The 98,979-nt window shown below is 61.2% G+C and carries 78 protein-coding genes, 1 other RNA gene, 1 pseudogene and 1 riboswitch; of the genes and pseudogenes, 25 read left to right on the top strand and 55 right to left on the bottom strand.

Annotation, left to right across the window (positions count from 1 at the left end; all coding sequences use genetic code 11):
• Positions 1 to 53 precede the first annotated feature (53 nt).
• The 4 genes from recA to ACFCU0_RS05100 all read right to left on the bottom strand — a co-directional run bounded on the left by recA (position 54) and on the right by ACFCU0_RS05100 (position 4,229).
• Positions 54 to 1,121, bottom strand: coding sequence for a recombinase RecA (gene recA, locus ACFCU0_RS05115; RefSeq protein WP_434972588.1), 1,068 nt, complete (start codon positions 1,119 to 1,121; stop codon positions 54 to 56).
• 353 nt (positions 1,122 to 1,474) lie between these two features.
• Complete coding sequence (locus ACFCU0_RS05110; protein WP_434972587.1) at positions 1,475 to 2,737, bottom strand: competence/damage-inducible protein A; 1,263 nt, start codon at positions 2,735 to 2,737, stop codon at positions 1,475 to 1,477.
• 56 nt (positions 2,738 to 2,793) lie between these two features.
• Positions 2,794 to 3,591, bottom strand: a complete 798-nt coding sequence (pyrE, locus tag ACFCU0_RS05105; RefSeq protein WP_434972586.1) for an orotate phosphoribosyltransferase — start codon at positions 3,589 to 3,591, stop codon at positions 2,794 to 2,796.
• Between the two features lie 47 nt (positions 3,592 to 3,638).
• Positions 3,639 to 4,229, bottom strand: a complete 591-nt coding sequence (locus tag ACFCU0_RS05100) for a CDP-alcohol phosphatidyltransferase family protein (protein WP_434972585.1) — start codon at positions 4,227 to 4,229, stop codon at positions 3,639 to 3,641.
• A 385-nt stretch (positions 4,230 to 4,614) separates the two neighbouring features.
• Between ACFCU0_RS05100 and dnaK the strand changes: the two genes are divergently transcribed.
• The gene (dnaK, locus tag ACFCU0_RS05095; RefSeq protein WP_434972584.1) at positions 4,615 to 6,567 is read left to right on the top strand and encodes a molecular chaperone DnaK; all 1,953 of its coding nucleotides are present in this window, start codon (positions 4,615 to 4,617) and stop codon (positions 6,565 to 6,567) included.
• Positions 6,568 to 6,739: 172 nt separating this feature from the next.
• On the opposite strand, the gene ACFCU0_RS05090 is transcribed toward dnaK, so the two are convergent.
• The gene (locus tag ACFCU0_RS05090) at positions 6,740 to 7,516 is read right to left on the bottom strand and encodes a TatD family hydrolase (protein ID WP_434972583.1); all 777 of its coding nucleotides are present in this window, start codon (positions 7,514 to 7,516) and stop codon (positions 6,740 to 6,742) included.
• Positions 7,517 to 7,755: 239 nt separating this feature from the next.
• On the opposite strand from ACFCU0_RS05090, the gene ACFCU0_RS05085 reads away from it, so the two are divergent.
• A complete protein-coding gene (locus tag ACFCU0_RS05085; protein WP_434972582.1) occupies positions 7,756 to 9,027 on the top strand; it encodes a SpoIID/LytB domain-containing protein in 1,272 nt (423 codons plus the stop codon).
• 6 nt (positions 9,028 to 9,033) lie between these two features.
• Here ACFCU0_RS05085 and ACFCU0_RS05080 read toward each other — a convergent pair whose 3' ends face one another.
• The 5 genes from ACFCU0_RS05080 to ACFCU0_RS05060 form a co-directional block, all read right to left on the bottom strand.
• Positions 9,034 to 10,020, bottom strand: coding sequence for an isoaspartyl peptidase/L-asparaginase family protein (locus ACFCU0_RS05080; RefSeq protein WP_434972581.1), 987 nt, complete (start codon positions 10,018 to 10,020; stop codon positions 9,034 to 9,036).
• Positions 10,021 to 10,061: 41 nt separating this feature from the next.
• Entirely contained in the window at positions 10,062 to 11,357 is a 1,296-nt protein-coding gene (locus ACFCU0_RS05075) for a peptidoglycan DD-metalloendopeptidase family protein (RefSeq protein ID WP_434972580.1), read from the bottom strand.
• 198 nt (positions 11,358 to 11,555) lie between these two features.
• A complete protein-coding gene (locus tag ACFCU0_RS05070; protein ID WP_434972579.1) occupies positions 11,556 to 12,146 on the bottom strand; it encodes a cob(I)yrinic acid a,c-diamide adenosyltransferase in 591 nt (196 codons plus the stop codon).
• 87 nt (positions 12,147 to 12,233) lie between these two features.
• Positions 12,234 to 13,019 carry an ABC transporter ATP-binding protein gene (locus tag ACFCU0_RS05065; protein ID WP_434972578.1) on the bottom strand — a complete coding sequence of 262 codons (786 nt, stop codon included), beginning with the start codon at positions 13,017 to 13,019 and terminating at the stop codon, positions 12,234 to 12,236.
• Positions 13,020 to 13,328: 309 nt separating this feature from the next.
• The gene (locus ACFCU0_RS05060; RefSeq protein ID WP_434972577.1) at positions 13,329 to 14,936 is read right to left on the bottom strand and encodes a T9SS type A sorting domain-containing protein; all 1,608 of its coding nucleotides are present in this window, start codon (positions 14,934 to 14,936) and stop codon (positions 13,329 to 13,331) included.
• 216 nt (positions 14,937 to 15,152) lie between these two features.
• Here ACFCU0_RS05060 and ACFCU0_RS05055 point away from each other — a divergent pair, with 216 nt between their 5' ends.
• From ACFCU0_RS05055 to ACFCU0_RS05030, 6 genes are all read left to right on the top strand, one after another.
• The gene (locus tag ACFCU0_RS05055) at positions 15,153 to 15,833 is read left to right on the top strand and encodes a methyltransferase domain-containing protein (protein ID WP_434972576.1); all 681 of its coding nucleotides are present in this window, start codon (positions 15,153 to 15,155) and stop codon (positions 15,831 to 15,833) included.
• A gap of 349 nt (positions 15,834 to 16,182) precedes the next feature.
• Positions 16,183 to 17,262, top strand: coding sequence for a class I fructose-bisphosphate aldolase (locus ACFCU0_RS05050; RefSeq protein WP_434972575.1), 1,080 nt, complete (start codon positions 16,183 to 16,185; stop codon positions 17,260 to 17,262).
• A gap of 487 nt (positions 17,263 to 17,749) precedes the next feature.
• Positions 17,750 to 19,672 carry an ATP-binding protein gene (locus ACFCU0_RS05045; protein ID WP_434972574.1) on the top strand — a complete coding sequence of 641 codons (1,923 nt, stop codon included), beginning with the start codon at positions 17,750 to 17,752 and terminating at the stop codon, positions 19,670 to 19,672.
• A 156-nt stretch (positions 19,673 to 19,828) separates the two neighbouring features.
• Entirely contained in the window at positions 19,829 to 21,625 is a 1,797-nt protein-coding gene (locus ACFCU0_RS05040) for an amidohydrolase family protein (protein WP_434972573.1), read from the top strand.
• An 80-nt stretch (positions 21,626 to 21,705) separates the two neighbouring features.
• Positions 21,706 to 23,121 carry an amidohydrolase family protein gene (locus ACFCU0_RS05035; RefSeq protein ID WP_434972572.1) on the top strand — a complete coding sequence of 472 codons (1,416 nt, stop codon included), beginning with the start codon at positions 21,706 to 21,708 and terminating at the stop codon, positions 23,119 to 23,121.
• A gap of 55 nt (positions 23,122 to 23,176) precedes the next feature.
• Entirely contained in the window at positions 23,177 to 24,505 is a 1,329-nt protein-coding gene (locus ACFCU0_RS05030; RefSeq protein WP_434972571.1) for an amidohydrolase family protein, read from the top strand.
• Positions 24,506 to 24,652: 147 nt separating this feature from the next.
• Here ACFCU0_RS05030 and ACFCU0_RS05025 read toward each other — a convergent pair whose 3' ends face one another.
• Together ACFCU0_RS05025 and mazG are read right to left on the bottom strand one after the other, a co-directional pair.
• Positions 24,653 to 25,792: a type III polyketide synthase gene (locus ACFCU0_RS05025; protein ID WP_434972570.1), complete on the bottom strand. Its 1,140-nt coding sequence runs from the start codon at positions 25,790 to 25,792 to the stop codon at positions 24,653 to 24,655.
• Positions 25,793 to 25,948: 156 nt separating this feature from the next.
• Positions 25,949 to 26,815, bottom strand: a complete 867-nt coding sequence (gene mazG, locus ACFCU0_RS05020) for a nucleoside triphosphate pyrophosphohydrolase (RefSeq protein ID WP_434972569.1) — start codon at positions 26,813 to 26,815, stop codon at positions 25,949 to 25,951.
• 748 nt (positions 26,816 to 27,563) lie between these two features.
• On the opposite strand from mazG, the gene ACFCU0_RS05015 reads away from it, so the two are divergent.
• Positions 27,564 to 28,472, top strand: coding sequence for a hypothetical protein (locus tag ACFCU0_RS05015; protein ID WP_434972568.1), 909 nt, complete (start codon positions 27,564 to 27,566; stop codon positions 28,470 to 28,472).
• A 125-nt stretch (positions 28,473 to 28,597) separates the two neighbouring features.
• Here the strand turns inward: ACFCU0_RS05015 and ACFCU0_RS05010 are convergent, their stop codons facing one another.
• Together ACFCU0_RS05010 and ACFCU0_RS05005 are read right to left on the bottom strand one after the other, a co-directional pair.
• Positions 28,598 to 29,224 carry a thioredoxin family protein gene (locus tag ACFCU0_RS05010; protein WP_434972567.1) on the bottom strand — a complete coding sequence of 209 codons (627 nt, stop codon included), beginning with the start codon at positions 29,222 to 29,224 and terminating at the stop codon, positions 28,598 to 28,600.
• Positions 29,225 to 29,341: 117 nt separating this feature from the next.
• Positions 29,342 to 31,597, bottom strand: coding sequence for a protein-disulfide reductase DsbD family protein (locus ACFCU0_RS05005; RefSeq protein ID WP_434972566.1), 2,256 nt, complete (start codon positions 31,595 to 31,597; stop codon positions 29,342 to 29,344).
• A 335-nt stretch (positions 31,598 to 31,932) separates the two neighbouring features.
• Here ACFCU0_RS05005 and ssrA point away from each other — a divergent pair.
• Positions 31,933 to 32,300, top strand: a transfer-messenger RNA (tmRNA) gene (gene ssrA, locus ACFCU0_RS05000).
• A 99-nt stretch (positions 32,301 to 32,399) separates the two neighbouring features.
• Here the strand turns inward: ssrA and ACFCU0_RS04995 are convergent.
• The gene (locus tag ACFCU0_RS04995; protein ID WP_434972565.1) at positions 32,400 to 32,807 is read right to left on the bottom strand and encodes a SnoaL-like domain-containing protein; all 408 of its coding nucleotides are present in this window, start codon (positions 32,805 to 32,807) and stop codon (positions 32,400 to 32,402) included.
• 196 nt (positions 32,808 to 33,003) lie between these two features.
• A complete protein-coding gene (locus ACFCU0_RS04990) occupies positions 33,004 to 33,546 on the bottom strand; it encodes a GNAT family N-acetyltransferase (protein ID WP_434972564.1) in 543 nt (180 codons plus the stop codon).
• Positions 33,547 to 33,802: 256 nt separating this feature from the next.
• On the opposite strand from ACFCU0_RS04990, the gene ACFCU0_RS04985 reads away from it, so the two are divergent.
• The 4 genes and pseudogenes from ACFCU0_RS04985 to ACFCU0_RS04970 form a co-directional block, all read left to right on the top strand.
• Positions 33,803 to 34,471, top strand: coding sequence for a hypothetical protein (locus tag ACFCU0_RS04985; RefSeq protein WP_434972563.1), 669 nt, complete (start codon positions 33,803 to 33,805; stop codon positions 34,469 to 34,471).
• A 314-nt stretch (positions 34,472 to 34,785) separates the two neighbouring features.
• Complete coding sequence (locus ACFCU0_RS04980; protein ID WP_434972562.1) at positions 34,786 to 36,360, top strand: hypothetical protein; 1,575 nt, start codon at positions 34,786 to 34,788, stop codon at positions 36,358 to 36,360.
• A gap of 106 nt (positions 36,361 to 36,466) precedes the next feature.
• Positions 36,467 to 38,707 carry a hypothetical protein gene (locus ACFCU0_RS04975; RefSeq protein WP_434972561.1) on the top strand — a complete coding sequence of 747 codons (2,241 nt, stop codon included), beginning with the start codon at positions 36,467 to 36,469 and terminating at the stop codon, positions 38,705 to 38,707.
• Positions 38,708 to 38,969: 262 nt separating this feature from the next.
• Positions 38,970 to 39,264, top strand: a pseudogene (locus ACFCU0_RS04970) (putative quinol monooxygenase); the annotation flags it as partial.
• 178 nt (positions 39,265 to 39,442) lie between these two features.
• Here ACFCU0_RS04970 and ACFCU0_RS04965 read toward each other — a convergent pair.
• Positions 39,443 to 41,080, bottom strand: coding sequence for a hypothetical protein (locus tag ACFCU0_RS04965; protein WP_434972560.1), 1,638 nt, complete (start codon positions 41,078 to 41,080; stop codon positions 39,443 to 39,445).
• 826 nt (positions 41,081 to 41,906) lie between these two features.
• On the opposite strand from ACFCU0_RS04965, the gene ACFCU0_RS04960 reads away from it, so the two are divergent.
• Positions 41,907 to 42,263, top strand: a complete 357-nt coding sequence (locus ACFCU0_RS04960) for a hypothetical protein (RefSeq protein ID WP_434972559.1) — start codon at positions 41,907 to 41,909, stop codon at positions 42,261 to 42,263.
• Positions 42,264 to 42,404: 141 nt separating this feature from the next.
• On the opposite strand, the gene ACFCU0_RS04955 is transcribed toward ACFCU0_RS04960, so the two are convergent.
• From ACFCU0_RS04955 to ACFCU0_RS04885, 15 genes are all read right to left on the bottom strand, one after another.
• Positions 42,405 to 42,989, bottom strand: coding sequence for a hypothetical protein (locus ACFCU0_RS04955; protein ID WP_434972558.1), 585 nt, complete (start codon positions 42,987 to 42,989; stop codon positions 42,405 to 42,407).
• Positions 42,990 to 43,029: 40 nt separating this feature from the next.
• Positions 43,030 to 44,517, bottom strand: coding sequence for an NADH-quinone oxidoreductase subunit N (locus ACFCU0_RS04950; RefSeq protein ID WP_434972557.1), 1,488 nt, complete (start codon positions 44,515 to 44,517; stop codon positions 43,030 to 43,032).
• 109 nt (positions 44,518 to 44,626) lie between these two features.
• Positions 44,627 to 44,923, bottom strand: a complete 297-nt coding sequence (locus ACFCU0_RS04945) for a 4a-hydroxytetrahydrobiopterin dehydratase (protein WP_434972556.1) — start codon at positions 44,921 to 44,923, stop codon at positions 44,627 to 44,629.
• Positions 44,924 to 45,037: 114 nt separating this feature from the next.
• Complete coding sequence (locus ACFCU0_RS04940; protein ID WP_434972555.1) at positions 45,038 to 46,678, bottom strand: complex I subunit 4 family protein; 1,641 nt, start codon at positions 46,676 to 46,678, stop codon at positions 45,038 to 45,040.
• A gap of 60 nt (positions 46,679 to 46,738) precedes the next feature.
• On the bottom strand, positions 46,739 to 48,739 hold the full coding sequence (gene nuoL, locus ACFCU0_RS04935) for an NADH-quinone oxidoreductase subunit L (protein ID WP_434972554.1): 2,001 nt from the start codon (positions 48,737 to 48,739) through the stop codon (positions 46,739 to 46,741).
• 168 nt (positions 48,740 to 48,907) lie between these two features.
• Complete coding sequence (gene nuoK / locus ACFCU0_RS04930) at positions 48,908 to 49,213, bottom strand: NADH-quinone oxidoreductase subunit NuoK (protein WP_434972553.1); 306 nt, start codon at positions 49,211 to 49,213, stop codon at positions 48,908 to 48,910.
• 96 nt (positions 49,214 to 49,309) lie between these two features.
• Positions 49,310 to 49,816, bottom strand: coding sequence for an NADH-quinone oxidoreductase subunit J family protein (locus ACFCU0_RS04925; RefSeq protein WP_434972552.1), 507 nt, complete (start codon positions 49,814 to 49,816; stop codon positions 49,310 to 49,312).
• Positions 49,817 to 50,305: 489 nt separating this feature from the next.
• Positions 50,306 to 52,009 (bottom strand): Ppx/GppA phosphatase family protein, encoded by a 1,704-nt coding sequence (locus ACFCU0_RS04920; protein WP_434972551.1) that lies wholly within the window; start codon positions 52,007 to 52,009, stop codon positions 50,306 to 50,308.
• Positions 52,010 to 52,143: 134 nt separating this feature from the next.
• Entirely contained in the window at positions 52,144 to 53,427 is a 1,284-nt protein-coding gene (locus tag ACFCU0_RS04915; RefSeq protein WP_434972550.1) for a DUF58 domain-containing protein, read from the bottom strand.
• Between the two features lie 136 nt (positions 53,428 to 53,563).
• Complete coding sequence (locus tag ACFCU0_RS04910) at positions 53,564 to 55,489, bottom strand: YfbK domain-containing protein (RefSeq protein WP_434972549.1); 1,926 nt, start codon at positions 55,487 to 55,489, stop codon at positions 53,564 to 53,566.
• An 84-nt stretch (positions 55,490 to 55,573) separates the two neighbouring features.
• On the bottom strand, positions 55,574 to 56,587 hold the full coding sequence (locus ACFCU0_RS04905; protein ID WP_434972589.1) for an AAA family ATPase: 1,014 nt from the start codon (positions 56,585 to 56,587) through the stop codon (positions 55,574 to 55,576).
• Between the two features lie 56 nt (positions 56,588 to 56,643).
• Positions 56,644 to 57,819, bottom strand: coding sequence for a DUF4350 domain-containing protein (locus tag ACFCU0_RS04900; RefSeq protein WP_434972548.1), 1,176 nt, complete (start codon positions 57,817 to 57,819; stop codon positions 56,644 to 56,646).
• Between the two features lie 50 nt (positions 57,820 to 57,869).
• On the bottom strand, positions 57,870 to 58,748 hold the full coding sequence (locus ACFCU0_RS04895) for a DUF4129 domain-containing protein (protein WP_434972547.1): 879 nt from the start codon (positions 58,746 to 58,748) through the stop codon (positions 57,870 to 57,872).
• Entirely contained in the window at positions 58,745 to 59,830 is a 1,086-nt protein-coding gene (locus tag ACFCU0_RS04890) for a hypothetical protein (protein WP_434972546.1), read from the bottom strand. Before ACFCU0_RS04890 ends, ACFCU0_RS04895 begins: the two co-directional genes overlap by 4 nt.
• Positions 59,831 to 59,877: 47 nt before the next feature.
• Positions 59,878 to 60,915, bottom strand: a complete 1,038-nt coding sequence (locus ACFCU0_RS04885) for a stage II sporulation protein M (protein ID WP_434972545.1) — start codon at positions 60,913 to 60,915, stop codon at positions 59,878 to 59,880.
• 216 nt (positions 60,916 to 61,131) lie between these two features.
• On the opposite strand from ACFCU0_RS04885, the gene ACFCU0_RS04880 reads away from it, so the two are divergent.
• A complete protein-coding gene (locus ACFCU0_RS04880) occupies positions 61,132 to 61,860 on the top strand; it encodes an RDD family protein (protein WP_434972544.1) in 729 nt (242 codons plus the stop codon).
• Positions 61,861 to 61,983: 123 nt separating this feature from the next.
• Here the strand turns inward: ACFCU0_RS04880 and ACFCU0_RS04875 are convergent, their stop codons facing one another.
• Together ACFCU0_RS04875 and ACFCU0_RS04870 are read right to left on the bottom strand one after the other, a co-directional pair.
• Positions 61,984 to 62,910, bottom strand: a complete 927-nt coding sequence (locus ACFCU0_RS04875) for a CsgG/HfaB family protein (RefSeq protein WP_434972543.1) — start codon at positions 62,908 to 62,910, stop codon at positions 61,984 to 61,986.
• Between the two features lie 211 nt (positions 62,911 to 63,121).
• Positions 63,122 to 64,723, bottom strand: coding sequence for a sodium:solute symporter (locus ACFCU0_RS04870; RefSeq protein WP_434972542.1), 1,602 nt, complete (start codon positions 64,721 to 64,723; stop codon positions 63,122 to 63,124).
• Positions 64,724 to 65,258: 535 nt separating this feature from the next.
• Between ACFCU0_RS04870 and ACFCU0_RS04865 the strand changes: the two genes are divergently transcribed.
• Together ACFCU0_RS04865 and ACFCU0_RS04860 are read left to right on the top strand one after the other, a co-directional pair.
• A complete protein-coding gene (locus tag ACFCU0_RS04865; RefSeq protein ID WP_434972541.1) occupies positions 65,259 to 68,009 on the top strand; it encodes a TonB-dependent receptor in 2,751 nt (916 codons plus the stop codon).
• Positions 68,010 to 68,211: 202 nt separating this feature from the next.
• Positions 68,212 to 69,813 (top strand): sodium:solute symporter, encoded by a 1,602-nt coding sequence (locus ACFCU0_RS04860; protein ID WP_434972540.1) that lies wholly within the window; start codon positions 68,212 to 68,214, stop codon positions 69,811 to 69,813.
• A 116-nt stretch (positions 69,814 to 69,929) separates the two neighbouring features.
• Here the strand turns inward: ACFCU0_RS04860 and ACFCU0_RS04855 are convergent, their stop codons facing one another.
• The 9 genes from ACFCU0_RS04855 to atpD form a co-directional block, all read right to left on the bottom strand.
• Positions 69,930 to 70,826, bottom strand: coding sequence for a F0F1 ATP synthase subunit gamma (locus tag ACFCU0_RS04855; protein ID WP_434972539.1), 897 nt, complete (start codon positions 70,824 to 70,826; stop codon positions 69,930 to 69,932).
• Entirely contained in the window at positions 70,813 to 72,384 is a 1,572-nt protein-coding gene (locus ACFCU0_RS04850) for an alternate F1F0 ATPase, F1 subunit alpha (RefSeq protein ID WP_434972538.1), read from the bottom strand. The genes ACFCU0_RS04855 and ACFCU0_RS04850 overlap by 14 nt, the downstream gene beginning before the upstream one ends.
• A 25-nt stretch (positions 72,385 to 72,409) precedes the next feature.
• On the bottom strand, positions 72,410 to 73,231 hold the full coding sequence (locus ACFCU0_RS04845; RefSeq protein WP_434972537.1) for a F0F1 ATP synthase subunit delta: 822 nt from the start codon (positions 73,229 to 73,231) through the stop codon (positions 72,410 to 72,412).
• A 66-nt stretch (positions 73,232 to 73,297) separates the two neighbouring features.
• Entirely contained in the window at positions 73,298 to 73,576 is a 279-nt protein-coding gene (locus ACFCU0_RS04840) for a F0F1 ATP synthase subunit C (protein ID WP_098073767.1), read from the bottom strand.
• A 17-nt stretch (positions 73,577 to 73,593) separates the two neighbouring features.
• Positions 73,594 to 74,310 (bottom strand): F0F1 ATP synthase subunit A, encoded by a 717-nt coding sequence (locus ACFCU0_RS04835; RefSeq protein WP_434972536.1) that lies wholly within the window; start codon positions 74,308 to 74,310, stop codon positions 73,594 to 73,596.
• Between the two features lie 54 nt (positions 74,311 to 74,364).
• Positions 74,365 to 74,667, bottom strand: a complete 303-nt coding sequence (locus ACFCU0_RS04830) for an N-ATPase subunit AtpR (RefSeq protein ID WP_434972535.1) — start codon at positions 74,665 to 74,667, stop codon at positions 74,365 to 74,367.
• Between the two features lie 123 nt (positions 74,668 to 74,790).
• Positions 74,791 to 75,090 carry an AtpZ/AtpI family protein gene (locus ACFCU0_RS04825; RefSeq protein ID WP_434972534.1) on the bottom strand — a complete coding sequence of 100 codons (300 nt, stop codon included), beginning with the start codon at positions 75,088 to 75,090 and terminating at the stop codon, positions 74,791 to 74,793.
• 238 nt (positions 75,091 to 75,328) lie between these two features.
• Positions 75,329 to 75,727, bottom strand: a complete 399-nt coding sequence (locus ACFCU0_RS04820) for a F0F1 ATP synthase subunit epsilon (RefSeq protein WP_434972533.1) — start codon at positions 75,725 to 75,727, stop codon at positions 75,329 to 75,331.
• Positions 75,720 to 77,192, bottom strand: coding sequence for a F0F1 ATP synthase subunit beta (gene atpD / locus ACFCU0_RS04815; RefSeq protein WP_434972532.1), 1,473 nt, complete (start codon positions 77,190 to 77,192; stop codon positions 75,720 to 75,722). The genes ACFCU0_RS04820 and atpD overlap by 8 nt, the downstream gene beginning before the upstream one ends.
• Before the next feature lie 635 nt (positions 77,193 to 77,827).
• On the opposite strand from atpD, the gene ACFCU0_RS04810 reads away from it, so the two are divergent.
• A complete protein-coding gene (locus ACFCU0_RS04810) occupies positions 77,828 to 78,772 on the top strand; it encodes a carbohydrate kinase family protein (RefSeq protein ID WP_434972531.1) in 945 nt (314 codons plus the stop codon).
• A gap of 729 nt (positions 78,773 to 79,501) precedes the next feature.
• On the opposite strand, the gene ACFCU0_RS04805 is transcribed toward ACFCU0_RS04810, so the two are convergent.
• The gene (locus tag ACFCU0_RS04805) at positions 79,502 to 81,193 is read right to left on the bottom strand and encodes a DEDD exonuclease domain-containing protein (RefSeq protein ID WP_434972530.1); all 1,692 of its coding nucleotides are present in this window, start codon (positions 81,191 to 81,193) and stop codon (positions 79,502 to 79,504) included.
• 45 nt (positions 81,194 to 81,238) lie between these two features.
• Entirely contained in the window at positions 81,239 to 82,153 is a 915-nt protein-coding gene (locus ACFCU0_RS04800; RefSeq protein ID WP_434972529.1) for a 5'-nucleotidase, lipoprotein e(P4) family, read from the bottom strand.
• Between the two features lie 438 nt (positions 82,154 to 82,591).
• On the opposite strand from ACFCU0_RS04800, the gene mdh reads away from it, so the two are divergent.
• Positions 82,592 to 83,536 (top strand): malate dehydrogenase, encoded by a 945-nt coding sequence (gene mdh / locus ACFCU0_RS04795; protein ID WP_434972528.1) that lies wholly within the window; start codon positions 82,592 to 82,594, stop codon positions 83,534 to 83,536.
• A gap of 167 nt (positions 83,537 to 83,703) precedes the next feature.
• Here the strand turns inward: mdh and ACFCU0_RS04790 are convergent, their stop codons facing one another.
• Positions 83,704 to 84,732: a cation diffusion facilitator family transporter gene (locus tag ACFCU0_RS04790; protein ID WP_434972527.1), complete on the bottom strand. Its 1,029-nt coding sequence runs from the start codon at positions 84,730 to 84,732 to the stop codon at positions 83,704 to 83,706.
• A 297-nt stretch (positions 84,733 to 85,029) separates the two neighbouring features.
• Here ACFCU0_RS04790 and mce point away from each other — a divergent pair, with 297 nt between their 5' ends.
• From mce to msrA, 5 genes are all read left to right on the top strand, one after another.
• The gene (gene mce / locus ACFCU0_RS04785; RefSeq protein ID WP_434972526.1) at positions 85,030 to 86,190 is read left to right on the top strand and encodes a methylmalonyl-CoA epimerase; all 1,161 of its coding nucleotides are present in this window, start codon (positions 85,030 to 85,032) and stop codon (positions 86,188 to 86,190) included.
• A gap of 42 nt (positions 86,191 to 86,232) precedes the next feature.
• Positions 86,233 to 87,234 (top strand): aldo/keto reductase, encoded by a 1,002-nt coding sequence (locus ACFCU0_RS04780; RefSeq protein WP_434972525.1) that lies wholly within the window; start codon positions 86,233 to 86,235, stop codon positions 87,232 to 87,234.
• A gap of 164 nt (positions 87,235 to 87,398) precedes the next feature.
• A complete protein-coding gene (locus tag ACFCU0_RS04775; protein ID WP_434972524.1) occupies positions 87,399 to 88,007 on the top strand; it encodes a hypothetical protein in 609 nt (202 codons plus the stop codon).
• Between the two features lie 189 nt (positions 88,008 to 88,196).
• Complete coding sequence (msrB, locus tag ACFCU0_RS04770; protein ID WP_434972523.1) at positions 88,197 to 88,787, top strand: peptide-methionine (R)-S-oxide reductase MsrB; 591 nt, start codon at positions 88,197 to 88,199, stop codon at positions 88,785 to 88,787.
• A 56-nt stretch (positions 88,788 to 88,843) separates the two neighbouring features.
• Positions 88,844 to 89,533, top strand: coding sequence for a peptide-methionine (S)-S-oxide reductase MsrA (gene msrA / locus ACFCU0_RS04765; RefSeq protein WP_434972522.1), 690 nt, complete (start codon positions 88,844 to 88,846; stop codon positions 89,531 to 89,533).
• A gap of 39 nt (positions 89,534 to 89,572) precedes the next feature.
• On the opposite strand, the gene ACFCU0_RS04760 is transcribed toward msrA, so the two are convergent.
• The 9 genes from ACFCU0_RS04760 to prfA all read right to left on the bottom strand — a co-directional run bounded on the left by ACFCU0_RS04760 (position 89,573) and on the right by prfA (position 98,897).
• Positions 89,573 to 90,508 carry a lysophospholipid acyltransferase family protein gene (locus ACFCU0_RS04760; protein ID WP_434972521.1) on the bottom strand — a complete coding sequence of 312 codons (936 nt, stop codon included), beginning with the start codon at positions 90,506 to 90,508 and terminating at the stop codon, positions 89,573 to 89,575.
• A gap of 104 nt (positions 90,509 to 90,612) precedes the next feature.
• Positions 90,613 to 91,410 (bottom strand): GNAT family N-acetyltransferase, encoded by a 798-nt coding sequence (locus ACFCU0_RS04755; RefSeq protein WP_434972520.1) that lies wholly within the window; start codon positions 91,408 to 91,410, stop codon positions 90,613 to 90,615.
• 339 nt (positions 91,411 to 91,749) lie between these two features.
• The gene (gene tenA, locus ACFCU0_RS04750) at positions 91,750 to 92,466 is read right to left on the bottom strand and encodes a thiaminase II (RefSeq protein WP_434972519.1); all 717 of its coding nucleotides are present in this window, start codon (positions 92,464 to 92,466) and stop codon (positions 91,750 to 91,752) included.
• A 150-nt stretch (positions 92,467 to 92,616) separates the two neighbouring features.
• Positions 92,617 to 92,720: riboswitch (TPP riboswitch) on the bottom strand.
• A gap of 259 nt (positions 92,721 to 92,979) precedes the next feature.
• Entirely contained in the window at positions 92,980 to 93,831 is an 852-nt protein-coding gene (locus tag ACFCU0_RS04745; protein WP_434972518.1) for an alpha/beta hydrolase family protein, read from the bottom strand.
• A gap of 128 nt (positions 93,832 to 93,959) precedes the next feature.
• Positions 93,960 to 96,110, bottom strand: coding sequence for a cytochrome c biogenesis protein CcdA (locus ACFCU0_RS04740; protein ID WP_434972517.1), 2,151 nt, complete (start codon positions 96,108 to 96,110; stop codon positions 93,960 to 93,962).
• Positions 96,111 to 96,322: 212 nt separating this feature from the next.
• Positions 96,323 to 96,781, bottom strand: a complete 459-nt coding sequence (rplI, locus tag ACFCU0_RS04735; RefSeq protein ID WP_434972516.1) for a 50S ribosomal protein L9 — start codon at positions 96,779 to 96,781, stop codon at positions 96,323 to 96,325.
• 70 nt (positions 96,782 to 96,851) lie between these two features.
• Positions 96,852 to 97,064 carry a 30S ribosomal protein S18 gene (gene rpsR, locus ACFCU0_RS04730; protein WP_098073741.1) on the bottom strand — a complete coding sequence of 71 codons (213 nt, stop codon included), beginning with the start codon at positions 97,062 to 97,064 and terminating at the stop codon, positions 96,852 to 96,854.
• A gap of 61 nt (positions 97,065 to 97,125) precedes the next feature.
• Positions 97,126 to 97,536 (bottom strand): 30S ribosomal protein S6, encoded by a 411-nt coding sequence (gene rpsF / locus ACFCU0_RS04725; RefSeq protein WP_434972515.1) that lies wholly within the window; start codon positions 97,534 to 97,536, stop codon positions 97,126 to 97,128.
• A 287-nt stretch (positions 97,537 to 97,823) separates the two neighbouring features.
• Positions 97,824 to 98,897, bottom strand: a complete 1,074-nt coding sequence (gene prfA, locus ACFCU0_RS04720) for a peptide chain release factor 1 (protein WP_434972514.1) — start codon at positions 98,895 to 98,897, stop codon at positions 97,824 to 97,826.
• Between the last annotated feature and the right edge of the window lie 82 nt (positions 98,898 to 98,979).

The raw sequence follows: 98,979 nt of genomic DNA, 5'->3' as shown, positions 1-98,979 counted from the left end.
CGCGGCATCACGTGTCCAATCGGTATACAGATCGTTATACAGAGGACGTACCGTCAAGAATCGTCTTCCTCGTCTCCGTCACCGTCGTCTTCCTTGGCCTTCATGGCTTCCTCCTCTTCCTCCGAGAGCATCCCCAGTTTGTGGCGGATCGCGGTCTTGATTTCTTCGCGCTCCTCCTCGTTCTCATCCAACCATTCCTTGGTTGCCTCCCGGCCCTGGGCGATGGTGTCGTCCTCATAGGAATACCAGGAGCCGCGCTTTTCAATGATGTCGTGCTCGGTTCCGAGGTCAATCAGCTCGCCGAGGGACGAGATGCCTTCCCCGTAGATGATGTCGAACTCCGCCTCCCGGAACGGCGGAGCCACCTTGTTCTGCTTGACGCGAACGCGGGTGCGGTTACCAACGACGTCCGATCCGTCTTTGACGGCACCGATCCGGCGGATGTCCAAGCGGACGGAGCAGTAAAACTTCAGTGCGCGGCCGCCGGACGTCGTCTCCGGGCTCCCGAACATCACCCCGATCTTCATTCGTATCTGGTTGATGAAGATGAGCACGGTCTTCGTCCGGTTGATCGTCCCTGCCAGCTTCCGGAGCGCCTGCGACATCAGTCGCGCCTGGAGACCGACATGGGAGTCGCCCATGTCCCCCTCCAACTCCGCCTGCGGAACCAGGGCGGCGACCGAGTCAATCACGATCACGTCCAGCGCGCCGCTGCGCACGAGCGTGTCGCAGATGTTCAGGGCCTGCTCGCCAGTATCGGGCTGCGAGATAAGAAGCTCGTCAATGTCGATCCCCAGCGCCTCCGCATAATTCGGGTCGAGCGCGTGCTCTGCATCGATAAAGGCACACGAGCCGCCCAGTTTCTGGGCTTCGGCGATGATATGCTGAGCGAGCGTCGTCTTACCGGACGCCTCCGGGCCGTAAATCTCGACGATCCGCCCGCGCGGGACGCCGCCGACACCGAGAGCCGCGTCGAGCGTCAACGATCCGGTCGGGATCGACTTGATCGCTCGATCGGGCTCTTCGCCCATCTTCATGATGGACCCTTTGCCGTGCTCGCGATGGATCTGCTTGACGGCAAGGTCCAAGGCTTTCTTCTTCTGACCGTTCTCGTCTGCCATGATGCAGTGGTTGCTTCGTGATTTCGGTTGAATGCGCAGCGAGCCTGCGCTGTGCCCGGGGCCGGGCGTCGACGATCACCTTCCCCGGTGCGTGCAAACCTTCACTCCTACCGGTATAGACACATCGACCGGAATAAACATAACATCGGAGGGGTGACATCCCGGTGTCACACGTAGACGCTGGGGCGTCCTGCCGTCGGCTCGATTCTTCTCTTCTTCTCTACCGCAAAGCGAAACGGGACCACGCGAAAATGGGTCCACACGGCAACACACGCGGCACATATTCCACACAGTAGTCGTGATATACTACGGCACGAGGGTCGCCGGGTTCGTCGCGGACCGAAGATTGAGGCCTACCAGAGCAGTTTTCGTCGGATCATCTCGAGCGCTGACGTGGCAAACAGCTCCTTGTTCAGCGAACGATCGTTCGTAAGTTGCAAACGGACGCTATCTACGTCCGTGGTGCCGTCATCCATGCGTTTCGCAAACCCGATACAGACCGTCCCGACCGGTTTTTCGTCTGATCCCCCTCCGGGTCCGGCAATCCCCGACGTGGAGATGCCGATCGAGGCATCCAGCCGTTCTGCAGCGCCAGCGGCCATTTGCTCAGCCACGGGCAGGCTCACGGCACCATACTCTCGAAGCGTCGAGGGCCCAACGCCGAGAACGTCCGTCTTGACGGCATTGGCATATGCAACGATTCCCCCGAGAAAGTAGTCTGATGATCCAGGTTCTGAGGTCAGCCGGTGGCCGATCAGGCCGCCTGTGGCGCTTTCGGCGGTCGCAACCGTTAGGCTTCTCTCGCGAAGCAATCCGCCGACCACGCCTTCCAGTGTGTCTTTTCCCGTACCGAAAATGTATTTTCCGATCCGACGTCGCAGCTCCTTCTCGAGAGCGTCGATCCGGTTCTCCGCGACGGCACGGTCTCTTGCGTAGGCTGTGAGACGCAGGCGCACGCCGTTCGTGGATGGCAGATAGGCCAGTTTCAGATCGTCCCCGAGCCAGTCGGACAGGTCGCCGATCTTCCGCTGAAGGCTGGATTCCGGAACGCCCGTCGTCAGGAGCGTTCGGTGAGCAAGGTCTTGTAGATCCGCTCGCGCAAGAAGACGCGGTTCGACGCCGTTTTCGTAAATCGACTTCATCTCCGGCGGAACGCCCGGCAGGACCGCAATCAGGCGCTCGTCTTTACGCGTGTCTGCATGCCAGAGGCCGACGGCAGTCCCGACGTCGTTTTGCAGCATGTCGAATCCACGAGGGACCGTGGCCAGATCTGCCACCTCCGGCGGCATGTCCCGACCGCGCCGTTCGTAGTATTGCTTCACCCGTGCGAGTAGCTCGTCATCCGTCTCCAGCGGCGCATCGAAGTACTGGCTGACGATCGACTTCGTGACATCGTCATGCGTCGGGCCGAGGCCGCCCGTGGTGATTACCAGGCGTGCGTCCCGGTACGACCGGTCGAGCTCCTCCGCAATTGCCCGCGGGTCGTCCCCGATTGTCACCGAGCGCTCAACGTGAACACCGATTCGGCTTAGCGCGTCACCAAGCCACGCGGCGTTGGTGTTGGTGGTCTGGCCAATGAGAAGCTCGTCACCGATGGTGAGCAGATGGGCCTTCATGTAGAAGTCGCTTCGAACGGGAAGACAATCGTGAGGCGGCGGACGACGCGCCGGAGTCAGTCCTCCTGACGGCTGTCAGACCACTCATCCGGATCCATGCGCCATTCAGAAAGGGATTCGAAGGCGGCGTCGGGAAGGTCGTTCTCCCGTCGGGCGACGTCGATCAGGGTCGAGAAGTCCGTCAGGGTGTGACAAGCCAGGTCGTGCTCCTGAAACGCGGACGCTGCGGCGGTGAGTTCGTAGGAGAAGATCGCTATCACAGCCAGCACGTTCGCACCGGCCGCCTGGAGGGCTCGTGCTGCCGAGAGTGCCGAGCCGCCGGTCGAAATCAGGTCCTCGATGAGGACGACGGTTTGCCCGCGTCGTACCACGCCTTCGATTCGATTTTGACGTCCGTGCGATTTGGCTTCGCCGCGCACGTAGGCCATCGGCAGATCGAGCCGGTCGGCCAGCCAGGCGGCATGCGGAATCCCGGCGGTCGCGGTTCCAGCCACTACATCCGGACTCGAGTGAAGGCGCCGCACGATGTGGTGAAACCCGTCGCGAATGGCGGTGCGGATGCGAGGGTATCCAAGCGTAACCCGGTTATCGCAGTAGATCGGCGATTGCATCCCGCTACTCCACGTAAACGGATCCTCGGGACGCAGGCTCACGGCACCAATCTGCAGAAGATCAGCAGCGAGAGCCCGCCGGACGTTCAGGTTATCCGGGTCGGCGTCACCAGGAGGTTCGACCGGCGGTAGTCGGGTGGATCGAGACGGCTGAGGCGGTGGAACGTCGGACGCATCCGGAGACGAATCCTCATCCGGTTCGGGATCCGGCATGTCGGGCAGGTTTTCCTCAGCGGCGTTCATGAAACGAGCCGTTTAGAACATATCGGAAGAATAGCGGTGGTTCCGTGCTACACGGCGTCATCTTGGGGCTGCAGTACGTAGAGAGCACCTGTAAACACAGTGAATGCGACCACGGCGTAGAAGAGGCCGATGGCGATGACGCTCTCCCGAAGAAGCCACACGGCGGTTGATTCAGCAGCCGTATATTCCAGTGCGCGAAGGATCATAATGATCCACAGGAAGAACAGCTGTAGCAGCGTCTTCCACTTCGCTGCACGAAACGTTTTCAGCGTCCGTCCCTGCGATTCGGCATAGGATCGAACGCCGGTCACCACAGCGTCGCGCAGGGCGATCAGTCCGACCCCCCACCAGGTCGCAACGGCCGGTTCGACGACGAGGAGCGTAACGAACGTGCCGAGTACGAGGATCTTGTCCGCCAGCGGATCGAGAAACTGACCGAGGCGGGACCGTGCCTCCATTCGACGTGCCAGGACACCGTCATAGTAGTCCGAAATTCCGGCGATCATAAAGCAGACGACCGCGGAAACCTGTCCGGCCAGCGTTGCAACGGTCAGAAACAGGAGCACCAGCGGCGTCAGCAGGATGCGGACGACCGTCAGCAGGTTCGGTATGTGGTGAAACGCCGTTTTCTGAGACATAGGATCGGCAATATAGGTGTGCCGGTCCACGATTTCTGCCCTGCCGGCGGGTCCCGTGGTGATGTTGACCGAATATGCACCCAAGGTACAGGCGGAGATCGTGGTCACAGATGGCCGCGCAGGTCGTGACGTCCTTAGCCGCAGCTCGCTTCGGCACCTGGGGCAGTCGTGGATGGCTTCTACGACAGCTTTTGACAGATCCGGCAGAATCTATCGCGGTCGATTGACCAGGCCAGAGCCATCAACTGACACACTGACATAGAATCGCCCGTCCGTCCCGGCAGGCATCGTTCTTGATCATATATGCTGTGACTTGCGAGGGTGCGATACGCACCGGACTGATCTGTTTCGCTATCCGACTTTCGAATTACAGCACTCGACGACTATGGGTAAAATTATTGGGATTGACCTCGGAACGACGAACTCCGTCGTTGCCGTCATGGAAGGCGGTGAACCGAAGGTCATTGAAAACGCGGAGGGCGCCCGGACGACGCCGTCCGTTGTCGCCTACAAGAAGGACGGGGAGCGTCTGGTCGGCGCACCGGCCAAGCGACAGGCGATCACGAATCCGGAAAATACGATTGCTTCGATCAAGCGCTTCATGGGCCGTAAGTACGGCGAAGTGGAGGGCGAGGTCGATGAGGTCCCGTATGAAATCATCAAGGGCGACAATGACACCGCTCGCGTGAAGCTCGGCGATCGCGAGTACACGCCGCAGGAAGTGTCGGCTATGATCCTGCAGAAGCTGAAGCAGACGGCCGAAGAATACCTCGGTGAAGAGGTGACCGACGCGGTGATCACGGTACCGGCTTACTTCAACGACGCCCAGCGTACGGCGACGAAAGAGGCAGGTAAGATTGCCGGTCTCAACGTTCGTCGCATCATCAACGAGCCGACCGCTGCGTCGCTGGCGTATGGGCTTGACGATGAGAAAGAGCAGGTCGTCGCCGTGTATGACCTCGGCGGCGGTACGTTCGACGTCTCCATCCTGGAGCTCGGAGACGGTGTCTTCGAGGTGAAGGCCACATACGGAGACACGCACCTCGGCGGAGATGACTTCGACCAGAAGCTCATCAACTACATCGCCGATGAATTCAAGAAGGAGCAGGGCGTGGATCTTCGCAATGACCCGATGGCCCTTCAGCGTCTCAAAGAGGCGGCCGAGAAGGCGAAAATTGAGCTTTCCAGTTCAACTACCACAACCGTCAACCTGCCGTTCATCACGGCAACGGATGAGGGTCCGAAGCACCTGAACCTGGACATCAACCGCGCAAAATTCGAGCAGCTCGTCGGTGATCTGGTTGATCGCACGATCGAGCCGATGAAGAAGGCGATGGACGATGCAGGTTACAACAAAGGCGACATCGACGAAGTGCTTCTCGTCGGTGGCTCGACGCGCGTCCCCCTCGTACAGCAGACGGTCGAAGAGTTCTTCGGTCGCGCTCCGAACAAGAGCGTAAACCCGGACGAAGTCGTGTCGGTTGGCGCTGCCATTCAGGGCGGTGTGCTCTCCGGCGACGTAGACGACGTTTTGCTGCTGGACGTGACGCCTCTCGGACTCGGTATCGAAACGCTCGGTGGCGTCATGACCGAGTTGATCCCGGCGAACACGACCATTCCGACGAAGAAGTCGGAGGTGTTCTCGACGGCTGCGGACAATCAGACGTCCGTCGAGGTCCACGTTCTGCAGGGCGACCGTGAAATGGCGAAGGACAACCGGACCATTGGTCGCTTCCACCTGACGGATATTCCGCCGGCCCCGCGTGGCACGCCGCAGATTGAAGTCACGTTCGACATCGACGCGGACGGCATCCTCAATGTCTCAGCCGCCGACAAGGCGACCGGCAAGGAGCAGTCGATTCGTATCGAAGCCTCCAGCGGTCTGACCGAGGAGGAAATCGCGAAGATGCGCGAGGACGCCGAACAGCACGCCGAGGAAGACAAGAAGCGGAAAGAGCGTGCGGAGAAGATCAACGAGGCTAACTCCATGGTCTACACCACGGAGCAGAACCTCGAAGAGTACGGCGATAAGATTCCGGAAGACAAGCGCGGCGAAATTCAGACGGCGCTTGACAACCTGAAGGAGCTTCTGGAAGACGTCGACGCGGACCAGGACGTCAGCAACGTCGAGGAATCCCTCGAAACGCTGAACGAGAAGTGGGCCGCTGCGAGCCAGGAGATTTACGCGGCGCAACAGCAGCAGGCCCAGCAGGGTCAGCCGCAGCCGGGTGCCGCGAACGGCTCGTCGTCGAGTTCGTCGTCGAGCAGCAGCTCGTCCTCGGAGGAGGACGTCCGCGACGCAGACTATGAGGTGGTTGACGAAGGCGACGACCAGTAAGCCTTCTCCCACACTGCGTCTGCGAGACCGGACGGATCCTCGCGATCCACCCTCGCAATGAAGCGCCCCGACCTCCCAGAGGCCGGGGCGTTTTTGTATTATCCAGCACTCGCGGGTGCGGTATCCGCCGAACCTCTGCATCGGCACCCACGGGAGCGCTGGGTCCGATCGTTTAAATCCCGTAGATCTGGCGTGCATTCGCCGATGTCACGCGCGCAATGTGATCAAGGCTCTGCTCCTTCACCTCTGCCAGCCGTTGCGCCACATGCCGGACATACGCGGGTTCATTCCGTTCGCCGCGGTGCGGTTCCGGGGCCAGATACGGGCTATCCGTCTCGACGACGATCTGCTCCAGAGGAATGTCGGCCGCATAATCATCCACATCGCTGTTGGAAAACGTCAGGATGCCGCCGAGGCCGACCCAGAAACCAAGATCCCACGCTTTCTCCGCAACCTCCGGCGGGTCGACGAAACAATGCAAGATGCCGCGGAGCCGGTCAGGCTGGCTGGTATTCTCTTTCTCCTCCTCAAGAATTCTCAGCACATCGTCTGTCGCCTCCCGATTGTGGATGATCAGCGGCAAGTCGGCCTCGATCGCCAGACGGATGTGCCACCGAAAATACTCTTTCTGCTTCTCATCGAACGACCGATCCCAGTAATAATCCAGCCCGCTTTCGCCCACGGCGACGATGCGGGGATCCTCGCACCACTCCCTCACCGCCTCCAGATCGGCGTCAGATGCCTCTTTCACCTCTGAGGGGTGAAGCGCAGCCATCGCGTGCAACCCGTCATACCACTCCGACAGGTCCATGGCCTGCCGGATCGATGCGACGCCGATTGCCGGCATCACGATGTCCTCAACCCCGGCGTCGAACGCACGGCGCACCACGTCTTCGCGGTCGTCGTCAAACGCATCGACGTAGATGTGAGCGTGCGTGTCGATAAGCATGTGTCTCGGTGCAATGATGGAAAAGGGCCGCTCAACATCGGTAACCACCCTACCGTTACCCGCGCCGTGACGTGCATGGGAGCGAACGCGGCTGTATACTGTGACCGCGCGCAACAGGTGGGCGGATTCACCGTAAAGGCGACTGTCTTGTTCCCTGCCGCTGGGGTGTCACTTTTAACATGCCACGGCTACACGTCACCCGAAACCCGTTGTCCCTTTTTTCACGTGCTTCCGACGCTATGACCCTCCGGGCTCTCTTCTCGGTGTTTCTGCTTCTATGCTGGACAGAGGCTGCGGTAGCTCAATCGTCATCGCCGGTACGGGTGCGCGTGCTGGACAACCAGCAGCCCACGTCCGTGACCGTGAAGGCAACCGGTGGCGATCTTCGCGTTCATCTGCCCGGGACCTCCGCCCCGGTGATGCGCCTTCGTCCCGGCGAATCGGCCACTCTCTCGCTCCGCGGTCCGGAGGTGGCAATCAAGCGCGATGCCGATGGAATCTACGCCTCAAGCCTTGACATCCAGCCGGATGAGGGGGTCGCGTGGACCTTGGCGAGCGGGGACGTAACACGCACGTACACGGGACCCCTTCACGTCGAAGCGGACGGCCGGCATCTGCAACTCGTAAACCACGCCCCGCTGGACGATTATGTCGCGAGCGTCGTCGCTGCGGAGTACGGCTTCGAGGATCTGGAGGGCTCGAAAGCCATGGCCGTGGTCGCGCGCACTTACGGCATCCGTGCATCCACCAAATTCGACACAGGCGACTACGACCACGTCGACAATACCGTCTCGCAGGTGTACCGGGGCGTGCGCGCGATCACCCCGACGTCTCGCCGGGCAACGCAGGAAACCGCCGGCGAGGTATTGACGCACACGGGGACGCTCATCGAAGCCGTATACTTCTCCTCGAGCGGTGGCCATACCGCCAACAACGAGGACGTGTGGGACGCGAACGAGGTCCTGCCCTACCTGCGCGGCCGGCGAGACCCGTACGATAGCAATTCGCCCCATCATCGGTGGAAAACGACAGTCTCGCGATCGCAGCTCCTGAATGCCCTGTCGAACGACTTCGGTACGCGGATCACCGGATTCGTGCTCGGCAAGCGAAGCAAGGAGGGTCGCTTGAAAACCGTTACGCTCCTGACGCCGGGCGGTCGAATGACCGTGAGTGCGAATGACTTTCGTCTGGCGATTACCCGACGTCTTCCGGACGCCGACCTGAAAAGCACTTGGTTCGACGCGTCCCGGCGCGGCGACACCTACCGGTTCAGTGGTCGCGGCTTCGGCCACGGCGTCGGGTTGAGCCAGTGGGGCATCCACGAGATGTCCGACCGCGGAAAAAGCTATCGCGAGATGCTGTCGTTCTACTACGCGGGCGTCGACATCCGATCAACGGACGGCGTCGGGCTGGAGGTGCCGGACCGACCACTAGCGACCTCTCCACCGCCGCAGGAGAAAAAAGAGACCCGAGAGGAGCAGGAGGAATCGACGCGACGAATCGGCTGGTAATGGGCATCACAATTCCAGGTGCACCGTCCCGAGTCCGGGTGCCCAGATGGCGCGCGCCATCCGGGGCGTCGAGTAAGCCCAGGCTACTGCCGATCCAGAAAGAGCAATCAACCCGCCCCGTGCGCCATCCCCGTCCGGGTTGCGGATACGATCGTGCATGGCCTGGAGCCGGGACGTCATCGCCAGCTCCAGGTCTTCATCATCGAGGATTCGTCGAACGACATCGTGGGCAAGGACGACCGCCGCGATTGCTTCTCCCCATCCGGTGCAACTTACCGCCGCCTCGCCATCCGCGTAGAAACCGGACCCGGGAAGTGGCGAGTCTCCTACCCGCCCTGGCGGCTTGAATGGCGTGCCACCTGTCGACGTGGCCGCTGCCACATGCCCCCTTGCGTCGCGGACCACGCACCCAACCGTGTCATGCCCTCCCCCGGACCGCCGGTCCGCAACACCGGGAAGAAACGACTGACTCGTATGCACGTCGCCGATCCGATCTCGTAGCGCCTCAAACCGGTCGCGCTCGCGCTCTGAGATCAGGTCGACATTGTCAATCAACGTAAAGGCCTCCGCGACGGCAAAGCGCTCGGCCCCCTCCCCTGCCAGGATGCGAACCTGACCGTTGCCCGCGTCCATGAGGCGTCGAGCCACGCGAATCGGGTTCTTCAGCCGTTCAACCGCGATGACCGCGCCGTAATCGAGACACGATCCGTCCATGATGCCGGCATCCAGTTGCGCGCGGCCGTCCTGGTTCAGCATCGCCCCGCGTCCCGCGTCGAACGCACCGTGCGACTCCATCGACGCGACGACATCAGCGGCCACATCCACGGCAGAGTGGCCGGACGCGAGGGACCGACGCCCGGCCGCCAATGCGGTCTTCAGTCCGTCGCGATGGTCTTCCACCGCCCCGTCCGGGATGTCCCAGGCACCACCGTGAACGAGGATCACGGGCCCGTCGATCGCGAAGGACGCGCTGAAGACGAGACCGTCAGGCATGTGGAGATCGGCGTACGGGCAAAATGTCGGAAGCGTCAATCTTAGCTACGGAAGTCCGCAAACGTCTGCCGCGGCGCGTGATTGAGCAGAAAGTCGTGTAGGCCGTCAACGACCTGCGTGAACGCAGTCATGTGTTGTGGGGGGACGGGACGCGCCGGCGGCAGCTCAACACTGTAAGGATCGATAGCCTGGCCATTCTTCCAGAACCGGTAATCGAGATGTGGACCGGTGGAAAGACCGGTGCTGCCGACGTATCCGATCGTTTCGCCCTGTTTCACCTTCGTTCCGGGCCGGATGCCGTCCGCAATCCGGGACAGATGGAGGTAGCCCGTCGTGTAGGTCGCATTGTGCCGGACTTTGACGTAATTTCCGTTGTAGCCTTTGTAGGCGGCGAAAAGGACCGTCCCGTCCCCGACCGACTGCACCGGCGTTCCCGTGGGGGCTGCGTAATCGGTGCCGTGATGTGGGCGGTATCGCTTTAGAACCGGGTGATACCGCCGATTCGTGAACCGACTGCTGATTCGGGAAAAGCGAAGCGGTGCTTTCAGCAACTCTCTGCGGAGGCTGTTGCCCTCTTCGTCAAAATATTCGCTCCCCTCACCGTCATTGAATCGGTACGCGTAGTAGGTTCGCCCGCGATGGACGAAGTAGGCCGCTACAATGTCGCCGGGCCCGATCGTCCGCCCGTCGACTGTTCGTTCTTCGTACACGACGCGAAACTGATCGCCCTGCTGAATCCGGAAAAAGTCGATCTGCCATGCAAACACCTCAGATAGGCGGATGGCCAGTTCGGGCCGCGCCCCGGACTCGATCAGGGTTTCGTAGAGGGACGACGTGATGGTACCTCCAGCCGTCCGCCAGGCCAGCGACACCGGGCGTTCCCCGACCCGGCTGCGTGAGGGATATCGGACATCGAACACAACGTACCGGACGGCGTCGGGGCGGTACACCAGGTAGCGTGCGCGGTCGAGCCACGGATTGCGGTAGACCCGGTACGATCGCCCGGCCTGGATGTCGCGTACGTCGAACACGTCCCGCGTGCGGTCCGCCAGACGGACGACGGCCTCATAGCGGACGCCTTCCTTCAGCAGCAGATCGGCGAAGGTCTGATTTCGACGCACCCGGTGTTCGCGGACGGTGTACTTCTGCCGGTCGATACCGAATGCGTCCTCCGAGAGGGCGCTGGTGGGAGCCGACGGTGCGGCCACCGACGTCGCTACCGTCGGCATCGTCGACGCGTGAACGTATGTCGCCGCAAAAGTGAGGATGCCTATGAGGGCAGCAGCAAGGAAAGCGACGGCTACGGGCAGACGGCCCGTGGGGGAACGGCGAGCCATAAAGAGGAAAGAGTTCGCGGAAAACGATACTGACGAGGCACGCGAGTCATTGTCAACAAGAAACGACCCGCGATCTATGAAAATCAACGGGCGTGCCATTCGTGCGGGTGCGAAGCCGGTGAATCAGCAGGGCAAGACCGATTTTAGGCCTTACGGCCGCCGTGAATGGCGTCGTTCCCATTGTGCTGGCCGCGCCGGTTACTCGGTTGGGTCGTCGTCGGCGTTGCGGACCTTCGTCGGTGACCATGTATCTTCTCTCATTCCCGCCGCCTTGTTGGCCCAGCGCGCCAGAACGAAAAGCAAATCCGAGAGCCGGTTAAGGTATCGCATGGCGACCTCGTTGAACGTCGTCGTCGCCCCGGCCTTAACGAGAATGCGTTCCGCCCGCCGGCACACGGTACGCGCGGAGTGAAGCTGCGTCGCCGCCAGCGTACCGCTCGGTAGAATAAAGTTTTTCAACGGCTTAAGGTCGTCGTCGAACGTGTCGATCCTATCCTCCAGTTCGTCGACATGAGCCTCCGTCACGCGCGGCACGACGGGCTTGGCATCCATGGGGGTAGCGAGATCGGCGCCCAGCACGAAGAGTTCGTCCTGAATGTTTTGTAGCACCGGATCCAGCCGGTCTTCGCCGGACTCGCCATCCAGGTGGGCACGCGCGAGGCCGACGACCGAGTTCAGTTCATCCACGGTGCCGTATGCATCAATGCGGGCGTTGCCCTTGCCGACGCGGTCGCCGCCGAACAGCGACGTGGTACCGTCGTCACCGGTACGCGTGTAAATTTTATTCATCGTTTGCTGGTGTCGGACTGAAAGGAGGCGATTGGAGCGGTGAACACGCGCTGCGGGAGGAAGCGTTTCGACACATCCATGGCAATCTCACCCGGCCGATCGCGGGGCAACGTAGTCGATCCGAAGAGGCGAATGTTTACGAACGGTGGCCTCCATTCCGAAGACGTCGTCAATCCGTTCAGGGGTTAGAACATCCGCAGGGGAACCGATCGCGACGGGCCGACCTTCCGAAAGCAGGAGCAATCGGTCGGCGTACCGGGCAGCGCATTCGAGATCATGGACGACCGCGATCGCCGTTTTACCACGGTTTACCTGCTCGCGAACGGCATCGAGCAGCCGAAACTGGTAATGGATGTCGAGATGCGTGGTAGGCTCGTCTAAAAGCAGTACGTCGGCATCCTGAGCCAGCGCCTGGGCAAGGAAGGCTCGCTGGACCTCCCCTCCACTCATCGACTGGATCGATCGATCGGCGAATCCCTCGAGTCCGACGTCAGCCAGGACCTGCTCGACGATCTCGTAGTCATCACGAGAGAAGGACGATAGCCACCCCCGATGCGGGGCGCGGCCGAGAAGCACGAGCTCACGTACGGTGAAATCGAAGGCCAGCGGCGACGACTGCTGGACGAACGTGAGCGTCTGCGCACGTTCGCGCGCGCTCCACTCCCCGATGGGGCGTCCACGGAGATGCACCGATCCCTGTCCGTCCATGGCGCCGCTCATCACCCGGAGGAGCGTGGTCTTGCCGCTGCCGTTCGGGCCGATGACGCCCAGCCATTCACCCGGCTGGACGTCAAGCGACACATCCCGAAGGATCGCGCGGCCGCCACGTTCGACCTTTACATCGCTGACCGCTAGTAGCGTCTCGGGCTCCAAAGTACGTTCGATCTGATGAATTCGACAACGACGGCTGTACAGCACAACCGGATGCACGGCGCTTCGATCCTCACGGGCAGTGCTCTTAGTGAGATGGGCGTCTACTGTCGCATGAACGGCATGTGTTCAGAGGCCGGGGTGTTCGCGTGTTCGGGGGTTGGGTTTTGTTGGCCATACCGGTGACGTCTCGGGCCAGGCCATGAACACGACGTCTTCGTCAATAAACAAACCACGGGACCGATCCGAAGACCGATCCCGTGGCGTGGTGTACGTGCGATGGATTCCGTGCATCGGAACCCCTTCGTTTCCTTACCGCACGACCGACAGGCGTTTCGTCGACGACACGGTCTCGCCGACGACGCGCACGAAGTAGAGACCACTGGCGAGCGAGGAGAGATCGACGGAGCGGCGGAGCGTCCGGTCTTTTGCGGCCCGGCCGCTGTAGATCGTGGCGACCTTCTGGCCCAGCAGGTTATACAGCGCGACGTTCACCTCCTGCGATGCCTCCATGTTGAGTAGGACCTCCACCTGGCTGCCCGGCGTGGCCGGGTTGGGGCCGGTGAGGACGACCGGCTCGCCCATCACTTCCACCGTGATGGGGTCGGACAGCGTCTCGTCTCCGTCCACATCGACCTGTAGTAAGCGGAACGTGTGGGTGCCGGACTGCGCGGTGTTCAGGAAGAACGTGTAGTTCGAGACCTGATTCGTGGTGCCACTTCCCTCTACGAAGCCGGCGCTAACGAAGGACGATGCGTTCGGCGCCCGGTGCTGGAGTTCGAATCCTGCGTTGTTGGTTTCCGTCACCGTCTGCCAGGAAAGCGAAATGCCGTTGCCCGTGAACTGACCGTCGAATGTGGCAAGCTCGACGGGGAGGGCCAGACTTTCAATTAGCACGAGTCCGTATGCTCCGAAACTGCCTCCTTCCCTCGACGCAATTTTGACATCGCCTGCGGCGTTAGCGACAAACGCTACGTCAGTAGCTGGCGCGAAATCACTAAGCCCCGTTGCCGCTTCGATGTCTGCCGCCGTCGCCAAGACCGTCGCCGTTCCATCAAGCTGTATCACAGCGATCTCTTCCCCATCAGGAGCTGAGAACGACCCGTTAACGACAACGATTCGTTCGGCACCAGCGAATGCGACAACTTCCATATGGAGAAGCTCGCCGTCCGCTGAGGATAGCGGTCCCGAAGCAATCGGATCCGCTATTTCCGTGACCGTAGAGGCGTTATCGGCCGCAGATGAGGGATCAGAGACGGAAAAGATCTTATTGGGTTCAGCAGCACCACCGAACGGACCTTCATTCGTCATGATGAGCACGTCGCCGTTCCCGCGTACAGCGAGCGTGCCATCCAAGGTGATGTCTGCCATCGAGGCGTCATTCTGCTCGACAGTCAGCGTTGAAGATTCAGAAACTGGCGTCGTTACACTGTACAGGCCGTTTGCAACATCACCAAACGTACCCACGACACCGACATACAGTGTCGTTCCCATCACCGCAAGAGAGTTAGCACCGTTGACTGGAAAGAAGGAAATTGACCCCGCCGTTCCATCCGCATTTATTTGATAAATGAAGGAGTCATTGTTCGTGTCTCTGAGGCTCATGTAGATGTTGTCACTGCCGTCGATAGTGGCAGCATCACAAGCATCGATTCCGGTGGTGCTCAGATCAGACTGAAGATCTGCCTGAGAACGCAGCGTTCCGAGCGTAGATGTCGTTGCATCGTATGTGACAATCGCTTCGGCATCCTGATTATAACCAATGAGAAGACCAGAGGAGGCCTCGAGAACGCACTTGAAGTCGCTGTTGCCGCCGCCTACGTCTAGTTGACTGGCATCAGCAAGCAAACTTATCGTCTGAGCCTGTGCACCTGCCAGGGTAAGGACGAGAAGAAGGAACGTAAGTATCAGTTTTCGCATGTTAACGAAGCTTGAAGGAGAGAAACGTGAGTAGCCTCTAGGGTAACGCGGCGGGAAGAAATGCGAAAGTCTATTTTCGTCGTATAATCCACTTCTCAGTTATCCTTTTGTTAGTATCTGTTCGGAACACCCTGAACGCCCCCTTCCCTATCCACGCAGACCGTCATCCCCCCTCTTCTTCCCGATCTCAGCCATCGCGTCCACGTCGACGAGATCATGGACGATCTCTCGATCACCGACTGGCGGCTCCACGACGCCTTACGCGATCTACGGTTGACGAATCGGTTTCTTGGCGGATATGCGTCGACGCGCCGCGTGCTAAAGCCGCTGGTGATGCGGCACCGTCGTCTCCGCGTCCTGGACGTCGGGACCGGCGGCGGCGACAGCCTCGGCGACCTCGTCCACTTCGGTCACCGGCATGCCTGCCGGCTCGAAGCCGTCGGCATCGACCTTAACCCCGGGGCCGTCGACTACGCTCGGGCCTATCTGGATGAGACGCTAAGCCCGCGAATGCGCCGGCGCGTACGGGTGGAGACGGGAGATGCGCTTGACCTTGACGCCGGGGACGGGGCGTTCGACATCGCCGTGACGTCCCTCTTCCTGCACCATTTCGACGAATCCGGTGCAGCGGACGTCCTCCGGGAAATGAGCCGCGTCGCGCGTACCGGGATCTTGGTCAACGACCTCCATCGGCATCCCCTCGCTTATCTCGGCGTCCTGGCTCTGAGCCGCCTTCTGCCTGCATCCGACATGTACCGACACGACGCGCCCCTCAGCGTACGCCGCGGATTTCGTCGGGATGAACTGGCCGCGGTCGCTCGATCTGCAAACCTACCCACGCCCGACATCCGCTGGCACTGGGCTTTCCGATGGACGCTTTCGACGTTGGCCTGTTAACGCGTTCAGACGTTATGGCGTTAAATCGTTCGGTCGTTTGGCGTCGGGGGTGCGGAATTGAGAATTGAGGATCTATCCCGGTGAAGCCGGACCGCCGAACCCAGAACCCAAAACTCGGAACTCAAAACTCGGAACCCGGAACTCGGGACCCTGAACCTGAACTCAACAAAGATGCGCCGAACCGCCATGATTCCGGTGTGGAGACCCATGGATCTGTTTCGTACTTTGAGCGAGCAACCGGACGTCGCGGCACCATGCCGTACCTTCGAATCCGTCGCGCTCGATTGCCGGTTCATTCCGTTGCACCGTCCGATATTCATCGCTCACCCTGTAATTAGCACAGGACATTATGGCTGAAGCAACCCTTTCTCGCGTCGCCGACATGCTTGGCGACGAGGCACAGGATCTCCTCGAGCACGAGTGCAAACTCTCAAAGGACCAGCTGCATCTGCCGGGATCGGACTTCGTCGATCGCGTCTGGCGCGATTCCGATCGCAATCCGCGCGTCCTGCGCAACATGCAGGCGCTCTTCGACGCAGGCCGGCTGGGAGGTAGCGGCTACCTCTCCATTCTGCCGGTGGACCAGGGTATCGAACATACCGGCGGGAATTCCTTCGCGCCGAACCCGATCTACTTCGACCCGGCCAACATCGTCGAGCTCGCCATCGAAGGCGGATGCAACGGCGTCGCCTCAACGTTCGGCGTCCTGGGTTCGATCGCCCGCACCTACGCCCACAAGATCCCGTTCATCCTGAAGCTCAATCACAACGAGCTGTTGTCGTACCCGAACCAGTACGACCAGGTACCCTTCACGCGGATTGAGGACGCCTACAACATGGGCTGCGTCGGCGTCGGCGCGACCGTCTACTGGGGCTCGCAGGAGTCGCGGCGCCAGCTACAGGAAATCTCGGAGATGTTCTCCTACGCCCACGAACTCGGCATGGTGACCATCCTCTGGTGCTACGTCCGAAATGCCGACTTCAAGATCAACGGCACCAACTACGAGGCGTCCGCGGATCTTACCGGTCAGGCCAACCACCTCGGCGTGACGATCGAAGCCGACATCATCAAGGCGAAGCAGCCGACCGTGAATGGCGGCTTTAAGAAGATGCGCGAAGAGCGTGACGGATCGTACGCCAAGCTGGACGAACGCATCTACTCGGATCTCATGACCGATCACCCGATCGACATGACCCGCTACCAGGTCGTCAACTCGTACATGGGACGCTGCGGACTCATTAACTCCGGCGGCGCCTCCGGCGACAACGACCTCCACCAGGCCGTGCGCACGGCGGTCATCAACAAGCGCGCCGGCGGCATGGGGCTGATCTCGGGCCGGAAGGCATTCCAGAAACCGATGGAAGACGGGGTCGAACTGCTGAACTCGATTCAGGACGTCTACCTCGACGACGATATCACGGTGGCGTAGGTGGGACGTGTTTGCGTGTTGATGTGTTGGCTCGCAACATCGGAGGGAGTGTTCTTTCGTGGGTCGTTCGTCGTGGGTTGGTTTTTCGGATTGGGTTCTGTGCAGGGAGGTTAAGCCCTGGCAATGTGCTCGTTCGACATCCGACCAACGAAGTACGACCAACGACCTTCGATAATACCCCTGCGTCGTGGTTTGATCTAAAGCAGCCTACCCTTTGTCGGGGCGGGCTGCTTTTTTTATGGGTCATGGGTCGTGGGTCGATTTTCGGATTGAATTCCGGGCGGGGAGGTTGGACCGGGCGTCCACGTATGGATGAATCCCACGGACAACCCACCATCGACGACCACCGATCGCGTTGATGTGGTTCAGAGCGAGGTGCTTGCCTCAGGCGTAACGAAACCGACCGTCGAACCGTTGAGATACCGGAATCCTCACCTCTCTCACGGCGTAACGCCCTTCACTTTCACTTCTCCACATCCGTACCGCCATGTCTGAGTCCGACCGCCCGTTCTCCAACTCCCCAAATGGCGCCGCCTCATCCGACGAACCCAACCCGTCCGCATCCGATGACGCTGCCGGTCGGGAATCCACGGCCGGCGGAGACGCCTCCGACGCGCCCGCCCCGCCTCCAACAGACACCCTCGCCGATCCAACGGCGGCAGATGATGTGGAAGACGCCCTGCAGCCGTTCATCGGCCACTATCCCGCCTGGGCACAGGAACTGGCGCGGAAGTACTTCACCAAGACGGTGGCGGAGTTTATCCTTCACGGCGACGTCCGGGATCTCGTCCCCACGAAAGATGCGGAAGGCAACACGACGTACGTCAGCCTCCACTCCTTTCTGGTGGACGACCTGTTTGCCGCCCGGGATGCCGTGATCTTCTACGACCGAAGCGCCGGAATCCATTTCGCCGACGACGCCTCGCGGGCGGACTTTAGCCGGGCGGTGTCCGGATACGATTCCATCTTCGGCACGGACTACCAGAACAAACTGCCGAAGGAGCCGAGCCAGGTCTTTCAGCTGCTGGAAAACTACCTGCGCCTCCGTCTGTCGGACGGAAAGCGGATTGCCGTGGTCATCGACTACGCGGAAACCATCGCGCCCATGGCGGAAGCGTCGATGTACTCGGCGGAAGACCGGCGGGCGCTCGTATTTCTCCAGAAATGGTCGCGCGATTCGCTGTTCGTGGAAAGCGACCTCACGGTTTGTCTCATCACGGAGAATCTGACGGACCTGAACCAGCAGCTCGTTCAGAGTCCGCACACGGCGGAGATTCATGTGCCGATCCCGGACGAAGCGGACCGAAAGCGGTTCATCGATACCTCCCTGATCGGCTCCCGCTCCACGTTCGACGCGCACTCGGATGTCAGCCCGTCTAATCTGGCGCAGAACACCGCCGGCCTGAACTACACCCAGCTTCGCTCGATCGTCGCGGACGTCCTGGAAAACAAGAACCGGTTGACGTTTGACACGCTCTCGGAGCTGAAGAAGGAGTTCATCGAGGCTGAGGCGTACGGCCTGCTCGAGTTCATCGAGACCGACTACTCGCTCGACCTCGTCGCGGGGCACAACGAAGCGAAGCAGCACCTGCGGCAGGCCGCCCGGGCGCTTCGTGCCGGTCGCCCGGACGTGATGCCGATGGGCTATCTGATCAGCGGGCCCGTCGGATGCGGAAAAACCTTTCTCATTACCTGCTTTGCCGGCGAAATCGGGATTCCGATGGTGAAGCTCAAGAACTTCCGGTCGCAGTGGCAGGGTGTCACGGAGGGGAACCTCGAGAAAATCCTGAACCTTCTGGAAGCGATGACGCCCGTTGCGGTGATGATTGACGAGGCAGATGCAGCTCTCGGCGATCGCGACGCGTCCGGCGATTCCGGGGTGAGTCAGCGCGTCTTCTCGCAGATCGTTTCGTTTATGAGCAATCCGAAGCATCGCGGCCGCGTCATCTTTTTCCTCGTTACCGCTCGTCCGGACCTGATGCCGGTCGACCTAAAGCGGCAGGGGCGCGCAGAGGAACATATCGCCCTTTTCTATCCGCACACTCGTGAGGATCGGGAAGAGTTGCTGCAGGTGATGATGCGTCGCACGAACGTCGACGTACCCATGGAAGAGATCCCCGATGAACTCCTCGACGGGAAGCGCACCTACAGCGGTGCAGACATGGAGGCAATCCTTACACGCGCGTCGTTTCGTGCAGCCGGTCGCGACGATGGCGTGGTCACCCCCGACATTCTGCGGGAGACGGTCAATGACTTCATTCCGCCCACCTACCCGACGGAGGTCGAGTTGCAGAAGCTGGCTGCGGTCCTCGAGTGCACGAGCCGGGATCTGCTACCCGCAACCTATCGGGACATGGACCGGGCGGACGTCGTCCGGCGCGTAAAGGAACTCCAGATGGAAATCGGGTGAGGCCCGGGGACGCGGGATTTCAGCGGCGCGCGTGACGCCGAACGAAACAAGCGGAAGCCCTGCGTCACGAACGGCGCGGCGCGGGTTCGACAATGTCCGCGGCAGGTAGTACACTACAGGCCCATCCGTCCTCGTCTGTTGCATTCTGCCCCCTGCATGAGACCAACTTTCGATCCCTCTCTCCCGTCCCATTCGGTTCGGGTCTCTCGTCGCCTCCTCCCTGTCCTCGTCAGTCTATTCCTCGTCATCTGCCTGCGCCCTGCAGGCACTGCAACGGCGCAGGATGCGGTGCCGACGGTCACCAAGACCGTTGCAATCAAGAACGCGCGCGTCGTCCAGGCGCCGGGACAGGTCGTCGACCGCGCCACCGTCGTCATCCGCGACGGGCTCATCGAAGCGGTGGGAGACATCTCCCCTCCATTCGACGCCCGCATCATCGAGGGCGACTCGCTGACCGTCTATGCCGGCTTTATCGACGGGCTGTCACATACGGCTGTCAAGATTCCGGACGAGGAGTATGAAGACGGATCTTATGCGCAGGCCGGCATCCAGCCGGAGCGTACCATTCGTCCGCTCCTTGAGCCGTCAAGCACCGAATCGCTGCGCAAGGCCGGATTCGGTCTCGCACACGTGGCACCGGACGGGCAGATGCTGCCCGGTCAGGGCGGGCTGATCCTTCTCGCCGGGTCGACGCCCGACGAGATGATCCTTGCCGACCGCGCCTCAATGTTTGCTCAGATCGAAGGCGCACCGGGAAGCTGGCCGAACGTCATCGCGCCGAGCACGCCGATGGCTGTCATCGCAAAAATGCGAGACCTCGTGCGGGAAACGCGTCGCCGCCAGATGCTCGCCGAAGCCTACCACGAGGATCCGCGCGGCCGGTCGCGGCCCCCGACGGACGCGGTGCATTCGGCCTTCGTGCCCGTGGTCGAGGGTGACCTGCCACTGCTCTACTACGCGGAGAATGCGCTCGACACTCACCGTATTCTCGCGCTGGCGAACGAACTGGATCTCCGGGTCATGCTTGCCGGTCTTGCCGATGCGTTTGAAACCGTGGACGCTCTCGAGGAGGCGGACGTGCCTGTTTTTCTGACGCTGGATCTTCCCGACCCCGCCGACGGAATCGAAGCCGACACGACGGACACGGACACGACGGACGCCGATACGACACGCGCCGCGGCGCGCGGGCATGCCATCACGCCCGACGATCCGTCGAGCTTTTTCAGAACCGATCTCCGCGTGATGTCCGAAGACGACCTCGAGTCGGAGGAGCGCGTTCTGAAAGCGCGCCAACGGTCCATTCTTGAGCAGTACCGAGCCACTGCGGCCACCCTCCATGAGGCCGGCATTTCGTTCGCGTTCAGTACGAAAGAGGTCAAGCCGGGTGACATCCACGCCCATCTTCGAACCATGATCGAGCACGGCCTGCCGCAGGAGGCAGCTCTTGCAGCGCTCACCACGAACCCGGCAACGATCCTCGGCATCCGTGAGCAAGTTGGGACCGTAGAGACCGGAAAAATTGCGAATCTGGTCGTCACCGACGGCGATCTGTTCGAGGAGGATACCGCCATTCAGTATGTCTTCGTCGACGGCCAGCGCTTCGAGTACACCGAAGACGAAGAAGCAGAAATCACCGCTCCCGTTGAGGCGGTCGTCGGAACGTGGACCTACGAACTCGAGACGCCGCAGGGAAATAACACCGGCACCATCATTCTTGAGGGAGATGAATCGGCTCTATCTGGGACGATCTCCGGATCGGGCAGCGACGAGACCAGCGACCTCCGAAACATCGCGTTCGACGGGACGACGCTGTCGTTCGAGTTCGAGAGTGAGACCATCGGCGAAATCACGGTCACGGTCGATGTAGAGGGCGACGCGTTCGACGGTTCGGTCAGCGGCGGCTTCGGCTCCTTTCCGATCAGCGGAGCGCGGACAGCCCCCGACGGCGATTAGTCTCAATCGTCGAATTCGTCGCGTGTGATTGCGACGCCCCTTCCCTCCACCGCATTTCTTACGATCTGAACCGAATCATAATGTCCCCCACCTCCATGTGTTCACGGGCGCTGCTGAGCGTCTTTTTCCTGCTGATGGCTGCCTCTGCTACGGCCACAGCGCAATCCGATCGGCTCCGCGGCGACGCCTCCGATGACTGGCTGATCACCGGCGCGACGGTCATAACCATCACGGGCGAAACGCTATCCGATACCGACATCCTCGTACGCGACGGCACGATCGCCGACATCGGCACCGACCTGTCGGCACCATCCGGCGTCGAGACGTACGATGCTGCCGGTATGTACGTTATGCCCGGCATTATCGACGCGCACTCGCACATCGCGATCTCGAGCGTGAACGAGGCAACCGCACCCGTCACGGCGGAAGTCGGCGTGGGAGACGTGCTCGATCCCTACGATATCAATCTGTATCGCGCACTGGCCGGAGGCGTCACAACGAGCCACGTGATGCACGGCTCGGCGAACGTGATCGGCGGTCGCAATGAAACGATCAAGCATCGCTACGGGCACGTGGATCCGGCCGAACTTCGGATGAAAGGGGCACCCCGCACGATCAAGTTTGCTCTCGGCGAGAACCCGACACGCGTTCACGGGGAAGGCAATAACGTCGTGCCACGGACCCGCATGGGCGTGGAGCGTGTCATTCGGGATGCCCTCACGAAGGCCAGCCGATATGCTGCTGCAAAGGAGTCCTATGAAAACGGAGACGCCGCTGCCCCGCCCAAACACAGCGAGCAGATGGAGGTGCTCGCTGGGGTGCTCTCCGGGGATGTACTCGTGCAGTGCCACTCCTACCGAGCCGACGAGATTTTGATGCTGATGCGCGTCTTTGAAGATTTCGGCGTCGAGAATTACACCTTCCACCATGTCAACGAGGGATTCAAGGTCGCTCCCGAGCTCGCAAAGCACAACGCAGGCGCCTCCGTCTTTAGCGACTGGTGGGCCTACAAATTCGAGGTCTACTACTCGACTGCTTACAACGCGGCCATCCTGACGGAAAACGGAGTGACGACGTCGATCAACTCCGACTCCCCCGAACTGAACCGGCACCTATATCACGAGGCGGCGAAGGCTCAGAAATACGGCGGGCTGACGGACCGGCAGGCGCTCTCGCTGATCACGATCAATCCCGCGCGCCAGCTTGGCATTGACGACCGGGTCGGCTCCATCGACGTGGGCAAAGACGCCGACCTGGTCGTGTTCGACGCGCATCCGTTGTCGGTGTACGCGGTCGCGCAGCGGACGTACGTGGACGGAGTCGTTCGATTCGACCGGGAAAACGACCCGGATGATATGCGGCTTCGCCTCGATCCGGAAGCCTCCGTCGAGGATGCGTTCGACTGGTCGTCAACCGGCACGCGACATGGAAGCTGCCTTCAGGATGTCGGGCGCTACGGCCATGAAGGCACGACCTTCTGGCAGTCCGGCCACTGACCTCCGCTCCCTCCCTCCTTCTCGCCGCCCGTCGCCCGACCTGATGGTTTTCTCGATGTACATTCGATCTTTTCTGATCCTCCTCATCGCCGTTTTGGTTGTCGATCCGGCGAGCCGGCTCGCGCACGGGCAAAAGGCTCCCGGCCGTCAGGGCACATTCGCGCTTACCAACGCGCGGATCGTCCCGGTCACCAGCGAACCGATCGATAACGGCACCCTTCTGATCCGCGCCGACACCATTGCCGGCGTTGGACCCTCCGTCGATGTCCCGGCAGATGCCGAGGTGATCGACGCATCCGGCTTGACGGTCTACCCGGGCCTGTTCGACAGCGGCACGCGTCTCGGTCTCGTCGAGGTAGGTTCGCTTGATGAAACGCGCGACTTCTCCGAGATCGGCGATCTAACGCCGGAGATGCGGGCGCTCACGGCCGTGAACCCGAACTCCGTCACCATCCCCGTTACCCGCGTCAGCGGTGTCACGACGGTCATTACCGCGCCGACCGGGGGCCTCTTCCCGGGAACGGCGGCCCTGATCGACCTGCACGGCTACACGCCAACTCAGATGCATCAGGGTGGCGTTGAACTCGTCGTGCTCGAATTTCCTTCGACGGGACGTCAGGGACGCTGGGATCGCCGCTCCACGGAGGAGATCGAGAAAGCCGCCGACAAAGCGATGGAGAAGCTAAACGAGATGTGGGACGAGGCCGCGCTCTACACGCGGATCGACTCGGCCCGACAGGCCGAAGGCCGCGAACTTGAGGATGTTGAGTACGTCCCGGCGATGCAGGCCCTCGCTCCGGTAGTGCGCGGAGACATGCCGCTCCTCGTGCGAGCCAATAAGGCCGCAGATATACGCTCCGCACTGGAATGGGCGGCCGAGCGGGACGTGATCGACCGGATGGTCCTCAGCGGGGCCGCGGAGGGGTGGCGTGTGGCGGGCGCCATTGCCGACGCCAACGTGCCCGTGCTCGCGGGCCCGGTCCTCTCCGTTCCCACTCGCGACTCGGATCGGTACGACAAACCCTACCGAAATGCCGCCCTGCTCCAGGACGCCGGCGTTCAGGTGGCGCTACGAACCGGTGACGCTGAAAACGTCCGGAATCTCCCCTTCCACGCGGGCTTTGCCGCAGCCTACGGCATGACGCGGGAAAACGCGCTACGAGCGGTTACCATCGAACCCGCGCGAATCTTCGGCGTGGACGACCGCCTCGGATCCATTGAGGTTGGCAAACAGGCCAATTTGTTCGTGACGGACGGCGACCCGTTCGAAACGAAGACGACGGTCCACCACCTCTTCATTCAGGGTTATCAGATCCCGATTCAAAGCCGTCACACGAAGCTCTACGACGAATTTCTGAATCGAACGCCCGGGGTAAGTGAATAGGGGGAAGGACGAAGGGCGCAGGGCGAATGGCGAGGTGCGAATGTCTCGGGCCCCGAACGGGTGAGTTTGCCACTGGGCATTTACGCATAGGCAGGCGCTTATGTCATGTCGTTTGTCGGACGTCCCAACGCTCCAACGTCCCAACGCTTACAGCCATCTGAAGACGGCACCTTCGATCGTGAGGCCGGGGCCGAAGGCCATGGCCAGACCTACATCGCCGGCGCCTGCATTGGCAGCGCCGTCCCCGCCCGTACGCCCCGCACGATGGTCCATGATGCGTTTTAAGACGAACAGAATCGTCGGTGAACTCATGTTGCCGTGTTGTCGGAGGATGGCCAGACTGTCAGCCACGTCGTTTTCCTCAAGAGCGAGCACCTCCTTCGCCTTTTCCACGATGGCACGCCCACCCGGGTGAATGGCCCAGAAGTCGACGTCCTCACGCGACAGGTCGTGCCGGCCGAGCAGGTCGCCAACGTAGGATGGAAGGTGCTCAGCGATCACACCGGGTACACGGGATGAAAGGCCCATCTGAAAGCCCGTATCCCCGATATCCCACGTCATGTCCTCGAGCGAATCGTCATCCAGCAGACAGGCGTTGTCGACGTACGTGAGGCGACCGGTAGCTTCTTCCTCGTCTCGAGCAGAGACCACGACCCCGGCGGCGCCGTCGGAGAACAACGAGTTCACGACGACCGACTCCAGCGTGTCTTCGATCTGAAAGTGGAGCGTGCAAAGCTCTGCGCAGACGATAAGGACGCGGGCGTCCGGTGTGCTCTGACAAAATGCATGGGCCGTTCGCAGCGCATTGAAGGCCGCGTAGCATCCCATGAAGCCAATGAACGTGCGCTGCGTGCTGGCGGGAAGACCGAGTCGCTTGACCAGGGCGACGTCAAAGCCGGGTGCAAAGAAACCCGTGCAGCTTACGGCGATGATGTGGGTGATGTCGTCAGGCGAGGTATCGGACGCCTTGATTGCGCGCCGACCCACGTCCTCCGCCATCGGTAGCACGGCGCGGCGGTACCAGTCATTCCGTTTTTCAGTAGACGGAGCCGGTTCAAGCGCCCAGTTTTGGGGAAAGAACTCGAACTCGTCGGGAGACGATGCACCCCAGTCGTTGACGCACGTATGCCGATACTCGATGGCCGACCGCTCGTAGACGGTGGAGAGCCGATTCCGCAGCGGCGCCGACAGCCCGTCGAGTTGCTCCATCATCGCGGCAGCATCGGACTGCGGTTTGCGAAGCGGCGGATGTCCCGTAGCAATCGCATCAATCGTCGTAAGAGCCATCTTGGTGCGTTAAGGAGTCGAAATGAATGGGCGGCCTTCCCGGCGTGCCGTCGGGTCGATCCATGCACTCATCGCCGGACCTGTGGTTCTCCCTCCCTCGTACCGGAGTCGCAAAATCGGCGGCTCACTCGGCGTAGCCGCGATCCCTCCGAACGGCTATTCCTCGTGCTGCTTCGCTTTCTCCCAGAGCGCATCGGCTTCGCTCAGCGTCACCTCGTCCAGCGTTTGCCCTGACTCTCGCAGGGCCTCCTCGATGAAGCGCACCCGTTGCGCGAACTTATCGTTTGTCCCTCGCAGTGCCGTCTCTGGATTGACGTCCGCATATCGGGCGTAATTGACCAGAGCAAACAGAACATCCCCGAACTCGTCGGCGCGTTCATCCTCGGTGCCTTCGTCGACGGCCTGTCTGAATTCATCGATCTCCTCCTCCACTTTCGACCAGGCATCATCCGGATTCTGGAAGTCGAATCCGACGCCCGCCGCCTTCTCCTGCATGCGCAGTGCCTGAAGCAGCGCGGGCAGGTATCGCGGGACACCGTCCAGCACGGACGCGGTCGTCTCCTCCCCGTCCTCTCGCTCCCTTTGCTTAATCTCTTCCCACGTCGATAGGACCTCTTCGGAATCGCCGACGGTGGCGTCTCCGAACACATGAGGGTGCCGTCGCACGAGCTTCTCTATTTCCGCCGCAATCACATCCTGAATCGTAAACCCGCCCTTCTCTTCCGAGATGCGACTGTGAAAGAGGACGTGCAGGAAAACGTCACCGAGTTCCTTCTTTAACTCCTCCGGATCACCGGAGTCGATCGCATCCACAACTTCATAGGCCTCCTCGATCAGGAGGTGCTTCACTGATTCGTGCGTTTGCTCGCGATCCCAGGGGCAGTCGCGGCGAAGTTGCTTCACAATGGCAGCAAAGTCTGCATAGGTTTCGAGGCGCTCTTCAGATTCGGCAAATTCATCCTCGTAGATCTTCTCTGAGGGGTCAAACGCCGGGGCCGAACGGTCGTTGGACGAGGAGCTCATAAGCGGGCTGGATGGTGCAAATCGAATGATACAGGTGGTACCAACCATACACGCTCGAGACCCGAATGAAGGTACGCCCGGTGTGAAGTTGCCGGGAAAGAACGCCGTGCCGGACCTGACCAAGGATGTATTCCACGTGTCGGCGAGCGCATCTGACGTATGGTATCGTACTCGATCCAGTCGGGGAAAAGCCACGTGTCAGGCCCAGTGGCTCCAGAGGGTGCGCACTCGATGCAGAGCCTCAGGCGTGGACTACGTCGATACCGGCAGAGGTGAGGCAGCCATTCATCCGCCAACAATCGCGCGGAATTGATTGACTTTTCTGCAGCATGCAAATCAATACGCGTTGTCCTTACGAGGAACGCAATCCATGTCATTACCCTGCATATTCGATTATATTACTTTTAGGATGTGATATACATGCTGTATACGACAATGTACGCAGCACCGCAGATTGTCATCTTGTGATTTTTACCGGTTACGAGTTTACACCTCAGTGTTTGATTTACGCCTCATTTCAGATGTCAGACCGATGTATAGGTTCGGTATGGTCGTCCCGGAGTCCGACGGCGGACGTAAAAGCGGCACTCAGGCCGGGACAGGGCGACACGATGAGCAGGTGTGTGGATTCGTTTAAGACTGGACGGGTTATTGCCTTAACAAGACCTGAACGAAGAGACGTATCGGTCCGGACCGATACAGATGAAGCCGTTCCCTCGTCCGTTGCCGAATTGACCCCCTTAGAATCGTGATTCAGCCTCGCGCATCATCGACGAGTAGCCCATCTCCCTCGACGTCGAAGATGGACGACCCGGCGGGTGAGACGCTTGTAAACGAGGGCGCCGTGTCACCCGACCGAAGTAGCACCGATAGCCAGGTTCGTCTTGAGATCATGATGGACGCACACATCGTCGACACCCTGCGTTCGGTCCTCGCGGGAAGGGACGGAGACCTCGAGGACCTGGCGCGCGACCTTTTACGGCAGGCGTATCTCCAGATGGAAGGCGGGGATGGCGCGAGCTCCGAAGAAGCGCCCGTCGCCACACCCTCTCCCCGTAGCACGCGGGGTCACACGAAGGAGCCGGAAGCCCGCCCGTCTGACAGCGCGAACTCCATGTCACCGGCGACCGCCATGCGTCAGCTGCACCGCGCCGTTCGTGCGGCCCAGGAAGCCGCCGATCCACGACGACATGCATCCCAGCAAGGGGATGGTGAACGTTTCGACCCACCGCCCGAGGTTGGCGGTGCTCTGATCGAGAGTGGTGACCGGCAGAATGCTACCGTCGAAGATGCGACGCGTCAGGGTGCCGGCGACTCCGATCAAACAACATTGCCGGCATTCGTTCTGGATATCTTGTCCCGTCTCGGCGAAGACGGAGCCCTCGATGACGCCGGGCCGGACCTTCACGGCGCAGAATCCGGTGACGCGGGATCACGCACCTCGGACGCCGTCACCAGCGACGACACCGACCGTGATGCTTCTATGTTCGACGTGGTTCACGCAGATCCGTCACTCGAATCGTGGGGGGAGGGAGAGGCTTCGCCATCCCACAAGGACGCTTGCACCAACAGCGCATCGGGGAACGCTTCTTCCGCCCCGGCGCCAACGATCCAGCTACCCCGCGCCTCCCTCCTCCGCCAAACATACCGTGCGTGATGCACTCTGGCGCAGTTCAGGTGACGTCAACCGCTGCCTGCCCCGTTCGGGACCTTCATCAAAAAAGCCGGCCCGTCGATGGAAGTCGACAGGCCGGCTCTCTGTATACGCAATCCTCAAGGCCCTTACTTGGCAGCGTACTTTACCGTGCACCCGTACGGACGAGCGGTCTGGACCTCGACCTCACCTCCGTTCATGGCCTGATCGAGCGCCAGCTGGACGTAATTGGTTGCTCCTTCGATATCGGCGGTATCCGTGGTCGGCTTATCGTCGATGCCGCCCTTGTATATCAGCTGGCCCTCCGGGTTGATGACGTACATGTGCGGCGTGACTCGGGCGCCATACGCGCGCCCCACCTTGCCCGACGTGTCCATCAGAATCGCGGTCATTTCGCCGTCGTGCTTTTTCTTCTGCTCGAGCATCTCGTTCGGCGGGTAGTATCCCTGCTTGCCCTCCGCGCTTGAGACGATCGACAACCAGACGATGTCCTTCTCCGTGTACGTTTTCTGCAACTGTTGCATGTTGCCGCTCTGGTAATGCTTCTGCACGAACGGGCAACCGTAGTTCAGCCATTCGAGGACGACATATTTGCCCTGGAAATCAGAAAGACTGTGCGTCTCACCGTCAGCGGCTGTCAGGGTGAAGTTTGGAGCCTGCTGATTCACGGTCGCTTCCTGCGCGAGGAGACCCGACGGAGCCAGACCGATGAGGAGCACAGCAAAGACAGAGGTAATGAATCGGCGTATCATCATGGTCGTTCGGTGGTTGAATTGGATACGTTGAGGTAGAACCGGTATGAGGGCACACGGTCCGCGCGTCCGACAGAATGCATCATGCCGGCGTAGCGAACGCGTGGCAGCCGGATTCGATCAGGTGCCGCGATTCAGGCGGTCGAGGATCATGTCTTTCGTCAACACCTCGGGTAGAATCTCGGGGCGCGCGTTCGGCCCGGCGTAGTAAACGTAGACCGGAACGCCGCTTCGGCCGTGGGAGGCGAGGGCCTTCGTGATGTCCGCGTCGCGATTGGTCCAGTCGGCGCGAATGAGCGCGACGTTGCTCTGCTCAAACGCCTCCGTCACCTCCGGTGTGCTCAGGACGGTTTGCTTGTTGACCTGACACGTCAGGCACCAGGCCGCGGTGAAATCGATGAAGACCGGTCGGCCCGTTGATCGGAGGCTGTCGACTCGCTCCGCTGAGTAGCTCATCCACCTCGCGTCGCCATTCGGCGTCGACGTGCTCGCGGAGCGCGCCCGGTCGTACTGGGCGCCGACGAGGGCAAGCGTAACGGCACCGGCAATGATCGCAGCGACGACAGCGCGCGTCGCGACACGCGCCGTTCGGGAGAGGGTCGCTGCAGACCAGCGATTCAGAATCCAGCTTGCGACTCCCAGCAGAAGGATGGCGAAGAGCAGCAGCGCGACAGCGTTGTGTCCGGTCTGCTGCGCGAACACCCACAGAAGCCAGATGGCCGTGGCAAACATGGGGAAGGCGAAAAACTGTTTCAGCGACTCCATCCAGGCTCCGGGCTCCGGCAGCCGGTCGAGCAATCGAGGGGTCATGGAGAGCCCAACGTACGGTGTCGCCATTCCAGCGCCGAGCATCGTAAAGATGGCAACAGCACCCGGCGCAGACGATGCAAGCGCGACGCCGAGGGCTGCCCCCATGAAGGGCGCCGTGCAAGGCGTTGCGATGATCGTAGCGAGAATACCGGTCATAAACGCGCTCCGATTGCCGCTGTCCGGCGTTGTGCCCTGAAGACGACCGCCCCAGTTCATGAGCGTCGTACCGACTTCAAACGCCCCCAGGAGGTTATAGCCAATGCCAGCAAAGAGCAGCGCCATGAGCGCGACGAACGCGGGCGACTGGAGTTGAAACCCCCAGCCGATCTCATTGCCTGCCGCCCGCAGACCGAGAAGCGTGCCAGCCAATACCCACATGGAGACCAGCACACCCGCACCGAACAGCCAGCCATGGCGCCGCATCGCGGTCGGGTCGTCACCAGACGAATCGGCAAACCCGAGGATTTTAATCGATAAGACGGGAAAAACGCATGGCATGAGGTTTAGCAGTAGTCCGCCCGCGAACGCCATCAGCAGGGCCCATCCAATGGCCACTCGTCCGCCGCCTGATCCGGTGGAGGCGGCTAGGCCGTCCTCCAGGATCGAGAGGGTTCCGGCTCCGTCGTCGACGACAGGAGCATGTACACGGATGGCGCGGACCTCCTCTCCCGGGATCCACGACGCACCGGACGGCGCCACGAGCACACCGCGGAGCGTATCGGCCGGGGTCTGCGCGTAAGGCGACTCCTGAAGGGCCATCAGAAAGGCGTCTTCCTGTCGCGTCAGGGGCTGCGCAGCCGCGTGATCCAGTACATCGCCGTCTTCGGGGAAGAACTGAGCCGACGAGATGTCCGGCACCTTGCCATCATCTACCGTGAAGGCGAGACCATAGCTTCCCTCGCTCCGCGTCGCTTCGAATGTCCAGTCGGAGGCCACCGTCGGGACACGCGCCTGCGCCTGTTCAACGCGTCGAACCTCTGCCGGCGAAGCGGCGACGGGTTCAGCCGCCACAGGAAAGGTGCTTTCGACGGTGGCGGATGCGGGCAGGCAAATGTCAGCGCAGATCAGCCAGCTTGCTTCACCGCGGATCGTGATGGAATCGCCGACGGCCAGATCGCCCGACGCCGACACACTCGTGGGTAACAATACGCGGTCGGCGTACCCGTAACTCGTCAGCACGCTGGCATCGATGCGACGCGGATACGGCCACTCGAACGCCCTGGCTTCGACTCCGTCGGGCAGAGACCACTCGATCGTGACTGGTTCCCCGGAGTCGCCCGGGTTGATCCAGTACGTGTGCCACCCCTCTTCCATCTCTATATCGAGGGCGACCGTAAACCTCTGGCCCGGTGCGACGGCGGATGCGGTACTCGCGAGCGACGCTTCACTGTGAGGACTTGAGTCCGACGTGTCAGCCGAGGCCGTTTGCCCCGTCACGGGCGAACCCGTGACGTGCACCCCGAACATGATCAGGATGAACGTGAAGACATGTCGACGAAGCCGTTTCACCATGATTGAGACCTGGAATCGGCACAGCGTGGAAAAGGAAAAAGACCGGAGACGCATCACCGATGAGGGATCTGAGTTAACGGCGCGCGTTCGTAATCTGCCGGTGAGATAGACGGCGGCCTCCTGGCATGATCTGCGCAATCAGACCGATCCTGCGTCGTTGAGGTCCGTGTTGTATCACGAATTGCACAATTGTGTTGGCAGCGGAGCGCACAACGACACGAACGGGAACGAACGTCCATTCACTGAGCCGGTGTCTCGCGACCGGTCTGAACGGTCACTTTCGCCTGGAACACACAGGAGGCACAGAGGTCTAATGCTATGGACAGAGCGAGGTCGCGACGCGATGCCTCGCCAGCGCTCCACGCGGGCGGTCCAGTTCTTTTACATTCGGGGATGACACGGCTTCGACGGGTAGTAAACGGGCTGCGGACTGTCCTGCCGAGCTTCCTAATATGCTCGTAAATCTCGTTAGGAACACGTAACTGCGGACGATTATTCGTACGCGATGGCGGCGTAAACGCCCCATCTGTCTCTAGAGGGCTTCGGCCTATGAGCCGCTAGAGACATCGATTAGTAGGTCTAGTCATCTGTCGCTCCGGCTGAGCGGCTAGGTGGCGAAACTTGATCAGCCTTGGCGCCTGGCTGGCTTCGACACTGGGCTGGAGCCAAGCGCGACATGAAAAACAGTGACTATGCAGGTAGATGTTCGACAAGTGCGGCTACTCGGACCCGGGTTCGACTCCCGGCATCTCCACCAGTAAGCAAAGCCCCACATACCTTCCGGTGTGCGGGGCTTTTTCTATGTCCAAAGGTCTCGTACGCGGTTGCATATTCGGCTCGAAGGCATCGGTTCATATCATGCCGGTTTCCTGCGCGCCGCCTGCTCGGCCATCTTCTGCTGAACGTCCATGGGGACGAAATAAAAGAAGGACTCTCGTACAATCTGATCGCCTTCCCACTCCTGGACGGCAATCTCGCGGAACGGCATCCGCTCTCCGTGGATCGTCACGTCCGTGAAGCTCTGGACCATTGTGACCCCCTCCGCTTCATTCGAGGTGATATGCTCCGTAGCGCCGTCGTGCATTTCTTCGACTGAGGACATCCATTCTTCGATGGCTCGTCGCTGCGCATCCTTGCCGTGGCGTTCCTGGCCATCAGCCTCCACTACCACAACGTTTTCGTGGTAATAGCGCTCGAAAGCGTCCATGATGTTGCCCTGATCCAGTTGGGCGTACAGGTCTTTTGCTCGTTCGAGGTACGTCATGATCAATCTACCGTGTAGATGTACGGGGTGTGTTCGCGCCTACCAGGACATCCGCGCGGTACGAAGGAATCAATCATACCGCATTCAAGCCTACTCGGATCGGATCGACCAATCGTCAGATCTCCGTGCGCCGCCCTTCGTGCTCCCACGCCGCCCGTAGTGCTGTTGCGTCCGACTGTACTCCAGGAACGATTGATCACGGGCAGAGTCGCTTTTGCATGTGCATCAGCGGGACGGGCGCACCGCCTCGATCATCCGTGAATCGCTCTTCCGCGACGTACCCGCAGGCACGATACAGCGGTTCACCGGCCAGCGTCGATACGAGCCTCACGTGCTGAAACCCGGCCTCCTGAGCGGCGATTTCGCAGAGCGACAGAACCCGACGCCCCACGCCCCGGCGCGCATACCTTGGATGCGTGTACATCGCTCGGATCCGTGCGGGATCGTGATTTGGATCGAGGTATGCACCGTTCCGACCCGGCGTCTCGTCTCCGCCATACAGCGTCGCACGAGGGCTCCATCCACCGCAGCCGGCAAGTTCGCCGTCGATCATGACGAGGAAATACGTCCCGTCCTCGATCAACTGGGTATCGACGCCCATGATCGTCCGGCTCGCCTCAATCTGAATCTCATCCAGAAACGGCGTCTGTAGATCCGCGATGGCCCGATCGATGAGCGCCTTGATCGCATCGAGGTCAGACATCTGCGCTTTTCGGTGGCTCAGCGTAGGGTTGGACATGGCGGTTCTCCGTTCCAAACGAAAATGGCGGCCCAGTCAATTACGTCGGTGTGCACAGCCTCGCATCAATTCCTCGCCTGACAATGCGAAGCCGAACCAATGCGACACCCATCGCGCTCTGCGCTTAGCGCGAAATGAAAGCATTGACGTGCCAACCGACCGTAAGACAAAGATAAGGTGAACCTATGCCATGCTCGTCGTATCTTCAACGTGTTCTCAGGCGAACCAGGAGGAAATGGATGTCCCAATATCCGTCATGCACCGACTCCTTCAGATTACCACCGCTGAGTCAGGTGTGAAAGAGGTTGACGGTACGGAGCACGACAACAGCATCGTCGATCACGTCCAGACGTCTGGACAGACGTGGACCGACGATGGTGAAATCGCGCGGTGGAGGTGCTACGTAAACCCGGTCGCGACGGAGGCCAAAGTAGGACGTTCGAAGACCGGGCGAACCCGCTCCTGGCTGAGCGTTGGTGTGCTAATCGCTGACCCGAAACCGGGAGGCACGGTCGTTTTCTGGCTCCGAGGTCGCTACTCCCCTTTTGGTCACGTCGGTATTTACATCGGATACGCCCGGGATGAGCGTCGCATTTGCGTGCTCGGCGACGATCTGAACGGTCAGGTCGTCACGACATCATACCACGAAGACCGGCTGCTCGTGTATTGGCGTCTCCAATCTAAGCAACCTATTTCCGTGCCCGAGCGAACGCTCGATTATCTGGAGCGGATACCCGGAGTAGCCCATCGGCTAAATTCGCTGAAACAGGCGTGCGTTACCGCCGGAACGGTGGACGGGATTAATGGCCCCATAACGATTGCTGCAGTTGATGATTTGCAGGCATCCGATGGCTTGTTCGATTTGTCGGGGAAGTTCGATGTCCATGCACGAAACGTTCTCCAATCCATGATCAGCGGCCGCTGACGAAGTGTCCTCTTCTATCGGCCGCCTCGCGGCCGCCCCATTTCCAGCACTGTTCCCGCAGTGCCATCTTGTCGTTCCCGCGCCCTCCCCTTCTCGGCGCATCCGCATTCTCCCCTGACGGACCCGCAGCACCCGCCAGTGCCGCAGATCTCCGCAGCTTCGCAGGCCCGCTGCCGGCATACCGGTTCGGCGGCTCCACAGCTTCGCTCCCACAACGTGTGTGAGGCCCCTTGCAGCGACGTCAACCTGGCGCCGCTGTCACAGATCGATCCAATCGAGTCAGGCCCTTTCCAACCCATCTGCACCGACTCCTCATGCCCGATACTACCGCTGTAAACAAGCAGCACGTCGTAACCGCCTTTCTCGGCAAACTCTACGAGTCGCTCACGGCACGGCCCAATATTGATGCCGACGCACTGCCCGACGACCGGTTCATCGCCTGGTGCCAGCCCGGCCTCCCCTTCGAACCCCACGACTTTGACTTTGCGGTCAAGGGCCTCAGCGGTCGCAGCGACGCCGGTGTCGGAGCCGCCCCGCTGGATGGTGACGCCGTCGAAGACGCCCCGCGAGGCGACGGCGCTCCCCCCGCATCGATCGGAGAAGACATCAACCGACGCATTCTTCGAGCGGCCGACTGGTCGCGACTCGTCAACTTCATCCCCAACCCGAGCGGGATTTACGACGAGGATCAACAACGCAAGATGTTCGACAGCTCGGCGTTCACGCAAGATGGATCGTCGATCGCGAGCGTATACAGCAACGTGCTTCGATTCTGCGAGGTCGCCGACGGTGAACTGACGGACGATCAAGAAGAAAAGCTCGAGCGATTCCGCAACCTGCTGATCGAGGTCAAGGAGGAAGAAGACCTTATTTCCGGCGAGACCAAGGAGGTGGTTGTCGACAGCCCTGTCGTCACGCGGTACTACGAGTTAATGAGCGAATTTCTCGACGCCTCGCTCGAATACAACTCGAAGCGCCTCGCCGCGCTGAATGCCAGCGACGCTGCGGCCGTGCAGGACTGGGCACTGAATGCCAGCAATTACCGTCGCCGTGTCCGCGCAGCCTTTAGCAAGTGGGTTTCCACAGGCCATAAAAACGACATCGAGAAAATCTGGGCGTTCATTAACCAGGTCACGATGCGAGACCTGATGCTGCTGAAGGAGGACCTGCTCGACCGGCTGGACAAGGCAAAACTCACGGACCCGACAAGCGGTGAAGAATTCTACTGGACGTCGTTGATCCCCGCGGGCCTACCGTTTTCGGATGGCTGGCAGCAACAATCCTTTTCCCACTCTGACGTCTCGTCGAACGTGAAGCGGACGCACAACGCGTGGAAAGCCAAAGCAACCATTCCTATCGCGTCCTGGCTGGTGAAGATCAACGCGGGCGCCTCCGGCTCGAAGGAAACGTTCGACAGCGAGATGGACGTCTCAGACTTCAGGATCACGTTCGAGATCGCACAGGCCATGATCTCGCGGCCGTGGATGTCGTCGGAGTTCCTGTTCAGCGAAGCCTGGCGGTTCGGGGACGATATGCCGAACCTTACCAACCTCACCGACGCATTGTCCGACGGCAAACAGCCGCCGAGCGGGTCGATGATCGCGTATCCAACGACCGCCATCTTCGTCAGAAATGTGGCTCTCAACTTCCGCGATCTACATCAGCAGAGCAGCGCGATCCGAAAAGAACTGGAAGGCAATGTCGGTGTCTCCCTCGGCCCGATTAACCTGGGCGGCGGTTCGTACAAGCGCGGAAGTAGCGAACGGTCGTTCGATCGCTCCGTGACCAACGAGGGCCTCAAAGTACCGGGAATGCAACTGATCGGATTTAAGTGCAAGCTGCTACCGAAGCTCCCGAATCCGTCGCCGAAGGTCGAGAAATGGTCGTAGACCGTTCGGGAAACCGTCCCGGATGCATGCGACACGAACCGTTCGTACGCATGCATCCGGCATCGGACCCGCTCGCCCCGGAATTCTCATTTCGAAGAAGACACGCATGAATCGGGCTTCGATCGCGATCATGGCCAAGATTCGCCTCCTGTACGAGCAGCGAGACGACTCGGATGAGCTTATTTGCTCGTTTCCGGTGCTTGGCCTGCCGCTGACGGAAAAGGATCTGACGTTCGACGTGGAGGCGAGCACGACCCCGGCCGATGCGCTGAATGCCGAAGCGGAGTTTTCCCTCCTGGTGAACCGAATCCCCTCCGGGCGTGCGATCTGGGAGCATGATGGACGCCTGCTCTGGGATACATACCAGGAGGTGCTGGATGCGCAGTGGGCCGACCGGCCGCCGTCCGATGCCGAGCAAGCGGAGCTGCACGCGGCATACGCCGTGCTGTACGACACGTCAGTGGGCACCGATGCGGACGACGCTCTCCCGGATCGCCGAGAGTCAGATCGACTTCGTATGTATCGGCATTATGAGCGGCTCGCTTTGCACGTGACGGACCGCCTGTCCGAGGCACAGATCCGTGCGAGATTCTCCGATAACCCCGCCGAACAGGCGCGGGCCCAGGCCGACGTCGAGCGATTGGAGAAAGAACGTGCGATCGTGGAGCGAGACTGGCTGACCCGGGGTTACCGATCGGAAGTCGACGAAGCGTACGCAGATATTGCTCGGATCAAGGAGCAGAGCCCGCACCTGCTTCGCACGGAGTGGCTCGACCGCCTGGATCGGGCGAAGGCGACGAATGCCGTCATCGACTACGATTTCTACCAGACGCGGTTTTCTCCGCCGCGCTTCTTCAGCGATCCGGCAGCGGCCTGGACAACCGTTTCGCTGTCAAAGGACGAAATCGACCGCCTGAACGGATGGGCATCGGTTGAAATGCCGGAAGTGGGCATCCGGGGCGATTTTCCGGATGCCGGCGTCGACCTCGACATTGAGTCGATCCGGGTCGACCTCGCCCGCGTGGACATCGTGCGTCCGTGGCTGGACGTTCGGGCGCTTCGGAGCCGGGCATGGCGCTGGTGGGAGGACGGTCCCGCCCTTTCGGACGGCAACTCGCCTCCCTCCGGTCGTCTACCGGCGTACGTGGTGTCGATGATCGTTGCGAGAAACCTCGTCGTTGACCTGGGCAGCGCCTCCAAGAAGAATAAACGAGCGGTCCGTCGGCTGAATGACGGCCAACCGCTGTCGATCGGTCCCATGCTTCTCGGTCAGGCCTCCACTGCAGGATCGGTCGCGCAGTTACACCAGGCGCAGTTTACCCACCGACAGAAGCGGGTCCTCCAGGGCCGCATCGTGGCACCCACGCTCCGCGCGGCGGACGATGCGGCCGTCGACGGGGAGACTATCGTAGCCCGCGTGCCCCGTGCGACACGGGCCGCCCCCCACCCGACACCGGTCCCGAGCGTTCATCTGAAGAAGCTCGCCGGCGCTCTCCGATCGATCCGTCTCCCTACGCAGAAAAACCGCTCCTTCCGGCCGCAGATCGCTCGGGTGAACCAGCCGGTCCTTCACAGCCGCCTTCACGCCGTACAGCCAAACAAAGCCCCCTTTCGCGGCACGTGGAAGACCACATACGGACCACTCCGGCTCGTGCAGGACGGACAATCCGTTTATGGCGACTACGATGATGTCGGTACCATCCGCGGAACGTTCGATCCGGATACCGGGGCGCTCACCGGTGCATTTACCAATGGACGCCGAACGGGGACTCTCCGGTTCGAACTGCGCGACACGCGCTTTGTCGGCACGTGGAGCTGGGACGGGGAGGCAACGCAGCATGCGTGGGACGGACAACGTATCAACGCATCGCGCCCGACGCTCCAGCATCCATCCTTTCAGGAAGCTGGACGGACGGAAGACACGTGGGAGGGCACCTGGAGCACGACATTCGGTGAGCTACGGCTCGTCCAGGAGGGGACGCGGGTCGCCGGAGACTACAAAGAGGTCGGCGAAATCGCGGGAGTCGTGAACCTGGATACCGGTGCGCTTACCGGTACCTTCACGAACGCGGATCGCTCGGGCCGTCTGATCTTCGAACGCGACGGGCACCGATTCCGGGGCATGTGGGCGTGGGGCTCGTCCACGCCGTCAAAGCCGTGGACAGGTCGACGGACGGACAGCCAGAGACCACGACTCCTCATTGCGGAGCCTCCCTCCCCCGAGAACAGGGACGATCCCAACCACGATGAACCGTCCTTCGATCAGGAATCGCTACAGCTGGTCGCGTTCCTCTGTCAAAAGACGCCGAAAGCACCGAATCCGAACCCAGATCTCGAATGGACATGACGAATGAACACGTCGATGCACGCTCCTTCCCCGGGATCCTCTGCGGGTAAGAAAACGCCGCGCCCCCGTCCGGCGATCTGTGTCCGCTGCGAGGACTTCTCATCCCTTGGACGTCTCCACAGAGTGAATGTGCTGCAATCTCTTGTCTCTTCGCCTTGCTCGGTGAGCCGTTGTACACGCTTCATCACAGTTGATTGGAGACGAGACCCTGGCGCGTCGGCACACCCCGTACAGGGGTCTCCTCATCAACTATCGATACCGTATGTCTACCGAACGGAAGGCACTACTCGCCCGCCTCGATGCGAAGCCGGATAAAGTCGACGAGGTTCGTGCGTTCCTTGAGTCTGCCCTCCCGCTTGCAGAGGCGGAAGACTTCACGGTGTCGTGGTACGCGCTCCCGATCGACGATACGACCTTCGGTATTCGACACCGCAGAAGATGATGACGGTCGGCAGGCGAACCTGGACGGGGAGATCGCGGCCGCCCTGATGGAGCAGGCTGACGACCTGCTCGCGGAGCCGACCAGAATTGAACCTGTCGATGTGCTGGCGCACAAAAGAGACACCGACCGACTCGGGCGTGAGGGTGCGTTCGGGTCGGATGGCAATATGAGCAATACGAAACGCGCCCGCCGGCAGAATATCGGCAGGGCGCATTTTCGATTTCATCAGCCATCGCTTCCAGCAAAGCGTTCACCGTCCAAACGATGGTCGCTCGGGACTGCGAGGCTCGAGGTCAAAAGGAGATCCACGACGTCAGCTCCAGCCCCACCTGAACGTTCGTCTCCGAGAATCCGGGAATGTCCGCGTATCGGCTGTCCGTGTACGAGACGTGTGCCACGGGCCCGGCGGCCAGCATCGTCCCGCCGAGCAGGAAGCGTGGCTTGGCAGCGACGCGGCCGATCAGTGAGAAATTTCCGTTGCCGGTGTCCTGCACGTACCCGAAACTATGATGCAGCCGCCCTTCCACGCTGAGTATAGACGGCAGGCGGATGAAACGAACGTTCCGGTTTAGCCCCCCGTCGATCGAGTACCCCAGCTGGCGGCCGTCACTGCGGTTCTCCCAGATGTTGACACGGTCCACGAAGTAGGTCGGGCCGATGGCTACGTGCCATTGCGTGCGGTTCGTGAAGATGTGGCCGTGATCGACCCCCGCCATGATGCGAATCCGTTGGTCTCCAGACCGCAACGTATTGCGCTGGAACGGATCGTCCTCATAGGATCCCTCGATTCGAAGGGCAAAACCGGTCCCTGCACGCTCGCCGAAACGGGCCCCCAGGCTCATCCCGTAGGGCACGTCGTGGTGATTGCCCGGTGCATCATCGGAGATGGCGGCCTGTGTGCTTCCGAAGAGGTGCAGTTCGTAGCGCTGCGACGACGACACATTCCAGCGAAGCGTTGTCAGTGCGTCGCCCTTAAGCCGGCGCGCGCGATACTGCGGACCGGGATTCCCCGGCAGATCGCTTCGATTCGGTCCGCTGAGAGCTGCCAGCGACGTAATCAGCTCGAAACCGGACTCACTGACCGGTCGGTAATCCACGATGACATTGATGGGTTCGAACGGAAGATTGTCAGGGCCGGGGCGCTCACGAAAGACGAACCGCTCTCGCTCCGGCGGGGTCGCGACGATGACGAACCGGACTTGCTCCCCACCGGGCGCCCGGCTTCGGAGCCACCCGCGAAGTTCACGGGCATTGTGGAATTGATCCCGCGTTGCACGAACGCCAGTGAGCGGGTTGGTCATGGATGCGTCGTACCAGGCTGCCACGTCGACGACCGTTTCAATCCCCTGCACCTGCTTGCACGGCGCGGGCAGGCCGTTCACAGGATAAAAGAGACTCCCGCGCGACGCGAGGTCTTCATCCGAGCCCGGCTTCAAGTCGACGCACTGCAGTTCGTCCGGTACGGCAACATCGAACGCGTCGTTCTCCGGTGGACGGAGGATGATCAGCTCTTCGTCGATCGCAGGTGTACCGGAACGGCTTCCGTTCTCCGCCTGCCGGCTGATGTCCACATCCACAATCAGCCCGTCGGAGACCACCATCGCGTGCTGCAGGTTCACGGCAAACCCGAGCGAGCGATCGCGATACTCGATCGCATCCAGATCGCTCGGTCGCGGCACGCGCAAGATCCCGATGGAGTCCAGCCTCGACGAACGGGAGGCGTCTTCGTACACGCGTTTGTAATAGACCGTCGGTGGTTGAACGATGTCGAGGCCTCGTCGGATCTCGATGCCAGCGCGTTCAACGCCCGGTTTGACCGGGGCCTGCGCTACGGTCGATGCAGGAGCGACAAACCCAATCGCAAGAAGCACGAGTGCGAGCCCAGTAAGAACGCCGAGACGGGGAGCCCCGCGCTGAAAGGAGAGAGACATAATCTGGATACGTCGGGTCGAAGAGGGTCGAACTCCCCGTCAAGCCCCGGAGACTAACGAACCGATCGACAGCCAGGGCGCCGGACTCATCGCCGGAACGGGGTGGCGTTATGATACACCGACCCACCGATGCACGAGGTCGTCTTCTGACGCATGCCTCCTCCCATTCCCCCCCAAATGCCGGCGGTCTCACGCAAGCCAGATGAGCGTTTCTGGAGCACGGAATTGAAAGCGATCCATGATCCATACTGCGCTGTGGTGATGTCGAAAACGGCCTGCGATCAACGAATCAGGCACCAATTCCTCGTCTTCACCGCCGATTCGGAAGTCGGATGTCGTAATCCATCCATTCGGGTGTAGATGCGCTCATCCAGAGATAACCACCCGAATCGGTGTAACCGAGATACCTGTCGTATCCGACCCCGAGATGTTTTTGTCTTCGAACGCTGACCGAGCCTACTACAACGGGGACAGTCCTACAGTAGCCGCGTCATTCAGATCGACGGGCGTCAGCCTACCCACAGTCCGTCCCCGCATCATCTGCTGTTCTGAAGTCTCGCGATGCGAAGGTCAGCACACATCCACCGGCTGATTGAATGACGCGACGTCCGGCGCGCGTCGGATCCAGCGACCGCGTTGCCCCGCTCTCCCATCGGTTCGACAAGCCGGTTACGTGTTGTCTGCGCAGCGAGCACTGGCACACTGTTTTCTACTCTGGTTCATTCAATGCACAGACCTCCTCGAACGACGCCATCCCGTGCCCGCTTTACCTTCTAATCATCCGGACGGACCCGACGGCGGGTCGGACGCTAATCCTCTCGATCCGTTGAAAACGACCAAAGTATCCACTCGATTTCTTCGTCGCGCGTCGCCCGCAGACATCGAGGATGGAACAGCGGACGAGGATCCCCGCCCCGCCACTTCCGACACGCACTTCAGCGGCTCATGGACGTCGCGGGCCCGCGGACGTGTGCAGGACGCCGTCTTCTCCGCCGAGCGACTCCTCACCCACCGATCAGGACTTCCCGTTCCCCCATTCGGCGCGCGCTGGGTCTGCGTAGCACACAGCGCGCGCGACCGGAGCGTATATCTTGCCCATCGCATCGGCGCAGATCGCGTGCTCCGCGCAGACTCGGTGGAGAAACTGGTACAGAGGATCTGTTCGTTCGCGTTCGGCGCCTGATGCCGCACCGTAAGCCGAGGACACGTCCCTGCGGACCGCTGGAACGCGTTTTACGGCAGCGCAAACGAAAAAACGCCCCCGATGGAAACCGGAGGCGTGAATGGACACCTGGGAGAGTCTGTGCGTCGGGTTCCGCAGGACTTATGACGCCGGCGGTTCGTCGCCCGCGTCGAGGACATCGAGCATCCGTTGCATGTCTTCGTCCGTCAGGTCCCCGCGCTCTCGGAGACGAGCGAGGGCATCTCGGACCGCGGTTCGGTTCGTGCGGGGTGAGGAGGACTCCGATGGTGTGGAACCGAGTTGCACGTCGCGAATGACGGCTTCGTGCAGAAAGTCGGCGACATAATCAGCCGCATCCGGTTGGCCGGAGAAGTCCATGACCAGATCGAAGGTCGCCCGTCCCCGGTTGATGGTGAGTTCGACCTTTTTCCCCCCCAGTCCCAGCCAGCGCCGCTTACTGTCGACCTCGATGAGGTCGCGGTACCGGACGGTCTGCGGAGCCTCCAGATCGGTGTTCTGAAAAACAAACCGATCGGTTGTAAACACGGCACCGTCCTTCCCATTGCCTGAGAGTGTGGCGTCGTAGAGGGCGACCACATTCCCGGCCTGGACGTGTTGCGCGTAATCCCGGATGGCGTTAGACAGCCGATTCTCCGGAATGTCCGGCCGGACGAACAGGCCCATCTGTGGGGCGTGCGGGATCCGGTTCTGGATCAGGTCTTCCATGCCATCGGGCGGGTTCGTGCAGAACGGTCAACGATAGGGCTTACGGTGTCGCGGCCATCATTCCTCCTTCGAAGAAACCGAACGTCATCTCCAGGAGGCCGCCGGAGTAAACGCCCAGGACGACGAGCGCAACAGCACAGAGGGCGATTGTCACTTTCACGGGCACGCCCGCGAACACGAAGGAACGGCTGGCTGCCTGCGCCTCCGGCGTTTCTTCCGCGTCAGCCAGCCAAAAGACAACGACCACGCGGAGGTAGTAGTAGGCGGAGATCGCGCTCATCAACACGCCGATCAGAACGAGCCAGGTAAGTCCGGCGTCGACCGCAGGCGCAAAGACCGCGTACTTGCCCATAAAGCCGCCAAGCGGCGGAAAGCCCGTCAAGCTGAACATGAAGACACCCATCGCGACGCCGATCAGCGGCTTCTCGTGGCCGATACCGGCGAGCGAGTCGAGCGACTGAACACGTCCTTCCTTTCCGTCCCATTCAAGCATCGCCATGACCCCGAAGGCCCCGAGGTTCATGATAGCGTAGATGAGCAGGTAGAACATGGCACCCGCGTAGGCTTCGGTTGTCCCGGCCGCAAGCGCCACCAGCACGTAGCCGGCGTGCGCGATAGACGAGTACGCCAGCATCCGCTTCACATTATCCTGCACGACGGCAAGCACGTTTCCGATGATCATCGTCACGAGCGCAACGGCGGAGAGCACGAGGCTCCAGCGCTCATCCGGCAGCGCGTAGAAGAGCACGAGGATCAGAGACGCAAAGGCAGCCGCCTTGGATGCCGTCGACATGTAACCGGTCAGCGGAGTGGGCGCACCCTGGTAGACATCTGGCGTCCACATGTGAAACGGTGCCGCGCTGACTTTAAAGAGGAAGCCAATCAGAAAGAGCGCGACGCCGGTCCAAAACATGATCGAGCCTTCCGGAACGGCCCCCTGCATTTCCGGCAGGTACATGGTCCCGGTGGCCCCGTACATGAGCGCAATCCCGTACAGGAAAAAGCCCGTGGAAAAGGCGCCGAGGAGAAAGTACTTGAGAGCGGATTCGACGGACCCCTCGTCCTCGCGGATGAGCCCCGTCAGCACGTACAAGCAGACCGACATGGTTTCGAGGCCGACGAAGATCGACACGAGGCTGTTCGCGGTGCCAAGCATCAGCATGCCGACGGTCGCAAACATGATCATCGCGTAGACCTCTCCGTACCCGTGCTTGATGTGATCGAGGTACGGCACCGACAGGATGATCGTCACGATGCCGCTGCCCAGGACGATCAGGTTGATGTACGAGGCGAAGCCGCCGGTACGGATCGATTCGAAGAAGGCCGTTCCTGCCGGGTCCCCAAGGTGCACGAATTCCCAGACGACGGCAATGGCGAGCGCCCCGACGCCGATCCAGGGGATCGGTCGGTCGTTTTCGCTCAGCGACTCCTGCAGGATCATGACCAGTCCAGCTACGGTGATCACGGACATGGAGAAGATGGCCGGCAGGTCGGCTGCCATCGTCGAGAAGGCTTGAGAGAGGTCCATTACAGCAGCAAGCAGATTGGCAGTGGAGGGACGCTACGGTCGCGGCGTTCGAATCGGCGCCGCGCTGGGGATGGCGGTGCCACGTCGGACGCCGGTCCGGGAAACGAGTCTACGCCCCGAGAGCGTCGTCAATGGTGCGGGCGAGTTCAATGTCCGTTTCGGTCACCTTCCCTCCCGCGTCGTGCGTCGTAAAGGCCAGCGTGACGGTATTGTACACGTTTTCGAGTTCCGGGTGATGGTTTGCTTCCTCAGCATAGAACGCCATCTGGACGATGAAAGACACCGCCTCGCGGAAATCCTCGAACTCGTACGTTTTATGGATGGCATCGTCCTGATAGGACCATCCATCGAGCGTGTCGAGGGCGTCCTGGATCTCTGCGTCGGAAAGAGGATCGCGGTCCGGCATAGCGTCGGCGTGGGTTCGGTTCGCGGAAAAGCGTGAGCGCATTGTACGGTGAAACGAGGACGCGGATGTGAACGGCCGATCGCCGATCGATCCCGTCCGGGATACTGCCCGCGGCTATTCGGGGAGCGTGGTCGGCGGGGTCGCCTCCGACATGCTGCCTGACTGCGGCGGGGCCGGCGTCACACGCACGGCGCGGCCTTCTTCCATCCCCTCCTGCATGCGCTGGAGCTCAAGGGCCTCGGCCCGGCGCTCCTGGATCGTTTCCATGATGAACGTGGTGGACGGCTCCATCTGCTTCAGGAAAGGCGTCGGGAAGAAGCCCATGACGAACATCAGAATCGCCAGCGGGAGCATCAGCGCCAGCTCGCGGCCATTCATGTCAGGCATCGTCGCGTTGGCGTCGTTCGTCAGTTCACCGAAGAAGGTACGGTAGACCATGTAGAGCAGGTATACGGCCGCGAGGATGACGCCCGTCGTGGCCAAGCCGACGATCAGCGGGCTTGCAATCACCTCGCTTTTGAATGTGCCCAGCAGAATCATGAACTCGCCGACGAAGCCGTTCAGTCCGGGCAGCCCCGCCGAGGCGAGCACGGAGAAGATCATGAAGGAGGTCAGCACGGGGACGGATGTGGCAAGACCTCCGTAGTCCTCCATCAGACGCGTGTGGCGGCGCTCGTAGAGCATACCGACGAGCAGGAAGAGCGCGCCCGTCGAGATCCCGTGATTCACCATCTGGATGACGGCGCCCTGCATTGCGATGTCGGTAAAGGCGAAGATGCCCAGAACGACGAAGCCGAGGTGGCTAACCGACGAGTAGGCGACGAGCTTTTTCGCGTCGGGCTGCACCCGCGCCACAAGCGCACCGTAGATGATGCCGATGACGGACAGAATCGCGAAGACCAGGGCCCAGTCCTGTGCGGCATTGGGGAAGAGCGGCAGGCAGAAGCGCACCAGACCGTACGTCCCCATTTTCAGAAGCACGCCCGCCAGGATAACCGAACCGCCCGTTGGGGCCTGCACGTGCGCATCCGGTAGCCAGGTATGCAGTGGAAACAGCGGCACCTTGATTGCAAACGACAGCGCGAACAGGATGAACAGCCAGGACTGCGTCGCGACCGGAATTGTGTAGTCGAGCAATTTGAACCAGTCGGTCGTGAAGACGCCCTGATTCACGGCATGCCCGGCCTCGTATCCGAGGAACAGGATGGCCACCAGCATGAGGAGCGACCCCACGAGCGTGTAGAGGACGAACTTGATCGCGGCGTAAATCCGATCCTCACCTCCCCAGATGCCGATGATGAAGTACATCGGAATGAGGGTTAGCTCGAAGAAAATGTAGAACAGAATCAGGTCGAACGACGCGAACACGCCGGTGATGCCCGTCTGCAGCAGCAGGAAGAGAGCGTAATAGCCGCGATGCTGCTTTTCGATATAGGTCCACGACGACGCGACCACGATGGGGCCGAGAAGCGTCGTAAGCAGGATCAGGAAGATGTTGAGCCCATCGATCCCCACGAAGTACTTAATGTCGAGGGAATCGGGAAACCATCTCGACGAAAGGTCCACCATCTGCGGGGCAGCCGCGCTGACAGCAGGGTCGTAGCTCCACCACAACCCGAGCGACAGCACAAACGTGACCAGCGTCGTTCCGAGCGCCGTCCACCGGATCGAAGACACGTTGTTCTGCAGGGCCACGACGAGCGCGCCGAGGGCCGGCAGAAAAATGACGATGGATGTGAGGAAGGGGATCTCCATGTTCAGGTTCAGTGCGTTGAAGCGGCGCAGGGACGGAAGGCGGAACGAAGGGGGCGGCGGTTAGCCGCCGAAGATCATCAACCCGATGACCAGGACCACGCCGAACACCAGAGCAAGCGCGTAATTCTGCACGACGCCCGTCTGGATGCGGCGAAGAAGATTGCTGGACTCCTGCGTGGCGCTGGCCAGTCCATTTACGGCCCCATCGACGATTTTGCTATCGAACGGCGCGAGTCCGTCGCGTGAAATCTGATTAATAAGGGCCTCGACGACGACGTTATCGTAGAAGTCGTCCCACCGGTACTTGTGCTCCCACAGTTCGTAGAGTCCGCCAAGCCGCTCTTTGAGGGACACGTCGAACGCGATGCCCTGCGACAGGTAGACGCTTCGCGCGAAGAAGAAGACGCCGACAGCGATGGCGCTGCTGAGCCCGATCAGGCCCCATTCCAGCGACACCGGTACGTGCGCGGATACGGACGCTTCCGCGACCGGCCCGCCGTAGTTTGCGCCCAAATAGTGATGAATCCAGTTCCATTTCCCGTCTTTAATGACGGCCGGGAGACCGAGGAAGCCCGTCACAAGCGATCCACCGGCGAGAATCCAGAGCGGCACGGTCATCTTCAAGGACGACTCGTGCGGGTGGATTTTATCGGCCAGGGGCCAGCGCTCTTCCCCCATGAAAGTGAGGTAGTACGAACGCGTCATGTATAACGCGGTGAGCGCGGCGGTGATGACGCCGACGACCCACACAAACATCGCGTACGTGTTGCCGTCGTACCCGTACTCGAAGGCCTTAAACAGAATCTCGTCTTTCGAGAAGAAGCCTGCGAGCAATGGGATTCCGGAAATAGCCAGCGTAGCGATAAAGTATGTCCAACCGGTCGATGGCATGTATTCCTGCAGATTCCCCATCGTGCGCATGTCCTGGGGATCAAAATCGGAGACATCCTCCCCTTCGTGCTCAAGTTCGTGCTCCACGTGCTCCATGGAGTGAATGACGGAGCCGGATCCGAGGAAGAGGCACGCTTTGAAGAAGGCGTGGGTGAGGACGTGGAAGATGGCGACGAAGAACGCCCCGACGCCGGCGGCCATGAACATGTATCCCAGCTGCGACACCGTTGAATACGCCAGCACCTTTTTGATGTCGTTCTGCGTAATGGCTATCGTAGCGGCCATAATCGCCGTGAGGGCACCAACGACGGCGATGATCATCATGACCACCTCCGTTTCGAGAACGATCGGAGACATCCGGGCGAGCAGATAGAGTCCGCTGGTCACCATCGTCGCCGCATGGATGAGGGCGGACACGGGCGTCGGCCCGGCCATCGCGTCCGGAAGCCACACGAAAAGCGGGATTTGCGCTGATTTCCCGGTCGCTCCGATGAAGAGCAGCAGGACGATGTAGTCGATCGTTTCGGCGGAAAGGACCGACGCAGCATCGGTGAGGAGGACGTCGAAGCTGAGGCTCCCGAGTTCGCTGAAGATCAGGAACATCGCCATGAGGAAGGCGAAATCGCCGATCCGGTTGACGATGAACGCCTTGTTTGCGGCGGCGCTGTTCTTAAGATCCGTGTACCAGAACCCGATCAGAAGGTAGGAGCAGAGCCCGACGCCCTCCCATCCCAGAAACAGCACGACGAGGTTGTTCGCCAGTACCAGGTTGAGCATGGCGAAGATGAAGAGGTTCAGGTAGGCGAAAAACCGCCAGAACCCCGGGTCGCCGTGCATATAGCCGGCCGAGTAGAGGTGAATGACCCCGCCGACGCCGGTCACGATCAGCGTCATGATGAGGGAGAGCTCATCGATCCGGTACGCAAAATCCACCGACAGCTCGGCGGCCTCCATCCAGGTGAAGTAACTGACCGTCACCGGGTCGCCTCCGTAGCTGACGAACAGGTATACGGCGATGGCGAAAGGGATCACCACCACCGACGTACCGATCGTTCCGATGAGACCCTCCCGCCTGCGCAATGCCGGCATGAAGAGCGGCAGAACGCCGAGGAGAACGGCCCCTGCGAGGGGCAGGAGCAGAATGAGGCGAACGAGGAGATCGTGACTCATGGACGAAGCCGAGTGACGAGTACGTGAGGAGGAGAGGCCCGACCGGGGGGCAGGATGCTGGAAGCGCTGGCGCTGCCGGTCAATCCGCCGGTTGCGCACCCGCTCGGATCGCGGGCATACGGAACGCTGCGGCGAAAGCGACGGACGCCGAAAGACCCGCTATGCGCGTCAGAACTTGAAGAGGTTGATCTCGGTGATGTCAACCGTCAGCTTACGCCGGAAGATGGCGATCACGATCGCGAGCCCGACGGCAGCCTCTGCCGCGGCCACGGCGATGGTAAAGAACACCAGCAGCTGCCCGTCGGCGTCCCCCATGGACTGGCTCAGCGCCACGAGCGTGAGGTTGACCGCGTTGAGCATCAGCTCGACGGACATCAGCAGGACGATCGCGTTTCGCTTGAGCAGGACGCCAAGCGTCCCAATCGAGAAAAGAACGGCGCTGAGGCCGAGGTACCAGTTCAGGGCGACTTCCATCGCGGGAGGGGTTGGTCTGCGGTTAACGGCGGCGCATCGAGAGGTCGGCACGCCGTCCGGCGGGTACGGGACGGCAGTGCTCGGTCGGGCGCCGGCTTATTTGAAGCGTTTCTGCGCGAGCATGACAGCGCCCACGGTTGCGGCCAGCAGAAGCACTGCGGCCACCTCCACATGGAGCGCGTAGCGCGTGTACAGGGCGATGCCGAGCGTTTCGGCACTCCCCGTCTCGGCGCTCGCCCCCATCGCTTCCATCGGAAGGTCGAAGCCGCTCGCGATGACGTAGAGCAACTGGGACAGCACGACCACGCCGAGAACGAACCCGGCCACCATTCCCCAATCGATCTCCTCCAATTGTGGGAGGGCATCGAGGTTCAGCAACATGATCACAAAGAGGAACAGGACCATGATGGCGCCGGCGTACACCAGGATCTGAATGACGCCGATGAACGTCGCGTTCATCGTCAGATAAAGCCCGGCGACACAAAAGAGATTCAGCACGAGCCAGAGGGCGCTGTAGACCGGACTGCGCGCGACAAGCATCCCGATCGCAGCGACGACGGAAATCGTCGCCAGCAAAAAGAACATGAAAGGTGCAGCGGCCATGAGCCCGTGCGGCAAATCTGAGTGGTCGTGGGTGCAATAAACGATCCGAAAGGACACGCAAATGCGGCTCCGGCATGCGTTCGACCTGCCGTTCAAGATCAGGCGAACGATGCCGTTGCGCAGAAAGCCAAGATCGCGCCGCACCGGGAGCGCGAGCGTACCGCACCGCCGGACAGCCGCAATTTCGGGCGTCTTCCTCGTGCCCAGCCGCATCCGTCGGGCCGTTCAACCGGCCGTTTCACACGTCTCTGGGCATCGGATCGTACAGACGGCAAGGTAGCGAAGGGGCATGGCAGGGGCAACATTGAGGGGGGTTAAACCCGGATGAATACGGATGCCCGACAGACGGCCCCATGCTCAACCACGCTTCCCCGGGATTCTGCCCCACTTCGCAGCGTCAACCGGCCTCTTTTTCGCCCGTCCTCCTTCCCCGCTTGATAGCGATTTAACGTGGCACTCGGGGCGTGCATCCTTCACCGCTCCGGTCGTTCACTCAGCGCTCTTCGACTCGCCATTGCCGGGCGCAGGAACGGCATGCGTGACCGGGGCAGGCCCCATCTGGATCCCGTCTCCTTCGATGAGCATCTCCTTCTCAGCGATCGATACCTCCATCCCGTAAACCTCCCGAAACAGATCCGCCTCCCGATCCGCCGACCAGAGCTCCAGTTCGGGATCGCCCTGCGCATCCACCGCGATCGTGAGCGCCGTGTCGTCAACGTCGACCTCCAGCGCGATGACATTCTGGAAGTGGCTTCGATCCAGCCCTTCCGCAATCCGAAGGATGGAGGCAAGCTGTCGAACCCGCGACCGGTTCCGTTCACTGAGCTTACGGTATCGCTTATGCCGGTCCGCGTTGGGAAAGGCTTTTCGGTGGTAGCGAGCCGTGAGTGCGAGGATTTTCTTCTCGTCGGGCTGGAAACCCTGCAGATCCGCGTGCTGAATGAGATACCGGGAATGCTTGTGATGCCGCGAGTGGCTGATATGATATCCGATATCATGCAGTAGCGCCGCATATTCGAGCAGCTCAACGTCGGTCGCAGGCCCGCCGTATCGGTCGATGAGCGCGTCGAACAAGAATGTCGCCGTCGCCGCGACGTGCTGTGCGTGGCGTTCTTCCCACTCGAAGCGAAAGGCGATCTCGTGAACGCTCCGGCGGCGCACGTCCGTGAACGGCGCGAGCTTCCGGATCCGCGCGTAATTTTGCTGAATGAAGTGGTCCACCATCCCCTCGCGGAGTGCATTGGCGGACGTTTTAATCTGGCGCACGTCCGGCATGCCCTCGACCAGGACGTCCAGTAACAGTGCTCCGGCCCCGATCTGATCGACCCGCTTCGGGTCAATCGACGGATGGTCGATGCGGTCCTGTTCGTTGGATTCGACCACCCACCGGAGGGCGTCCCGGTAGGCGTCGACCTCGAGCGTTTGCTGAAAGACGGTCCGATCCTCGTCTCCGTGCGCTCCTGCGCACACTCGCGCCAGACTCTTCGCGGTACCGGAGGATCCAACCAGGCTCGTCACTCCCGCGGCGCGCGCCGCATCGAATACCGGCTCCAAAACGGACCGGTAGTGTTCACGCAGTGCCGAGACGTCGTCCGAGGACAGCGGATCCGTCGAGACGAAGCGTTCGGTCATCCGCGCCGCGCCGAGCTTGTAACTCTGCGCAAAAGATACCTCTCGGCCGTCGTAGACGATAAATTCAACGCTCCCGCCCCCGATATCGACGATGAGGCTGGGCTCGTGCATGTCGACCGCACGGCGCACGCCCAGGAAGATCAGCTCCGCCTCCTGAGCTCCGCTGATCGGGCGAATGCGCAGTCCAACCTCGCGCTTCACCTGTTCAATGAAATCACCGCCGTTCCTGGCCTCGCGAATCGCGCTGGTAGCGTAGGCAAGGAATTCGCGCGCGTCCCAGCCGGTCGCCAGCGTATGAATCCGGCGCAGCGCCTGCAGGCCGCGCTCCATCGCATCTTCCGGCAGGCGATTCGCCGACAGGCCCGATTGCCCCAATCGGACCATTTCCTTCATCCGGTCCACCACCTTGTACGAACCGTTCGGGTACGCGTCCACGATAACGGCGTGGAATGAGTTGGTCCCGAGGTCAATGACGCAGATGCGTACGGGCGAGGACGGGTGCCGCGTCTGATACGTCGTATCCGGCACGAGAAGGCAGGCGGCGCGCTGCACGGGGGGCATGGAAGGGTGTGGGGTCATCGGAGATATCGTTCATCTTCGACCGTCGGTCGCACCCAAGATACGGCGCGCACGGCGGAAAGACAGTGGAAGTGCACATACGATCAGACCGGACGTCCTGCACCTGACGCAGGGGTCTACACGACACCTCGCGCTTTTAGTTCGAGATACGTGTTAATCGTCTCGGTGGACAGGTTCTCGGGCCGGGTGTGGACCGCATAAATGCCGCGCTGTTCGAGTTCACGGATGATCTCTCGCTGCTCGTTGGCGAACTTCTCCGCGATCGTCTGGGCGTACACCTCTTCCATGGACTCTGCGTCGGCATTCAGCAGGGCATTCAGTTCCGTGTTTTCGAAAAAGATAACGACCAGCGTATGGTTGCGAGCGAGCGCCTGAAGGTATGGAAGCTGTCGTTCCAGCGACGTGCGGGCCACGAAGTTGGTGAACAGGAGCAGCAGCCCGCGTCCCCGAGTGTTGGTCCGGACGTAGGTCGTAAGGCGCCGGTAGTCCGACTCCAAAAAGTTTGTGTCGAGGTGATAGAGCGCTTCCTGGATCTGCCGCATCTGGGCATGTCTGCGCGCTGCGGGGACAACCGGCCCGATATCCTCGGAAAAACCAATGATCCCGGCCCGATCGTGCTTCATGATGGCGATGTTGGATAGCACGAGCGCCGCGTTGATGCTGTAATCCAGCAACGTCATGCCTTCGAACGGCATACGCATCACGCGACCGGCATTGATCACGCTGTAGACCGGCTGTGACCGCTCCTCGCGGTGCTGATTCACCATGAGATCGCCGCGGCGGGCCGAAGCATTCCAGTTGACTGTGCGGTAGTCGTCCCCGACGACGTACTCGCGGATGTGGTCGAACTCCATCGTGTGTCCGAGCCGGCGAACCTTCTTGACGCCGACCTCTCTCAGCCGATTGGATGCAGCCAGGAGGCTGTACTCCTGCATCTGAATGTAGGAGGGATACACCGGTACGGTCGTCTCCTCGGCGCAGCGAAAGCGTCGTTCCACAAGCCCAAGAGGCGTCCTGGCGAAGACGTTTACCACGCCGAACGCGTATTCCCCTCGATCGGTCGGGCGAACGCTGTATCGCACCGTCCGCTCTCCGCCCGGCGGGATCCGGACACGAATCGACATGTCCCGGACCTGAAGCTGGACGGGGAGTTCGTCGATGACCGTGAGACGCACCAGGAAGGGATAGGTGCTTCGGAGATGAACCGCGATCGGGTTTCGGTCGCCGTTCGAGAGGCGGTCGGCAACCGCCCGGTCACCGGTGACGCGACCGGTCAAGTAGAGGAGAATCAATTCAACGAGCACGACGCCGATTCCGATGAAAAGAATCGACTCGGCGAATGGACGAACAACCGGAACGAAAAAAGCGAGCACGTACATCGCGACTAGACTCGCAAGCACACCGTAAAATGTTGGCGTTACGTAGAAAGACAGTAACGCATCACGGACCGACCTCCAGATGCGGGAATAAGACGACACGTGAGGCATTCGATTCGGACGGTGAGAACGAACGGATAGAAACGAGTAGCACGGAGCCCTACGGACGCTCGTTCGCATCATCGCCGGCCATGCGGCGGTAATCTTCCAGCAGGGAAATGAAGCCGGCGCGATAGCCGTCCACGTCATCTCCTCTCCCCTCCTCGGCCAGCCGGCGCACATCGGCAAGCGTGAGGGTACCGGCATACTCCGAGTCGCGGAGCAACATGCCGAATCCGGCCACCGCCGCTGCAAACTGAAAGTCCGTCGACACTCCGGCGCGTTCTTCCGGAACAAGCGCTTCAGCCATCAGCCGGCTGGAGTCGGAATCGGGTTGCTTGTAGCGAAGGCTTAGTGTCAGCCATTCGTCACTGGACGCTCGATCACTCTCGGTCCGGTTCTGATACTTAAGCTGCCCGCGACCGGCCACATCTCCGTCCGCACCGGGCGGGACCAGTTCGTACAGCGCCGTGACGTGATGACCCGCTCCGAGATCACCGGCGTCCTTCGTGTCGTCGGCGAAGTCCTCGTTGTTCAAGCGACGGTTTTCGTACCCGATGAGGCGATACGCGCCCACGTGACGCGGATTGAATTCAACCTGTAGCTTCACGTCCTTTGCGATGGTTTGCAGCGTCCCACCGAGCTCGCTCACGAGCACCTTTCGCGCCTCGAGCGCGGAGTCGATATAGTGATAAGTACCATTCCCGTGATTGGCCATTTGCTCCATCTTGCTGTCCTGCAGGTTGCCGGTGCCGAACCCCAGAACCGTGAGGAAGACGCCGGTTTCGCGCTTCTCTTCGACGAGACGGATCATCTCCGCGTCGCTGGACGGACCCACGTTGAAGTCGCCGTCTGTTGCCAGGATCACTCGGTTGATGCCGTCGGGGTCCATGTGCGTTTCTGCCATCGCGTACGCGGCCTCCATGCCGGCGCGACCGGCCGTCGATCCGCCCGCTCGCAACTCGTTGATCGCCCCCAGAATCTCCTCCTTTTCGCTTCCCGACGTGGGTTCAAGCACGGTGCCGCTTGCACCTGCGTACACGACGATGGCCACGTGATCCTGGGGGCGCAGTTGCTCGGTCAGAAGCTGGAAGGCGTTCTTAAGAAGCGGCAATTTGTTAGGCCGCTGCATGGATCCGGACACGTCGAGTAGAAAGACCAGATTGCTGGGCGGACGCTCCGACGCGGAAACTTCTTTTCCCTGAATGCCGATGCGGAGGAGCGAATGATCCTCGGCCCACGGTGCGGTCGCCGTTTCCATCGTCACCGCGAACGGCTGATCGCTATTCGCCGCCGGTGCCGGGTCGTCGTAAGAAAAGTAATTGAGCAGTTCTTCGATGCGAATCGCATCGACGGGTGGCGTTTCCCCTTCCCGGATGAAGCGGCGAAGGTTGCTGTACGCCGCCCCATCCACATCGATCGCGAACGTAGACAGGGGCGCGTCCGTGACGCGTCGAAAGCCGGTTTCCTCGATGCGGGCGTATCCCTCGCGGTCGACGGGCGGAGCATATCGACCCATGGGCGCAGGCATCGCCACCCAACCATTCCGCTGTCCCCGCGCCTGCGACTCCTGTCCCATCGCGGTAACGACAACCTCTTCGAGGCCCTCCGTCTGCGGCGACAGCGCAAAGTCGACCACTGCCCCGGTCGAGTCCGTCAACGTTACCTCCGTCGCTCCCGATCGGTATCCCACAAAGTTGGCGGTCACGCGGACGGTGCCCGGGCGTACGCTTGAAATCTGAAACCGACCGTCCTTATTGGCCGCTGCCCCGATCCCGCGCTCCGGAACGACCACGTTCGCCCCCTTCAGCACGTCGCCGTTGCTCGCGTCCACGACCGTTCCCTTGATGACGCCGGCCGGAGCTCGACGCTCCACATCCGCCGACGACGGTGGCGAGGCGTCCTCCAGGGACTTCTGCCCGGAACAGCCCACGAGGAGGGCGACGGAGAGAAGAAGAGCCGGAACGCTTGGGTGGAGACGGGACATGGTACTGAGGGCATCTGAGAAAGAATCGGTCGCGGCGCGCACGAAGGAAACGCAAGTGGAGGTGCGATTCGCATGGACGACGGGTTAGCGCGGGACGTCGACCTCGTCCAGGATGCGCCGAATCACTTCATCGGTGGTGCGGCCCTCCATCTCCTGCTCCGGTGTCAGCATCAGACGATGTCGTAGGGCTGCCGGCGCGATGGCCTGGACATCGTCGGGCGACACGAAGTCTCGGCCCCGAAGCATCGCGAACGCTTTTCCAGCATTGAGAATCGCGACCGACGCGCGGGGAGACGCGCCGAGCGACAGCATCCGGTGCTCCCGAGTCCGGTGCGTGACCTCTGCGATGTACCGCATAAGGTCCGGCTCCACGTGTACTTCACGGACCAGGGCGCGATACCGCAGGAGGGACTCAGCCTCGAGCACCGGTTCGACCTGTTCGATGGCGTCGGGACCTCGACCGGCGTGATGCCCCCGCAAAATGTCGATTTCTTCCTCCAGATTCGGATAATCGACCTGAATTTTGAACAGGAACCGGTCCAGCTGGGCTTCGGGCAGACGGTAGGTACCCTCGTGCTCCAGCGGGTTCTGAGTGGCAAACACGACGAACGGCGCATCCAGCGGCCACGTCGTACCGTCGGCACTTACCTGACGCTCCTCCATCACCTCGAAGAGCGCCGCCTGCGTCTTCGCCGGCGCACGATTGATCTCGTCGATCAGCACCACATTGGAGAAGATCGGGCCTTTGCGAAAGGCGAACTCGGTGGTCTTCGGGTTAAAGACGGAGGTCCCGAGCACGTCGCTCGGCATCAGGTCGGGCGTAAACTGGATGCGGGTAAAGTCGACGTCCAGGGCTCGCGCGATGAGTCGGGCCGTAAGCGTCTTCGCCACCCCGGGCACGCCTTCGATGAGCACATGACCGTTTGCAAGAAGCGCCGTCAAGAACAGGTCGACCATTCCCGTCTGTCCGACCAGTATCGTCCCAATCGCGTCCCGGATCCGGTCGACCGCGGCGGATAGATCCGTCGCGTCGATGCGAGACGATGGCGGCGCGCCATCGAGCGAGGATTCGTTCGGAGAAGGGGACTCTGACGACATGGTGGGCATCGGAAAAGGGTGCGAGGGGGGCAGCGGTGCTTGCGATTCCGGTCTGACTACCGATTGGATTGCCGGTACAAACGGTTGATGGTATTGACGAGCGTTCTGAGGTTGCGGTCGTCCAGGTCAGTGGCGTCGCGGGCGTCCCGAACCGACTGGAGGGCGGCATCAATTACCTCTCCGGGCGCACCGGACCGTCGACCCAGCGATTCGGCGACCGACGACCCGTCGTCCAGGGTGATTCCGAGGTGCGTTCGCAGATAGGTTTCGAAGTGTCGAATTTTGCGCTGCGCCAGGTCCGCGTTGCGACCCTCCCGGTGGTACATCTCACCGACGGTTCGCACGAAGCTGAGTGTATCGTTTTCCGGTGGATTTATCGTCGGAACAGCCCGCTGCCGTCGACGAACGCTCACGGTCAGCAGGAAAACGAGTCCGAGGAGAACGATGTGGACGGCGCGCCGCAGGTTGGGATCGCTCATCACAAATCGGAGCGGCGTGGCGGCCTCGGAGACCAGCGGCTTGTGCCGGGTGTCCCAGTAAACTGTTGACGCATCGATTGGAATGTACGAAAGCACCACATATGCGGCCGATGCACTCATGGCGTCTACCAGAGCTACATTCGTAAACATGCGTGGGCTCGTGGAGAGGACGACGGCACCCTTACCCACACGTGTTCGGACCACCACGGCCTCGCTGGCGGCATCAGGGTCATCGGTCGATGGTTTCATCGCGAGCACCTCGGTGCGGGACGAGTCGATGCTCGTAAAATAGCGTTCAGCGGTCGCCCGCCGGACGGGCCGCTCCTGATCGTCCTTCGGCAGGTCTCGGAATGACAGCGCACTGTAGGCGGCCGTATCCGCTCGAACCCCGAGGGTCGGCACCTCCAGCGGAGCGCCGACTTCCAGGTTTAGCGTGTCTGCAAACAAGCCACCGTACGCGTGTGCGGAAACCCACACGGTGTTGCCACGGCGAGCGTAGGACAGAAGCCGATTCGCCTCGGCGTCATCCGGGTCGAACCGGTCCGTAATAAGCAGGTAGGCCGTTCCGCGTGCTGTTGTGTCCTGCATCAACTTGAGGTACGGCGAGCGGTCAACGCGCTCAATCCCCGACGCCGGCACAACCGAATCCAGGGTCTCAAACAGGATTTTACTTCCATAGGGTTGACTGTCGTCCGCCTCGAACGTCTCGGTCCAGTCTACCGGCTCAGGGATCCACGCACGGACGGCAATCAAAACGACGAGCGATAAGCCGGCGAACCAGGCAAGTCGGTTTTCAAATCGTGTCATGACCCCTCCCCTCCCGCCGATGGGGCAGGTTGCGGTGTCGGGCCGGACTGCTGCTCGAAGTTGGATCGCTCCATCTTCGCCTTCTCCGTCACTTCGAGGATCGGCCTGCGGTACCGTTCGAAGTCCGCGCGGCGGACCGGGATGTCCCCGTACCAAACAACGTCGAAGATGTGGGTTGCCCGCTGAAACGTATCTCCGAGCGGCGTTGCGTGCAGGGTGCGCTCGTACTGCGCATTCGTACGCTCCGGGACCCACCGAATCCAGCCGTTGCTATCCAGCACCTGGAGCGCACGGAGATACATAAGGCGCAGGGTCAAGCGATAGGCCTCATCCTCGGTGGCCTGCCTGATGAGTGCGTCAAAATCGACGTCCGGCACCTTCTCGTCCAGGTCTTCGTGGTCATACCGCGGGGCGTCGTCCGGCCGCCTGGAAGCGCTCGATTCCATCCGAAGCAGGGTCAGAAAACCGTACACGATGACGCAGACCATTGCGAAATGAAGCGCGTATTTCGAGCCGACTACCCCCATTCCGGTCTGTAGCACATCGATCATCCGCCAGATCAGTCGCTCCAGAAACCCGCTTCCCTCATCCGGCTCCTTCTTCACGTACGAATACGCCTCGTCTGCACGATAGCGGGCGAGGCGTTCGTCCGGCGGCATGCGAACGACAAGATCGTCCGACGGCTCCGACGTCGTATCCGGGACCGCGCCGAGAGCGTACGTTACGGCTGCTGTCGTGGGGCTCAAGAGCAGGCACATCGCAAGCACGAGGCACCCGCGCCAAGCGAGACGTGATAGCCGGCGAAGTGAAAACGGGGAAGAAGGCACGACGAGGGCCATATTCAGGAGAAGCGGCGAAGCCGGAGGGAGAATCACGTGGCATCGGTATCCGATCGTCGCCACCGATCGGGACCGCTATCGCCATCATCTTCCTCGCCCAGGTGCGGGGGCTCGAGGGACCCCTTATCTTGGGCTTCCACCGGAGGGTCCGTTTCGGTATGTACCTCCGTGTCTTCACGCCGACGATCGGGGGCATTTGCAGAGGAGACGGGATCCGGGACGCCCGCCCGATCGGCCATTTCTTCGACGCGCTGCCGGAGCCCGGCATGCTCCCTCCGTTCAACGAGATTGAAGTACTGGAAGGACATCGCAATGATCGTGATCATCAACAGGGCAACGCCGACCAAAACTAGCACGGCGTAAAACGCGCCTACGGCAACAGCGATGCTCTGGGATGTGGTTTCGTCGCCCCACGCAAAAAATGCGGCGATGAAGGAGGCAACACCTGCAGGAAGCGATGCACCCGCAGCCAGGATCTGCGCGAGGAAATTCGCGATCAGGTACACGCCCAGAGACTGCCAGAAGTGATCTCTCAGCAGTTCACGCGATCGCTGGAACGCCGACCATCCGCTTTTTTGTTCGAACACGCAGACCGAGTAGGTGATGGTGAATACGGTTTGCGCGTACAACGCCCACGCGAGGTAGACGATCGGACCGAGACACGGAATCAGCTGGAGGGGATACGGCAGTACGAGAGCGAAAAACACCATTACAGCGATGAGAAGGAGTGTCGGCCCATGCGTTTTCATCTCGCCCCACACGTCGTCGAGCGCAATCGCGCCGGGCCCATGCTCGTCGTAGAGCCTGACAATGCTCACGGTCGCGACGGTTAACAGGAACCCGGCGACGGTCGTCACGACCAGGACGATCGCCCCCGCACCAATCATTCCCAAGATGTACCCGCTTGACAAATCCTGCAGGATGCGGTCTGCGTTCGATATGTCCAGCGATACCGTCAGAAAAAGGCCCGCAGCGAGGCTCAAAAACGCGACCGGACCGACAATGAAGGCGAGCGTCTTCGCGATGATGCGAACGTTTGCCCGTATAAATCCGAACGTCGCGTTGATGACGTCGGTGAGCGAGCGCTTCTGGCGAAGCTCAATATGTGATTCAGACATAAAAGGCCGAGGGGGAGCGGGGGGTACGCAAATCCAGCAATCCGTATTTATCCGCTGTGAACGCGGGAGACGGCGGCTCCTACGGGAGCCAGATCCTCTTTTGATGGCGCGGGGCCCGGGCGATTACGGTTGGACGGTGCATTATCGAGGACACAGAACGGTAGGACGACGAAGTAGCCGATGATGGCTGTTGCCGACGAAACGATGATCATGAGGCTCAACGCCACGGGCATGTCGGTCAGTCGGGTGACAAACCCTTCCAGAAACGCAGCCACGACGAAAACCGGTACGAGCCCCATGAGAATGATGGCGCCCTTCCGTGCACCGCGCACAAACGATTCGCGGCGCGTCTGCGTCCCGGGAAACAAAAATCCATTCCCGAGCACCAGGCCCGCGGCCCCGGCAATGACGATGGCGGACAGTTCAAGCGTTCCGTGGATGTAGACCACGAGGAGACTGTCGAACAGAAGGTCGTGTTTAACAAACAGGTGGTGAAAGGCGCCAATCATAATCCCATTCGTAAACAGAATGTATCCAGTCCCGACCGAAAAGAGCAGGCCGCTCGCGAATGCCATTATGGACACCCGGATGTTGTTGAGCGCGATGCCCAAAAACATATCTATCTGATGCATCTTCTTGTAGACCGCCATCGGATCGCCTGACTGGATGTTAGCCAGCGTGGCGTTGACGTATGAATCACCGAGGATGAGACGGGCAAAACCCGGGTCATACGCAGACGAGAGAATTCCGATGGCAATCGCACTGAGAAAGACGATGAGCGAGACGATCAACTCGGTGTTCGCGCCGGCGACGGCCCTCGGTACATCTTGAAGCCAGAAGCGGCGATACCGGCCTCGCTGAACCGGTTTTGTCCTGTAAATCCGCTGGTGAACACCGGTAGACAATTCGTTCAAGTACGCAGTCGTTCTGCTATCCGGATAATACGTCTGTGCAAACGCCAGATCGTCGGTCAACCGAAGATACAAGTCCGCCAGTTCGTCCGGATCCGCCGTTTTCCCCTCGAGGATCTGCTCAAATTCTTTCCACGTGTCCGCATTTTCTCGGACAAAGGCAACCTCACGCATCTACGTCTGACTGTACGTTGGCGGGGGCGACGGGGCCAGGCCGGCTGTCGCGTCGGGTCGACAATACTCGACTGGGATGATTCAATCTCAATCTGCAGTAATGTAGACGAAAGGAACAACGATTCCCAACCCAAGGACTAAGTTCACAAAAGTGGAGCTTTAGCCATCCTAACTCGTTGGTTTCCCGGCTAATATGTCTGATGATATTTCTCCGTCATGCAAAACGTTGATGTCCAGACCGCTCAGAACGTATCTCTGAGCGTAGAACTCGCAGGCGTCGGATCGCGATTCTTCGCCTCTATCATCGATTACGCGACGCTGGCGGCGTACCTAATTACTGCGGCACCGATCGCGGGCTTCCTTTTCGGGATGTCCGCGAGCGTACAGGTGCTCGTGGCCTTCCCCGCACTCGTTTACTTTCTTGCCGCGGAGGCGCTGTACGACGGACAGACTGTCGGCAAACATGTCATGGGCATCCGTGTGCGAAATCTGGACGGTACGGCACCGAGCCCTGGCGCGTACGTCATTCGCTGGCTTCTCCGGCCGTTCGACATTCTGATGACAACCGGCTTCGTCGGCTTTGTCTCCATCGTTGTCACGCAACACGGACAACGCCTTGGAGATCTCGCCGCGGGAACGACAGTCGTTCGCCAGCGGAAGGAGACGGAGATCCGGGACCTGGCTTACCTGGAAACGCCCGAGGACCACGAAGTGACGTACCCGCAGGTGGCGGTGCTAACAGACAGCGACATCCAAATCGCACGGGACGTACTGAACACGCTCGTCGAAGAGGGGCGCTCTCTGCATACGAAAACGCTGGGTTCACGAACACAGGAGGTGCTCGCCCACGTGATGAACGTCCAGCCGTCCGAGAGTCCGATGGACTTCTTGCGTACCATCGTCGAAGACTACAACGACGTGCACGGAGGCGGCGCGGCGATGTGAACGTTCTTCCGTTTCACGACCTCCCCTTCTCCCCCTTCTGCCACGGGCAAGGGGCGTAAAGAAACGGCAGCCCGGGTGGGTCCCGCGGGCTGCCGTTGGTCATGTATCAGGTCGTGGTGAACCTTATTCCTGCATGCGGACCACATCGCCCCGCTCAAACCCGGAGCCGGAGACGATGGAACAGCGGGAGGCTTTCCCGTTGCCGACGGAGTTGTCCTCTACCCGGATCGTACCGATCTGCTTCTCTACGGCACCGAGTTCGATGCCCGTGTCGGGGTCCACGAGTTTCTCACCGGCGCGCTTCACGATGAAGGTCTGACCCACTTCCACGCCGCTGGCGGACCCGGCGTTAATAAAAACGTTTCCGCCCTGGGAAGTGACCACACTGGCACCCCATTTAATATTGCCCGAGTTACCGTCGATCAACCCGACGATCTCATCGATAGCGTCGCGAGTGGCTTCTCCGACCAGCGACTCGTCGAACTCGCTCTGAGAGCCGAAGTCGATCTTATCGGTGTCCACACTCAGACCGCGCTTGCTTTCTTCTTTCCGGACGCTTTCGGCGGCCATGATTTCACCGGTGGTCGCGTCGACCATGCGAACGTCGGTTGCGACGACAGCGGTCGTGCTGTTGATGCCGACGCCGAATCGTCGTGTCCGGCCGCCCGTCGACCGCTCCTTGTAGCCAAACTCGGTGATCGCACCAAAGATCACGATCTCGGCACCAAGCATTTTCCCGGCCTGCGCTGCTGACTGAGCGGTCACGATGCCCTGTTGGCCGAGATCCTGCTCCTCCAGGACCTGATTGATCTCCGTGCGCTCGAGCACGGTGTACCGGTCCGACTTCACGAGTTCCGTGATGAGCATGTCGGACATGCCCTCCCCGGCCGTCTTCGTTCCGCCCCAGGAGTACCCAGCGTCGGTTTTGTCGTCAAACGACAGGACGGCGACGCGTTTCTTGAGTTGCTGAGCCTCGACCGGAACGGCGAGAATACAGGCGAGAAGCAGAGCGAATCCGGTGGCGTAGGTAATACGAGAGAGGGAAACCATGGGTTGTACGGGAGGGTGGGGAATCTCAGGTACAGGAGAGGCAGACACGATTACATGCCGGACTGCTCGTCCGCCGCGACCGGGCGGACGCACGCGCTGTGCCTCTATTCTACGATAGCGCAAACCTTTCATGCAACCGGACACGCCGCCTTGTTCTTCGGTCGGACGGCGCGTCCGGCGCCTGCATGCCTCATATGCAGGTCGCGTTGTGCTACCAGAAGTAGAGGATTGTCATGAGCATGACGCCCGTCAGCGCACAGGACTGGTAGCGAATGTCTTCGTACCAGGGGCGATCGAGTCGGAGCAGATCCTTCTTGAAGACCTCTTGCGTGAAGGTGTAGTCGGCTATCGCCTCCGGGTCGGGGGCCGGCGTCATAAGGCTCCCGATGGCAAGCACGACGCCGCCAAAGACGAACATCGCGATCGCCATGTACGTGTAGTGCGGCTCCGGAAAGCCCCACGTCCCCCACAGGCCCATCACCTCCTTCGTGAGGAACGCCGACACGCCCACGACCAGCCCGAGGACGATCGCCGCAAACGATCCGGTGCCGTTTGCCCGCTTCCAGAAGAGGCCAATGATATACACCGCAACGATCGGTGGCGTCACGTAGGCAAGAACGCTCTGGAAGTACTCGAACAGGTTTTCGAAGGATGCGATGGACGGGGCGTAGATAGCGCCGACAACCATCGCAAACGCTGTAAACGCACGTCCCACGCGGACGAGCGAGTCGTCCCCGATGGATGGACGCGCCTCCTTCACAAAGTCGATGCTGACCAGCGTCGCCGCCGCGTTTAGGGCAGAGTCCAGGCTTGACATGATGGCTGCAATCAGGGCCGTCAGGATCAGCCCCCGAAAGCCGACCGGCAGCAACTCGGCTGCAAGCGTCGGGAACGCCATGTCCGGATTATCCAGGCCCGGGAAGAGAATGATCGCGAAGACGCCCGGCAGGATCATGATGAAGAGGTTCGGGATCTTCAGCAAGCCGGCGAACAGGGCTCCTTTTCGTCCCTGGTCGAGATCGCGTGCGCCCAGCGTTCGCTGAACGACAAATTGGTTGAGCGTCCAGTAGTAAAACCCGAGGAGAACCACGCCGAAGATGCCGGGCCACGGTAGAAAGTCATCACCGGTCGGCATAATGAGACTCGTGTTGTCGGCAGACAGCCGGCTCATCATCTCGTCCCAGCCGCCGACTTTCTCCAAGCCGAAGAAGAAAATCGCCGACGCGCCAATGACGAGCAGGATGGCCTGTACGGTATCGGTGACGACAACTGCTTCGAGTCCGCCGAGAATTGTATATACGCCAGCGACGACCGCGAGAACGGCAACGGCGGTCCAGAGCGTGAAGCCCGGTATGACGTTCGCGATGACGAGACCGCCCGCGTACAGCGCACCGGCGGTGTCGATGAACATAATCGCAAGCACCGTAAACAGCGAATAGGCGACCCGCGATCGTTTGTCGTACCGACTGGTGAGAAACTGCGGGATCGTGTAAATGCCGGCGCGCAAAAACGCCGGAAGCATGAACAGTGCGAAGAAGATCAGGACGATCGCCGCCGTCCATTCATAGTTGAAAACAACCACGCCATTGCTGTACGACGCGCCCATCAGGCCGACAAAGCTCGACCCGGACATGTTGGAAGCAAAGAGCGAAAAGCCGATCAGGTACCAAGGCAGATTCCGGCCCGCGAGAAAGTAGTCGTCGGCGCTCTCATGCCCGCGGCTTACATATAGGCCATGCGCGATTACGCCGATGAAATACACGACGATGATGGCGTAGTCGATCCGTTCAAGACTGAAGGTCCCTTCTTGCATGGACTGGATGCGTCGAGGAGAAAGAGGCGAGGGCTTCGGCGTAACGTAGCAACCACATGCCACAGGAAGGGTCGCCTGCGGCGGCACGGAGGCAGTGGGACGATTAATTCATAGAAGCTCGTAGGCCAACATCAGGGAAACATGCGCACTTGATGTGCGAGATGGATCAGGAGGAGAAGCCTCGCACCTCGTCCGTTCCACGCATACCGCTCTTGCCGGAAGGATCGACTGGAAATGAAGATGGCACATCTATTTGATTATCAACGGTTTACGCTATCTTTCCATGTCCTGTAGAAGGGGTGGTTGACTATCAAATCGTTGTCCACTACATCCTGATATGCGTTCACATGATGTTAACCATATCGAGCCGTTACAACATGCAACGGCTTCCCACGGCGCATTTCACGAGATGGTAGCGCTTCCAGACCAAAAAGTGCCCACCGGCTTCGTGCTTTGCTCATTTCTGTGATCGCTCTGGACCGGCTTCCGATTCTCAATTGCCGTACATCGCTTTCTTCACATACCTCCGATTCCCATGAACCATTATAGATACTCCTCTTATCGGGGTCATGCAGGGCGTGAGGGCCTCGCATGGCGTCTCGTCTTGACCCTGTTTCTCGCCAGTGCGATCGTTCTCTTCCTCCCGTCCTCTGCCACCGCCCAGGACACCGGTACGATCGAGGGAACCGTCGTCGACGGCGAAGGATCGCCGCTCCCGGGAGCACAGATCTCCATCGTCGGAACCCAGCGCGGCAGCGTGGCCGACGCCACCGGCGCCTACACCATCGCCAGCGTCCCGTCGGGCGAGTACACGCTCCGCGCCCAGTTCGTCGGGTACACGCGTGCGGAACGACAGGTGGAGGTCTCGGCCGGTGAAACCACCACGGCCGACTTTGTCCTGCAGTCGGACCTCCTGCAGATGGGCGAAGCGGTGGTGACGGCGTCGTTCAACCCGAAGGAAAAGATCGAGTCGAGCGTGGCCGTTACGACACTCTCGGCCGAAGATATCGAGGCAAACGCACCGAAGAGCACCGCCGACCTGCTGAAGGCCATCCCGGGATTCTACGTGGAAAGCTCCGGCGGCGAGGGGGGCAACAATCTCTTCGCTCGCGGCATCCCGGCCGACGGCTCCTTCCGGTACGTTGCGATGCAGCACAACGGCATGCCCGTGTTCGATTCGCCAGAACTGGCCTTCACGAACGTTGACCTTCTCTTTCGCGTGGATGAAACCGTGCAGCGTATGGAGGGCGTCCGTGGTGGAACGGCCTCGGTCTTCGCCTCGAACGCCCCCGGGGGCATCGTCAACTTCGTCAGCAAGACCGGCGGCAGTGAGCTCGGCGGCCTGGTGAAAGTGACCGGCGCCACGCGCGGCAAGATCCGAACGGACCTGAATCTCGGCGGTCCCATCGGGGACGACTGGCGCTTTAACGTTGGCGGCTTTTACCGCTACGATGAAGGCGTTCGCGATCCCGGCTTTCCCGGAAACAAGGGCGGACAGATCAACGCGAACGTGACGCGCCTTCTTGAGAACGGGTACTTCCGCGTTCACGGCCGCTACCTGAACGATCAGAACGTGTTCTACCTCCCCATCCCGCTGCAGAATCCGGACGATCCGGAAGGGATCTCGGGCTTTGATCCGAACTACGGGACGATGACGACACGCGATGCCGGCCTCATCCGCGTGCCGAGCCCGGACGGTCAGGGACGCGTCTCTCGTGACCTGACGCAGGGAATGAACCCGGTTCTTGGATCGCTCCAGGCCGAGCTCTTCTTCGAGCTGGATAACGGCGTCACCATCGAGAACAAGTCGATGGCGATGCAAGCCGACGTCACCTTCAACGCGGTCTTCTCGACCAGTAATCCGTTCGATGCCGTGACGTACGCCGAGGAGCTCGCGACCGACGTCGGCGCGTCAGACTACAGCTACGGATATGCGTACGACGACGCCACCTTCAATCCTGCTAACGCCAACGGGAACGGTCTCGTCGCGGAGGCCGGCTGGTGGCACGTCGACAAGCCGCTCTCTAACTTTGCGAACGATTTCCGGGTCAACTACACGGCCGGGGACCATGCGCTGAGCGGCGGCATCTACCTCAGCACGTACCGGGCCGAAGAGCTCTGGCACTGGAACGACATGCTGCTGGAGGTCCGAGACCGCCCACGCCTCTTGAATCTGACGCTCGAAGATGCCGGTGGAAATCCCGTCGCAGAGGCCACGGAGAACGGCTTTCGTCGATACGGTACGCTGTACCGGCGCCATCAGGGGCAGGGTACGGCCATCGCCGCCTTCGCGGGCGACGAGTGGCAGGTCAGCGATAAGTTCCGCCTCGATCTGAGCGGGCGAATTGAACGCGGCACGTTCAGGGGAAACGTCGAAGGAGCAACCAACGTCGACCTTGACGGCGACAGTTCGACGCTGTTCGACAACAACTTCGCCACGGGCACCGACGCCGTGGATAACTACAGCTACCAGTTCGACGAGTGGTCGGCCTCAGTGGGCGCCAACTACGCCTTTTCGGAGCAGTTCGCCATATTCGGACGCGGATCGCGCGGTTTCAGGATGCCCGACTTCGACGAGTGGGCCGACGGTACCGTGGATGAAAAAGGAGAGGCCGAAGAGGTCTGGCAGGCCGAACTTGGCGTGAAGTACAACTCGCCGCGCCTGGCCATTTTCACCGCCGGATTCTTCAGCTCCCTGACGAACATTCCGTTTGCAGACGAGGTCGTTCTGGGGAATGAAATCGTACCGCTGGTTCGCTTTGCCGACTCCCGCACCATCGGTGTCGAGACGGAGATCATTTACCAGCAGGGCGGCTTCCGCACCAACCTGACGGCCACGATCCAGAACCCGGAGTACACCGGACTGGAGTTCGACGATCCGACCATTCTCGACCGCGTGCAGCAGGAACCGGGAGTGGATGCGAACGACTTCGACTTTGAAGGAAACCGCGTTCGACGCATCCCACAGTATATCGTGAACCTTCGCCCGTCGTACACCTTTGCCGATCGGTACCAGATCTTCGCCGCCGGCAAATACTACGGAGAGCGGTTCGTGGACGACGCCAACAACGTCACGCTGCCCGACTACTACGAGATCGATGCGGGTGCATCGGCGAGGGTTGGCAACGTGAAGGTGCGCGCCGTCGGTACCAACCTGACAAACACAATCGGCCTGACGGAAGGAAACCCGCGAGCCGGTCAGGTGGCTGCCGTGGAGCAGGACATCTACATGGCGCGCCCGATTCTCGGGCGTCGCGTGGAGCTGTCCATGACGTACACTTTTTAACCAGCCGACCGGATGAACCGGCCCGCAGTGGACGGTTCTGACGGCACAGCCTGCACCGGTTCGGCCCGTAAGCGGTCGGACCGGTGCTTTTTTGTGTGCACAAGCATTTCATATATTGACCTGCCTCGGAGCGTTCCCGCCGCCGCGGGTCGCAATCCGAAGGGTGTCGCTCTCCCCGTCCTTTCTGAAGCAGCCCTCGCCCATGCCTCAGTTTGAGCTTCAGTTCATCGATCTCGTCATGGTGGCCCTGTACATCCTGGTCATCGTGGGCATCGGCTTTTATTTCTCGCGACAGCAGAAGTCGACCGATGACTACTTCCTGGCGGGACGGTCGCTGACGTGGGGGTTGATCGGGTTCTCGTTGTACGCGTCGAACATGTCGACCAGCAGCCTGGTCGGGATGGCCGGGGAGGCCTATTCCACAGGAATCGCTGTCTTCAACTACGAATGGATGGCGGTCGTCGTCCTCATCATTTTTGCCCTCTTCTTCCTCCCCTTCTACCTCCGGTCGCAAATCTTTACGATGCCGGAGTTTCTGGAACGGCGCTTCGACGAGCGCTCTCGCTACTATTTTTCGGTGGTGACGGTCACGGGCAACATTCTCATTGACACGGCCGGGGCACTCTATGCCGGTGCCCTCGTCATCCAGCTGATCTATCCTGAGTTTCCGATGTGGCAGTCCGTGGTGATCCTGGCCGTTCTTTCCGGCCTCTACACCATCGCCGGCGGGCTGAAAGCTGTGGTTTACACGGACGCGATCCAGGCCGTGCTTCTATTAATGGCGTCCGTCGCCGTCTCGTGGATCGCGTGGGAGCAGGTCGGCTCATGGCAGGCTGTCAAGGACGTCACCCCGCCGGAGATGCTGAGTCTCATCCGCCCGGCCACTGATGACGTCCTGCCCTGGCCCGGGCTCCTGACGGGTGTGTTTCTGTTGGGATTCTATTTCTGGGGCACCAACCAGTTTATGGTTCAACGAACGCTGGGCGCGAAGGACCTGGACCACGGACGGTGGGGCGCGCTCTTTGCCGGACTCCTGAAAGTGCCGGTCATTTTCATCATGGTCCTGCCAGGAACGTTCGCCCGGGTCCTCTACTCGCCGGACACCTATCAGGCCCTCGCCGCCCGCCCGGACATGGTCTTCCCGACGATGCTGTTCGACCTGCTGCCGATCGGCGTCCGCGGACTCGTGCTCGCAGCGCTGGTGGCGGCCATCATGTCGAGTGTCGACTCCACGCTCAATTCGGCCTCCACGCTGGTTACGATGGACTTCATCAAGAAGCTGAGACCGGACGCGAGCAATAAAACCCTCGTCGTGACGGGACGCGTTACGACGTTCGTCTTCATGATGCTTGCCGCTGCGTGGGCACCCTTGATCCTGAATTTCCCCTCGCTGTGGCAGTACCTGCAGAATGTCCTCGCCTATCTGAGTCCACCCGTCGTCGCCTGTTTCGTGATGGGGCTCTTCTGGCCGAGGGCGAACCGGCACAGTGCGTTCGCAGGCTTGATCGTCGGCCACGCGGCGGCGATTGGCATGGCGGTGATGCAATACGGCTTCGGCCTGTTCACCATTCAATTTCTCTACATCCCGGCCATCCTCGTCAGCATCAGTGCCGTGACGATCTACCTCGTCAGTGTGATGGGCGAGGAGCCGGACCCCGAAAAAGTCGCCGAATACACCTGGACACCCGCTACCTTCCGAGAGGAGATCGCCCACGTAAACGGGCTTCCGTGGTACCAGAACTTCTTCGTTCAATCGGCTGTGCTGCTGGGCCTCATCGCCGTCGTCATCGCCATGTTCTGGTAGTCCTCCGTCGACGACTAGGCAGTCCCGGCCCCCTCTCAAGCCTCGAAATCTCTTGGGCCGGCCCCCAGGTGGGCTGCGCTGAGAACGATGGGCGCGGCGACGTTCTGAACGGCGGACTACGTACCGTTTGCGCGGGGTTGCAACGCCTCAAAACCCGCCATGATATCGAGCACCTCTTCGGTGACGGCCGTCTGCCGGCGGCGGTGAAAGCGCGCGGTCAACGACTGCAGGCGCTCGTCCACATTCGTCTCCGCGCGTTGCATTGCCGCGAGTCGACTGCTGTGCTCACTGGCCAGCGACTCGGCAAAGGCCCGGTGGAATGAAACGAAGAGGTACTCGCGCACGAGCGCAGCAAACAACGGCTGCCACTCCGTGCGGAAGGTGGGCAGCATCTTCGTCGGCCACGGTTGCCGCCGCAACCGCTGAAGCCAGTCCATGTCGAGCGGAAGAAGCTGGCGCGTACGGGTGTCATACGTCGCTCCCGTCGACGGCTCGTTGTAGAAAAGCAGCAGTTGGCTGATTCCCTCTTCCCGTCTCCACGCCTCGACGCGGAGCAATAGCTCTTCGACCCGTCGGGTGATTCCTTCGACGGACTCCGGGGTTTCCCCATGTGCATCCGGTCTCAGACCGTGTCGCTCCAGCGGTCCAGGGACGTAATCGCCCAGCGCGAGAAGGGTTACCCGCTGTGCTCGGAGATCGTCGATTTCTTGAGCCACATGCTGTCCAAGCTGCTCGTTAAAGCGACCACACATCCCCCACGTGGAGCCGATGACGATAATGCCCGCGGACGTCGGTCGCGACCCTACCCCTTCGCGAAGATCCGGTAGCCGCCGGCGTGCCCGTATCGCCGCACGCAACCCGAGTTGCACGGTCTCATCGTACGCCTCCAGTGCCTCAACCGCCCGCTCGCACTGCCGGATACTGGTCAGCGACAGCACCTTCATCGTGCGAACAACGGACCGCAGGCGCCGCGTACTGTGAATCTGCCGGCGTAGCGACTCAAGCGTTTCCATTTGCAACCTCCGGGTTCGACGGCATGGACTGAACGGCGGTTCGAGCGGCCTGGAGAAGCACATCCCGCGAGGCGTCATCCAGCGACTGCCCCTCATCGATCTGCAAGCAAACGTCCGGCACGTCCTCACGGACGGCTTTTCGAATGCGATTCTCAGCCTCCGGAATCTGTGATAGATCGAGCCCCTCGAACAGGCCGTTCGTCGTCGCCAGAAGGACCGCCACCTGCTCTGCCACCGGCAATGGAGCGTACTGCGACTGCTTCAGCACTTCTCGCACCCGCCGGCCGTGCTGAAGCGTACGATGAGTGTCTTCATCCAGCCGCGTACCGAAACGAGCGAAGTCCTCGAGCTCTTCGAATTGTGCATACGAGAGCCGCAGGGCGCCCGCCATCTGCCGGTACGCGGGCATCTGTGCCTTTCCTCCGACGCGTGACACGGATCGGCCCACGTCAACGGCCGGGAGGATTCCCTTTTGAAAGAGCGTCGGTGACAGATAGATTTGACCGTCCGTGATCGAAATGAGATTCGTGGGGATGTAAGCGGAAAGGTTTTGCGCCTCGGTTTCGACGACGGGGAGCGCCGTCAGCGACCCGCCGCCGTGATCCTCATCGAGGTGCGTGGCGCGCTCAAGAAGGCGCGAGTGGATGTAGAAGATGTCGCCGGGGAAGGCTTCGCGCCCGGGCGGGCGCCGGAGCAGAAGCGAGAGTTCGCGGTAGGCCCGTGCATGACGCGTGAGGTCGTCGTAGACGATGAGGACATCTCGTCCGGCCTCCATCCAAAACTCCGCGATGGTCGTAGCCGCGTAAGGCGCTACGAACTGCAGCCCCGGCGGCTCGTCCCCTCCGGCGACCACCACGGTCGTATACCGCATTGCTTCGTATTCTTGCAGGTCCGCGATGACCGATGCCACCGCTGCATTCCGCTGTCCGATCGCGCAGTAGACGCAGTAGACGCCGGTTTCCCGCTGATTTAGAATGGTGTCGACCGCGACGGCCGTTTTGCCGGTCTGACGGTCGCCAAGGATGAGTTCGCGTTGCCCGCGTCCCACGGGGATGAGGGCGTCGACAACCTTCAGCCCCGTCTGCAGCGGCGTTTCGACGGGCGCGCGATCCATGATAGCAGGCGCCTCGCGTTCGACAGGCCGGCGCCTCTCGGCCCGAATGGCGCCGCGATGATCAACCGGGCGGCCCAGCGCATCGACGACCCGGCCGAGCATCGCGTCCCCCACCGGTACGTCGAGAATTCGACCGGTTCGGTGGACTTTCATGCCGGCGTCGAGGTCCTCGCGTTCGTCGAGCAACACAACGCCGACCTCGCCCGCATCGAGATTCATGGCCATCCCGAGCCGCCCGTTGTCGAAACGCACAAGCTCTTCCGCTTGAACCGTCGGAAGGCCGGACACCCGGGCGATGCCCTCTCCAACGTAGGACACCCTGCCAATCTCCCGGAGTTCGAGCGTCGGCTCGGCCGCCTGACGTGTCCGGGCGACGGCATCGAACGCTAACTCTGCCAGCGACGCCAGGCCCATCGTACTGTTCATCCCCGGTTCATCTCTCATCCCGATCGAGCACCATTCATCTGATTTATCTGTGCCGAACTGACGCCATCGAGCCGATATCCGAGACGCCGGTGGGCAGGCGCTGATGGAGATCCGCCTCGAGCTGACGGAGCATCTCTTCCAGAAGCTGCTCGATGTACTGGTCGATCGTCCACCCGACCGTCCGGTTCGCTACTTGAACCTCGACGCCGAGCCCGAGCCCGGGATCCGTCACCGTCGACAACAATAGCTTGTGGCCGGCCCTCTTCTCCAGTACCTCCAACAGCCGTTTTCGCTGGTCACCGGAGAGTTCGCAGGCAGTACGGATCGTCACCTGTGCGTCGGCGTCCTCGAACGCATCGATGAGCTGTTTCACCATAGCATCTTCCGGATTCTGCAGGTGACCCAGAAAGACCGTCACAACCTGTTCCTCAAGATCCACGTTCGCCAGATCGTCCAGAATGCGTCGCGTGAGCTCGATCGTTTCTGTCACGGCCCGTTTGGAGACGACGTGCAAGAAGGCAGCGCGATCACGCTCGATGGCCTCTCTCCACTGCGCTTCAAGGTATTCAACATCCTCTCGGGCTCGAGCGAGAAGTTCATGGCGACGGGCCTCTGCATCCTCCTCCACCGCTTGCATACGTTCCGCCCGGCGAGCCTCAAACGCGGAGTGAAGTGATCGGTACTGCTCTGCCTCCTGCTCGGCTTCCTCCTGCTTCGATTCCGCCTCCGCGATACGATCCCGGATGGATGCTTGCCGGCGGTCCATGGCATCCAGGATGGGGCCGTAGAGGAACCGCTTCAAGAGACCGATCAGAATCAGGAAGTTGACGATCTGCGCCCCGAATGTAAACCAGTCGATCTGCACGATATCCGTTTGCCTCTATTAGACGGCCCATCACCCCGAACAAGGATTTCTCCCGCTCGGCCGTGTTCAGGGGGCAGCGTTCTGGATGACGAAATCCCAGAAGGGATTCGCGAACACGATGATGAGCGAGATCACGAAGCAATAAATCGCTGTAGATTCCACCATCGCAAGCCCGACGAACAGCGTCCGCGTGATCGTGTCGGCCTCATCCGGCTGCTGTGCCATAGCGTTCAGCGCTTCAGACAGGGCGCGTCCTTCACCGAGAGCCGGCCCAATGGAACCGATGGCAATGGTCAGTCCCGCAACAATGATCGAAACCGTTCCAACAAGGCTAATGCTGTCCATGGACTCCGATGTCGAAATTAAACGGCTGAGATAGGTTCTGCGTCCCCCGGCGCGGATTCCTCGCTATTCTGGTGGGCCCGTGCACCGGACGCGATGTAGACGAGCGCAAGCACGGCGAACACGTACGCCTGGATGACGCCGATCAGCAGACCGAATGCCTGCATAGCAACGGGAAAAAGAAGTGGAGCCAGACTGAGCAGAATGGCGACAATCAAGTTTCCACTCATCATATTCCCGAAGAGTCGGATGCCGAGCGCAACCGTTCGCGAGATTTCTCCGATGATCGTAAACGGCAACATGAGCGGCGTGGGCCGAATGTAGCGCTTGAAATAGGCTTTGAGTCCACGATTCATGATGCCGTAGACGGGGACCGCGACGAATACGCAGATCGCCAGCGCGATCGGCGTTGTCACCGACGCCGTGGGTGCGACAAACCCGGGCACGACGGCGAGGACGTTACACGTCACGATGAAGATAAAGAGCGTGCCGATGAACGGTAGATACCGCCTCGGGTGGCGAAGGCCGGTCGTCTCGATCTGCGTCAGAATCTGCCCAACAAGCACCTCCATTCCGTTCTGCCAGCGCGAGATGTCGGGCCCGACTGTCAGGTTGCGCGTGATGAGCCACGCCCCGACTCCGAGCAAGACGAGGACGATCCATGAGTAGACGAGGGTCGCGTTGACGGTGACGAATCGCCATTCCCAGTAAACGATTTGATCCGGACTGATCTCCATTGCGTCATCGACGGGATCGATCGGTGTCGGGCATACCGCGTGGACCGTGCGTCATCATCCCACCTGGCGCGAGGCGCGCGGGACGCGGCCCCATCGGCGTACGAGCACGACGCGAACCATCATGAAGCCGAGCAAGCACAGTCCGACAACCTCCAGGCGCGAGCCGAATGCGTAGGTGATGACGGCAAAGCCGGAAAGAACGACGGCTGCCCGTACCAAAAAGCTTCCAGCCAGCAAGTATCCTGGGTGGGAAACCTCATGTAACCGTGAGACTGTGAACCAGAGGCCGCCGAAGTACAGAAGCCCCAGCACGAGGCCAACAGTAAGGGCGAAAAGAAGCAGCAATACGTACGTCATATCGTTCGCAACGTGGCTTCATGTGGTGAACGGATGGTGTGCCTGTACGGACGATGACTTACCGGGGCATCGCCTTCGAAGCGTCGGATTGCTCCGTAAATATCCTCGTCTCGTTGTGCACGGTTATCTACGGTGCCGGCTTTCCTCACGGACCCAGTACCATGCCGTCATGCCGCCCAACGTGATGCCGAAGGCGAGCATCATGAGCGTCCAGGAAAACCGTGTCTCGTACCGGGCGTCGATCCAGATGCCAAGAGCCAGGCATAAGAGGGTCGGGATGGCGACAGACCACCCAACGAGCCCGAACATCCCCATGCCAAAGACAATCCCCGGCCGCTTTCGTTTTCGCGCGTCAGCCTTGCGCTGCTCCTTTTCGTGAATCGTCTGAGCAAAGTCTTCCTCCGTGTCTGGTTTCTCGCTCATGACCTGTCTCAGAGATAGACTGATGGACCTTGAATCGGCCGTTCACGCCATATCGTAGGCCGGATGGTGTCGCAGGCCGGACGGTACTCCGACAGCAATTGGGCTGTAGGCACGGTCCGCGGGATCAGCGAGGTGCTGTCGGTCAAGCGTCCGAGGGTCGACCGTCTAAGGCCCGACCGCCGGGAGGTCCGGAAGGTTGGATCGCCGACGGTTGTTCACCGAACAGGGTTTCACGCGATTACAGATCGATAAAACGTCGAATCACCTCCGACTCCAGTTTCGCGAGCGCCGTTCGTATCGTTTGCTCCCGGTCATCGATCTGCTGGAATCGGTCGCGCACCGTCTGCTCCAGCGCGCCCAGCTCCGGCCCAATCACCGCGTTTCGTACCGAGACACGCACCATTCGGCCGCACTTGACCAGCAGACCGTCATCCACAGCAACAAAAACCTCGTCCCCCACGCCCATCGGGACGAATGAGAGGATGCCGGGAACGAGGACCTCCGCGAAGTCAACATGTCTCGGAAGCAGGCCAAAGGACCCGCTCTGTCCGTCTGCTACGACTTTTTGAACCGGCCGTCGCAGCAGCACCTTTTCCGGGAGAAGCACCAGCAGAGTCATCCCGTCGGCGTCATTCATCGGAGCGTCCCTCCACCGAAGCGTCGCGGTGCCGTTGTTCAGCCTCTTCGATGCGGCCAATCATGTACAGCTCCCTCTCTGGATAGCCGGCGAATTCATCGTTCAGAATGCGTTCGCACCCGTCGAGTGTTGCGTCCAGCGAAACAGAACGTCCCTGCATGGTAGTAAACGGCTCCGTGACAACGAACGGCTGCGTAAGGAATCGCTCCAGCCGACGCGCTCGATGTACGGTTCTCTGGTCGTCTCGCGACAACTCCTCCATGCCGAGCATGGCGATGATATCCTTCAGGTCCTCGTACTGTGCAAGCGTTTCGCGGACAGACCGCGCCACCCGGTAGTGCCGCTCCCCGGCAATTCGGGGACTCAGCATATTGGAACTCGACCCCAGCGGATCAATCGCCGGATACAGACCCTGACTCGCCCGGTCACGCGAGAGGACGATGGACGCGGACAGGTGCGTGAATGTATGCGTGACCGCCGGATCGGTGAAATCGTCGGCCGGCACGTACACCGCCTGCACGGACGTGATCGAGCCGGTACGTGTGCTCGCGATGCGCTCCTCAAGACCCGAGAGCTCCGTGCCGAGCGTCGGCTGGTACCCGAGGCGCGACGGAAAACGGCCCATCAGCCCGGAAACTTCTGTACCGGCCTGAACGAAACGAAAGATGTTGTCGATGAGCAGCAGCACATCCTGACGTTCGTCGTCCCGGAAGTACTCCGCCATCGTGAGCGCGGCATGTCCGACGCGGAAGCGAGCGCCCGGGGATTCATTCATCTGCCCGAAAACGAGCACCGTGTCATCTAATACACCGGCCTGCTCCGTTTCGCGATACAATTCTTCCGCCTCGCGGCAACGCTCTCCAATGCCGCAGAACAGGCTTACCCCTTCGTAAACCGCGACCATGTTGCGGATCATTTCCATCAGGAGCACGGTCTTGCCCACCCCGGCACCGCCGAACAGCCCGGCCTTTCCTCCGCGCTCGATGGGGGCGAGAAGGTCGATGGCCTTGATCCCCGTATGCAGGATCTCGCGCCGCGCCGCCTGCTCCGAAATGGGTACCGGCGGGCCGTGAATCGACCGCCGCATCGGTTCGTCCAGTGGCGGCTTTTTGTCGATCGTTTCGCCCATCACGTTGAAGACGCGACCCAGCGTCGCACGTCCGACTGGCACCTGCAAGGGCTGTCCCGTGTCCGTGACCGCATCGCCCCGTGCCAGTCCGTGCGTCCGCATAAGCGCAAGCGTCCGCACGGTCATGACGTTCACATGCTCGACCACCTCTAAAACGACGGGCCCTGCCAGCAATCGGCTGTGAACGTCGGGAAGATTCCCGGAAAAGCGGACGTCCACGACGCTTCCGCGCACGGAGACAACGGTTCCACGGGGCGATTCCCCGGAATCGCTTCCCGCATGGTCGGATCGCCTCTCCGACGCGCGATGACGTGACGTGAATGTCTCTTCGTCCATGCGTCGGCACGCCTTCTTCGGCGAACGATAGATGATGGATTACAATCACTAAACTCACCGAACCGCCTGACGCGACGTAGGGGGGAATTCCTGAATCATCAAGCGGAGATCGTCTGCTCTTCGTGTGCGAATATTCCTCCATCTCCTTCGCCTGCGGGATGGGTGTCGCTCACTGATTGCAACCGGACGGCCGCTGCCATCATCACGCGGGCGACCACGGTGCAGATTCAGCGATAGGCGACAACCGCGGATCACCGCCATGCGTCGGCACGGTAGGCTGGCCCGCCAACGAGGCCATGGACGTGCATCTGTTGATGGCATCCATGGCCGGGGCTTCCGGTCGGCGAATTTTGTCATGCCGGCATCGCCGCCCCCCCTTCCTGCTGAATTTCCAACCTTGCGCCTGTATCTTCTGCTCATCCGGATCCGTCGACGTCAACCCGGCCGGGCAAAGGTTCGTGACGCGTCGCCCCGGTCGCGGTTGGCCCTTATCGTCGTCCCAACGTCCTCCAGAACCTTTTCGAGCTATTTGCAGCGACATCCTGGTACCTCCAGGCACAGACCCGGCCTGACCCGGACGCCCTGAATCGCTTCCCCTGTGTGATTTCCCGCACCTTCCATCCAAATCCGACCGAATGTCTTCCTCCCTCTCCGCCTACGATGTCCTGGCCCTCGGCGAACTCCTCGTCGACCTGATCGGCACCTACCCGGAGGGCACCCTGCGGGAGACGCCCTCGTTCGAACGGCGACAGGGCGGAAGCCCGGCCAATCTGGTTCGGACGGTGGCGCTCACAGGACAGCGGGCGGCGCTCGTAGCGTGCGTTGGCGACGACGGCCTCGGCACCTTCCTCCACGATGAACTCGGCGGCGTGGGCGTGGACACACGCTTTATCCGAACCGCTATGAAGGCTCCGACCACGTGCGTCGTGCTCTCGCGGAGCACGGCCACCTCGGAGTTCATCGCCTACCGACACGCGGACGCACAGCTTCGCGAGGAACAGATACCAGACGGCGTCCTGCAATCGGCAGGCATCGTCCACACGACGGCATTCGCTCTGAGCCGGGAGCCGGCCCGGTCGGTGATCCTGTCTGCATTGCGAACGGCGGACGCTGCCGGGGGACGGTGCTCCATCGATGTGAACTATGCACCGGGCATCTGGCCGGACCGTGATGAAGCGGCGACGGTGCTCCGGGACGTTGTCTCACGGGCGTCGTACGTCAAGGTGAGCGACGACGACCTGGACCGGCTCTTCGGCACCGATGGCTCGTCCCCGGATCGCGTCCAGCAGCTTCACGACTGGGGTGCGGACGTCGTGTGCCTCACGCGCGGCCCGGAAGGGTGCCGCGTCTCCCGCGACGGCGGTGCTGAGATCAAAATCGTGCCGGCGGTTCCCGTCGATGCGGTGGCCGACGCGACGGGCGCCGGAGACGCGTTCTGGGGTGGGTTTCTTTCGGCCAGCATCGACGGACACGACCCGTTTCGTGCCGCGCGGCTCGGCAGCGAGGTCGCCGCTCAGAAGCTCCAGTCTGTGGGACCGCTCACCGGAATCGAACCCATCGACGGGTGGAAAACCGGTTGATCGACTGGCTCGCCCCTACACTGTCGGGCCCCTACACTCACGGGTCCCTACACTCACGGGGCCCAGCATTGTCGGGGTTTCTCCGACAGCGCGTTCGGCCCTCCTCCCATCCGAAAGATCAACGCCGACGCAGGACGGCGTAGCGCGAAACCCGCATCTTCGTGGGTGACGTGCGGGCAGGGCGGAATCCCTGCCGGAGCGGCTCCGACCGATTCGTCCCAGACCTTGTTACCAGACACCAGACGAAATCATGAAATCGACGCAGCGTTCAGAACGAGAGCCGCGGAGACGCCCTCGATCGCAGGAGATCACACGCACTGTGATCGCGGGCGCCGTGATCGTGATCGTTGCCCTGGCCTCGGCATATTTCTTCTTCCTGTAACACGGCCGTACCGATGGATATTCGACGCCAGGCAAGGGGCGTCGATCGATATTGCCGCTCAACTGGAAAAAAACCCTTGTGCCACGTGAACGAGCGCGCCACGCGGCAGCGGTACCGGCCCGAAGCGAACGGTCTGTTCCCGTCGTTCGCTTCCGGCAGAAAGGACGGCTGAAAACGTGCACAGGGCGATTGCGCAGATGAAGCAGCGGCTTACGCGGGAGACCCGTGACGCGCGCGAGCAGGTGATCAATGCGTGCCGCTACGGTGCACGACGTGCAAAGCGAATGCGGAACGAATGACGCCGCACCGGGGAGACCGAACAGCACGCTCTGATCCAGCCATACGCTCTACGCGGCCTCCGACAGATCGGCGGGGCCATTGATCACGTCTGCAATCCTTGCGGCGAAATCCGACGGCGTGCCCCCCTGCCAGCGGACGGAGATCAATTCCGATCGGTGCATATACATCCAGTGCGAGAGGAGGCGGATTTCATCCTGATCCCGTTTCGTGAGCGCGTCGGGCCGATCGCCGGCATCCAGAAAAGCGGTTTTGACGGCGTCCGTGAGGAGACGGACCTCGTCCGGCGTGGCGGGACACGTCACGCACAGCGACGCCGTGAATTTGCCAAACCGTACCAGGAAAACGTCCGCCGTCCCCTCGTCTTTGTGCGGCTGAACAAGCGCAGCGTTGTGATCCAGAACCGGCGCGGCCACCGCCTTTTGCTTCTCCAGCATCCGGTCCAGCGTCTGTAACCAGTCACGAAAGGTAGCGGCTTTCTCGAATTCGAGATGCCGTGAGGCCTGCTGCATCCGTTCGTCCAGGTCGTCGAGTACGGATGTATCCTGACCGCGGAGAAACTGCCGAACACGTTCGACCTGCTGCCCATACCGCTCCGCGTCGTCATTCTCGCACGGCGCCGTGCACCGTTCCATGTCGGCGTACAGGCACCGCTGCCCGAGGGATAGCTCCGAGTCGTCGCACTCGCGCAAGCCGAAAAACCGGCTGATCACCTCGATCACGAGCTCAGCCTGCTTTCGGCTTCGCAGCGGTCCGTAGTATTCGGCACCGTCGTCCGAGATCGCCCGCTGCCACCCCACGCGGGGAAATTCCTCGTCCGTCTGTAGCTTGATGAACGGCCGATGCCGGTACCGTTTCTGCGCTTTGTTGTAGGACGGCTTCTTCTCCTTGATCAGGCGCGACTCCAACAGCAGGGCCTCCAGCTCGGTATCCGTTTCCGTCCACTCCACCCGGCGCACCTTGCTCATCAACTTGCGCTTGCGGGCATCCTTCGATTCGATGGCGGTGAAGTAACTTCGCACGCGTTCGGACAGCTGCTTCGCTTTCCCGATGTAGAGAATCTTGCCGCTGCTGGTCTTGAGGAAGTACACGCCCGGCGCATCCGGTAGATCGGGCAGCACGTCCTCCCGGAGTTTCTTCAGATGCTTGGGCGCCTTTCGCACCTTTGTGTATTTCCGGTTCTGAAAGGCGAGCACTTCGTGGACATCGTGAATGTCGTGCTCGAAGTCGAGCTGCCGGAAGAAGCGCTGGAGAATGATTCCGGTCGCCTCCGCATCACCGAGCGCACGGTGTCGCCCGTTCACATTGATGCCGTAAAACTGAGCCAGTCGGCTGAGTCCTTTCGAGCGAAGACCGGGGAGCAGGCGCCGGGCGAGGCGCAGACTGCACAGGGTTTGATTCGGCAGGTCATCGAGTCCAAGCCGGCTGCACTCGGCGTTCAGGAAGCGCAGGTCGAACGGCAGGTTGTGCGCCACCAGGATCCCGTCCCCGAGGAAGTCGAGGTACTGCGGCATCACGGACTCCATCGTCGGCTGATCGAACACCATCCCCGTCGTGATACCCGTCAGATGCGTGATGCGCGACGGTATAGTTCGCTCGGGGTTCACCAGTTGCTGAAACCGGTCGGTGATCTCGCCGGCCTCCACCTTTACGGCGCCGATTTCGATGATGCGGTTGGAGGCGGCCTTGGTCCCGGTCGTCTCCGTATCGGTGACGACGAAGGTTGCGTCTTCGATGGTCATACGGGTGCTTCTACTGGACAATGATGCCGACGGCGCAGGGATCGTTTATCTCTTCGGGCGTAGCGTCTCATGCTTATCGCGGAGTTTCTGAAGTGGGGGCAGGGCGTAGTCAAATCCGAAGGTCGCTCCCTCCCACGAACCGTACTGCGGGTTCGGCAGGGTAATCCACCGCGTGCCCCAGTAGGCCTGAAACTGCTCGGCGCGGTCCCGTCGCTGCTCGACGGTGACGTCCACCTCGCCGGCAAAGTCACCGAAATTGTCTCCGATCAGAAGGACGATTCGGTAGGCCTCGGCAACCGCCTCGCGCCGCGGCGTTTTGTCTGACGGTGTCCATGCGGGGATCTCTCCCTGCGTGAGAATGACATCTTCATCCGGATCCAGTGGAAACCCGAGATCCTTCAGATTTTCCCGCGTAGCCGCTTCCACATCCGCGTCCCGATTCGTCAGGTAGATGACTTGCACGCCCCGGGCGGCTGCGGCCTCTGTGAAGGCCAGCGCTCCCGGTACCGGATCCGCCTTTGCTTCTCGGCACCAGGCTTTCCACGAGTCGGTGCCGTAGCTCCGATTGTCGAGCACCAGGCGAGCCTGATAGGCTGAGTTGTCGAGCACGGTCTCATCCACGTCCAGCACGACCGCGGGCGGAAGCTCGCGGTAGGCGTCTGAGCCCTGCTCCGACTGTTCGAGCGACGCGGTCCACGTTGAGTCCTGCAGGCCGCGATCTAGCATCACCTCCGCCAGGCGATACGCGCCGCGCGTCACACCCGTGTACTCGACCGCCGTCTGCTGCCAGAGCGTCGAATGCAGGTTCGGATTGCGAAGGTCGGCGGCCGAACGCAGGCTGTCGATGGTCGACGTGATGCGATCGGCTTCCGCCTGCGTGTAGGAGGTCCCGGACGACGCACATCCAGCCAGGAGCACGAGAGAGAGGATCCAGGAAAGAGAAGGGAGAAGACGCGTCATGCGAACCGTCCGGCCATAAGAGAGGAAAATTCGTGCACTTATAGAATGCACATCACCGGGACAGAACGCAAGAATCGGATAGAATCACCGGCGGATTTCGAGCCGTCTGCACGGGCTGGCGCCGAGAGAAAGCGCTTTTTGTCGATTCTTGGTAGCCTGTACTGGCAAGCGACCGTCAAGAGGCCTTTTTTCTACATGAATCGACGGCGCGTCTACCCGCTGCGGTGGCGCTTCATGCCTGAGTCGGGGCCCACAGGATCCGCTCCGATGACCGCGCAGAGGCGGCGTCGTAACCGAACTGCCGAAGCACCTGAAGGACACGCCGGACGCGGGGGCTCGATCGTGAATCGGATCGCTCGCGCTGGAACAGCATCGGAGACCCGCTGGCGAAGGGTCTCCCCGTTCGCACTTCTTTTATCCACGGCAACAGAGGACCCCATGAAAGTTACCGTTATCGGTGCAGGAAACGTCGGCGCAACCGCTGCCGAGTGCGTCGCCCGCAAAGACATGGTCAAGGAAGTCGTCATGGTAGACATCCAGGAGGGGATGCCCCAGGGCAAGGCTCTTGACATGATGGAGTCAGCCCCGATCCATGGCTTCGATACGAAGATCACGGGCTCAAACGAATACGACGTCACAGAAGGCTCCGAGGTGTGCATTATCACCGCCGGTCTTCCGCGCAAGCCCGGAATGAGCCGCGATGACCTGCTGGCCAAGAACGCGGAGATCGTGTCGTCGGTCACCAACCAGTTTAAGGCGGGAAGCCCTGACGCAAAGCTGATCATCGTGTCGAATCCCCTCGACGTGATGACGTACGTCAGCTACACGGCCAGTGACTTCGACCCGAACCACGTGATGGGCATGGCCGGTGTGCTGGACACCGCCCGCTACCGCGCCTTCCTCGCGATGGAGCTGGACGTGTCGGTCCGCGACATCCAGGCCCTGCTGATGGGCGGCCACGGCGACACGATGGTGCCCCTGCCGCGCTATACCACGATCGGCGGCATTCCGGTCACGGAGATGCTCGACGACGACACGATTGAGAGCATCGTCGAACGCACGAAAGGCGGTGGCGGCGAAATCGTCAACATGATGGGTACGTCGGCATGGTACGCGCCGGGCGCCGCGGCTGCGGAAATGGCCGAAGCCATCATCAAGGACAACAAGCGCGTCCTTCCCGCCGCGGCCTACTGCGACGGTGAGTACGGTCTCAACGACATGTTCATCGGTGTGCCGGTGAAGCTCGGTGCCGACGGCGTGGAAGAGATCATCGAAGTCGACCTGTCGGACGAGGAGCAGCACCTGATGCAAACGTCCGCGGATCACGTTCAGGCCAACCTGGACAACCTCGAGCGCCTGAAGAATGAAGGCGCCATCGGGTAACACCTGACTCGTGCTACCGCGATGCTCCCGACCGAGCACGGCGGCAACGCATCCCGAACGGCCGATCCCTCACCACGGGGTCGGCCGTTTCGTCTTATCATGCGACCGGTGGACACGCAACAGGGGCTGGCGCCCCGCCGCAGATTCGAGAGACCGCCGATTGGCCGTCAGTCCGTTCCCCGGAGGTCGACGAACACATCCCGGAGCGGATCGGCCGGCTCGAAGTGGTGGTCCGGGTGGGCGGCGTCGTGCTTTTTCGGCTCCAGGTGAGCGGTGACGTGGACGTCGTCGTCCGGGAAGAGCCGATCCACCGCGTCCTCGACCCGGTGCGACCGGTCATGCGCAGCGTCGATCGTCATGTCTCCAGGAAACATGAGGTGATATTCGATCCAGACCTCGTCCCCTGTTCGGCGGTGCCGCACCTGGTGGAAGTCGACGATGACGCCTTCTCCTTTCGCCGACGCCAGCACGTCCAGGATTTGCTGCGTCGCGTCTCGATCTGCCTTGTCCATCAGCCCGTAAATGCTCCGTCGGATCAGCCCGTAAGCCGTCCACAGGATGTTTGCGGCGACGAGAAGCGCCACCACCGGGTCAAGCCACACGATTCCGGTCAACCATACGAGACCGACGCCGCCAATTACGCCGAGACTGGTCCACATGTCGGTCAATACATGCTGACCGTTCGAGACGAGCACGATGCTGTTCGTCCTTCGCCCCGTACGAACGAGATACCACCCGAGGCCCATGTTGACAAGCGTCAGTCCGCCGAGGAGGTAAAGACCGACGCCGAGACGCTGCAGGTCGCCTCCCGTGAGGAGGTCGTTCACCGAGGTCCACACGATCCCGACCGCCGCGACGAGAATGAGTACACCCTCTACGGCCGACGCGAAGTAGGCCGCTTTCCCGTGACCGTAGGGATGGCTACTGTCCGGCGGCGTGGACGCGTACCACAGGCTGAAGCTCGCAAATCCGGTCGCAAACAGATGCACGACCGACTCCGCCGCATCGGAGAAGATGGCGGCGCTGCCGGTCACCTGCGCTGCGACGACCTTGCCAACGAGCATCATGAACGAGACGAGGATGCTAAGACCCATCGCGCGCCGCCGAACCGTTCGACGTTTCCGGCGCGCGTCCGCGCGGCGTGCACGACGACGCTCGGCATTCGTGGGGTCGGCAGGGGAGTCAGCGCTGGACATGAACGATCGCGGGTTAGAGCGTCAGCAGTCACATTACGGTTACGAACGATGATGCGTATTGCTTGATTCCATTGTCGTTACGGATTCAGACACCGGCGAGACGGGCGCTCCACACGACCCACCGGCTTCTCCCTTGCGCCCTGTTTCATCTCGATTGCGACCTGTAACGCGTGACGCATTCGTGTATCTCCCCGCTCCCGTTGAATCCCTGCCGGGTGCTTCCGATCTTCAGCACGTCGCCGGAGGTAGCCCCCTCGCTGCGAGCCAACCGTTCCCCCAACCATTCCCCACTGCTGTATGCCTCGCCTCGAACACATCGGTATCGCCGTGGACGACGCCGATGCTGTTGCCACTCTGTATCACGACCTGCTTAAGGTGTTGCCGTACAAGGCCGAAACGGTCGCCGCCCAGCACGTGCGAACGCATTTCATCGACGCCGGACCCGCCAAGCTGGAGCTTCTGGAAGCCATCGGCGACGATGGACCGATTTCCGGCTACCTCAAGAAGCGCGGAGAAGGTCTGCACCATCTTGCCTTTCAAGTGGAGGACGTAGACGCGACGTTCGAGCGCGTGCACGAGGCCGGATACACCCCACTCGGGGAGTCGCCCACACCGGGTGCGGACGGCAAACGGATCTTCTTCCTTCACCCGAAGCAGACCCATGGGGTCCTCGTAGAGTTCTGCGGGTCGGCACCGATTCGACTTGAGCCGCAGATGATCGATGCTGATGACCGGGAGATTGCCGTCTACCGTGCCGGGGCCCAGCATCTTCCGCCGCTGGTGCTACTGCACGGAGCCGCCGGCTGCACTACGCTGGAAACTGCCCCGCTCCTGCGGCGCCTTGAACGGCAGTTTCAGGTCGTGGCGATCGACGTGCGCGGGCACGGCGCGTCGACGGCGGGAACCGGGCCGGTGTCCTTCGACGCCTTTTCGGCGGACGTGCTCGCGGTTCTGGATGTCCTCGAGATCGACAATGCTCATCTGTTTGGTTTTTCCATGGGCGGCAACATCGCCCTCGGGTTCGCACAGCAGCACCCGGGACGCGTCCGGCGCATCGCCGCACACGGCGCGAACGTAACGTGGACGGAGAAGCTCGTGAGGTCCATGCAGGCTCGCCTCGACCCGGACACGCTGACCGCAAGAAATCCGGAGCTCGGCGATCGTCTGAGCCGGCATCACGGTGACTGGCAAGAGCTATTCCAGCAGATGCACGAATGGGTGGCGACCCTTCCGAAGCAGACGCCGCGCATGCGGGACATGGCCTCCTCGATTCAGCGCCCGGTACTGTTGACGTGCGTCGACCGCGACGACCTCTTCCCCCTCGACGCCACCCTCACGCTTCACGAGCTTCTCCCCGATGCGCGCCTGGAGATCCTCCGCGGCAGCCATCACGCCCTGCCCCTTTCGCCGCTCGACCGTCTCGAGGCGACCATTTCCGACTGGCTGCTGACCTCCTGAGAGGCGACGCGCCGACCTTTTCCCTCCATCATCGCCCCTTGTATGTCTCTTCCCTCCCATCGTTACCTCGGCTCCACCGGCGTGAAAGTATCGCCGCTCTGCTTCGGCACCATGTCCTTCGGCGGCATTGCCGACCGCGAGACCTCCGCTGCAATGTTTCGACGGTGTCGAGAAGCCGGAATTAACATGTTCGACTGTGCGAACGTGTACGCCGGCGGCCGATCCGAGGAAATCCTGGGCGACCTTATCGCCGATTGCCGCGACGAGGTCGTGATCACGTCCAAGGCCTATTTCCCGACAGGCGAGGACCCGAACGCGCGCGGCGCTTCGCGTTACCACCTCGTCCGAGCTGTAGACGCCAGCCTGAAACGCCTCAATACCGATCGGATCGACGTCTTTTTCGTGCACCGGTTCGACGAGGCAACAGACCTATCCGAAACGCTCCGCACGCTCGACGATCTGGTGCGTTCCGGTAAGGTCCTCTACCTCGGAGCGAGCAACTTCGCCGCGTGGCAGGTCGCCCGGGCCCTCGGTGTGCAGGAGCGGGAGGGGTGGAGCCCGTTTCACGTGATTCAGCCGATGTACAACCTCGCAAAACGACAGGCCGAAGTGGAACTCCTTCCGATGGCCGCGTCGGAAGGCCTGGGCGTCACGCCCTACTCCCCGCTCGGCGGAGGCCTACTTACCGGGAAATACGGCGTAAACCGGCGCCCCGATACCGGCCGTCTCGTCGAAAATGAGATGTACCAGACGCGCTACGGCGCGGACTACCACTACGAGGTGGCAACCCGCTTTGCCGCGTTCGCGAAGGATCACGGGTTCGATCCGGTCCCCCTCGCCGTCGCCTGGGTGGCAAGCCATCCGGCGGTCACCGCACCCATCATCGGCGCCCGGTCCGTCGAGCAGCTTGAAGGATCGCTGGGGGCGCTCGACGTCGACATGACGCCATACCTCCACGCGGCCATCGGCGACCTTTCCCCCGCGCCGCCTCCCGCGACCGACCGTGTTGAGGAGCGTACGGAGCATACGTACGGGCAACGATAGAACGTCACGAGAACGAACGTAGCTGGCTATCGGAGCTTCATCTTCCCTCCCGAGGTGCTGAATGACGCGTATGCCCGCAGGTTGTTAACACCGAGGCGCGGAGACCCGACGGACGACGGATACCCGTTCAAGCACGATGGCTTTCCACAGAACTCGCCGCTTCCATGCTCCCCTCGAACCTGACGACCAGCTATCCGGACGATGCACCGATTTATTACCCCCTTTCGCCCGTACAGCGGGTTGAAATGCCGGTGGAAGGGGACCTCGTGCATCTGACCCTCACCGGACTCGCGCGCGTCGAGGGCGATACGGCCCGCGGCCCCGCTGCAGGCACGATCCCAAGAAACGAGTACGGCGAAGGTACGGAGTCCTTCACCGTCGCGATCGCCAATATCGGCCCGCGTCTCCAGGACCTCGAACAGATCGCCGTGTTCGTCGGCACCGAATCAGGCATGATGCGGATGCCCGGTAGCTCGCACAACCAGCCGATCGGCGGGCAGTACGTCGATGACATACGTCCCGCGTACGTCGACGGACGTGTCGGAATCGTCGTCGACGTCGACATCGTCGGGATGGGATCCCTCGACAGCATCCAGTTTCAGGTCACGTGCACCGGGCTTCCGGCTCCGGAAGATGGACGGACACATGAAGCAGCGTTAGACGAGCATTCGTCGATTGAACAAAGCCCGTTTGAGCCACGCTCGGATCGCCGGACGGACGACGATCCGTTCGGTCGTGAGCGAAATGACGTGTTTTCCGATGATGACTTTTAGCACCGGGAAAGCTCTAAGAACACTCCCGCATGGATGGCAGAGGCCGAAATAGGTGGACGTATCAGTCGTTGCGAGCGCGTCAACAACACCGGGCTGCTCTTCGGAGTAACGTTTGTATCCCGTAAGACACGAAGACGAATACTGTACCGTGTCTTACAACCTCTATCCACGCACGCACGCTCGACCATTATGGATCGTCGATCATTTATCGGGAAACTTGCGATTCTGACGACCGGGCCCGCTGTGCTCGCCGCTTGCGGAAAAAGCCACTCCGCCGACGTCCCCGCGGGCGCCGCGTCGGATTCCACCTACGTAGCACCTGTTACGTCCGACTCGCTCTGGGTCCACGGCCGCGATGCCGACGTGACTCCCCTGGAGAAGTCAGAGGAAGCGTGGAAAGACGTGGTCTCCCCGGAAGCCTACCAAATCCTCTTCGAAGAAGGCACCGAGCCGCGATATTCCAGCCCCCTGCTGGAGGAGAAACGGCGGGAAACGTATATCTGCGCCGCCTGCTACCTGCCGCTCTTTTCGTCCATCACGAAGTACGAGAGCGGAACGGGATGGCCGAGTTTCTGGGCCCCACTTCCCGGTCGCGTGGGCACGAAAGTGGACAACAAACTCGCGATGCAGCGCACCGAGTACCATTGCACACGCTGTAGCGGGCACCAGGGGCATGTCTTCACCGATGGCCCCGACCCGACCGGATTTCGTTATTGCAATAACGGACTCGCCCTTGCTTTCGTACCGGAGGACGAACCACTCCCCTCACTGCGATCCTGAGCAGACTCGCTCGTCCCCACGCCGCCATCGATCCGTCCACACACCCCACCGGACGAATGAAGCCCCTCACCACCGCCGTCTCGATTTTTCTCCTGGCCGGCTTTCTCTTCGGCACGACTGCATGTCAGAACGCGGATTCGGAAGCCCGTGCTGAACATGCCCCGATGCAGGACACGACGGAGGTTGACCCCGCTGTCGTGGACACCGTATGGTTTGCCGGCGGCTGCTTCTGGTGCATGGAGCCGCCGTTCGATCGAACCGAAGGCGTATTGAGCACGATCTCAGGCTTCGCCGGTGGTACGATCGAAAACCCTTCGTACCGGCAGGTGGCAGGGGGCTCAACCGACCACACAGAAACTGTCCAGATTGCGTATGATACGACGCGCGTCGATATCGATCGACTGCTTTACGTCTACTGGCGAAACGTCGACCCGCTGGACGCCTCCGGTCAATTCTGCGACCGCGGCTCCCAGTACCGACCGGACATTTTCGTCAGCCCCTCACGGGCCGATCACCGGGAGGCTGCCGAAGCGTCAAAGGTAGACGTGCAGCAGCGATTCGATCAGCCGGTCGTTGTTGACATTCACGACCTGAATGCCTTCTACCGGGCGGAGGACTACCACCAGAATTTCTACAGGAAAGACCCGGGTCGTTATTACTCCTACCGTGAAGGATGCGGTCGCGATCAGCGGCTGAAGGCGCTGTGGGGAGATGAAGGAAACGCGCCGCCGAAAAAATCAAGATAAGGGCCGATCGGTACGGCGTCACGCTGCCAGCCGTCGTACTCAGGCTCGACGTAGATATCTGGGTTGAGCGACCGCGACCGCCTCATCGGCTCCGGGGATGGGATCGAAGTACCGACGCACCTCGTCCGTAAGGTGCTCGGCAATTTCTTTGCGATCGTCCGTATCCCCGTCCAGGCGGCCGAAGTGCACGTAGGCGTCGATTCGGGGCGTGGCGAGCATGCGCCAGAAGTGGGGGGCAAATTCCATGTCGCCCCACCACGCCGTTGTCTGGTAGGCCGGCGCATCCTCCCCCGGCGTTCGATACGTGAGGCTTGCGTAATGCACCGGCCGGTCCGAGGCCGCGATAGGCGCCAGAAGCGATGCGCGAAACGGCAACACTCGATCGCCCGCGGTAGACGTCCCTTCAGGGAAGACGATGACACCCTGCCCCCGCTGCATGGCCTTCTCCAGACGGTCGTTGATGCGAAGCACATCGCGCCGCGAATTTCGGTCGATGAAGATGGTACCGCCGACTTTCACGAGGTACCCGACGAGGGGCCAACTCCGCACCTCTCGCTTGGCCACAAGAGCGCACGCGAGGTGGCTCATGAACACGAAGACGTCGAGGTAGCCGAGGTGATTCGACACGAGGAGAAACGGCGGCTTCGGGTCCTCTCCTGTCGCGTGAATCCGGAGGCCGACGATGTACTGCGTGACGCGAAAGAAGAACTGAACTATACGAGCACGGACGGCGTGCACGCCGGGCCAGGGGAGCCATCCGGCCCTCTCGGCATCGCACAGCAGATCCATCGGTATCACGTACGTGATGCAGCTGAGGAGCGTCCACAGGACGATGCCGACAAGGCGAAGGGCCGCACGGACCGTTCCGATCGTCGACGCGGGGGGCACGAACTGATCAACCGGAAGCTCATCGGACGGGGCGGCCGACGCAGCCGGATCGGAGGAGGCCGTGGCGGTCGAAGAAGAATCCGACATGGGAATCGGCTAATGGGACGGGACGAACGGGTCAGTGCGCGGAGACCGACAGGAAACGGATCCATGACGGCTTCCTGGTAGCACGGGCCGGGATGGGCTCCGCCTTACGACTGGTAGCCGAAGAAACGAGCGGCGCTCGGCTCCAGATTCTTGATGTCGTAGAACGTCAGAAAGTCGATCGTCCCAAATTCGCGATCAATGGCGGGCGGCCCGCACATCCGGGCACCTGTGCTGATGTAGACGCGCATCAGGCGCGGCACGTCGCTGGCGGTCGCCGGCTCTACCTCTCCCTCCACCTCACATGCGTACCCTGGCTGCGGGGTAACACGCAGGTCCGGATGCATCATGTCCTTCGCTTCGAAATACTTCAGCATCGCGATGCCCTCGCGTGGATCCTGACTTGTCAGCGACGAGCACCCGAACAGGTAGCGGCAGCCGGAGTGGCGGAGGTACGATCCGAGACCGCGCCACAGCAGGTTCAGGACGGGGAGCGACCGGTGATCGCTGGCGATGCACGCACGACCGAGTTCCACCGCGTTGTGCGTGACGGCATTTGGCCAGTCTGAGAGGTCAAACTCGATCGACGAATAGAACCCGAGACCGGCATCCGCCATCGCATGCGTCTGCATCCGGTAGGTGCCGACGATAGCACCATCGACCTGGTCACGCACGAGCAGGTGGTGACATGTGTTGTCGAAATCGTCGGCATCGCGACCGATTTCGAACGACTCGTCGAGTCCCTCGTCCAGTTCCACGTTGAACACCTCGAATCGGAGTCGCTGCACCTCAAGGAGATCCTCCTCGCTTCGCGCGAACGCAAGCTCGTAGTGATCTGCCGTGGAGTCGACATCCGGGATCAGGTCTTCGAACACCGGATAGGACGTCGTGTCAGAGGAAGCCATGAGGCGAGGAGCGAGGTATATGTCGATCGACCGAGCGGGAAGCCGCGTAATCACGACGTGCTTCCGGCAAACTCGCCGGTCCGGAGAGTAGTGGGGGCGTGGATAGTGCGCCTCTGTGCACCCTTTCGCGTGCACCATATGAAACGTACGAGTTACACGGCGTACGTTCCAGTCGGCGGGCAACTTCCGCGCAGGCTTCATGCACGCTGGACGCTTTGTGCGTCCTGGCGCGTTGGACCTGTTCGTCCGCGGAGACAGCGCGTGTCCAGTAACAAATACGTGACGGCGCCGCAGGTTCTGCCTGCGACGCCGCCTCGGGTAGCCAATTGTTGAGGACGATTATACTGGCCATTCCTGCCGGGTCCACGCCTGGTCCCAGAACATCCACTCGTACCGGACGCTTAGCACGAACTGCTCTTTGGCTCGCTCGCGCGTGACTGGATCACTGGCTACGGCGAACCGCTGAAATCGCTCGAGCAGATTATCCATGTACTCGTTAAAGTCGGGATCGCGATACATTTCCAGCCAGTCGGCATACGGGTGATCGGCGGGCACGTCTCCCATCTCGGCCTCGAGTTGCTGACCGAGGTGTATGTAGAGCCACGGGCAGGGCGTGATGGCAGCAACGGCTTCCACGAGCGACCCGGTATGTGCCGTGGCGACCATGTGGTTCTGATAGGCGCGGTTATTCGGCGTGAGCTCGAGACGGGCAACGTCGTCGGCGTCGTAGCCGAGCTCTTCCCCGTAACCGGCGTGCAGTTCTTTCTCGACGACAACCGCCATCTGAGCGGCTTCGATGAACCACAGCTTGTCGTCAGGATCCGGGCAACGGGTTGATATCACCGACGTGGCGTCTGCAAACGCCTCCAGGTACCGCGCGTCTTGCATCTGGTAGAACCGAAAGCGATCGCTGTCGAGCGAGCCGTCGGCCAGGGCACGCACGAATGGGTGGTCATGCGCCGCATGCCAGGTATCACCGGCCGCCTCTAGACATTCTTCGGCGAAGGCAGGAACGGTATACGGGCGGGATTCTTCGGTCAACGATGGGGACTCCATAGCGTAGCTGATGCGTCAGAGTAGAAGGATTGACGCGAAGCCGGGGAGCCGGACACGTTGCGACGCGGACACCGCAAACAGCGGGTTGGGGAAACGAGCAAATCGACTGAGGCAGCCTATCCACCCACACGCCCGTCGACGCGCAACCGAAGGTCCGATCTGAAGCTTTCCTTCGCCGGTACGAACCGGATCAGGTTCTAAGGGACTCTCTCAGCCCTCCGCCAGTACGGCGGGTAGCACCCCTAGCTTCGCTCTCTTATCATACCCCACGCGAGGAGACAATTTCAATGGCAAGGAGGAACGTCTTTACAATCGACGGTCGATTGGGAATTCGGATTGGGGGATTCAACATGAGACTTGCGTTGGATCGTTAGGGCGTTGGATCGTTGATTCCTTGCGGATTTAGGATTGCGAATAACGAACGGGGTGGATGCACGCGGCGACGTGCTCAGATCTCCGCCATCCGGTGCATCCCGTTCCCCCATTCTCCCGATCCCCCACTCCCGGCTCCCCTCAGGAAAGCGTCTGATTGAAGTGCGAGAGTGTTGCGTTCCACACCTCGCGTAGCGACGCGGGTACGTCGTCGTCGTGGGGATGCTTGCCCCCGAACGTGTGCCCGCCGGTCGCTTTCATCAGGGTCGCATCAGGCTGTGCATCCGCGAGGCACCGGGCCGCCGACATGGCCACCGACGCGTCATCCTCAGCATGCACGATCATCCACGGCACAGTGAGCCGCCGGGCAGCTGCGATAATGTCCAGACGATTTCGATTCTTCCGGGCGTCGTCGTACAGCACCCGGTTGAGCCGCATAGTTTGCCCCGTTCGGCTGTTTATCACCTCCACGTATCCCCGGTCTTTCCACTCCCGGATCTGCTCTTCCCCGAACCGTCCGAGGAACGTATCAACCGAAGACCAGGTGACGAGGGAGTCGATGTCGGGGCACTGGTCGGCATGGAGGATCGCGATGCCGCCACCCCTGGAATGACCCATCAGTCCGATGCGCTTGCCATCGACGGGGGCGAGACCGTTCGTGTTCTCGAGAACGTAGTCGGTCACCGCGTCCACATCGTCCAACTCCCGCGTGTACGTATTCTCGGCAAAGGCCTCGAGGTCGGCGAATTGCGTCGGATGCTCTGGCGTGACCCCGTTATAGCTGAAGTTGAAGTGGACGGCAACAAAGCCCGTCCGGGCCAGCGCACGCCCCCATGTCGGGAACGGCCCCCAGTCTTTGAAGCCTTTGAACCCGTGACATAAGATGACAGCCGGCTTCACGCGACCGTCCTCTACCCAGCGAAGGTCTCCGTGAACGGCGTCACCCCGGACATTCTCGACGGAAAACGATTCTTGACGTAGAGAAGTAGACATCGGTCAAGCGGAATGCGAAGGAGGAAGGTCGAAAAGCGAAGTGGCCGGGTCGGTTGTAGGCGACGGAACCCACTCATACACGGATCTTCACGACAACGCCTCTCGGGCGCTCCGTGATATACGGCTCGTTATCGTGCGTCTGCGAGGCGCTGATCCTGGAACTCCGCCTTCCCGTCCCTCAGGAAGCCCGCGAAATCTTCCACTGATGAGACGCCGCTATCTTTTTCAATCAAAGAGCGGTCCTGCGGATTGACGATGGCGTACGTGGGCAGGGCCGTGGTCCCGGTCAGCTGCAACTGGTAGCGCTGAAACTCCGTCCCCTTCGGCGGAGCGTCGGTGTACAGGCGGAGGAGCACGAAATCGGACCGAAATTGCTCGGCCACCGGTGCCTGCGGAAACACATTGGCCTCCATGTCCCGGCAGTTGGTGCAGGTATAGCCTGTGAAGTCGATGAACACGGGTTTGCCTACCTCCTTCGCCTCAACAAACGCCGCGTCGATGTCGTCGGTATGCCAGCGAAACTCCGTTCCACTCTCCGTTTTCTGCCCGGCGCTGCCCGTTGCGAACAGATTAGGATCGCTCGTCTGCCGCGGCGGCAGGTATGCGTCCACGGTGCCGAGCGGAGCACCGAACAGCCCCGGAAGCATATACATCGCCACACCGAAAAAGGCGGTCGCAGCCAGCAGCCGCAGGCTCCCGATCGACTCCGTCGGGCCCTCATGCTTGAGGTGAAGTTTGCCGAGGAGATACAACCCGGCCATGGCGAAGATGACGATCGTCAGCGCAATCGCCAGCGGGCGCGACAGGATCTGCGTGCCCCAGATCAGATCAGCGTTCGACAGGAATTTGAGCGCGGCGGCCAGTTCGATAAAGCCGAGCGTTACCTTCACGGCGTTCATCCACTGCCCGGATTCAGGCAGCGTCTCGAGCGCCCGTGGAAACATGGCGAACCCGATGAACGGAACAGCGAACGTAGCACTGAACGCCAGCATCCCGACCACCGGGTAGAACCATTCTCCGCCCGAGGTCGCGGCCAGCAGCCCGCCGACGAACGGTGCGGTGCAACTGAAAGACACGAGCGTGAGCGTCAATCCCATGAAGAGGACGCCCGCGACGCCCTGTTGCTGATTTCCTTTCTGGTTGAAGTAATTCACCAACCCGCTGGGCAGCCGTAGCTCAAACAGCCCGAGTAGCGACATGGCGAAAATGACGAACACCGAACCGATGAACAGATTCACCCAGGGATTGGCGGCGATCGATTGCGCACCGGCGGCGCCGAGAATCATCGCCATCGCGACACCGAGACCGGTGAACGTTGCGATGATGGCGAAGCCGTACAGGGAGGCCATGCGAACCGCCTGACCGCGGGTCTCCGTGTGGCGGGTGAAAAAAGACACCGTCAGAGGAATCATTGGGAAGACACACGGGGTGAGCAAGGCCGCCGCGCCTGCACCGATCGCGAGAAGCAGAAAGCCGAGAAGTCCGTCGGAGCGGGCATTGTCGAGCTCCCCGACGGCGGATGCACTGGGCGTATCGGACCTGGTGGAAGCGGCCGGGGCGGACGAGGAAGGCGCCTCGCGTTGAGGTTCACCATCCGAAGCCTCGGAGGCCGCACCGGCGTCTGTGACACTTTCCGCCGCGCCGTCACTCGGCTCGGCCGGTGGAGCGCTGTCCGGAGATGTGGTCTCGGACGCCGTCGATGATGCTTCATCTCCACCATTGCGGGACGGGGATGCCGCTTCCGCCGCGGGCGCCGCTTCGCTTTCACCGGGCGGCTGGATGTCGACATTGACGGCGAATTCCTCCCGAACAGGGGGATAGCACATGTCCTGGTTGCAGATCATGTACTCGACGGTTCCGCCGACAGACTCCGCGCCCGGCTCCGCCGATTCACTCACCGCGATGTCTGCCCAGACATGCGCCCGGTTCTCGAAATAGGTGACCTCCTTCTTGAAGTTGGGGTCATAGCCGCGCTGAGGCGTCTCCTGGTGAACCGTGCCGTTCCACGACAGCCCCTGCGGCCTGTCGTCGACGGTGACGCGCACGCCGCGGCTGGGCGGAGGCGAGTCGACGGCATACATCTTCCACCCGTCCTGAATCGATAGATCGACGTGCACCGTCACCTGGTCGCCCGCATGTACGGCCTCCGGCGCGACCGACGTGGTAAACGACACCTTCGACTGGGCGCCCATGGTCTGCGCGTTCGCGGCGGTTGCTCCGCCCGCGACGGCAACCAGAAGGATCAGGACAACCTGAAGGGAGGAAAGGAGATGGCGCATGAACGGTCGCGCAGGCAAGACGGCAGAAAACGAGCGAGTGAACGTCGGATCATGGGCGCCGACCGCGTGACGCCCAGTTTCGGCAACATGCAAGACGAAAGGGTACTCGCTCCGAACAGAACGAGTACCCTTTGACGTTGTTGCCCGGCGAAGCGGTCGTAGCGACCGATCCACCGATGTTTCGAACGGTGTCCCGGCCGATGCCGGAACGACTAAAAGTCGGAGCCGGACTCGGGGATCACCTGAATCGACAATTTGGCCTTCACCTGCGGATGCAGCTGGATGTGAGCCGTGTACGTGCCGACTTCGCGAATGTCTTCGTCGAGATCGATGCTGCGACGATCAATGTCGTAGCCACGGTTGGCGAGTTCGACGGCGATCTGCTGCGTCGTGACGGTACCGAAGATCCGGTTGTCCTCGCCCACTTTCGCGGTGAAGACGACCTGCATATCTTCGAGCTCGTCGGCCAGATCTTGCGCGTCGTCGGCCTTCGCCGCCTGCTTCCGCGCGGCCTGACGCTGCTCCTCACGCGCCTGCTTGATGGCGCCCTCGGTAGCGAGGCGGGCGATGCCCTGCGGAATCAGGTAGTTGCGGCCGTAGCCGTTCGCTACCTCGTGAATTTCACCTTGTTCGCCGAGATGCTCGACGTCCTGGAGTAGAATGACCTTCATGTGCTTGTGCGATGCGGTTCAGAACAAAACGTAAACGTCGGGCGGGTCGCCGTGCGACCCGGAGTCGAGGCTATCGTACGTTATCCTCGACGAACGAAAGCAGGGACAGATGGCGGGCACGCTTAATCGCGACCGTCAACTGCCGCTGAACGCGGGCCGGAACGCCGGTCACGCGCCGCGGGAGAATCTTACCCTGGTTGTTCATGAACTGCTGCAAGAACTCAGTGTCCTTGTAGTCGACGTATTCGATGTGCTCGTAATCCTGCTCGTTGTTATTCGCCATGGTACTTGGGCTCGTCCGTTGTGTGCGAAGGGGTGATCAGCAGCGTGTGCGAGGTATGCGATTACTCGTCGCTCTCCTCTTCCGCTTCGGCTTCCGCTTCGGCTGCAGCGGCCGCTTCCTCTTCGGCCTTGCGGGCGGCACGCTTCTTCTGCTTCTCGTAGTGGCGGATCATCTTCGCATCCATGCGAAGCGAGAGGTATCGCAGGATGTCATCGTTGATCTGCATCTGACGTTCGACCTTCGGAATCAGGTCGCCCGGCGCGCGGAAGTACATGTTGACGTAGTACCCGCTGCGCTTCTTGTCGATCTCGTAGGCCAGGCGCTGGTTGCCCCACTCGTCGACTTCGATGATCTCACCGCCGTTCCCCTCCACATACTGCGTGATGGAGCGGACGATGTCGTCGATCTGGTTCTGCTTGACGACCCCACTGATGACGTACGTGAGTTCGTACTGATTCTTGCTCGATGCCATAATATGTTTATTTCCCTTTGGAATGACGAACGTATATCATGCCCTCCGTCGTCCGACCCCGGCAGGACCGCCGCAGAGAGCAGGGAACGCTCAATAGATGGTGTGTACGGAAAGCGACGCAGAAGGTCGCCCAGCGGCGTTGAAGGTTTTGGGAAAAGGGGTTTCGTTGGTCGTCCGTAGTAGGTTGTGGTTCGGATTGGACACGGTCGAAAATGCCGTATCCGCGCGCCGTGGACCGTCGTTCACCCAACACAACGACCCACGCCTCACTACATACAATCGACGGCCTACAGATTCGCCAGTCGCTCGGCATTCTCTTCCGCACGAAGGGCCGTGATAATGGGGTCAAGATCCCCGTCGATGATATCCTGCAGGGCGTGATTCTTGTCGCCGCCCTCAAGTCGGTGGTCGGTGACGCGGTCCTGCGGGAAGTTGTACGTCCGGATCTTGGCCGACCGATCGCCGCTCCCCACCTGCGACCGGCGCGCTTCGTCCCGCTCTTTTCGCTGCGCCTCCAGCTTTTTCTCATACAGGCGCGAGCGAAGCACTCGCATCGCTTTCGCCTTGTTCTTGTGCTGGCTCTTCTCGTCCTGGCAGGACACGACGGTGTCCGTGGGGACGTGCGTTATGCGCACCGCCGAATCCGTGGTATTTACAGACTGCCCACCCGGACCGGTGGCCCGGAATGTGTCGATTTTGAGCTCGGACGGATTGATGTCGACGTCCACCTCCTCGGCTTCCGGGAGAACAGCAACGGTGGCAGCAGATGTGTGAATGCGGCCACTGGACTCGGTTTCCGGTACGCGCTGGACGCGGTGGACGCCGCTCTCGTATTTGAAGGTGCCGAAAACGCCTTTTCCCTGCACGCCAAACACAATCTCTTTGAAGCCGCCCTGCGATCCCTCGGCGACGTCGAGCACCTCGTACGCCCAACCTCTCTTTTCCGCAAACTTAGTGTAAAGGCGAAAGAGATCGCCAGCGAAAAGGGCGGCCTCGTCTCCGCCCGTTCCGGCCCGAATCTCGACAATAGCGTCCTTCTTGTCCTCCGGATCTTTCGGAATCAGCATCATCTTGAGCTCGTGCTCGACCGCCGGCAAGCGCGCGTTGAGTTCCTCGAGCTCATGCTGTGCCAACTCTTGCATCTCCCCAGACTCGGAGTCGACCAGTTCTTCGAGGTCCGACTGCTCCTGTAGTAGATTTTCGTAGGTATTGATCGCCGAAACGACATCTCTCAACTCGCCGTGCTCCCGCCCCAGTTCCTGCATCCGCGAGGAGTCGGTGGCAACGTCTGGATCCGCCATCAGCTGCTCGATCTCCTCGAACCGGCGTTTAATCTTCTCCAGCTTCTCTATCTCGATCATGTACTGCAGCAGGGGGTCTGCTCGACGTGGGTCGGGATCGGATTGCAATTTGCGGTGTACGGATGATCACTGTATAGGTTCA

This window comes from Longibacter sp., from assembly GCF_051155795.1.
Lineage (GTDB): Bacteria > Bacteroidota > Rhodothermia > Rhodothermales > Salinibacteraceae > Longibacter.
This window is presented reverse-complemented; position numbering and strand designations above follow the sequence as displayed.

What these genes read in the sequence shown, in the direction of transcription:
- recA (WP_434972588.1), bottom strand. Translation starts at nt 1,121, where the DNA reads ATGGCAGACGAGAACGGTCAGAAGAAGAAAGCCTTGGACCTTGCCGTC.
- ACFCU0_RS05110 (WP_434972587.1), bottom strand. Translation starts at nt 2,737, where the DNA reads ATGAAGGCCCATCTGCTCACCATCGGTGACGAGCTTCTCATTGGCCAG.
- pyrE (WP_434972586.1), bottom strand. Translation starts at nt 3,591, where the DNA reads ATGAACGCCGCTGAGGAAAACCTGCCCGACATGCCGGATCCCGAACCG.
- ACFCU0_RS05100 (WP_434972585.1), bottom strand. Translation starts at nt 4,229, where the DNA reads ATGTCTCAGAAAACGGCGTTTCACCACATACCGAACCTGCTGACGGTC.
- dnaK (WP_434972584.1), top strand. Translation starts at nt 4,615, where the DNA reads ATGGGTAAAATTATTGGGATTGACCTCGGAACGACGAACTCCGTCGTT.
- ACFCU0_RS05090 (WP_434972583.1), bottom strand. Translation starts at nt 7,516, where the DNA reads ATGCTTATCGACACGCACGCTCACATCTACGTCGATGCGTTTGACGAC.
- ACFCU0_RS05085 (WP_434972582.1), top strand. Translation starts at nt 7,756, where the DNA reads ATGACCCTCCGGGCTCTCTTCTCGGTGTTTCTGCTTCTATGCTGGACA.
- ACFCU0_RS05080 (WP_434972581.1), bottom strand. Translation starts at nt 10,020, where the DNA reads ATGCCTGACGGTCTCGTCTTCAGCGCGTCCTTCGCGATCGACGGGCCC.
- ACFCU0_RS05075 (WP_434972580.1), bottom strand. Translation starts at nt 11,357, where the DNA reads ATGGCTCGCCGTTCCCCCACGGGCCGTCTGCCCGTAGCCGTCGCTTTC.
- ACFCU0_RS05070 (WP_434972579.1), bottom strand. Translation starts at nt 12,146, where the DNA reads ATGAATAAAATTTACACGCGTACCGGTGACGACGGTACCACGTCGCTG.
- ACFCU0_RS05060 (WP_434972577.1), bottom strand. Translation starts at nt 14,936, where the DNA reads ATGCGAAAACTGATACTTACGTTCCTTCTTCTCGTCCTTACCCTGGCA.
- ACFCU0_RS05055 (WP_434972576.1), top strand. Translation starts at nt 15,153, where the DNA reads ATGGACGATCTCTCGATCACCGACTGGCGGCTCCACGACGCCTTACGC.
- ACFCU0_RS05050 (WP_434972575.1), top strand. Translation starts at nt 16,183, where the DNA reads ATGGCTGAAGCAACCCTTTCTCGCGTCGCCGACATGCTTGGCGACGAG.
- ACFCU0_RS05045 (WP_434972574.1), top strand. Translation starts at nt 17,750, where the DNA reads ATGTCTGAGTCCGACCGCCCGTTCTCCAACTCCCCAAATGGCGCCGCC.
- ACFCU0_RS05040 (WP_434972573.1), top strand. Translation starts at nt 19,829, where the DNA reads ATGAGACCAACTTTCGATCCCTCTCTCCCGTCCCATTCGGTTCGGGTC.
- ACFCU0_RS05035 (WP_434972572.1), top strand. Translation starts at nt 21,706, where the DNA reads ATGTCCCCCACCTCCATGTGTTCACGGGCGCTGCTGAGCGTCTTTTTC.
- ACFCU0_RS05030 (WP_434972571.1), top strand. Translation starts at nt 23,177, where the DNA reads ATGTACATTCGATCTTTTCTGATCCTCCTCATCGCCGTTTTGGTTGTC.
- ACFCU0_RS05025 (WP_434972570.1), bottom strand. Translation starts at nt 25,792, where the DNA reads ATGGCTCTTACGACGATTGATGCGATTGCTACGGGACATCCGCCGCTT.
- mazG (WP_434972569.1), bottom strand. Translation starts at nt 26,815, where the DNA reads ATGAGCTCCTCGTCCAACGACCGTTCGGCCCCGGCGTTTGACCCCTCA.
- ACFCU0_RS05010 (WP_434972567.1), bottom strand. Translation starts at nt 29,224, where the DNA reads ATGATGATACGCCGATTCATTACCTCTGTCTTTGCTGTGCTCCTCATC.
- ACFCU0_RS05005 (WP_434972566.1), bottom strand. Translation starts at nt 31,597, where the DNA reads ATGCGTCTCCGGTCTTTTTCCTTTTCCACGCTGTGCCGATTCCAGGTC.
- ACFCU0_RS04995 (WP_434972565.1), bottom strand. Translation starts at nt 32,807, where the DNA reads ATGACGTACCTCGAACGAGCAAAAGACCTGTACGCCCAACTGGATCAG.
- ACFCU0_RS04990 (WP_434972564.1), bottom strand. Translation starts at nt 33,546, where the DNA reads ATGTCCAACCCTACGCTGAGCCACCGAAAAGCGCAGATGTCTGACCTC.
- ACFCU0_RS04985 (WP_434972563.1), top strand. Translation starts at nt 33,803, where the DNA reads ATGCACCGACTCCTTCAGATTACCACCGCTGAGTCAGGTGTGAAAGAG.
- ACFCU0_RS04980 (WP_434972562.1), top strand. Translation starts at nt 34,786, where the DNA reads ATGCCCGATACTACCGCTGTAAACAAGCAGCACGTCGTAACCGCCTTT.
- ACFCU0_RS04975 (WP_434972561.1), top strand. Translation starts at nt 36,467, where the DNA reads ATGAATCGGGCTTCGATCGCGATCATGGCCAAGATTCGCCTCCTGTAC.
- ACFCU0_RS04965 (WP_434972560.1), bottom strand. Translation starts at nt 41,080, where the DNA reads ATGTCTCTCTCCTTTCAGCGCGGGGCTCCCCGTCTCGGCGTTCTTACT.
- ACFCU0_RS04955 (WP_434972558.1), bottom strand. Translation starts at nt 42,989, where the DNA reads ATGGAAGACCTGATCCAGAACCGGATCCCGCACGCCCCACAGATGGGC.
- ACFCU0_RS04950 (WP_434972557.1), bottom strand. Translation starts at nt 44,517, where the DNA reads ATGGACCTCTCTCAAGCCTTCTCGACGATGGCAGCCGACCTGCCGGCC.
- ACFCU0_RS04945 (WP_434972556.1), bottom strand. Translation starts at nt 44,923, where the DNA reads ATGCCGGACCGCGATCCTCTTTCCGACGCAGAGATCCAGGACGCCCTC.
- ACFCU0_RS04940 (WP_434972555.1), bottom strand. Translation starts at nt 46,678, where the DNA reads ATGGAGATCCCCTTCCTCACATCCATCGTCATTTTTCTGCCGGCCCTC.
- nuoL (WP_434972554.1), bottom strand. Translation starts at nt 48,739, where the DNA reads ATGAGTCACGATCTCCTCGTTCGCCTCATTCTGCTCCTGCCCCTCGCA.
- nuoK (WP_434972553.1), bottom strand. Translation starts at nt 49,213, where the DNA reads ATGGAAGTCGCCCTGAACTGGTACCTCGGCCTCAGCGCCGTTCTTTTC.
- ACFCU0_RS04925 (WP_434972552.1), bottom strand. Translation starts at nt 49,816, where the DNA reads ATGGCCGCTGCACCTTTCATGTTCTTTTTGCTGGCGACGATTTCCGTC.
- ACFCU0_RS04920 (WP_434972551.1), bottom strand. Translation starts at nt 52,009, where the DNA reads ATGCCCCCCGTGCAGCGCGCCGCCTGCCTTCTCGTGCCGGATACGACG.
- ACFCU0_RS04910 (WP_434972549.1), bottom strand. Translation starts at nt 55,489, where the DNA reads ATGTCCCGTCTCCACCCAAGCGTTCCGGCTCTTCTTCTCTCCGTCGCC.
- ACFCU0_RS04905 (WP_434972589.1), bottom strand. Translation starts at nt 56,587, where the DNA reads ATGTCGTCAGAGTCCCCTTCTCCGAACGAATCCTCGCTCGATGGCGCG.
- ACFCU0_RS04890 (WP_434972546.1), bottom strand. Translation starts at nt 59,830, where the DNA reads ATGTCTGAATCACATATTGAGCTTCGCCAGAAGCGCTCGCTCACCGAC.
- ACFCU0_RS04885 (WP_434972545.1), bottom strand. Translation starts at nt 60,915, where the DNA reads ATGCGTGAGGTTGCCTTTGTCCGAGAAAATGCGGACACGTGGAAAGAA.
- ACFCU0_RS04880 (WP_434972544.1), top strand. Translation starts at nt 61,132, where the DNA reads ATGCAAAACGTTGATGTCCAGACCGCTCAGAACGTATCTCTGAGCGTA.
- ACFCU0_RS04875 (WP_434972543.1), bottom strand. Translation starts at nt 62,910, where the DNA reads ATGGTTTCCCTCTCTCGTATTACCTACGCCACCGGATTCGCTCTGCTT.
- ACFCU0_RS04870 (WP_434972542.1), bottom strand. Translation starts at nt 64,723, where the DNA reads ATGCAAGAAGGGACCTTCAGTCTTGAACGGATCGACTACGCCATCATC.
- ACFCU0_RS04865 (WP_434972541.1), top strand. Translation starts at nt 65,259, where the DNA reads ATGAACCATTATAGATACTCCTCTTATCGGGGTCATGCAGGGCGTGAG.
- ACFCU0_RS04860 (WP_434972540.1), top strand. Translation starts at nt 68,212, where the DNA reads ATGCCTCAGTTTGAGCTTCAGTTCATCGATCTCGTCATGGTGGCCCTG.
- ACFCU0_RS04855 (WP_434972539.1), bottom strand. Translation starts at nt 70,826, where the DNA reads ATGGAAACGCTTGAGTCGCTACGCCGGCAGATTCACAGTACGCGGCGC.
- ACFCU0_RS04850 (WP_434972538.1), bottom strand. Translation starts at nt 72,384, where the DNA reads ATGAGAGATGAACCGGGGATGAACAGTACGATGGGCCTGGCGTCGCTG.
- ACFCU0_RS04840 (WP_098073767.1), bottom strand. Translation starts at nt 73,576, where the DNA reads ATGGACAGCATTAGCCTTGTTGGAACGGTTTCGATCATTGTTGCGGGA.
- ACFCU0_RS04835 (WP_434972536.1), bottom strand. Translation starts at nt 74,310, where the DNA reads ATGGAGATCAGTCCGGATCAAATCGTTTACTGGGAATGGCGATTCGTC.
- ACFCU0_RS04830 (WP_434972535.1), bottom strand. Translation starts at nt 74,667, where the DNA reads ATGACGTACGTATTGCTGCTTCTTTTCGCCCTTACTGTTGGCCTCGTG.
- ACFCU0_RS04825 (WP_434972534.1), bottom strand. Translation starts at nt 75,090, where the DNA reads ATGAGCGAGAAACCAGACACGGAGGAAGACTTTGCTCAGACGATTCAC.
- ACFCU0_RS04820 (WP_434972533.1), bottom strand. Translation starts at nt 75,727, where the DNA reads ATGAATGACGCCGACGGGATGACTCTGCTGGTGCTTCTCCCGGAAAAG.
- atpD (WP_434972532.1), bottom strand. Translation starts at nt 77,192, where the DNA reads ATGGACGAAGAGACATTCACGTCACGTCATCGCGCGTCGGAGAGGCGA.
- ACFCU0_RS04810 (WP_434972531.1), top strand. Translation starts at nt 77,828, where the DNA reads ATGTCTTCCTCCCTCTCCGCCTACGATGTCCTGGCCCTCGGCGAACTC.
- ACFCU0_RS04805 (WP_434972530.1), bottom strand. Translation starts at nt 81,193, where the DNA reads ATGACCATCGAAGACGCAACCTTCGTCGTCACCGATACGGAGACGACC.
- ACFCU0_RS04800 (WP_434972529.1), bottom strand. Translation starts at nt 82,153, where the DNA reads ATGACGCGTCTTCTCCCTTCTCTTTCCTGGATCCTCTCTCTCGTGCTC.
- mdh (WP_434972528.1), top strand. Translation starts at nt 82,592, where the DNA reads ATGAAAGTTACCGTTATCGGTGCAGGAAACGTCGGCGCAACCGCTGCC.
- ACFCU0_RS04790 (WP_434972527.1), bottom strand. Translation starts at nt 84,732, where the DNA reads ATGTCCAGCGCTGACTCCCCTGCCGACCCCACGAATGCCGAGCGTCGT.
- mce (WP_434972526.1), top strand. Translation starts at nt 85,030, where the DNA reads ATGCCTCGCCTCGAACACATCGGTATCGCCGTGGACGACGCCGATGCT.
- ACFCU0_RS04780 (WP_434972525.1), top strand. Translation starts at nt 86,233, where the DNA reads ATGTCTCTTCCCTCCCATCGTTACCTCGGCTCCACCGGCGTGAAAGTA.
- ACFCU0_RS04775 (WP_434972524.1), top strand. Translation starts at nt 87,399, where the DNA reads ATGCTCCCCTCGAACCTGACGACCAGCTATCCGGACGATGCACCGATT.
- msrB (WP_434972523.1), top strand. Translation starts at nt 88,197, where the DNA reads ATGGATCGTCGATCATTTATCGGGAAACTTGCGATTCTGACGACCGGG.
- msrA (WP_434972522.1), top strand. Translation starts at nt 88,844, where the DNA reads ATGAAGCCCCTCACCACCGCCGTCTCGATTTTTCTCCTGGCCGGCTTT.
- ACFCU0_RS04760 (WP_434972521.1), bottom strand. Translation starts at nt 90,508, where the DNA reads ATGTCGGATTCTTCTTCGACCGCCACGGCCTCCTCCGATCCGGCTGCG.
- ACFCU0_RS04755 (WP_434972520.1), bottom strand. Translation starts at nt 91,410, where the DNA reads ATGGCTTCCTCTGACACGACGTCCTATCCGGTGTTCGAAGACCTGATC.
- tenA (WP_434972519.1), bottom strand. Translation starts at nt 92,466, where the DNA reads ATGGAGTCCCCATCGTTGACCGAAGAATCCCGCCCGTATACCGTTCCT.
- ACFCU0_RS04745 (WP_434972518.1), bottom strand. Translation starts at nt 93,831, where the DNA reads ATGTCTACTTCTCTACGTCAAGAATCGTTTTCCGTCGAGAATGTCCGG.
- ACFCU0_RS04740 (WP_434972517.1), bottom strand. Translation starts at nt 96,110, where the DNA reads ATGCGCCATCTCCTTTCCTCCCTTCAGGTTGTCCTGATCCTTCTGGTT.
- rplI (WP_434972516.1), bottom strand. Translation starts at nt 96,781, where the DNA reads ATGAAGGTCATTCTACTCCAGGACGTCGAGCATCTCGGCGAACAAGGT.
- rpsR (WP_098073741.1), bottom strand. Translation starts at nt 97,064, where the DNA reads ATGGCGAATAACAACGAGCAGGATTACGAGCACATCGAATACGTCGAC.
- rpsF (WP_434972515.1), bottom strand. Translation starts at nt 97,536, where the DNA reads ATGGCATCGAGCAAGAATCAGTACGAACTCACGTACGTCATCAGTGGG.
- prfA (WP_434972514.1), bottom strand. Translation starts at nt 98,897, where the DNA reads ATGATCGAGATAGAGAAGCTGGAGAAGATTAAACGCCGGTTCGAGGAG.